General features: G+C 34.5%; 102 protein-coding genes, 4 tRNA genes and 1 other RNA gene (2 of these 107 running past the window's edge). 53 read left to right on the forward strand and 54 right to left on the reverse strand.

The features are described 5' to 3' along the window. From H602_RS0100890 to H602_RS0100905, 4 genes are all read right to left on the reverse strand, one after another. A protein-coding gene (locus tag H602_RS0100890; RefSeq protein WP_026976319.1) for an AMP-binding protein crosses the window boundary here: on the reverse strand, nucleotides 1–1,064 show its 5' portion. 541 nt of this gene lie to the left of the window's left edge; the window shows 1,064 of its 1,605 coding nt (coding positions 1–1,064); its start codon is at nucleotides 1,062–1,064; its stop codon lies beyond the left edge, outside the window. A gap of 11 nt (nucleotides 1,065–1,075) precedes the next feature. Beyond that, the gene (locus H602_RS17945; protein WP_051224084.1) at nucleotides 1,076–3,406 is read right to left on the reverse strand and encodes an oxidoreductase; all 2,331 of its coding nucleotides are present in this window, start codon (nucleotides 3,404–3,406) and stop codon (nucleotides 1,076–1,078) included. Then, nucleotides 3,406–4,014, reverse strand: a complete 609-nt coding sequence (locus H602_RS0100900; RefSeq protein WP_026976320.1) for a flavin reductase family protein — start codon at nucleotides 4,012–4,014, stop codon at nucleotides 3,406–3,408. The genes H602_RS17945 and H602_RS0100900 overlap by 1 nt, the downstream gene beginning before the upstream one ends. Before the next feature lie 202 nt (nucleotides 4,015–4,216). Next, the gene (locus H602_RS0100905; RefSeq protein ID WP_026976321.1) at nucleotides 4,217–5,254 is read right to left on the reverse strand and encodes a formimidoylglutamase; all 1,038 of its coding nucleotides are present in this window, start codon (nucleotides 5,252–5,254) and stop codon (nucleotides 4,217–4,219) included. Nucleotides 5,255–5,401: 147 nt separating this feature from the next. Here H602_RS0100905 and H602_RS0100910 point away from each other — a divergent pair, with 147 nt between their 5' ends. Further along, nucleotides 5,402–6,292 carry a hypothetical protein gene (locus tag H602_RS0100910; protein WP_026976322.1) on the forward strand — a complete coding sequence of 297 codons (891 nt, stop codon included), beginning with the start codon at nucleotides 5,402–5,404 and terminating at the stop codon, nucleotides 6,290–6,292. A 79-nt stretch (nucleotides 6,293–6,371) separates the two neighbouring features. Here H602_RS0100910 and H602_RS0100915 read toward each other — a convergent pair whose 3' ends face one another. From H602_RS0100915 to H602_RS0100925, 3 genes are all read right to left on the reverse strand, one after another. Beyond that, on the reverse strand, nucleotides 6,372–6,818 hold the full coding sequence (locus tag H602_RS0100915; protein WP_026976323.1) for a hypothetical protein: 447 nt from the start codon (nucleotides 6,816–6,818) through the stop codon (nucleotides 6,372–6,374). Between the two features lie 152 nt (nucleotides 6,819–6,970). Continuing rightward, nucleotides 6,971–8,212, reverse strand: coding sequence for an imidazolonepropionase (gene hutI, locus H602_RS0100920; protein ID WP_026976324.1), 1,242 nt, complete (start codon nucleotides 8,210–8,212; stop codon nucleotides 6,971–6,973). Nucleotides 8,213–8,303: 91 nt separating this feature from the next. Beyond that, on the reverse strand, nucleotides 8,304–8,585 hold the full coding sequence (locus tag H602_RS0100925; RefSeq protein ID WP_026976325.1) for a TIGR03643 family protein: 282 nt from the start codon (nucleotides 8,583–8,585) through the stop codon (nucleotides 8,304–8,306). Between the two features lie 149 nt (nucleotides 8,586–8,734). On the opposite strand from H602_RS0100925, the gene corA reads away from it, so the two are divergent. Then, nucleotides 8,735–9,811, forward strand: coding sequence for a magnesium/cobalt transporter CorA (corA, locus tag H602_RS0100930; RefSeq protein ID WP_026976326.1), 1,077 nt, complete (start codon nucleotides 8,735–8,737; stop codon nucleotides 9,809–9,811). Nucleotides 9,812–9,823: 12 nt separating this feature from the next. Next, complete coding sequence (locus H602_RS0100935) at nucleotides 9,824–10,552, forward strand: DUF1003 domain-containing protein (RefSeq protein WP_211224007.1); 729 nt, start codon at nucleotides 9,824–9,826, stop codon at nucleotides 10,550–10,552. Between the two features lie 71 nt (nucleotides 10,553–10,623). Here H602_RS0100935 and H602_RS0100940 read toward each other — a convergent pair whose 3' ends face one another. Beyond that, nucleotides 10,624–11,703 (reverse strand): glutaminyl-peptide cyclotransferase, encoded by a 1,080-nt coding sequence (locus tag H602_RS0100940; protein ID WP_026976328.1) that lies wholly within the window; start codon nucleotides 11,701–11,703, stop codon nucleotides 10,624–10,626. 88 nt (nucleotides 11,704–11,791) lie between these two features. Between H602_RS0100940 and ffs the strand changes: the two genes are divergently transcribed. The 3 genes from ffs (at nucleotide 11,792) to fsa (ending at nucleotide 13,694) form a co-directional block, all read left to right on the forward strand. Continuing rightward, nucleotides 11,792–11,889, forward strand: an RNA gene (ffs, locus tag H602_RS19550) — signal recognition particle sRNA small type. A 257-nt stretch (nucleotides 11,890–12,146) separates the two neighbouring features. Next, nucleotides 12,147–12,950, forward strand: a complete 804-nt coding sequence (locus H602_RS0100950) for an SDR family oxidoreductase (protein WP_026976329.1) — start codon at nucleotides 12,147–12,149, stop codon at nucleotides 12,948–12,950. Nucleotides 12,951–13,037: 87 nt separating this feature from the next. Beyond that, entirely contained in the window at nucleotides 13,038–13,694 is a 657-nt protein-coding gene (fsa, locus tag H602_RS0100955) for a fructose-6-phosphate aldolase (RefSeq protein WP_026976330.1), read from the forward strand. Nucleotides 13,695–13,772: 78 nt separating this feature from the next. On the opposite strand, the gene H602_RS0100960 is transcribed toward fsa, so the two are convergent. The 6 genes from H602_RS0100960 to H602_RS0100985 all read right to left on the reverse strand — a co-directional run bounded on the left by H602_RS0100960 (nucleotide 13,773) and on the right by H602_RS0100985 (nucleotide 20,034). Further along, nucleotides 13,773–15,044 carry an adenylosuccinate synthase gene (locus tag H602_RS0100960; protein WP_026976331.1) on the reverse strand — a complete coding sequence of 424 codons (1,272 nt, stop codon included), beginning with the start codon at nucleotides 15,042–15,044 and terminating at the stop codon, nucleotides 13,773–13,775. Between the two features lie 54 nt (nucleotides 15,045–15,098). Continuing rightward, nucleotides 15,099–15,563 (reverse strand): Fur family transcriptional regulator, encoded by a 465-nt coding sequence (locus H602_RS0100965; RefSeq protein ID WP_026976332.1) that lies wholly within the window; start codon nucleotides 15,561–15,563, stop codon nucleotides 15,099–15,101. Nucleotides 15,564–15,713: 150 nt separating this feature from the next. Next, the gene (locus tag H602_RS17955) at nucleotides 15,714–17,483 is read right to left on the reverse strand and encodes a sensor histidine kinase (protein WP_051224086.1); all 1,770 of its coding nucleotides are present in this window, start codon (nucleotides 17,481–17,483) and stop codon (nucleotides 15,714–15,716) included. A gap of 4 nt (nucleotides 17,484–17,487) precedes the next feature. After that, complete coding sequence (locus H602_RS0100975; protein ID WP_035758630.1) at nucleotides 17,488–17,940, reverse strand: response regulator; 453 nt, start codon at nucleotides 17,938–17,940, stop codon at nucleotides 17,488–17,490. An 8-nt stretch (nucleotides 17,941–17,948) separates the two neighbouring features. Further along, the gene (locus H602_RS0100980; RefSeq protein WP_026976334.1) at nucleotides 17,949–18,509 is read right to left on the reverse strand and encodes a helix-turn-helix domain-containing protein; all 561 of its coding nucleotides are present in this window, start codon (nucleotides 18,507–18,509) and stop codon (nucleotides 17,949–17,951) included. Between the two features lie 262 nt (nucleotides 18,510–18,771). Further along, complete coding sequence (locus H602_RS0100985) at nucleotides 18,772–20,034, reverse strand: NAD(P)/FAD-dependent oxidoreductase (RefSeq protein ID WP_026976335.1); 1,263 nt, start codon at nucleotides 20,032–20,034, stop codon at nucleotides 18,772–18,774. Between the two features lie 194 nt (nucleotides 20,035–20,228). Between H602_RS0100985 and H602_RS0100990 the strand changes: the two genes are divergently transcribed. Further along, nucleotides 20,229–21,437, forward strand: a complete 1,209-nt coding sequence (locus H602_RS0100990; RefSeq protein ID WP_026976336.1) for a multidrug effflux MFS transporter — start codon at nucleotides 20,229–20,231, stop codon at nucleotides 21,435–21,437. On the opposite strand, the gene H602_RS0100995 is transcribed toward H602_RS0100990, so the two are convergent. After that, nucleotides 21,434–22,972 (reverse strand): DEAD/DEAH box helicase, encoded by a 1,539-nt coding sequence (locus tag H602_RS0100995; RefSeq protein ID WP_026976337.1) that lies wholly within the window; start codon nucleotides 22,970–22,972, stop codon nucleotides 21,434–21,436. The two genes, H602_RS0100990 and H602_RS0100995, sit on opposite strands and share 4 nt — an antisense overlap. 88 nt (nucleotides 22,973–23,060) lie before the next feature. Then, entirely contained in the window at nucleotides 23,061–23,576 is a 516-nt protein-coding gene (locus tag H602_RS0101000; RefSeq protein ID WP_026976338.1) for a DUF6155 family protein, read from the reverse strand. A 109-nt stretch (nucleotides 23,577–23,685) separates the two neighbouring features. Between H602_RS0101000 and nhaA the strand changes: the two genes are divergently transcribed. From nhaA to fumC, 6 genes are all read left to right on the forward strand, one after another. Beyond that, the gene (gene nhaA, locus H602_RS0101005) at nucleotides 23,686–25,053 is read left to right on the forward strand and encodes a Na+/H+ antiporter NhaA (RefSeq protein WP_026976339.1); all 1,368 of its coding nucleotides are present in this window, start codon (nucleotides 23,686–23,688) and stop codon (nucleotides 25,051–25,053) included. Continuing rightward, on the forward strand, nucleotides 25,053–25,328 hold the full coding sequence (locus H602_RS0101010; RefSeq protein WP_026976340.1) for a DUF3817 domain-containing protein: 276 nt from the start codon (nucleotides 25,053–25,055) through the stop codon (nucleotides 25,326–25,328). The genes nhaA and H602_RS0101010 overlap by 1 nt, the downstream gene beginning before the upstream one ends. Next, nucleotides 25,329–26,615 (forward strand): mechanosensitive ion channel family protein, encoded by a 1,287-nt coding sequence (locus tag H602_RS17960; RefSeq protein ID WP_051224089.1) that lies wholly within the window; start codon nucleotides 25,329–25,331, stop codon nucleotides 26,613–26,615. 423 nt (nucleotides 26,616–27,038) lie between these two features. Then, on the forward strand, nucleotides 27,039–27,491 hold the full coding sequence (locus tag H602_RS0101025; protein WP_026976342.1) for a hypothetical protein: 453 nt from the start codon (nucleotides 27,039–27,041) through the stop codon (nucleotides 27,489–27,491). 17 nt (nucleotides 27,492–27,508) lie between these two features. Then, entirely contained in the window at nucleotides 27,509–28,075 is a 567-nt protein-coding gene (locus H602_RS0101030) for a cytochrome b/b6 domain-containing protein (RefSeq protein ID WP_035758632.1), read from the forward strand. Between the two features lie 119 nt (nucleotides 28,076–28,194). Beyond that, entirely contained in the window at nucleotides 28,195–29,592 is a 1,398-nt protein-coding gene (fumC, locus tag H602_RS0101035; protein ID WP_026976344.1) for a class II fumarate hydratase, read from the forward strand. Between the two features lie 72 nt (nucleotides 29,593–29,664). On the opposite strand, the gene H602_RS0101040 is transcribed toward fumC, so the two are convergent. Together H602_RS0101040 and H602_RS0101045 are read right to left on the reverse strand one after the other, a co-directional pair. Continuing rightward, on the reverse strand, nucleotides 29,665–30,135 hold the full coding sequence (locus H602_RS0101040) for an RES family NAD+ phosphorylase (RefSeq protein ID WP_026976345.1): 471 nt from the start codon (nucleotides 30,133–30,135) through the stop codon (nucleotides 29,665–29,667). Beyond that, nucleotides 30,135–30,557 (reverse strand): antitoxin Xre/MbcA/ParS toxin-binding domain-containing protein, encoded by a 423-nt coding sequence (locus tag H602_RS0101045; RefSeq protein ID WP_245574897.1) that lies wholly within the window; start codon nucleotides 30,555–30,557, stop codon nucleotides 30,135–30,137. Before H602_RS0101045 ends, H602_RS0101040 begins: the two co-directional genes overlap by 1 nt. A 232-nt stretch (nucleotides 30,558–30,789) precedes the next feature. On the opposite strand from H602_RS0101045, the gene H602_RS0101050 reads away from it, so the two are divergent. From H602_RS0101050 to H602_RS0101100, 11 genes are all read left to right on the forward strand, one after another. Then, the gene (locus H602_RS0101050) at nucleotides 30,790–32,376 is read left to right on the forward strand and encodes a S41 family peptidase (RefSeq protein WP_026976347.1); all 1,587 of its coding nucleotides are present in this window, start codon (nucleotides 30,790–30,792) and stop codon (nucleotides 32,374–32,376) included. Next, nucleotides 32,366–33,985 carry a M1 family metallopeptidase gene (locus tag H602_RS0101055; RefSeq protein ID WP_026976348.1) on the forward strand — a complete coding sequence of 540 codons (1,620 nt, stop codon included), beginning with the start codon at nucleotides 32,366–32,368 and terminating at the stop codon, nucleotides 33,983–33,985. The genes H602_RS0101050 and H602_RS0101055 overlap by 11 nt, the downstream gene beginning before the upstream one ends. Before the next feature lie 81 nt (nucleotides 33,986–34,066). Further along, a complete protein-coding gene (locus tag H602_RS0101060) occupies nucleotides 34,067–34,462 on the forward strand; it encodes a hypothetical protein (protein WP_026976349.1) in 396 nt (131 codons plus the stop codon). Nucleotides 34,463–34,560: 98 nt separating this feature from the next. Further along, nucleotides 34,561–35,646, forward strand: coding sequence for a glycine cleavage system aminomethyltransferase GcvT (gcvT, locus tag H602_RS0101065; protein ID WP_026976350.1), 1,086 nt, complete (start codon nucleotides 34,561–34,563; stop codon nucleotides 35,644–35,646). A gap of 175 nt (nucleotides 35,647–35,821) precedes the next feature. Further along, nucleotides 35,822–36,115: a Bor family protein gene (locus H602_RS0101070; protein ID WP_026976351.1), complete on the forward strand. Its 294-nt coding sequence runs from the start codon at nucleotides 35,822–35,824 to the stop codon at nucleotides 36,113–36,115. Nucleotides 36,116–36,435: 320 nt separating this feature from the next. Beyond that, nucleotides 36,436–37,149, forward strand: coding sequence for a YebC/PmpR family DNA-binding transcriptional regulator (locus H602_RS0101075; RefSeq protein ID WP_026976352.1), 714 nt, complete (start codon nucleotides 36,436–36,438; stop codon nucleotides 37,147–37,149). Between the two features lie 158 nt (nucleotides 37,150–37,307). Further along, nucleotides 37,308–38,861, forward strand: a complete 1,554-nt coding sequence (gene porX / locus H602_RS0101080) for a T9SS response regulator signal transducer PorX (RefSeq protein ID WP_026976353.1) — start codon at nucleotides 37,308–37,310, stop codon at nucleotides 38,859–38,861. Nucleotides 38,862–38,884: 23 nt separating this feature from the next. Further along, the gene (tsaE, locus tag H602_RS0101085; protein ID WP_026976354.1) at nucleotides 38,885–39,304 is read left to right on the forward strand and encodes a tRNA (adenosine(37)-N6)-threonylcarbamoyltransferase complex ATPase subunit type 1 TsaE; all 420 of its coding nucleotides are present in this window, start codon (nucleotides 38,885–38,887) and stop codon (nucleotides 39,302–39,304) included. A 78-nt stretch (nucleotides 39,305–39,382) separates the two neighbouring features. Next, nucleotides 39,383–40,576, forward strand: coding sequence for an alanine dehydrogenase (locus H602_RS0101090; RefSeq protein WP_026976355.1), 1,194 nt, complete (start codon nucleotides 39,383–39,385; stop codon nucleotides 40,574–40,576). A gap of 36 nt (nucleotides 40,577–40,612) precedes the next feature. Further along, on the forward strand, nucleotides 40,613–40,987 hold the full coding sequence (locus H602_RS0101095) for a DUF4258 domain-containing protein (RefSeq protein ID WP_026976356.1): 375 nt from the start codon (nucleotides 40,613–40,615) through the stop codon (nucleotides 40,985–40,987). 60 nt (nucleotides 40,988–41,047) lie between these two features. Further along, nucleotides 41,048–41,122, forward strand: a tRNA-Val gene (locus H602_RS0101100). 367 nt (nucleotides 41,123–41,489) lie between these two features. Here H602_RS0101100 and ychF read toward each other — a convergent pair. Beyond that, the gene (gene ychF / locus H602_RS0101105) at nucleotides 41,490–42,584 is read right to left on the reverse strand and encodes a redox-regulated ATPase YchF (RefSeq protein ID WP_026976357.1); all 1,095 of its coding nucleotides are present in this window, start codon (nucleotides 42,582–42,584) and stop codon (nucleotides 41,490–41,492) included. Nucleotides 42,585–42,764: 180 nt separating this feature from the next. On the opposite strand from ychF, the gene H602_RS0101110 reads away from it, so the two are divergent. Continuing rightward, nucleotides 42,765–43,304 carry a hypothetical protein gene (locus H602_RS0101110; RefSeq protein WP_026976358.1) on the forward strand — a complete coding sequence of 180 codons (540 nt, stop codon included), beginning with the start codon at nucleotides 42,765–42,767 and terminating at the stop codon, nucleotides 43,302–43,304. 83 nt (nucleotides 43,305–43,387) lie between these two features. On the opposite strand, the gene H602_RS0101115 is transcribed toward H602_RS0101110, so the two are convergent. The 5 genes from H602_RS0101115 to H602_RS0101135 all read right to left on the reverse strand — a co-directional run bounded on the left by H602_RS0101115 (nucleotide 43,388) and on the right by H602_RS0101135 (nucleotide 51,568). Further along, nucleotides 43,388–43,753 (reverse strand): methylglyoxal synthase, encoded by a 366-nt coding sequence (locus tag H602_RS0101115; protein WP_026976359.1) that lies wholly within the window; start codon nucleotides 43,751–43,753, stop codon nucleotides 43,388–43,390. A gap of 2 nt (nucleotides 43,754–43,755) precedes the next feature. Next, entirely contained in the window at nucleotides 43,756–44,607 is an 852-nt protein-coding gene (locus tag H602_RS0101120) for a BadF/BadG/BcrA/BcrD ATPase family protein (RefSeq protein ID WP_026976360.1), read from the reverse strand. Nucleotides 44,608–44,841: 234 nt separating this feature from the next. Further along, nucleotides 44,842–45,846 carry a type I glyceraldehyde-3-phosphate dehydrogenase gene (gap, locus tag H602_RS0101125; RefSeq protein WP_026976361.1) on the reverse strand — a complete coding sequence of 335 codons (1,005 nt, stop codon included), beginning with the start codon at nucleotides 45,844–45,846 and terminating at the stop codon, nucleotides 44,842–44,844. Between the two features lie 52 nt (nucleotides 45,847–45,898). Next, a complete protein-coding gene (gene pfkA, locus H602_RS0101130) occupies nucleotides 45,899–46,885 on the reverse strand; it encodes a 6-phosphofructokinase (RefSeq protein ID WP_026976362.1) in 987 nt (328 codons plus the stop codon). A 162-nt stretch (nucleotides 46,886–47,047) separates the two neighbouring features. Next, entirely contained in the window at nucleotides 47,048–51,568 is a 4,521-nt protein-coding gene (locus H602_RS0101135) for a translocation/assembly module TamB domain-containing protein (RefSeq protein WP_157504802.1), read from the reverse strand. A 123-nt stretch (nucleotides 51,569–51,691) separates the two neighbouring features. Here H602_RS0101135 and tsaD point away from each other — a divergent pair, with 123 nt between their 5' ends. From tsaD to H602_RS0101165, 6 genes are read left to right on the forward strand one after another with little or no spacing between them, the layout of a single operon-like run. After that, nucleotides 51,692–52,714 carry a tRNA (adenosine(37)-N6)-threonylcarbamoyltransferase complex transferase subunit TsaD gene (gene tsaD, locus H602_RS0101140; RefSeq protein ID WP_026976364.1) on the forward strand — a complete coding sequence of 341 codons (1,023 nt, stop codon included), beginning with the start codon at nucleotides 51,692–51,694 and terminating at the stop codon, nucleotides 52,712–52,714. A 2-nt stretch (nucleotides 52,715–52,716) separates the two neighbouring features. Beyond that, nucleotides 52,717–53,427 (forward strand): 16S rRNA (uracil(1498)-N(3))-methyltransferase, encoded by a 711-nt coding sequence (locus H602_RS0101145; RefSeq protein WP_026976365.1) that lies wholly within the window; start codon nucleotides 52,717–52,719, stop codon nucleotides 53,425–53,427. A 4-nt stretch (nucleotides 53,428–53,431) separates the two neighbouring features. Further along, a complete protein-coding gene (locus H602_RS0101150; RefSeq protein ID WP_026976366.1) occupies nucleotides 53,432–54,070 on the forward strand; it encodes a DUF4159 domain-containing protein in 639 nt (212 codons plus the stop codon). Between the two features lie 2 nt (nucleotides 54,071–54,072). Further along, a complete protein-coding gene (locus H602_RS0101155; protein WP_026976367.1) occupies nucleotides 54,073–55,164 on the forward strand; it encodes an AI-2E family transporter in 1,092 nt (363 codons plus the stop codon). A gap of 1 nt (nucleotide 55,165) precedes the next feature. Further along, a complete protein-coding gene (locus H602_RS0101160; protein ID WP_026976368.1) occupies nucleotides 55,166–56,350 on the forward strand; it encodes a class I SAM-dependent methyltransferase in 1,185 nt (394 codons plus the stop codon). Further along, nucleotides 56,347–56,919, forward strand: coding sequence for a hypothetical protein (locus H602_RS0101165; RefSeq protein ID WP_026976369.1), 573 nt, complete (start codon nucleotides 56,347–56,349; stop codon nucleotides 56,917–56,919). The genes H602_RS0101160 and H602_RS0101165 overlap by 4 nt, the downstream gene beginning before the upstream one ends. Here the strand turns inward: H602_RS0101165 and H602_RS0101170 are convergent. Then, nucleotides 56,916–57,554, reverse strand: a complete 639-nt coding sequence (locus H602_RS0101170) for a M15 family metallopeptidase (protein ID WP_026976370.1) — start codon at nucleotides 57,552–57,554, stop codon at nucleotides 56,916–56,918. The genes H602_RS0101165 and H602_RS0101170 overlap by 4 nt on opposite strands. 228 nt (nucleotides 57,555–57,782) lie before the next feature. Here H602_RS0101170 and H602_RS0101175 point away from each other — a divergent pair. The 3 genes from H602_RS0101175 to H602_RS0101185 all read left to right on the forward strand — a co-directional run bounded on the left by H602_RS0101175 (nucleotide 57,783) and on the right by H602_RS0101185 (nucleotide 58,110). Beyond that, a tRNA-Ser gene (locus H602_RS0101175) sits at nucleotides 57,783–57,869 on the forward strand. A gap of 53 nt (nucleotides 57,870–57,922) precedes the next feature. Next, nucleotides 57,923–57,997 (forward strand) — tRNA-Pro (locus H602_RS0101180). Between the two features lie 39 nt (nucleotides 57,998–58,036). Next, a tRNA-Arg gene (locus H602_RS0101185) sits at nucleotides 58,037–58,110 on the forward strand. 234 nt (nucleotides 58,111–58,344) lie between these two features. On the opposite strand, the gene H602_RS0101190 is transcribed toward H602_RS0101185, so the two are convergent. Next, nucleotides 58,345–58,746, reverse strand: a complete 402-nt coding sequence (locus H602_RS0101190; protein ID WP_026976371.1) for a hypothetical protein — start codon at nucleotides 58,744–58,746, stop codon at nucleotides 58,345–58,347. Nucleotides 58,747–58,915: 169 nt separating this feature from the next. Further along, a complete protein-coding gene (locus tag H602_RS0101195) occupies nucleotides 58,916–59,857 on the reverse strand; it encodes a hypothetical protein (RefSeq protein WP_026976372.1) in 942 nt (313 codons plus the stop codon). Nucleotides 59,858–60,022: 165 nt separating this feature from the next. Here H602_RS0101195 and H602_RS17965 point away from each other — a divergent pair, with 165 nt between their 5' ends. The 5 genes from H602_RS17965 to H602_RS0101220 all read left to right on the forward strand — a co-directional run bounded on the left by H602_RS17965 (nucleotide 60,023) and on the right by H602_RS0101220 (nucleotide 64,917). Beyond that, nucleotides 60,023–60,607 (forward strand): fasciclin domain-containing protein, encoded by a 585-nt coding sequence (locus tag H602_RS17965; protein ID WP_157504805.1) that lies wholly within the window; start codon nucleotides 60,023–60,025, stop codon nucleotides 60,605–60,607. A gap of 190 nt (nucleotides 60,608–60,797) precedes the next feature. After that, on the forward strand, nucleotides 60,798–61,055 hold the full coding sequence (locus H602_RS0101205) for a hypothetical protein (RefSeq protein ID WP_026976374.1): 258 nt from the start codon (nucleotides 60,798–60,800) through the stop codon (nucleotides 61,053–61,055). Between the two features lie 10 nt (nucleotides 61,056–61,065). Beyond that, a complete protein-coding gene (locus H602_RS0101210) occupies nucleotides 61,066–61,878 on the forward strand; it encodes a DUF3667 domain-containing protein (protein WP_026976375.1) in 813 nt (270 codons plus the stop codon). A gap of 242 nt (nucleotides 61,879–62,120) precedes the next feature. Further along, nucleotides 62,121–64,523 carry an alpha-ketoacid dehydrogenase subunit alpha/beta gene (locus H602_RS0101215; RefSeq protein WP_026976376.1) on the forward strand — a complete coding sequence of 801 codons (2,403 nt, stop codon included), beginning with the start codon at nucleotides 62,121–62,123 and terminating at the stop codon, nucleotides 64,521–64,523. Between the two features lie 115 nt (nucleotides 64,524–64,638). Then, a complete protein-coding gene (locus H602_RS0101220) occupies nucleotides 64,639–64,917 on the forward strand; it encodes a hypothetical protein (protein ID WP_035758636.1) in 279 nt (92 codons plus the stop codon). Between the two features lie 115 nt (nucleotides 64,918–65,032). On the opposite strand, the gene uraH is transcribed toward H602_RS0101220, so the two are convergent. From uraH to H602_RS0101255, 7 genes are all read right to left on the reverse strand, one after another. Further along, entirely contained in the window at nucleotides 65,033–65,440 is a 408-nt protein-coding gene (uraH, locus tag H602_RS0101225; RefSeq protein WP_026976378.1) for a hydroxyisourate hydrolase, read from the reverse strand. Nucleotides 65,441–65,615: 175 nt separating this feature from the next. Further along, nucleotides 65,616–66,023, reverse strand: a complete 408-nt coding sequence (locus tag H602_RS17970) for a heme-binding protein (protein WP_245574898.1) — start codon at nucleotides 66,021–66,023, stop codon at nucleotides 65,616–65,618. A gap of 63 nt (nucleotides 66,024–66,086) precedes the next feature. Then, nucleotides 66,087–66,656 (reverse strand): Crp/Fnr family transcriptional regulator, encoded by a 570-nt coding sequence (locus tag H602_RS0101235; RefSeq protein WP_026976379.1) that lies wholly within the window; start codon nucleotides 66,654–66,656, stop codon nucleotides 66,087–66,089. 10 nt (nucleotides 66,657–66,666) lie between these two features. Further along, nucleotides 66,667–67,566: a mechanosensitive ion channel family protein gene (locus H602_RS0101240; RefSeq protein WP_026976380.1), complete on the reverse strand. Its 900-nt coding sequence runs from the start codon at nucleotides 67,564–67,566 to the stop codon at nucleotides 66,667–66,669. 227 nt (nucleotides 67,567–67,793) lie between these two features. Further along, the gene (locus H602_RS0101245) at nucleotides 67,794–69,050 is read right to left on the reverse strand and encodes a nucleoside permease (protein ID WP_026976381.1); all 1,257 of its coding nucleotides are present in this window, start codon (nucleotides 69,048–69,050) and stop codon (nucleotides 67,794–67,796) included. Nucleotides 69,051–69,283: 233 nt separating this feature from the next. Continuing rightward, nucleotides 69,284–69,967 carry a (d)CMP kinase gene (gene cmk, locus H602_RS0101250; RefSeq protein ID WP_026976382.1) on the reverse strand — a complete coding sequence of 228 codons (684 nt, stop codon included), beginning with the start codon at nucleotides 69,965–69,967 and terminating at the stop codon, nucleotides 69,284–69,286. Nucleotides 69,968–70,070: 103 nt separating this feature from the next. Continuing rightward, nucleotides 70,071–70,553 carry a hypothetical protein gene (locus H602_RS0101255; protein WP_026976383.1) on the reverse strand — a complete coding sequence of 161 codons (483 nt, stop codon included), beginning with the start codon at nucleotides 70,551–70,553 and terminating at the stop codon, nucleotides 70,071–70,073. A 311-nt stretch (nucleotides 70,554–70,864) separates the two neighbouring features. Between H602_RS0101255 and H602_RS0101260 the strand changes: the two genes are divergently transcribed. Then, on the forward strand, nucleotides 70,865–71,299 hold the full coding sequence (locus H602_RS0101260) for a thioredoxin family protein (RefSeq protein ID WP_026976384.1): 435 nt from the start codon (nucleotides 70,865–70,867) through the stop codon (nucleotides 71,297–71,299). 228 nt (nucleotides 71,300–71,527) lie between these two features. Here the strand turns inward: H602_RS0101260 and porQ are convergent, their stop codons facing one another. The 5 genes from porQ to H602_RS0101285 form a co-directional block, all read right to left on the reverse strand. Next, complete coding sequence (gene porQ / locus H602_RS0101265) at nucleotides 71,528–72,547, reverse strand: type IX secretion system protein PorQ (RefSeq protein ID WP_026976385.1); 1,020 nt, start codon at nucleotides 72,545–72,547, stop codon at nucleotides 71,528–71,530. Nucleotides 72,548–72,687: 140 nt separating this feature from the next. Then, nucleotides 72,688–75,141 (reverse strand): endopeptidase La, encoded by a 2,454-nt coding sequence (gene lon, locus H602_RS0101270; RefSeq protein ID WP_026976386.1) that lies wholly within the window; start codon nucleotides 75,139–75,141, stop codon nucleotides 72,688–72,690. Nucleotides 75,142–75,331: 190 nt separating this feature from the next. Next, the gene (locus H602_RS0101275; RefSeq protein WP_026976387.1) at nucleotides 75,332–76,270 is read right to left on the reverse strand and encodes a DUF6252 domain-containing protein; all 939 of its coding nucleotides are present in this window, start codon (nucleotides 76,268–76,270) and stop codon (nucleotides 75,332–75,334) included. A 42-nt stretch (nucleotides 76,271–76,312) separates the two neighbouring features. Continuing rightward, nucleotides 76,313–77,614: an MFS transporter gene (locus H602_RS0101280; protein ID WP_026976388.1), complete on the reverse strand. Its 1,302-nt coding sequence runs from the start codon at nucleotides 77,612–77,614 to the stop codon at nucleotides 76,313–76,315. 65 nt (nucleotides 77,615–77,679) lie between these two features. Beyond that, entirely contained in the window at nucleotides 77,680–78,498 is an 819-nt protein-coding gene (locus H602_RS0101285; RefSeq protein WP_026976389.1) for a M48 family metallopeptidase, read from the reverse strand. Nucleotides 78,499–78,691: 193 nt separating this feature from the next. Between H602_RS0101285 and H602_RS0101290 the strand changes: the two genes are divergently transcribed. Next, on the forward strand, nucleotides 78,692–78,994 hold the full coding sequence (locus H602_RS0101290) for a heavy metal-binding domain-containing protein (RefSeq protein WP_026976390.1): 303 nt from the start codon (nucleotides 78,692–78,694) through the stop codon (nucleotides 78,992–78,994). Between the two features lie 62 nt (nucleotides 78,995–79,056). Here H602_RS0101290 and H602_RS0101295 read toward each other — a convergent pair whose 3' ends face one another. The 6 genes from H602_RS0101295 to H602_RS0101320 form a co-directional block, all read right to left on the reverse strand. Next, nucleotides 79,057–79,245: a YgaP family membrane protein gene (locus H602_RS0101295; RefSeq protein ID WP_026976391.1), complete on the reverse strand. Its 189-nt coding sequence runs from the start codon at nucleotides 79,243–79,245 to the stop codon at nucleotides 79,057–79,059. A 46-nt stretch (nucleotides 79,246–79,291) separates the two neighbouring features. Next, nucleotides 79,292–79,606: a hypothetical protein gene (locus H602_RS0101300; protein ID WP_026976392.1), complete on the reverse strand. Its 315-nt coding sequence runs from the start codon at nucleotides 79,604–79,606 to the stop codon at nucleotides 79,292–79,294. Between the two features lie 51 nt (nucleotides 79,607–79,657). Further along, nucleotides 79,658–82,885, reverse strand: coding sequence for an efflux RND transporter permease subunit (locus tag H602_RS0101305; protein ID WP_026976393.1), 3,228 nt, complete (start codon nucleotides 82,883–82,885; stop codon nucleotides 79,658–79,660). Nucleotides 82,886–82,970: 85 nt separating this feature from the next. Then, complete coding sequence (locus H602_RS0101310) at nucleotides 82,971–84,062, reverse strand: efflux RND transporter periplasmic adaptor subunit (protein ID WP_026976394.1); 1,092 nt, start codon at nucleotides 84,060–84,062, stop codon at nucleotides 82,971–82,973. A 70-nt stretch (nucleotides 84,063–84,132) separates the two neighbouring features. Further along, complete coding sequence (locus tag H602_RS0101315; protein WP_051224097.1) at nucleotides 84,133–85,443, reverse strand: TolC family protein; 1,311 nt, start codon at nucleotides 85,441–85,443, stop codon at nucleotides 84,133–84,135. A gap of 257 nt (nucleotides 85,444–85,700) precedes the next feature. Then, nucleotides 85,701–86,327, reverse strand: coding sequence for a Crp/Fnr family transcriptional regulator (locus tag H602_RS0101320; protein ID WP_026976396.1), 627 nt, complete (start codon nucleotides 86,325–86,327; stop codon nucleotides 85,701–85,703). A gap of 206 nt (nucleotides 86,328–86,533) precedes the next feature. On the opposite strand from H602_RS0101320, the gene H602_RS0101325 reads away from it, so the two are divergent. From H602_RS0101325 to H602_RS0101345, 5 genes are all read left to right on the forward strand, one after another. After that, nucleotides 86,534–87,442 (forward strand): mechanosensitive ion channel family protein, encoded by a 909-nt coding sequence (locus H602_RS0101325; protein WP_026976397.1) that lies wholly within the window; start codon nucleotides 86,534–86,536, stop codon nucleotides 87,440–87,442. A 133-nt stretch (nucleotides 87,443–87,575) separates the two neighbouring features. Next, on the forward strand, nucleotides 87,576–88,118 hold the full coding sequence (locus tag H602_RS0101330) for an RNA polymerase sigma factor (protein WP_026976398.1): 543 nt from the start codon (nucleotides 87,576–87,578) through the stop codon (nucleotides 88,116–88,118). Between the two features lie 30 nt (nucleotides 88,119–88,148). After that, nucleotides 88,149–88,562: a hypothetical protein gene (locus H602_RS19215; RefSeq protein ID WP_026976399.1), complete on the forward strand. Its 414-nt coding sequence runs from the start codon at nucleotides 88,149–88,151 to the stop codon at nucleotides 88,560–88,562. Nucleotide 88,563: 1 nt separating this feature from the next. Further along, nucleotides 88,564–89,001, forward strand: coding sequence for a hypothetical protein (locus H602_RS0101340; protein ID WP_026976400.1), 438 nt, complete (start codon nucleotides 88,564–88,566; stop codon nucleotides 88,999–89,001). 58 nt (nucleotides 89,002–89,059) lie between these two features. Then, nucleotides 89,060–90,253, forward strand: a complete 1,194-nt coding sequence (locus tag H602_RS0101345; RefSeq protein ID WP_026976401.1) for an LETM1-related biofilm-associated protein — start codon at nucleotides 89,060–89,062, stop codon at nucleotides 90,251–90,253. A gap of 43 nt (nucleotides 90,254–90,296) precedes the next feature. Here the strand turns inward: H602_RS0101345 and can are convergent, their stop codons facing one another. The 5 genes from can to gyrA form a co-directional block, all read right to left on the reverse strand. After that, a complete protein-coding gene (gene can, locus H602_RS0101350; RefSeq protein ID WP_026976402.1) occupies nucleotides 90,297–90,932 on the reverse strand; it encodes a carbonate dehydratase in 636 nt (211 codons plus the stop codon). 37 nt (nucleotides 90,933–90,969) lie between these two features. Then, complete coding sequence (locus tag H602_RS0101355) at nucleotides 90,970–92,649, reverse strand: SulP family inorganic anion transporter (RefSeq protein WP_026976403.1); 1,680 nt, start codon at nucleotides 92,647–92,649, stop codon at nucleotides 90,970–90,972. Nucleotides 92,650–92,734: 85 nt separating this feature from the next. Further along, nucleotides 92,735–93,013 (reverse strand): hypothetical protein, encoded by a 279-nt coding sequence (locus tag H602_RS0101360; RefSeq protein WP_026976404.1) that lies wholly within the window; start codon nucleotides 93,011–93,013, stop codon nucleotides 92,735–92,737. Between the two features lie 207 nt (nucleotides 93,014–93,220). After that, on the reverse strand, nucleotides 93,221–94,555 hold the full coding sequence (locus tag H602_RS0101365; protein WP_026976405.1) for a tetratricopeptide repeat protein: 1,335 nt from the start codon (nucleotides 94,553–94,555) through the stop codon (nucleotides 93,221–93,223). A gap of 34 nt (nucleotides 94,556–94,589) precedes the next feature. Next, on the reverse strand, nucleotides 94,590–97,163 hold the full coding sequence (gene gyrA, locus H602_RS0101370) for a DNA gyrase subunit A (protein ID WP_026976406.1): 2,574 nt from the start codon (nucleotides 97,161–97,163) through the stop codon (nucleotides 94,590–94,592). A 262-nt stretch (nucleotides 97,164–97,425) separates the two neighbouring features. Between gyrA and H602_RS0101375 the strand changes: the two genes are divergently transcribed. Then, nucleotides 97,426–99,969, forward strand: coding sequence for an ATP-dependent Clp protease ATP-binding subunit (locus H602_RS0101375; RefSeq protein ID WP_026976407.1), 2,544 nt, complete (start codon nucleotides 97,426–97,428; stop codon nucleotides 99,967–99,969). A 129-nt stretch (nucleotides 99,970–100,098) separates the two neighbouring features. After that, nucleotides 100,099–101,475, forward strand: a complete 1,377-nt coding sequence (gene rimK / locus H602_RS0101380) for a 30S ribosomal protein S6--L-glutamate ligase (protein ID WP_026976408.1) — start codon at nucleotides 100,099–100,101, stop codon at nucleotides 101,473–101,475. Between the two features lie 361 nt (nucleotides 101,476–101,836). Here rimK and H602_RS0101385 read toward each other — a convergent pair whose 3' ends face one another. The 4 genes from H602_RS0101385 to H602_RS0101400 form a co-directional block, all read right to left on the reverse strand. After that, nucleotides 101,837–102,784, reverse strand: coding sequence for a hypothetical protein (locus H602_RS0101385; RefSeq protein WP_026976409.1), 948 nt, complete (start codon nucleotides 102,782–102,784; stop codon nucleotides 101,837–101,839). A gap of 169 nt (nucleotides 102,785–102,953) precedes the next feature. Continuing rightward, nucleotides 102,954–103,799 carry an NAD(P)H-hydrate dehydratase gene (locus H602_RS0101390; RefSeq protein WP_026976410.1) on the reverse strand — a complete coding sequence of 282 codons (846 nt, stop codon included), beginning with the start codon at nucleotides 103,797–103,799 and terminating at the stop codon, nucleotides 102,954–102,956. A 141-nt stretch (nucleotides 103,800–103,940) separates the two neighbouring features. Continuing rightward, entirely contained in the window at nucleotides 103,941–104,561 is a 621-nt protein-coding gene (locus tag H602_RS0101395) for an L-threonylcarbamoyladenylate synthase (protein WP_026976411.1), read from the reverse strand. Between the two features lie 74 nt (nucleotides 104,562–104,635). Continuing rightward, nucleotides 104,636–106,975, reverse strand: a complete 2,340-nt coding sequence (locus H602_RS0101400; protein ID WP_026976412.1) for an ATP-dependent helicase — start codon at nucleotides 106,973–106,975, stop codon at nucleotides 104,636–104,638. Between the two features lie 269 nt (nucleotides 106,976–107,244). Between H602_RS0101400 and H602_RS19220 the strand changes: the two genes are divergently transcribed. From H602_RS19220 to H602_RS0101425, 5 genes are all read left to right on the forward strand, one after another. Then, nucleotides 107,245–107,628 carry a hypothetical protein gene (locus H602_RS19220; protein WP_051224100.1) on the forward strand — a complete coding sequence of 128 codons (384 nt, stop codon included), beginning with the start codon at nucleotides 107,245–107,247 and terminating at the stop codon, nucleotides 107,626–107,628. Nucleotides 107,629–107,706: 78 nt separating this feature from the next. Further along, complete coding sequence (locus H602_RS0101410; protein ID WP_026976413.1) at nucleotides 107,707–112,056, forward strand: CusA/CzcA family heavy metal efflux RND transporter; 4,350 nt, start codon at nucleotides 107,707–107,709, stop codon at nucleotides 112,054–112,056. Nucleotides 112,057–112,059: 3 nt separating this feature from the next. Further along, entirely contained in the window at nucleotides 112,060–113,196 is a 1,137-nt protein-coding gene (locus H602_RS0101415; RefSeq protein ID WP_026976414.1) for an efflux RND transporter periplasmic adaptor subunit, read from the forward strand. Between the two features lie 285 nt (nucleotides 113,197–113,481). Continuing rightward, nucleotides 113,482–114,669, forward strand: coding sequence for a hypothetical protein (locus H602_RS0101420; RefSeq protein WP_026976415.1), 1,188 nt, complete (start codon nucleotides 113,482–113,484; stop codon nucleotides 114,667–114,669). A gap of 321 nt (nucleotides 114,670–114,990) precedes the next feature. Continuing rightward, on the forward strand, nucleotides 114,991–115,343 hold the 5' portion of the coding sequence (locus tag H602_RS0101425) for a hypothetical protein (RefSeq protein ID WP_026976416.1). Its footprint extends 145 nt past the window's final position; 353 of the gene's 498 nt are visible here — the first part of the coding sequence; it begins with the start codon at nucleotides 114,991–114,993; its stop codon lies beyond the right edge, outside the window.

Consider the following 115,343-nt stretch of genomic DNA (forward strand, 5'->3'; position numbering starts at 1 on the left):
ATATTTTGCTCGTTCGAAGAGATAAAGATATGAAGAATTTCTGTAGAACCAATGCCATCAATGATTTTCAGACCCGTTAAATTATACCAATCTTCCCACACTTTTAGCGGGAGTGTTTCTCCTGCTGAAACGCATTTTCGTAACGAACTAATAGTGTAATCGTTGACCTTGGTGCTGATAATACGCCAAGCTGTTGGTGCGGTAAAACAAATGGTAATTTTAAAATCTTGAATGGCTTTAAGGAGCAATTCAGGCGAAGGTTTTTCGATTAAAAAGGTAGAAGCTCCATAATAAAAGGGGAATAATACCAATCCACCCAAACCGAAAGTGAAACCTAAAGGTGGGCTTCCTGTAAAAATATCTGTTGGTGTTACGTCCAAAGAATTTTTTGGAAATGCTTCACAAATCAACAGTATATCTCTGTGGTAATGGGCAGTCATTTTTGGCTTTCCTGTGGTTCCAGAGGTAAAACCTATAAGACAAACGGCTTCTGGACCTGCGTCAAAATTTGTAAATTCTTTAGGTTTCTGCCGCATCAATATTTCTAATTCAGACTCATTGTCCGAACTTGGACTGAATGTGGTAATTGATTTTAAATACGATGATTGGACCGCTTCTAACTCTTCGACTAAGCTGATTTCGCAGAAGGCATGCGATATTTCTGCACAATCTATCATTGTAGTTAATTCTTTTTCGCGCAGCAAAGGCATAGTAGAAACTACAATTCCACCTGCTTTTAAAACGGCAAACCAAATGGCAATAAACATTGGGTGATTGGCGGAGCGTATTAATACTCGGTTTCCAGATTTTAATCCCAAATCATCCACTAGTACATGTGCAATTTGATTTGATTTTTCATACAAATCTTGAAATGTCCACAGCGAATCAAATGTTTGGATTGCAATTGAATTTCCTTTTCCCTCTCTGATATGCTTGTCTAGCAATTGATCTACACAATTGCTCAAATCTGAAAAGTCAAAATCGGGATGATCAAAAATGTAATCGGGTTGTAAATCTTGATGCGGCAAATGACTTTCAGCAAAATTGTCGGTATAGTTTTTCATTGCGACTTGGATTACTTGTGACTTTTAGGTTTCAACGCTTTTTTCATGCCCTCGGTCATTTTACGATTTGTTTTTGCTTCGGAAAATAACGTTTGAACTCCCATTTTATAGGAATTGGGAATATCATTTGTATCTAAACTTTCATAGGCTTGTGCATTTCTAACAAAATAAGGATTGAGTAATAACGGTTTACCTAATGCTACTAAATCGGCTCGACCGTTGAGAATTAGAGTATTTATTTGGTCAATGTCGGTAATTGATCCAGCTGTTATGGTAGGAATGTGTGCTTGGTTTCGTACAAAATCGGAAAAAGGTGTTTGCCACATTCTTCCCGTTAAAGGTTTTTGATTTACAACAGTATTTCCAGTAGAAACATTGATAATATCAGCTCCGGCTTGTTTAAAAGCTGCTGCTATGATTAAAACATCTTCAGGAGCAATGCCATTTTCGGCCCAATCGGTTGCAGATATTCGAACCGAAATTGGCTTTTGTTGCGGAAAGTTTTCTCTAATTACATTGAAAACTCGAATTGGAAATTTCAAACGATTTTCTATGCTTCCGCCAAATTCATCGGTTCGTACATTGGTCAAAGGTGATAAAAATGAAGCTAATAAAAATCCGTGATGGGCTTGCAATTCAATCATATCAAAGTTGGATTTTTCAGCATTTTGAGTCGCGGTTTTAAATTGCTTTACCACTACATCCATGTCAGCTAAATCCATTTCTTTTGGGATAATTCCTTCTGATTCAAATGGTATAGGAGAGGCGGAAATCAATTCCCAAGACTCAGAATTTGCTAATTTTTCGGTTTCCCAAGGCTTTTTATTACTTCCTTTTCGACCGGAATGTCCGAGTTGTACGGCAACTTTACAAGTAGAATTCTGGTGGATAAAATCATTTAATTTTTTCCACTCAAGTACTTGTTCTTCAGTGTAAATACCTGTACAACCTAAAGTTATACGACCTGTTTTACTGATGGAGGTCATTTCGGTTATTATCAAACCTAAACCACCTAAAGCACGCTGGGTATAATGACTAAAATGCCAAGAATTCGGCATTCCACTTTCAGCTTGATATTGTCCCATTGGTGCCATGACAATTCTATTTTCCAACTTTAAATTCTTCAAATAGAAAGGTGTAAAAGCCGCTGGAGTATTTAAAATCTCCGTTTGTATTCTTTGGTTGAATTCATGTAAAACTTTCATAGGAAATGTAGCATCTCGAATGGCCAAATTTTCAAAAGTCACTTTTTTTGAGCGTGTCATCACACCAAAAGCAAACTGATTGAACTCAAAATCCATGTATCGGTCCATGTTTTCAAACCATTCTAAGGAAACATTCGCGGCATACTGAATCATTTCTACGCGATTGCGTCGTACTTTTTCATATTTGGCAAAAGCGGCTATTTTATCAGTTCCAAATTCTACAATTGAATCCGACAAGCCAATGGCACATTCCATAGCTAATTTAGTTCCAGAACCAATGGAATAATGGGCAGTTGCCTTTGCATCTCCCAATAAAACAATGTTGTCTTTAAACCATTTTTCGTTGGTAACTGCAGGAAATTGTCGCCAATGCGAACGATTGGAAATCAATCCGTGTCCGTCTAATTCTTGTGAGAAAATAGAACATATTTTGGAAATTGTATCTTTTTCATTTGTAGTTTCAAATCCAGCATTGGCGTACGTTTCTGGCGAACACTCAAAAATCCACGTACTCATTCCTTCTTCGTATTGGTACGAATGGGCAACGAATGGGCCGAATTCGGTAGTTCTGAAAAAATAAGTAAAAGCATCAAGCGGCTTTGTAGAACCCATCCAAACAAATTTATTTTTCTTCATTTCGGTTTTTGTACCAAAATCGTTTTCAAATTGCGTTCGAATTCCACTATTTATACCATCACAAGCCACAATATAATCTGCTTTTAAATCCAATACATTTTCTATTGGATGTTCAAAATGTAGCTGCACACCTTCTTCTAAACAACGTTGTTGCAGCAATTGCAGTAATTTTTTTCGGGAGCAACCACAAAAACCATTTCCGGTAATTCGGACAATTTCGCCATCGCGAGCGACATCTAAATCATCCCAATACGCAAAGTGATTCCGAATCAAATCATACGATTTTGGATCACGAGTCAAGAATTCACTTAATGTTTCGTCTGAAAACACCACTCCAAAACCAAAACTATCGTCAGCTTTATTTCGTTCATAAACATTAATTTGGCAGTCGGGTAAAGCTTTTTTAGTTAAAATTGCAAAGTATAAGCCGCCTGGTCCACCACCAATTACAGCTATTGATTTTGGGGAAATAGTTTCATTTTGGGTTGAATTCTCAGTCATTAAGTTGGTCTTTTGATGGTGAATAATTCGCCTAACTTAGCATAATTTGATCCTGCTAAGCGCGAAATAGGTTGGTATTTATCTAGATTAATATGGAAATTATCAAGTAAAATATCATCTTGAACATGAAAGTGAACAATCCTACCGATAATTATAGTGGAACCGCCATTTTTATGGTTTTCTAAATTATAATGATGGACCAAAACGCATTCCATTGACACGGGACTTTCAGCGACTAAAGGTGGTTTTACTTTTAATGAAGCGCTCTTTTTTACATTGGCAAATTCAAATTCGCTTTCATGAGGTTGCAATGGATGTGCTGTGGCATTCATTTTTTCGGCTAATTCCTCGGTAACCATATTGACTACAAATTCCTTATTCGTAAGAATATTATTTAAAGTGTCTTTATTTACATTTCCTCCTCTAGAGATGGAGAACATCAAATGCGGTGGATCATCGCCCACTGCATTAAAATATGAAAATGGTGCTAAATTTGGAATTCCATCTTCACTGATGGAAGAAACCCAAGCAATGGGACGTGGAATAATTAAGCCTGTAAGTAATTTGTAAATCTCTTTTTGATGAAGTTCGTCCGGATTAAATTGCATGTGATGTAGATCTTTCTACAAATTAAAGAATTTTTTTAGAATTTAATTTCATGATTAAATTAAAAATGCATTTAAAATTAAGAGTATCACAATTTTACTCGAAATAGTTTTGTGAGTTGTAAAGTCATGGAATTGCAGCTCTTTAAAATTAAAAAAGCATATTATGAGGTAAATAGGATTGCAATAACAGCAGTCTTTTATATTACTCTTCAATAAAATTCGCCTTTATAAAATCAGTAACTAAGTAAGCAATCAACTTTCCGATCAAGTGACTGTTTTGTGCTTCTGCTAGATCAGGAGCACCTTCGCAAAGATGAAGATAAGCTACATTTGGGCTTTTGCCAAAAAAATGTATGAAATGACGGACTTCTTCAACCGAAAATCCACTCATAGTCATCGCGCTACTTGCGACATTTGGTAACGCATCAAGATCAATTTCTAAACCAAAACTTTCGGTAGCCACGTGACTTAAACCGTTAATTAGTTCCAATTCAAATGTTTTCTCTTTTGTGATTTTGATTGAATCGTAGGTGTTGTATTTAACCCGATGGTCTGTTTTTTTAATTAAGTCTAAAACACTTTTAGAGGTGTAGCTTTCATGCAATCCAAAAATGAAGTATTTTTTAAGAAAACCTTCTTCATACGCATAAGAAAATCCATTTCCGCTATGTCTGCCTTCCATGATGCGAAAGTCGGAGTGTGCGTCAAAGTTAATGGCGTTTATAGCTTTTCCTTTGGCTAAAGCCGTACCTTTTATATTTCCATAAGCATTATTATGACCGCCACCAATAATGATTGGAATTTTTCCCGCTTTAACAATACTGCAGATTATATGAGTTACTTCCTTATCCAGTTGAGACACTAATTTACTCAATTGCAATCGGTCTTCTGGTATTTTATAGTCAAATTGTGCAGCGGTATTCATTTCAGACGCCACATCAAGTTGTCCTAAAATCAATATACGGCTTCCTTTACAGAATTTATTATGTTGAATATTAGCAATACTTTTCAATGCACTTTCCCAAGCAGAATGCGTTCCCGGTCGACCAAAATTTGCACGAACTCCAATATCTTCAGGGATTCCAAAAAGAACATATTTGGCCTCGCTTGCCTTGAGGAATTTTAATGCATCTTCATTTTTAGGAATGGTGAGCATCTTTTCGCCAAATTTAATCTCGCCACTTCGGTGGTTTGTGATTTTGGCTAAATCAGACGCGGTAAAGGGAATCAAGTTTTCCATTGGAAGCTTTTTTTGATTTCAAAAATACTAATATTATATAAACTTACGTTAACATATGGAAGATTGCTAAAAAATAATATATTTTTGTTTCTATCTATTAAGGTAGAAAAGCATTAATTTAACTCAAGTATTAATTAAATAATTAAAATGGAAAACCAAAAAAGTAATTCAAGTCTTAAGGCCATAGTGGTAGTTCTAGCATTATTATTAGCAGGTAGTTTGGCCTATATTTTTAAAATGACTACTGATTCTAAATCAATGCAAACCGAATTGACTAAGGAGAAAAGCGAAAAAGCTACGTTTTTGACAGAATTAGAAGATTTAAAAGCAACTTATGATAAAGCTTTAGAGGACAATACTACGTTATCTGATGACTTAGAAGCAGAACGTGAAAAAGTGATCAACTTAATTGCTGATTTGAAAAAATCAAAAGGAGATGCCGTTTCAATGCGAAAATACCGCGATCAGTACAACAGTTTAAATTCAAAAATGAAAACGTTGATGGCTGAAAACGATATGTTAAAGAAGAAAAATGAGACTTTAACTTTGGAACGTGATAGTACTGTTGTTGTTTTAGGGGCTCAAAAACGTTTTAATGATACGTTGGTGGTTCAAAATGAAAATCTTGCAAAGACTGTTGAAAAAGCAGCTAAATTAAATATCATGAATTTGAGAACGCAGGCGATAAAAGTGCGAAATTCTGGTAAGCAAATTGACACTGATAAAGCAAGTCGTGCGGATCAATTGAAAGTTTGTTTCGCTATTGCACCAAATGCGGTAGCCAAGTCAGGTACTAAAACGTATTACGTTCAAATTATTGACAGTAAAAGCAATGTATTAGGCGAAAAGAAAATTGAAAATTTTGGAGATATGACACTAACCTATAGTTTTACAACAGATGTAGCTTACGACAATAAAGCCGTTGATGTTTGCGAGTTCTTAGACGCTAAAGGAAAAGATTTTGAGAAAGGCACCTACTTTGTTAACATTTTTGACAAATCAGAATTGGTTTCTAAAACAAGCTTTTCACTGAGATAAATTGGTTTTTACTTAAATTAAAAAGAGCGTTTGTGATATTCACAAACGCTCTTTTTGTATTTACCAGTTATGAATGGTATTAGATTTTACTTGTAAACTCGTAGAAATCCATCTTATATTTGGGATTAACCAGACGAAGCTTTTCATTTTTTGAATCGTATACAATTTCATATTTTCTTCCATAATACGTTAAAAAGTAGCTTCCTTTCTTAGGTTCTAGAGCAACTTTATTTTTCAAATCTCCATTCGCTGCTAAATAGATGGAGTTATTTTCTTTCCAAATATTTAAATTTAATTTTTCTGTATCAACAGCATTAAATTCTAGAATAGATATGTATTGAGCGTCTAATGTTTTTTGTCCAGTACTGTACGCTTCATATTCTGCATTAACCAAATCTCTTCCTGTATCAAGGGTATCAACAAAACTTCGTTTCTGTTCAATCCACTTTCCAAGCATTGGTTGCTTTTGAGCCATTGAGGTAAATGAAATTAGTACGACTGAGGCACTTAAAATTAATTTTTTCATAGGTTATGTTTTTTATTACGCAATAAATAATATTCCATTGGTATTTGTAAGTTCTACAATAATAACAGAAAATTAGGATATATAGTATTATTAACAATGTAAAATTAGAGTAAAAAACAAATATTCTTAGCATTCATTTTTAACAATGTTCACTATTTAGAAATTAGTGTACCATTAATGAAAACGTCTTCAATTAAATTACTCCCAAATGCATATGGAATTTGGTAAAAAGAGGAAATGGATTTAGTAATAATCAAGTTGGCTTTTTTACCGACCGTAATACTTCCATGAGTTTCAGAAATTCCCATAGCATATGCACCATTAATCGTTGCCGCATTAATGGCTTCTTCCGGCGTCATCTTCATTTTAATGCAAGCCGTGGCAACTACTAAATTCATATTTCCAGAAGGAGTGGTTCCTGGATTAAAGTCGGTAGCTAATGCCAACGGTAGTCCAGCATCGATCATTTTTCGCGCAGGCGTATACGGAATGCTAATAAAGAAGGAACAACTTGGCAAAGCAACAGCCATTGTATTTGAATTTTTTAATGCTTCAATATCAGCATCAGTAACTATTTCCAAGTGATCTACAGAAAGCGCATCGAACGCTACACACGTTTTAATACCGTTAATGGCGGTAAATTGATTGACATGGATTTTCACTCTCAAGCCGTATTTAATCCCAGCTTCCATAATTTGCTGCGTTTCATCAACAGAGAAATAGCCTGTTTCTAGGAAAGCGTCGATATAATCTGCTAAATTCTCTGCTGCAATTTTGGGCAACATTTCATTAATTATTAAGTCAATATAACCTTGGTGGTTTTCTTTGTAAGCAGTAGGGAAGGCGTGAGCTCCCAAAAAAGTAGCTTTTATCGGTAATGTAAAATTTTCCTTCAAACGTCTGATCACTCGAAGCATTTTTAATTCTCCCTCCACAGAAAGTCCATAACCGGATTTGATTTCAACAGCGCCTGTTCCTTGCGAGATAACTTCCTCCAAACGTTTTTTTGATTGTTCATAAATTTCGTTTTCAGAAGTTTCTAAAGTTCTCTTGGCTGAATTTAATATTCCGCCGCCACGATTGGCAATTTCTTCGTAAGATAGTCCGTTGATTCGGTCTACAAATTCTTGTTCGCGACTTCCAGCATATACAATATGAGTATGGCTATCGCACCAAGTTGGTAAAACTACGCGACCTTCGCAATTTATTTTCTGGTCAATTTCAAAGCATGGCAATTCAGACATCAAGCCAAAATCAGCAATGAGGTCGTTTTCAATTAGTAAGTAAGCCTCTTTAAGCAAAGGCAAATCAGCCATGTCTGCTCCAGAAATTTTATCTTGGTGTATATTTCGTACTTGAAGTAGTTCTTTTATATGGGTCAATAAAATTCGCATAATTTTTATTTTTTGTAAAAATAAAAGGGAAAATTTGAAAGACCTATTTTAAAGGCAAAAAATATGCATTGTGAAATGGAATAATATAAAACTATCTTTTTGATATTTTATTATGAGTAATTTGTCGTTGCAAATTACATTTAAAACGATCCATTCCGTCCATCCGAAGTTTAGCATGCTTAGTAGCTCGCCCTTGGACTCTTTTACGCCACATATTAAAACTGGAGCGTTTCATTTCTGAACGCATGATTTCTATAGTTTGCTGTTCTGAAATACCAAATTGAAATGTTATTGCTTCAAAGGGTGTGCGATCTTCCCAAGCCATTTCTATAATTCGGTCCAATTCTATTTCTGAAAAATTACTTTTGTCCATGTTACAAAAATATTTCAAATAGTAAGAGATTCAAATTCAACAGTCGTTAAATTAATTTTAAAAAATATAGTTCAATTTTTACAAAATATACAAAGTTAAATGTCGAAATTTGGACAACAAATCCGTTTCAAGAAAAAAGCAATTTCATTTTGAGAAAAGTAAAATACAAAAAAGGTAGAAAGTCAAAAAGTAGCATTTTTGAATATACCGGAATTCATACCACAGAACCTGTTGCTTTGCAGCTGATGATTTATGATTCAGAAAAGCTACAAGAATTTCAAAATATTTCTATTGCTGATATTCAAAAAAAATTAGCAGAATTACCAAAAACGTCCACCGCTTGGTTGAATGTACATGGACTTCACGACGTAGCAAAGATTTTGAAAATTAAAGAAGTCTTAAGTATTGATAATTATATTATTAGCGACATTTTAAATGTTGCTGCTCGAACTCGAATTGAGGAACTCGATGATTTCTTGTTCTTTAGCGTGAAATCTATTTTGCAAGAAGATTCAGAACAAGTTAAAGTAGAGCAAATTAGTTTTCTGTTAAAGGAAAATATACTTGTTTCCTTTCAAGAAATCAAGAGCGATTATTTTATGTTTATTCGAGAACGTATTCGAAATAGTGAGGGAATTGTTCGCCGGAAAGGATCGGATTATTTATTATTTCTATTACTTGATGCCATAATTGAAAACTTTTTCATCACCATTGAAAATTACGAAACTCGGATTGAGCAATTATTAATTGACGTAAAAACGGACGATGCAACGCACTTATTGGAATTGATTGAAAAGCAACGCGAGAATTTAAATTACCTCAAACGTTCCATTATTCCGCTTCGCGATGCTTTATTTTCTTTGAAAAGCACACAAGACGACGACGATTTTGACGGAATTAGCAAAGGAAATATTACTTTTTTTACAAGATTGCATCAAAAGAGTTTGGAACTTTTGGAACAAGCCGAATACGACATCAATACATTAGAAAGTGCCTCGAACCTGTTTTATTCGACGCAAAACCAACGTATGAACCAAATCATGAAAACGTTAACAGTGTTTTCAGTCATTTTTATGCCATTAACCTTTATTGTAGGCGTTTACGGAATGAATTTTAAATACATGCCAGAGATAGAAATGCGAAATGGCTATTATATTACATGGCTAATTATGATTGTACTCACCATAATTATGGTGTTTTATTTTAAGAGAAAGAAGTGGTTTTAAACTCAATTTAAGATGATAAAAAAATTTACAAGTGACATTTCTGGTACAGATTTTCCATCCAATCAACGTGTCAATGGTAGTACAGTTCGAAAAGAAATTTTGGACTTTATAATCAGGTTGCATCCTGATTTTACTGCTACTAAAAATATGTCCTTGTCGGAATTATCGCTCTTTAGGGAAAATTATATTGCAGAAATGCTCATTAGTCAATCTGGCGAATTGTCTGATTTAGAAGAGAAAGTACTTGCATCGTTAAAAAATGATACCTTGCTTTCGGACCAATTAGACGATGAAATTATTGATTTGTCTTTTGGTCAAAAAATAGCGGATCGTGTAGCTACTTTTGGCGGAAGCTGGACCTTTATATTATCATTTTTAGGTCTGCTGATCTTGTGGATTATGCTAAATGTAATTTTTCTGATGGACAAAGGATTTGATCCTTATCCGTTCATTCTATTGAATTTAATTCTATCGTGTATTGCGGCACTTCAAGCACCGGTGATTATGATGAGCCAAAATAGAACGGAAGAACGAGATCGTGAGCGCGCCAAAAAAGATTACATGATTAATTTAAAATCAGAACTTGAAATCAGAATCTTGCATGAAAAAATAGATCATTTAATTATGCATCAAGAACAATCAATGATCGAAATTCAGCGTATTCAACTCGATATGATGAAGGAGATTTTAGATCGAACTTTAGAATCCAAATCAGATGAAAAAGATGATTTAGGGATTTAAACTATGATGTACATTAAGATATAAAAAAATGCAGGAAATTCCTGCATTTTTTATATTCTTAAAAATAAAAACTATTCAGAAATACTGATTTCAAACATCTTATCCCAATTTTTTCCAGTTACAAAAAATGTTTTGGTTTTTGGATTGTACGCAATTCCATTTAGAACATCCAAATCAGGATGTTGCGTTACTTTTGATTTCAAATCTTTCAAATTTAAAATTCCTTCCACAGCTCCAGTTTGAGGATTAATTTTGGCAATGGCATCACGCATATAAACGTTACCGTAGATTTTTCCATCCACCCATTCCAATTCGTTTACATTCTTAACTTTATTTCCGCCAATATAAATATTGATAAAATCTTCTTCCTTGAAATTTTCCGGATTTACAATCCAAATTTTCTCACTTCCGTCTGACATGTACAGTTTTGAACCGTCATTTGTTAATCCCCAGCCTTCAATACTGTCTTTAAAATAAGGAAATGTGTTTAAGCGCTTGAACGTATCGGCGTCGTATACAAAAGCAGTTTTCTCGCGGTAAGTCAGTTGATAAACTTTGTTATTTAATACAGTAATACCTTCGCCAAACATAGCATTTTCCAGATCAGTTTGCTTGTAAACTTTCCCTGTTTTATAATCGGTTTTTCTTAAATTTGAAACTCCTTTAATTCCTGTTCCATTTCCAGCACCATTTCCAGTTCCTTCATAAAGCGTATCACGGTAAAATTCTAATCCTTGCGTATAGGATTTTATATCATGTGGATACGTATTCACGATTTTATAAGTCAAAGGTTTGGGCTGAATGTCGGTAATCATTTCAACTCGCGAAGTGACTTCTTCCGATTTTCCTTGGTAATATACAAGTGCCTTAAGTGCAACGTAACCCAATTTTTGATTGCTCCATTGGTAGTCCAAAGCTGTTGCATCATTTTTAGAACCCACTTTTTTGTTGTCTAAAAAATATACAATACTGTCCATTTTTTTATTTTCAGTATTGTCAATTTTCAATTTTAAAGCTTCTTTTCCGGTATATTGACCTTTTAAAAGACTTTGATCGAAGCTAAACGAATTACTTTCACTTTTTTTTCCATCGTTACAACTGACTGCTAAACCAGCTAAAATTATGAAGCCGAACAACTTATGTTTTTTCATGATCTAATTTAAATTTTAAACAATATACAAACTTAATGAATATAGTAAATTGCATTTGCAAAATTATAAAAAGATTGTATATTTGCACCGGCAAGTCCTACACGACCAGCTCCTGCAGAATCCCCCAGGGTGGGAACGCAGCAAGGGTACGCGGTTGAGCGGTGCGATGTAGGTAGCTTGCCACTTTTTTTTGATATCAAATGTACGTCTTCCATTAGGAAGATTTTTTTATTTTTGGACGTTTGTAATTAGAAGCTTAATCCAGCGCTACATTCCAAGTCCTCCTACTAGTAAGCGTTTTGCTAAGGCATAAAAGGAGCTTCCGTTGGTCGCTCTTTTATCCCAAGCAAAAACTGCTCACTAATAGTCCGGGCTTTCCTTTTCGATCTGGGCTATGAATCTATTTGAAATCAAACATCTGTTTTTTATATAATCTATTTTCTATGTCAAAAGTTGTTTTAATTACGGGCGGTTCTTCAGGAATCGGAAAAGCAGTAGGCGAATTTTTGCACCACAAAGGGTTTACCGTTTACGGTACTAGCAGAAATCCAGAACGCATCTCAAATTCTATTTTTCCGTTATTAAAACTCGATGTAAGAAATCCGGAGAGCATTCAAACTGCAGTTGCCCAAATTATTGATAAATCAGGTAAATTGGATGTAGTAATTAATAATGCAGGTGTCGGAATTACAGGACCATTGGAAGAAATTCCTACACAAGAAATCAAAAACAACTTTGAAACCAACTTCTTTGGCCCCATAGAAGTAATGAAATCTGTTTTACCGCATATGCGACTTCAAAAGTCAGGTTTAATCATCAACATTACATCCATTGCAGGATATATGGGATTGCCATACCGCAGTGTATATTCGGCATCCAAAGGCGCTTTAGAATTAATTACCGAAGCCTTGCGAATGGAAGTAAAATCATTCGGAATTCATATTACCAATGTAGCTCCCGGCGATTTTGCTACCAATATTGCGGCAGGACGTTTTCATGCACCATTATTGGAAGGTTCTGCATATGAGGCAACTTATGGTAAAACGCTTCAAATGATGGACGAACACGTAACAGGTGGAAGTAAACCAGAGGAAATGGCCAATGCAATATATTCAATTATTCAAACTCCAGCTCCAAGAATTCATTATAAAGTAGGCTCTCTTTTGCAAAAGTTTTCAATAGTTTTGAAACGCATTTTGCCAGACACATTATACGAACGAATATTGATGAAGCATTATAAATTGTAAATTATCGTGCAGCACTTTGCACAGAAAATTACTTTCTAATTCTTACTTTTACAAAAATTAAAGACAATTACTTAAAAAATTATAATTATGAAGTTTTTCATCGACACAGCTAATTTAGCGCAAATAAAGGAAGCACAAGCTTTGGGAGTTTTAGACGGCGTTACTACCAATCCATCGTTGATGGCCAAAGAGGGAATTACTGGAAAGAACAATATTTTAAAGCATTATGTAGACATTTGCAACCTTACAGATGGCGAAGTTAGTGCAGAAGTAAACGCTGTGGATTACGACGGAATGATTCGTGAGGGAGAAGAATTGGCAGAACTTCACGAGCGTATTGTAGTAAAATTGCCCATGACGCAAGAGGGAATCAAAGCGTGTAAATATTTTTCAGACAGAGAAATTAAGACCAACATGACTTTGGTATTTTCAGCTGGACAAGCTTTATTAGCAGCGAAAGCAGGTGCGACATTTGTTTCACCATTTATTGGTAGACTGGATGATGTTTCTACAGATGGGTTGAATTTAATTCAAGAGATCAGAGAGATTTATGACAATTACGGTTATGAAACACAAATTTTAGCAGCTTCAGTACGCCATACGATGCACATTATCAACTGTGCTAAAATTGGTGCTGATGTAATGACGGGACCGCTTTCTGTGATTTTAGGTTTGTTAAAACATCCTTTAACGGACATCGGATTGGCTCAATTCATCGCTGATTTTGAAAAAGGAAATAAATAAGAGTTCAATCTTGAACCAAAAAAAAAATGCGATTTCTAATTTAGAAATCGCATTTTTTTATGATATACTGTTGTGAAATTATTTCATGATCGTTTGTTTTCTATCCGGACCAACTGAAACAATTTTAATTGGAATTTCAAGTTCATCCTCAATAAACTGAATGTACTCTTTTAATTCAACTGGAAGTTCGTCGTAAGTTGTCATTCCCGTTAGATCTGCATTCCATCCTTTAAAGAACTTGTAAATTGGAGTTACATTTTCTTCTTCAATATTGTAAGGTAAATGTGCAATTTCAGTTCCTTTATAATTGTAAGCAGTTGCCACTTTTAACGTATCAAAACCTGAAAGCACATCGCCTTTCATCATCATTAATTGCGTAACACCATTAATTTGAACAGCATATTTTAACGCTACTAAATCCAACCAACCGCATCTTCTCTGGCGTCCAGTAACGGAACCAAATTCATTACCCACTTTTGCCATTGTTGTACCCACTTCGTCAAAAAGTTCAGTAGGGAAGGGGCCACTACCTACACGTGTAATGTAAGCTTTGAAAATTCCGTACACTTCGCCAATTTGATTTGGCGCAATTCCTAATCCGGTGCAAGCTCCAGCCGCTGTAGTGTTTGAGGAAGTAACAAAAGGATATGTACCAAAATCAACATCCAATAAAGAACCTTGAGCACCTTCAGCTAAAATTAATTTGCCCGATTTCTGTGCTTGGTGCAAATATTCTTCGCTATCAATGAAAGTCAATTTCTTTAAATCTGTAATGGCTTCAAAAAATTCCTTTTCAAGTTCATTTAGATTGTATTGAATATTGACGTCAATAAATTTGATCATTGCCTCATGCTTGTCCGCCAAAGCTCTGTATCTTTCTTTAAAATCTTCCAATTCAATATCTCCTACACGAATCCCGTTTCTTCCGGTTTTATCCATATAAGTTGGACCAATACCTTTTAAAGTAGATCCAATTTTTGCTTTACCTTTTGAAGCTTCAGAAGCCGCATCTAGCAATCGGTGCGTTGGTAATATTAAATGTGCTTTGCGCGAAATGATTAATTTTGACTTAATGTCTAAATTAAATTTTGCTAAGCCTTCAATTTCTTTTTGAAATACTACAGGATCAATTACAACCCCATTTCCAATAACGTTGATGGATTTTTCATGAAAAATCCCAGAAGGAATCGTTCTTAAAACGTGTTTTATTCCGTCAAATTCTAAAGTATGTCCTGCATTTGGACCTCCTTGAAATCGAGCAATAATATCGTATTTTGAAGTAAGAACGTCAACAATTTTTCCTTTGCCTTCGTCGCCCCACTGCAATCCTAATAATAAATCTACGGCCATTGTATGTGTGTTAGTTGTTTGTTTTTAAAGTAGAAGTGATGTAGTAAATCACTTTTATGCTTGCGTTTCTTCATTCTTGACTCCATAAAAATAGAGTGAATGATTGATGACTTTAATATTAAATATTTCTTCAATAGTCTGCTTGATAATTTGAATTCGAGGATCACAGAATTCAATTACTTCGCCGGTATCGGTCATAATGATGTGATCGTGCTGTTTATCAAAATAAGATTTTTCATAATGGGCTTGATTCTGACCAAACTGATGCTTGCGTACCAAAGCACAATCCAAGAGTAGTTCAATGGTATTGTATAAGGTAGCACGGCTAACGCGGTAGTTTTTATTTTTCATTTTGATATATAAATTCTCAATATCAAAATGTTCTTCACTGTCATAAATTTCCTGCAAAATTGCATAGCGTTCAGGCGTTTTACGATGTCCTTTGATTTCCAAGTATTTTGTAAAAACATTTTTTACAATTTCCTGATTTTTACTGTTATCTACTGAAATTAGTGTCATATCTGGCAAAGATAAGGAATTAGTTTTAATGTAGAAAGAGCTTCGAGTGGCCTAGAAAAAGTTTTTAGATTAAAAAAGAAGAGGAAGCAGTTCGAATATTTTCTATTTTACATAATATAAATTATGATTCAAATTCACAATTGCTGAATTTCAGCTTAAATTGATGTTTTTTGGCAAATATACTGTAAATACAGATCCTTGATCAGGAACGCCAACGGCTTTAATAAAACCATTGTTATTGTCTACAATTTTCTTGCAAATAGCCAAACCTAATCCGGTACCTTTATACGACTGGTCAGTTTGCAAGCGTTTAAACAACATGAAAATTTTATCTGCGTGCTTTTGTTCGAAACCAATTCCATTATCAGTAACCGTTATTTTATAATACTCTTCCGAACTTATATTTTTGTCGTTTACAAAATCTTGCGAAAATTCCTCTAATTTGACAATAATTTTAGGTACGATGCCAAGTTTTACATATTTAAGCGCATTGGACATTAAATTGACAAATAACTGTTGAATTTGAAATTTTGTGCCCAAAATTGTAGGTAATTGATCAATTAAAATGATTGCTTGTTTCTCTTCTATAATGAGAATTAAATCTTCAGTAATTTCTTCAAACAACACATTTAAATCTACTTGTTCAAAAATGCGATCTCCTTTAACTGTTCGCGTAAAATCAACCAGATCATTCATCAAATTTTGCATTCTGCTTGCAGCTGATTTAATTTTGTCAAAATAAGTAATTGTTGCTTCGTTGGACGATGCCACAAAATCTTTACTTTCAATTCTGGAAATAAACATTTGAATCTTTCTCAAAGGTTCTTGTAAATCATGGCTGACAATGTTGTTAAAAGATTCCAATTCAGAGTTGGTGGAAATTAATCTTTGGTTCTTATCCTCCAATTCCTTCGTCTTTTTCATCAACTCGGTAATATCTTGATTCACTCCAATTTTCACCAATTCGCCTTTTGAATTATTTAAGAATTTACCTACAGAAATCATGTGTCTCACGGTTCCATCCTCCAAAAGGTATCGGTAGATTATCGTGGTAGTTTCATTCTTATTAAAGGAATCCTCATGCAATTGAAGCACTCTACTCCTATCTTCGGGATGAACAAAACTCATGATTTTATCTAATGAAGGTGTAAATGAGTTGGGTTCCGTTCCAAGAAGCCGGTAGAAATTATCTGAAATGATAAATCTATTTTCAACCGTATTTAATTTCCAACTTCCAAATCCAGCAACCATTTCCGCATTTTGCAATGTTTGATTTATAAAACTAACATCATCGTTGATTTTCTGTAATTTCATTAAATCCTCGTTCATTTTTACATACGCTAACACAAAAATAGTCAGTGAAATTAGCGCAATTAAAAATCCTGACGTTTTGGAATTTTCAAGCATTTGTAAGTAAGCATCGTTACTCGTATTAATTTTGGACTCTAAATCCGCACTTAATTCATTGATATTTAATAATAAATTTGCGTTAATGGTGTTGTAATTTGAGACTGTAGAATTTGATTTGCCTGCAAATAATTCTTTTTTAAATGCAATATAATCTGCAATTAATTCTTTAATAAAGTTCTGTTTTTGTGCGTATTTGGGTTCGATTCCTTCAAATGACGCAGCATTTTTAATGAAAGCTGCATTGCTTATTGCATTAAAATCGATAGTGTTACTCGATATACTCTGATTTAAGATTTGGCTTTGAGTTCTGTAACTGTCTTCTTCTACAATTGATTTAAAATGAAGTAGTTCGATATCTGCTTTACTGTATTTTTCAATTTCAATTTTATTATTTTCCAACTCGTTCATTTGAAAATAAAACATGGTCAATAGATAACCTATGGAAAATATCGAAATACCCAATGCAATTTTGAGTAACTTGATGTGATCAATTTTTTTTAAAAATCCCATAAAACTATATATTTAAAAAAAAAGTTTCTTTATTTAATCCTGCCGTATGATATTGCCAATTCAAATTTAAAATATGGTGCATTATTTTTTTCAATTTTTTAAAATCGGAAGGTTTTTGAATATAGATGTTTGCCCCGTTTGAAAATGTATCTTCAATGTCTTGCTCAGTTGCTGATGTAGAATAAATTGCAATTACTAAATTTCTAAACTGTGCATCTTCCCTTATTTCTTTTAAACATTCCAAACCCATCTTACAAGGCATATTTAGATCTAAAAATAGAATATGTGGCAAATGATTTTCAGGATGTTTTAAATAATCCATTAAATCTAATCCTGATTCAAAGACTGTTAGAGCATTGTCAATTTTTAATTCTTTTATTGCTTCAGAAAAGAAAAACCGATCGTCGGCATCGTCGTCGCAAAGTAGAATCTGCATTTGAGATTGACTTCTATCCATCCTTTCTTTTAATTAATTTGTGAAAGTTCTCGTCTCTTGTCAACAATTCTTTTAAAAGAAGATGGTGTTAATCCGGTTACTTTTTTAAATTGCGCAGATAAATAAGCTACACTACTGTAATTCAACTTATAAGAAACTTCTGTTAAAGTAAGGCCGTCTTCAACAATTAATTTCTTAGCACGTTCAATTTTCTGAATAATAATGAAATTTTCAATAGATGTATACGTATATTCTGAAAATACATTGGCAATATAACCGTAACTTAAATTTAGCTGATCGGCTAAATAGTTGGAAATAGTTGATGTAGGAAGTTTGTCTTTTTCATAAATCATATCAATTATTGTATCCTTAATACGTTGAACAAGTTGGCTCTTCTGATTATTGATGATGTCAATACCATAGCGTTTTAAATTTTCTTGTAGCGTATTAAAAACTTCTTCTGTAACGGTATCGCTAATATCTATTTCTCCAAACTCCATGAGTTCGTACTTTATTTGCAAGGATTCAAGCTGTTCCTGAAGAATGACTCTACAAGCTAAATTAATATCGTATTTGATGTATAATTTCATAATTTTTTGTTTTTGATCGTAAATTCAATGTTTGTAACCACAATGGTTTGCAATATAAATGTACTAATTTGCACTAAAATTAAAATAAAAAAGCGAAAATATCTGATTTGAAATTCTCGCTTTTTGTAGTTGTAAAATGAGTAGGCAGTCCAAAATTTATTTTACTTCTCTATTCTTCTTTCAATAGTTCAAAAATCCGTAAATTTTGAAGATTGTAGCTTATAATATTTTAAAAATAGTTTATAAGATAAAGAGATTTGGATTACTTTCTATCGCGTTCTGGACGAATTATCATGCGGTACGACTGATCTTTTGCAAAATAAGCCACCATCCAGTTGTAAAAAGTTTTCAATCTATTTCTGTAAGTAATTAATGAAATTAGGTGAATGAACAACCAAACCAACCACGCAAAAAATCCTTTAAAGTGCCACTTCGGTTTTGGCAAATCTACAACGGCTTTATTTTTACCAATGATTGCCATTGATCCTTTATCATTATATTTAAAAGCTTGAAGCGGCTGTTTTTTTAATAGTGCGACAAAATTGTGCGCTAAATTTTTTCCTTGTTGTATCGCAGTTTGTGCAACTTGTGGATGTCCGTTTGGAAAATTTTCATCAGCAGTCATGATTGAAGTATCTCCAATAGCATAAATATTTGTTGTATTGTTTACGCGATTGTAAGCATCCGTAGCCATTCTTCTTCCACGTCCATAACTTTCAGGAGCAATGCCTTCAAACTGCTTTGCTGAAACTCCCGCAGCCCAAATTAAATTTTTAGTGGCAATGGTTTCTCCGCTGGCAAAATGAACAACATCATCTACATAATCGGTAACACGCGTGTTTAATTTGACCACAACACCCATTTTAGTTAATGCGTCCAAAGTATCTTTTTGCGAAGCTTCGGACATAGGTGAAAGTAATGAACTACCTCCATCAACGAGGTATAAATTACTTGCGGTAGTTCCTAATTCAGGATATTCCTTTAATAAAATTCCGTTTCGCATTTCAGATAACATACCTGAAACCTCCACTCCTGTTGGTCCACCACCAGCTACTACGACGGTTAATAATTTTCTACGTTCCCGAATATCTTTAGTTAAAACTGCTTTTTCCATATTCTGGAGTAGCTTGTTTCTCATTTCAATTGCATCATTCAGCGTTTTCATCGGAATGGCATTCTTCTGTACATTTTCCATTCCGAAAAAGCTAGTTTCAGCTCCTGAGGCAAAAACCAATTGATCGTAATTCAATGTGCCATTGTCAAGAATTACCTTGTTTTCGCTTTGATCAATGCTCAAAACTTCGCCTAGACGAAAAGTCAAATTTTTCTTTCCGGCAAAGAATTTTCGATACGGGTAACTAATACTTGAAGGTTCTAAGTAAGCAGTTGCCACCTGATATATTAAAGGAGGAAAAAAATTATAATTATTTTTATCAATCAGTGTAACTTGAATATTGGTTTCATTGGTAAGTTCTTTTGCCAAATTTATTCCAGCAAAACCTCCGCCTACAATTACTACATGCATATAAATTGATTTTAATTATTGAGAAAATGTACTTCTATCGTTCCATTTGTACCTGCATTAAAATTACATCATTTTAGAATAATAGCCTATTGTGCTCCAATTTTTATAATAAGTTTGTGAGTAATGGAGGTATAACGATAGGTAGTAGTTTTTTTTGTTCATGTACCTTTGCACGCTTAAAAAAATAGACATTCATGGATAAAAAGAAATATTTTTCATTAGTTCTCGTTCTCGGAAGTTTGACAGCGCTTGGTCCATTTTCGATTGATATGTATTTGCCCGGATTTACAGGAATTGCAAAAGACCTGAATACTTCTGTCAATAATGTATCGCTCACGCTATCCAGCTATTTTGTTGGCATTTCTGTGGGACAATTGCTATACGGACCTTTATTAGATCGATTTGGTAGAAAAAAACCACTTTATATCGGACTCTTGGTTTATATTTTAGCATCATTAGCATGTTATTATGTAACGTCTATTGACTACTTTATACTGTTAAGATTTATTCAAGCGGTAGGAAGTTGTGGTGCTTCCGTTGCCGCAATAACAATGGTTCGCGACTTATTTCCTGTAAAAGAAATTCCAAAAGTATTTGCGAAACTGATGTTGGTTTTGGGACTTTCGCCAATGTTAGCTCCAACACTTGGAGGTTATGTTACGGAAGATTTTGGTTGGCACATGGTATTTCTTGTCTTAACCTTTATGGGAATTGGAGTGTTACTAGCTTCAAAATTCTTCTTAAAAAGTACGTATGTTCCTGATAAATCATTATCCTTAAAACCAAATGCTATTATAAATAATTTTATTGCAGTTTTAAAAGAGCCTCAATTTTACACGTATGCTTTGACTGGTGGAATAGCTTTTTCTGGATTATTTACTTACGTAGCAAGTTCTCCCGTCATATTTATGGATATATTCGATGTAGACGCAAAAGTGTACGGTTGGATTTTTGCATTACTTTCCGTTAGTTTTATTGGCACAAGCCAGCTCAATTCCTACTTACTTAGATCCTATTCCAGTGAACAGCTTATCTCGGTTGGATTAAGATTACAATGTAGCGTCAGTATACTTTTTGCTGCAGGAATTTATTTAGAGATTTTAAATTTGTACGGCGTTATAATAATGCTTTTCCTATTTCTAGGATGCTTGGGTTTTTGCAACCCAAATACTACGGCATTATCCCTGGAACCTTTTGAAAAAAACGCAGGAAGTGCCTCTGCAGTTATGGGAGCGATTCAAATGGGACTTGGAGCAATTGCTTCGGTTGCCGTAGGTATTTTTGTTACAAATTCTATATTGCCTGTAACACTTATTTTTATAGGATCTTCCTTATTAGCTTTACTAATTCTGCACTTCGGAAAGAAAAACATTAAAGAAAAATATTCGCAGAAAACGATTTAATCGTCTTCTGCAAATATTTTTTCTCGGTATTTTTTACCAATTAATAATGTAAGTTTTAATTTGTAATCTTCTACAAGCCACTCGCGGTAATTTTTACTACAGTGACTTAAACAATTGGAATAGCGCTTGATACGGCACTCTATATCATCATGAAGCTCTCTTGCTAAACCTTTTGCTTCTGGAAGCGTTTCGGTATTATAAACACACATAATGGAATGCTGTTCAAGAGATTGATCAAGCACTACTTTAGAACGCTCGTTTTGTGCAATAGCTTGTTTGTGAATTTCATCAACATCAAAGTCAATGTCTGGAGTATTGCTGAATTTTGCTTTTAAATCAAATGGCATTTGGTATTTAAAGTGCAATTCAATTTCTGCATCGGCACGCAAATTTTCCAAATAATATTCAGGCGATTTAAAGATATGTTGCCAATTTACGGGTTCACTCCACAAGCCAAAACGTGCGGCATTATTTCCTAAATCAATTACATTAAACGTGTTTTTATGTTCTAATTTTCGAGATCCACGCCCAATCATTTGGTAATAAAGTGTCAATGATTTTGTGGCACGATTTAAAATAATAGTTTCCACGGTAGGTTCATCAAATCCTGTAGTCAAAATTCCAACAGACGTTAAAATCGCATCGGGAGTTTTCTTAAACCAACTTAAAATATCCTTACGATCTTCATTACTGTGTGTATTGTCTAAATGTCGGATGTCATATCCAGCAGCTCTAAAAGTTTCATAAACGTATAAGGACGTGTTGATTCCATTATTAAAAATCAATGTTTTCTTACCCAAAGATTTTTCGGTGTATGAATGTAAAAGCATTTCCTGCATTACCATATTTGAATACAAGTCATCCGACGATTTAACCGTGTAATCACCGTTAATACCAACTTTTAAAGAACTCAGTCCTACATTATAAGTATAGGTTACGGCTTTCGCTAAAAATCCTTTGCCAATTAATGAAGAAATAGTGTCGCCAATAAGCAACTCATTATAATTTTCATTCATTGGTTTTTTAATGTTAGAACTCAACGGTGTAGCTGTAACTCCTAAAATAAATGCATTACCAAAAGACCCAAAAAGTTTTCTAAAAGAATTGTAATGGGCTTCATCAATAATTACTAAACCTACGTTTTCAATGGCAAGAAGCTCATCATTTAAACGGTTTTTTAAGGTTTCCACCATTGCCACAAAACAAGAATAATCTTCCTGATCTTCAAGCAATTTTATTTTACTATTGATGACTTTATTTTTAACTCCAAAACCTTTCAAGATTTTTGAAGTTTGCTTACAAAGTTCAATTCTATGTGTCAAAACAACTACCTTTTTATCATGGTATTCAAGGTAACGTCGTACAATTTCCGAAAAAATTACTGTTTTACCACCACCAGTTGGCAGTTGATATAACAAGTGATAATTTGGAGCTTCATTATCCATTTTATCAAAAATAGCGTCAATGTCTTTTTTCTGATAATCATAAAGTACTTTCTTGTCTTCTTTCTGTAAAGTCGTGTCGATTTCTAGCATTAAATAGAGGTGATTTTTGCAAAAATACGCTTAAATAAGGCAAATCCAACTAGAATTAATTTTTTATTAGAAAAAATAACTTTTTCAACTAGTAATCAAATCGTTCCATAATTGCAGAAAAGCCATACTGATTGGGCCACTTCTGACTAATAGTAATTTCAGTAATGCGCTGCAAACGAACTTGGAACGATTCTAAAATTCCTTTTTCAATCAAAAAAGAAGCACTTTGACTGAAAGAAGTGTAAAAACTTTTATAGAACGTATCGCTGCTAATTTTATACTTGTCTGAATAAACTTGGGCAATTTCTATATTATAAAGCATTATATCTGCTATCACGAAAGCGTCAACACCTAATGAAGTAAAATGTTTAATGATTTTGTGTGCAGTTGATCTTCGCAGTTTGGGGCGTTTGCCTTTAATTGGAAAATATTCGTTACTTATTTTAATCTTAGCTTCACGAAGTAATTTTTCTTCATTCGGATTAAAAACAAAATCATAATAGGTTTTAACATCCGGAAATTTTGAATACAATTCTAAAAGTTGTTCCGCAACTTGGTCTTTGCTTAATTCAGACAAATATTTCTTTAAATCCCGCTTACTCATTGAATAAATTTAAAAATTAGAATTGCACTTTTGGTAAAAATGTGATAGATTTATGATAGAAAAATCAATGATAATACTTATTTTTGTCAATCACAAGAAAAAATAGTTTATGGAAGAAGGAATTAAGTTTACTGCCGCGGATAAATATATTATCAATCCGGTAAACAGTTTTATAAGTAAATCAACTACAGGTGGAATCGTATTATTTTTGGCAGCTTTAATCGCGATTATTTTAGCAAATTCCCCACTTTCAGAATGGTACCATCACTTGTGGGAACATAAAATCGGATTGTATTTTGATGGACAAACTTATTTAAACTATTCTGTACACCATTGGGTTAATGATGGTTTAATGGCTATTTTCTTTTTTGTAGTTGGATTAGAATTAAAAAGAGAATTAATTGGTGGCGAATTATCCAATCCTAAAAACGCAATGTTACCTATTATTGCGGCAGTTGGAGGAATGGTGGTTCCAGCATTATTTTATACAGTATTTAATTTTGGAACTGATTCTGCTCACGGTTGGGGAATTCCAATGGCTACTGATATTGCTTTTGCCTTAGGTGTCTTATACCTTTTAGGTGACAGAATTCCAGTTTCATTAAAAGTATTTCTTACCGCATTAGCAATTGTAGATGACTTAGGTGCTGTGATGGTTATTGCGATATTCTACACTGCTGAAATTGATTATTTCATGTTGTTTACAGGATTAGCATTTGTAGTGTTCCTATTTTTAAGTAAAGCATTTGGAATAAGAAATACAATTTACTTTGCAGTAATTGGAATTTTTGGAGTTTGGCTCCCTTTTTTATTGTCAGGTGTACACGCCACTATTGCATCCGTTTTGGTTGCCTTTACAATACCGGCAGACTCCCGCGTCAATGAAAGTGCCTATATTGAGAAAATTAAACGCTATTTACAGTCTTTTAAAGATGCAGATCAAAATGATAGTGCACCTACACTTACAAGTAATCAATTGCATTACTTGGATGATATTAGGGTGGTTACCAAAGATGCGATGACTCCTTTACAGAGGTTAGAGCATAGAATGCATCCTTTTGTAAGTTTTGTGGTTATGCCAATATTTGCGTTAGCCAATGCTGGAGTAACATTTTCAAATGATATAATTGCTGAAGCAACTAGTAATGTTACTTTAGGAGTTGCTGTAGGTTTGATTTTGGGGAAAGTATTAGGAGTTTATGGAGTTTCAATGGCAGTTATAAAAATGAAAATTGCAAATATGCCACAAGGTTTAACTTCAAAACATTTATTTGGAGTTGGATTTTTAGCTGCAATTGGATTTACAATGTCACTATTTGTAACCAATTTAGCATTTATAGGTTCGGATCCCGTATTAAATGCAGAGCACCAATTACAGGCAAAATTGGGTATCTTTATAGCGTCACTGATTGCTGGAGTTATTGGATATTTTATCTTAAAAAACATTAAACCTAAAACAAATAATATCCAATCATAATGCTAAAAATTTTTAAAATTGTTGCCATATTAGAAGGAATTTCTTACTTGGTATTATTTACTAATATGTTAGCTGTAAAGCCTAATAATTTAGAGTTATACAAACAGTTATTGTATCCAATTGGAATGACCCATGGTGTTTTATTTGTAGGATATTGCGTCTTAGCCGTTCTTTTAAAATACAGCTTAAATTGGACTTACAAGAAACTTGCTATTATTTTAGCCGCTTCACTTTTACCATTTGCCACTTTTTGGGTTGAAAAAAAATATTTATAAATGATTGATTCCAACATTGAAAAAATAATTGATTTTACATACGATATATTAATAAAAGTGGGATTCAATCCCACTTTTGCTTCTTATATCAGTGCCGTAGGCAATTTAATTGTTTTGATGATTACGGCTTACTTTATATTTCTACTTTGCATTTATACGTTCAATCGCTTATTTAATTTTATAGCGAATAAGACTAAAACCACCTTTGACGATTTATTGATTTCGAATAAAACTGCAAAGTACATTTCGCACTTGGTTCCGCTACTTTTGATTTACAAAGCAGTTCCAGTAATTCTTCAAAAATTTACATACTGGGAAGGTTTTTTTGCAAAAATAATTGATATATACATCGTAATACTCGTTCTATTAATCATCAGAACCATTTTTAATGCGCTTCGTGATCATTTAAAATTGATGCCCCGTTACAGTGACAAACCAATTGATAGTTACATTCAAGTAATTATGATTGTCTTGTGGATTTTTGGTGTTACAGCAATCATACTCATGTTATTCAATTTAAAAATCGAAGCATTAATAGCTACTTTTGGAGCAATATCTGCAATTGTATTGCTTATTTTTCGTGATACAATTTTAGGGTTTATAGCCAGTATTCAAGTTTCTGTTAATGATATGGTACGGATTGGTGATTGGATTACTATGGATAAATTTGGAGCCGATGGAGATGTAATTGAAATTAATTTAGCAACAGTTAAAGTTAGAAATTTTGATAATACGACTTCCACTATTCCCACCTATTCACTAATTTCTGACTCGTTTAAAAATTGGCGCGGAATGTTTAATTCTGACGGTAGAAGGATCAAGCGCCATGTTTTAATTAAGACGAGTAGTATCCGATTTTTGCACGATGATGAGTTAGCAGAGTTTAAAGAAATTGAATTGATTGCCAATTATATTGAGCACCGGCAAGCAGACATTATAAAATACAATTCTTCACGGGCGATTGACAAAAAGCTATTATTAAACGGCAGAAATTTGACAAACTTTGGCTTATTTAGAAAATATATTAGTGAATATTTAGTGCATCATCCAGGATTAAACAAAGATATGTTAATGATGTGCCGCCAACTCCAATCTAATGAATATGGAATTCCTTTAGAAATTTACGCATTTTCAAATGATAAGACTTGGGAAAATTATGAATTTATAATGGCCGATATATTTGACCATATAATAGCTTCAGTAAATTATTTTGACCTGGAGATTTATGAACTACCGACTAGTAAAAGTTTTTCAACTACTCCTGAAAAGTCAGATTTTAAGGCATAAAAAAAAGGAAGCCAATTGAACTTCCTTTTTTTACGACTCGGATTAATTACAATCCTTGTTGTCTCTTTTTGTCTCTCTTTTCTTTGTAAAGTTCCCATGAAGCACCGCCAACCCAATAGGTCACAAAGCCCACAAGAAAAAACATTAACCAAAATCCTATTGTTAAGACGGTTAAGAAAAGTATGAAACCTAAATACTGTTGAAATCCAAACATGATTTTTCCGGAATTAGTGAATTTAGGCCAAAAGTAACGCTTATAAACAAAACGACCAATAAAATAACGGATTTATTTTATTGAAAAATCAATTTCATAAAATAAAGTGCAAAATATAAATCCGCCACAAAAGATAATAGTACTTTCGCTAAACTATTATTTAGTATGTACAAAATAATATGAATTCAACATTTAACATCAATTTATATATGAAACAAATTTTTATAATTGCAATCAGTAGTATTCTATTCATAAGTTGTAAAAATTCTTCCGATTCCACAAGTCAGGAAAGAACAACAACATCTGAGGAAGCTCACAATAAAGGAGCTTCTGATGAACTTCAACTAAACGATAATCAAAAGTGGGTTGTAAATGAAGAAATGAAACCCCACATTTTACAAGGAGAAGAATTAATAGTTAGTTATACAGCAACTCATGATACCGATTACGTGAGGTTGGCCGAAAAGCTTACCGAACTAAACAATAATCTAATTAAAAGTTGCACCATGGAAGGGAGTGCTCATGATGAATTGCACAAATGGTTACAACCTCACCTTGAAATGATTGACGCTTTAAAAATAGCCAGTGGACAGGACAAAGCACAAGAATTAATACAGAATATTTCCACGTCATTTCAAACGTATCACATCTTTTTTAATTAAGTATTACTATAAATAACATGGAAAAAAATAAAAAGTTTACCGTTATTCACCGCGTTCTACATTGGACTATTGCCATTGTAATGCCCATTATGTTTATTACAGGATTTTTACGAATGTATTGGATGAATAAAAAAGGAATGGTCTCCATCATTGAAAGCAAAACAACCGCTTCACCACTTTCTAAAGATGTGGTATCTGATATTGCCTCAACAATTCGTGAACCCATGTGGGAATGGCACGAGATTTTTGCCAACGTAATGATTGCTGCATTTATAGGTAGAATTATTTATATGCTTGTAAAGGGAATTCGCTTTCCAAATCCATTCAACAAAAGTCTAGTATTAAAGGAACGTTTACAAGGATTTGTCTATATTTACTTCTATGTTTTTGTTTTTATTTCAGCTTTTACAGGTGTTTGCATACAATACAAATGGCTTGACTTTTATCATGATGAAATAGAAATGATTCATAAATGGGGATTATATTGGTTTCCTATATTTATAATTTTGCATTTAGTTGGGATTGCAATTGCCGAAAATACATCTAAAAAAGGGATAGCTTCAAAAATGATTGGGGGAGATTAATTTCTCCCTTTTTTTATATTCAAATAATTAAGATAGAATTTTTTTAAAACTGCTATTATCGTTAAATTTGAACGGATTTATAAAACAACTTTATTTTCAATACAATTAATAAACACACAATGGAATACAGAATAGAAAAAGATACGATGGGTGACGTGCAAGTTCCTGCAGATAAATATTGGGGAGCTCAAACAGAACGTTCAAGAAATAATTTTAAGATTGGACCATCGGCTTCAATGCCTAAAGAAATCGTACAAGGTTTTGCTTATTTAAAAAAAGCAGCTGCTTATGCAAATTGTGATTTGGGCGTCTTATCAACTGAAAAAAGAGATGCTATTGCAGCCGTTTGCGATGAAATTTTAGAAGGTAAACTGGACGATCAATTTCCATTAGTGATCTGGCAGACGGGTTCTGGTACGCAAAGTAACATGAATGTTAATGAAGTTGTGGCAAATCGTGCACAGGTTTTAGCTGGTTTTAAAATTGGCGAAGGCGAACCAGTTTTGAAAGCCAATGACGATGTTAATAAATCGCAATCTTCTAACGATACTTTTCCAACGGGAATGCACATTGCCGCTTACAAAGCAGTTGTAGAAACTACCATTCCAGGAGTAGAACAATTAAGAGATACGCTGCAAGCAAAAGCACAGGAATTTATGAATGTGGTTAAAATTGGTAGAACCCACTTAATGGATGCTACTCCTTTAACTTTAGGCCAAGAGCTTTCGGGTTATGTAGCTCAACTAAATTACGGATTAAAAGCACTAAAAAATACACTTTCGCACTTATCAGAAGTTGCTTTAGGAGGAACTGCAGTGGGAACAGGTTTAAATACACCTGATGGTTATGATGTAAAGGTGGCAATGTATATTGCACAATTTACGGGTCATCCATTTGTAACTGCACCTAATAAATTCGAAGCATTAGCCTCTCATGATGCCATTGTAGAGTCTCATGGAGCATTAAAGCAATTAGCAGTTTCTTTAAACAAAATTGCAAATGACATCCGAATGTTGGCTTCAGGTCCACGTTCTGGAATTGGAGAAATAATTATTCCCGAAAATGAACCAGGCTCTTCAATTATGCCAGGAAAAGTAAATCCTACGCAGTCTGAAGCGTTGACTATGGTTTGTGCTCAAGTTATGGGTAATGATGTAGCTATTTCAGTTGGTGGAATGCAAGGTCATTATGAATTAAACGTTTTCAAGCCAATGATGGCGGCTAATTTTCTACAATCAGCACGATTAATTGGTGATGCATGTATGTCCTTTAACGAACATTGTGCAAGTGGTATTGAACCCAATTACGTTAGAATTAAGGAATTGGTTGACAATTCATTAATGTTGGTTACTGCTTTAAATACTAAAATAGGTTACTACAAATCAGCAGAAATTGCGCAAACGGCTCATAAAAATGGAACTACTTTGAAAGAGGAAGCTGTGAGATTAGGCTATGTTACTGCAGAAGATTTTGATGCTTGGGTAAAACCTGAAGAAATGGTTGGAAAGATTAACTAGTTTTTTTTGATAAAAGTAAAGCCTGAAAATTAACTTTTCAGGCTTTTTTATGTTTAAAATTGAAGAACATTTTTATTCGTGAATGTACTTTTTCAAGCGTTCATCTATTGGCATTTCGATAAACTCAATTATTTCAACTTTACCAAAATCTTTATACAATGGATTTAAAATGATATTTGATTCTAAACCCACAATTGTTGAGGGAACTCTTAAGGCAAAGAAATTTCTGTTTTTTGCCAATTGAGTAAAAACTTCTGTAGTATTGGCATTATACGGATATTGATTCCATTTTTTAGGCAAATCAATTAATTCTTCTATAATAAAATCATCGGGAAAATAGATTTTTGCTAACAGTATTGCTTTGGGTAAATTAGCTATGTTTTCAGAGTGTACGTAGTATTCCAACAAGGCTAAAGAAATATTTTCGGAACAATAAACAGCTCGAGTTCCAACCTCATTCCACCTACCTCCTACTTTTTCAGCACCGATTCCCGATAGAGTTGCGTCTTTATATTTTACATTTGCAATTCGATATACAATCATTAACTATATACGTTATATTGAATCCTTACGATTTCATTTTCTACAATTTCAAAACCTAAACTACTATCTAAAAGTTCAAAAGGAATTTTGTTGCCTAAAGATTTTGTAGGTGTCATTAACCAGTTTTTAAAATCGTTTTTAGAGTCAAAGACCTCGTAACCTAATCCAAATAAACGTGCTAATTCATAAATTCGCTCGGATGTTTCCTTGTTGTATACAACATTTTTTTGCATACTACTGATGGATGCTGGCAAAATATTTTCAAACTCTTTTTCTGTGGAATCAGTGAAATGCAACAATTGCTTCCAATCTGTTTTTTTTACGCCTTCGCGAATTCTGTCAATTAAATCTAATTTAAACTGAGGTGCGTCTTTAGCATTTGAGATAACCCATGCTGGCGAAAATTCTGAAACATAGTTCATTTTTTCTATTTTATTTATTGGATATGGTTTTGGCGGATTCATTACACATAAATTTAAATTAAAAATTTAACGATTGTCATTTTACTTCTCTACAGCCGTAAATTTACAACTTTATTTTTGGGAAATTAAATTTTTAATTATTTTTAATACATTTTTCACTTAAATTACTCAATTTCATATTCAAAATTAATTTATTACATTCGCAATTGTGTATAATTTATTTCACCTACATATGAAACAGCTCTTCATCTTACTTATGTTTTATACAATTGTAACTAGTTGTACTTCTGTAAGAAAACACAATCAACTGCTAAACCAACCAATTGCTGTAAGTAAATTAAAATACGATATTGATTTTGCTTACTCAAATTTAAAAAGATTGCATCCAGAATTGTATTGGTACGTTAGTAAAGAGCAACTTGATTACAAATTTGATAGCTTAAAAACTACAATCTCAGAACCGTTAACAAGTTTCGAATTTTACACAAAAATTACACCTGTAATTAATGAAGTTCGTCAGGGACATTTAGGTATTTATCCCAATGTAAAACGTTTTTCAAAAGCAGAAACCAAAGCGTTAACAAAGAAAGGAATGGGACCGTTTTCACAATTTGACCTCATGATGTTTGAAAATAAATTGTACGTTGAAAAAAATAAATCTATTGATCCTACAATCACTGTTGGTAGTGAAGTTATAAGTATTGACTCAATTCCAACAGTATTATTATTAAATAGATACCGAAAATTAATTACATCAGACGGCTATAATAACACGTTTTACAAGCATCATTTGCCAAAACGCTTCTCGAATCTTTACGTGGCTGAGTATGGCATAAAAGATAGTTTACTCTATGAATTCAAAATTAAGGACTCAATAAAGAAGATATGGATTGCACGAAAGAAAATTGATGAAAGTCAAAATAAGGCGAAGGATTCTATTGAAAAAATAGTGTCTAAAGCAGAGAAAAAGAAAATTTTACTCGTAAATAAAAGTAAAAGACGTCAACAAACTATCAAAGGTTATGATCCAATGACAAAAACCTTTCAACGTAGCTTAAATTTTATTGAAAAAGACAGTTCAGTGGCTGTTTTAAATATTAAGTCATTTTCTATCGGCGATTATGAACCCTTTTATAAACAAGCTTTCGACCGGATTAAAGCAAATAAATCGCAGTACCTAATTTTAGATTTGAGAGACAATCCAGGTGGTAGATTAAGTGAAATCAATTACATCTACTCGTTCGTTGCCGATTCTGCAATTGCTTTTGCAGATAAAAGTGAAGTAGTTTCAAAAACAAGTTTTCTAAAGAGAAATTACTTTAATGGAAATATTGGGACCAAAGCCTTGCAAACAATAGCGTACCCCTTTTATGTAAGTTATATATTTTTGAAAGTCAAAAAAGAAAATGATAAATTTTATTATAAAACGAGCGAAAATAAAGTCAAGCCACTTGATGAAAATCGTTTTAAAGGAAAGATGTATGTTCTCATTGATGGTGGAAGTTTTTCAGCTTCGTCCCTCCTTTCGTCCAATTTAAAAGGTTCAAAAAGAGCCATCTTTGTAGGCGAAGAAACCGGTGGCGCTTTTAATGGAACAGTTGCAGGTCAAATGCCAATTATTGTACTTCCTCATTCTAAAATAAAAATGCGCGTGGGCCTAATGAAAATTGCACCTCATTATAAAACGGACGAAAAAGGTTATGGCATTCGTCCTGATATCGAAATGATTCCCACTTTGCAAGACAAGATAAATGGTATTGACCCAGAAATGAATTGGATTTTGGAAAATATTAAAATAGAAAATGGCAATGCAAAATAAATGTATACTCATCATATCTTTCTTTTTTTTGTTCAATGCAACACAGGCACAGAAATTTACCCGAAAGGATTCCTTACAAGGTGGATTTTCATTTGAACGAATGTGTTTTGACGTCTTACGATACGATTTAGACATTAAAGTTGATCCAGAAAAAAAATTCATTTCAGGTTCAAACACTATTTCATTCAAGATGCTTCAGGAGAGTAAAATAATCCAGCTTGACTTGTTTGAAAACATGAAGGTGGATAGCATTGTCTTTGAAAAAAATACGCTAGATTTCAGGAGAGAATTTGGCGCTGTTTTTATCGATTTCCCTTCGGCTTTAAAGGTGACAAATCAAATAATTCAACTTCAATTCTATTATTCTGGAAACCCTATAATTGCAAAAAATGCACCTTGGGATGGCGGTTTTGTGTATTCTAAAGATACAAACAATAAACCTTGGATTTGCGTTGCAGTGCAGGGAACGGGTGCCAGTTTGTGGTATCCCGTCAAGGATTCTCAAAGTGATGAACCCGACTTAGGTGCTTCCATAAAAGTTGCCGTCCCTAATGGATTAATGAACGTTTCTAATGGAAGATTTAATGGTAAATTGGATTTGCATAATGGTTATACACGTTGGGATTGGGAAGTAAAAAATCCAATAAACACTTATAGTATTACGCTCAATATTGGCGATTATGTACATATTCATGAAAAGCAGAATCAATTGGATTTAGATTATTACGTTTTGCGTGGCAATGAGGATCGAGCTGCGACTCACTTTGCGGAAGTAAAACCCATGATGGATTGCTTTGAAAGTAAATTTGGCACATATCCTTTTGCCGAAGATGGCTATAAATTGATAGAAAGTAACTATTTAGGTATGGAACATCAAAGTGCTGTAGCTTACGGAAATAAATTTAAAAAAGGATACTTAGGAAGAGATCTTTCTGGAACAGGAATTGGATTGAAATTTGATTTCATCGTCATCCATGAGTCAGCTCATGAGTGGTTTGGAAACAGCATTACTTCCCGAGATATTGCCGATATGTGGATTCATGAAGCATTTACCACTTACGCAGAATCGGTCTATGTTGAGTGCCAATTTGGTAAAGAAAAAGCAATTGAATACATCAATGGACAAAAGAAATTGGTAGAAAATACTAAGCCAATTATCGGAGCATACGGTGTCAATTTTAAGGGTTCTGGAGATATGTATTATAAAGGATCTCAAATGCTGAACACGCTGCGAAATGCAATTGATAACGACGAAAAATGGTGGTCAATAATGAAGAAATTTGCACTCACATACCGTCATAAAATAATTGACAGTAAAGAAGTAATTCAATTTTTTTCAAAAGAATCAGGTTTAAAATTAAATGCCTTCTTTGCACAATATTTAGAAAACACAATCCTACCAACATTGGAAATAAAACAATGCGGTAAAACAATAAAGTACCGATATACAAATATTGTTAACGATTTTAGTTTACCAATCCATATTTTAGTCGACGGAAAAAAAATGTACCTCTCACCTATTGCATCGTGGAAATCATTGGATGTACAATCAAAATCAAAAATAGCATTTCCAGATAATTTGTTTTATATCAACTTTAAAAAGTCGTAAAGGAGTTGAAGAATTAGAGAAATGATAACAATTAGTATAGTTTGATTGTCCCACAGTTTTGTAATTTTAAGCAAAAAAATTATGACAATAAGGGAAACATTTATCAAAGAATTGAGAGGCGACGCTTTTGGAAAAGTAGCTGCAGAAACTTCGTCGGAAGAATTTTTTCAAAATGAAACACTTCGGCCGATTATGAAACTACAAAACGATCTACTTTTAGCTGTTTTTCAAAATTATATCACAAAAAGTAAAGTTAATTTTGCACAATTGTCCATTGAGAATAAATTTATTTTTATTGATAACGCAATTAAAAAAGATATTAAATTCCAAAGTGCTTTAAAAGGGCTGGTAATCGGGTTCTTCACATTGGAGGAGTATAATCGGTATGCAACAAATTCCTCCGCATTGACAAAACGAATTTCAAACCTACTCATTGAACGAATTAAATCACAAGTGCAATTGCTGGACAAGTCGTAAATTTGTATTATAATAAGTTGAATTTAGAGCGACAAAAGTTTTTAAAACCCTAAAAAAAGCGATAATTTAGCACCCAAAATTAAACCATAAACACAATTATGAAAAATATTCCATTACTACACATACACGAAAGTTTAGGTGCTAAAATCCTTCCTTTTGCAGGTTATAACATGCCTATCTTATACGAAGGAGTTAATGCCGAACACGAAACGGTTCGAAATGCGGTGGGAGTTTTTGATGTCTCTCACATGGGAGAATTTATGGTTTCAGGACCAAATGCTTTGGCCTTGATTCAAAAAGTAACTACAAATGACGCTTCAACATTGACCATTGGTCGTGCTCAGTATACGTGTTTGCCTAATGATGAAGGTGGAATCGTGGATGACTTGATCGTTTATAAATTGAAGGATGAAGAGTATTTATTGGTTGTAAATGCTTCAAATATTGATAAGGATTGGGATTGGATTTCATCGCACAATGATGTAAACGCGGACCTGAAAAACCTTTCAGATGATTATGCATTACTTGCAATTCAAGGTCCTAAAGCCATTGAGGCAATGCAATCTTTAACAACTGTTGAATTAGCAGACATTAAAAATTACCATTTTGAAGTTGCAACATTTGCTGGAATTGACAATGTTATTATTTCTGCTACCGGATATACAGGCTCAGGTGGATTTGAAATTTATTGTAAAAGTGACGAAGTAGAACGCATTTGGATGAAAGTTTTTGAAGCAGGTGCTTTCTTCGGTATTAAGCCAATTGGACTTGCTGCAAGGGATACTTTGCGTCTAGAAATGGGATTCTGTTTATATGGAAATGATATAAACGATACTACTTCTCCTATTGAAGCAGGATTGGGATGGATTACTAAATTTACCAAGGATTTTGTTCATTCTGAAAAATTAAAACAACAAAAAGAACTAGGCGTTACAAGAAAATTAGTTGGTTTTGAATTGGTGGATCGTGGCGTTCCCCGTCAAGATTATACTATAGTTGATAAAGATGGAAATACAATTGGTATTGTAACTTCAGGAACAATGGCTCCTTCGTTAAACAAAGGAATTGGAATGGGATATGTAACTACTGCATTTTCAGCGGTAGATAGCGACATTTATATCAGAATCAGAAAAAATGATGTTTTAGCAAAGGTGGTTAAGATGCCTTTTTATAAAAAAGCTTAAGTAAGAAATTAATACAGTTATAACCGATAGATTAAGTTTCTATCGGTTTTTTTGTGCGTAATAAAATGGTGGGATTAGAAACATTCTAGTTTCTTTTACTAATTTTTTTTAAAACAAAAAAAATTTTTTTAACCATTTAAATGTTCATATTTGTTCTGAATTTAAAACAAAAACAATGAAACAAACAGCAAAAATGGCTATCGTAGCTTTATCACTTTCTTTTTTAATGACATCTTGTTATTCATACACGTCAGTTGTAGGAAAAGGAGCTCAAGGAAATACAGAGGTTAAAAAATGGAACAACTATGTAATTTATGGTTTAGTTCCAGTTGGAGTGTCTGACTCAAGAGCAATGGCTGATGGAGCAACGGACTACACCGTTAAAGTAGAACACACTTTCGTAAATGGTTTACTTTCGGCAATTACTTTTGGAATTTATAATCCAACTACAACTACTGTAACCAAGTAATCAAAATTTAAATAAGTTACATTGAAAAAAATAATTTTTTACTTTTCTATAGGTGTAATCTTGTATTACCTTTATATAATTTTTCAAATTTTGGCATTAGAAAGTGTTTCAGAATTTGGTTATGGCTACTTAGTCGGAAAAATAGTAGTTATGGTTATATTTGCAATTATAGCTTATTTTACGAGTCGTTCGATATTTAAAAAACCAATCGGAAGATAAGAATTTTAAAAGACTGTACCAACAGTCTTTTTTTTTTTGGCAAAAAAACCTTGATTTAAGTTTCAGATGTTTATTTTTGCGATATTAAAATTAGTTAGGAAATGGGAAGAGCTTTTGAATTTAGAAAAGGTAGAAAAATGAAACGTTGGTCGGCAATGGCCAAAGCATTTACTAGAATCGGAAAAGACATTGTGATGGCAGTTAAAGAAGGAGGCCCAAATCCTGATGCCAACTCGCGACTTCGTGCGGTAATTCAAAATGCCAAAGCGGCTAATATGCCAAAGGAAAATGTAGAACGTGCCATTAAGAAAGCTACAGATAAAGATACGGCCAATTATAAAGAAGTATTATTTGAAGGATATGCTCCTCACGGAATTGCAATTTTAATTGAAACTGCCACTGATAATAATAACCGTACGGTTGCTAATATTAGAAGTTATTTTAACAAATGCAATGGAACGTTTGGAACGCAAGGTTCTGTTGAATTTATGTTCGACCATACCTGTAATTTCAGGATTCCAGCTGCTGGAATTGATGTAGAAGAGATGGAATTGGAATTCATTGATTTTGGTGCAGAAGAGATTTTTGCCGATGACGAAGAGGGCGTTTTAATTTATGCTCCATTTGGAAGTTTTGGTGCTATCCAAAAAGAATTGGAAAACAGAAACATCGAAATTTTGTCGTCTGGATTTGAACGGATTCCACAAATAACAAAAGAATTAACGGAAGCGGAAACCGCCGATGTTGAAAAATTATTAGAAAAAATTGAAGAGGATGATGACGTACAAAATGTCTATCATACTATGCAAGAGTAATATTATTCTCGTTAACATAACAAAAGAAACTCCCATTTATTGGGAGTTTTCTACTTTAATGTACTTTCACTATAGCACTAAAGTTTACAAAAATATTAAGAAGTAACACAACCATTAAATGTTAAATTGCATTACTTTAGTACTTAAATAAAAAGAAAATGAATCAGATAAAAATACTTTGGGTAGACGATGAAATTGATTTACTCAAACCACATATATTGTTTTTAGAAAAAAAGAATTATAATGTTACCACTTGCAATAACGGAAGAGACGCTGTTGATGTTTTTGAGGAAGGTAACTTCGATATTGTATTTCTGGATGAAAACATGCCTGGAATGAGTGGCTTGGAAACACTTCAAGAAATTAAAGAAAAAAAATCTTCTACTCCCGTAATTATGATTACAAAAAGTGAGGAAGAGTTTATTATGGAAGAAGCAATTGGTTCTAAAATTGCTGATTACTTGATAAAACCAGTAAATCCGAATCAAATTCTACTGAGTTTAAAGAAGAATTTAGATCACTCGCGCCTTATTTCGGAGAAAACATCCCTTGATTATCAAAAGGAATTTCGCAAAATTGCAATGGATTTGTCAATGGTCAATTCTTTTGAAGATTGGTCGGAATTGTATAAAAAATTAATTTATTGGGAAATTGAACTAGAAAATATAGACGATCCAAATATGATTGCTATTTTGGAATCCCAAAAAACAGAAGCAAATTCGCAATTCGGAAAGTTCATTGAACGGAATTATGAGGATTGGTTTAATCCTAAATTAGACAAACCAATTATGTCGCATACATTATTTAGAGAATTGGTAGTTCCGGAATTGACTAAAAAAGATAAACCTATTTTATTTGTGGTAATTGACAATTTACGTTACGATCAATGGAAGGTTTTTGAAAGCGTGGTCAATAATCATTATAAACTAGAGAAAGAAGTTCCGTATTATGCGATGTTACCTACAGCTACCCAGTATGCTAGAAACGCTTTGTTTTCAGGACTGTTGCCAATTGACATGGAAAAAAAATATCCGCAATATTGGAAAAATGACGTAGATGAAGGCGGAAAAAATTTATATGAAGCTGAATTCCTGACAGAACATTTAAAACGTTTGGGGTTAAATATCAAACAAGATTATTTTAAAATTACCAATTTAGCAGCAGGAAAAAAATTAGCAGAAAACTTTAAATCGTTGAAAAATAATGATTTAGTGAGCGTTGTTTATAATTTTGTCGATATGCTTTCGCATGCAAAAACGGAAATGGATGTCGTAAAAGAATTGGCTTCTGATGATAAAGCGTACCGATCTTTGACATTGAGCTGGTTTAAAAATTCTCCATTATTGGAAATTATTCAGCAAGCGCAAAAATTAAATTTCAAGCTTATTATTACTACAGACCACGGAACTATAAATGTAAAGCATCCCTCAAAAGTTATTGGAGACAAGAATACAAGTTTGAATTTGCGTTACAAAACGGGACGTAGTTTGACTTACGAAGACAAAGATGTTTACGCAGTGAAAGATCCAAAATCTATTGGATTGCCAACAATTAATATGAGCAGTTCCTTCATTTTTGCAAAAAACGATTTGTTTTTGGCATATGTAAATAATTACAACCATTATGCAAGTTACTATAGAAATACATACCAGCACGGTGGAATTTCCTTAGAAGAAATGATTGTACCTTTCTTAGTTTTTCAACCCAAGTAATAATTACATACATTTGATTTACAATGGAATTAGCATTCTTACTTAAAGATATTGATAAAGCTGCATTAGCTGTTATTAATTCTAATCCACACAAAGTTATTTTGTTTAACGGAGAAATGGGAGTTGGAAAAACAACGTTTATAAAGTCGCTTTGTGCGGCTTTGGGCGTTGAAGAAGCCACCAGTAGCCCGACCTTCTCGCTCGTAAACGAGTATGAAACCAAAGGCGGAAAAAGCGTTTATCATTTTGATGTATACCGTTTGAAAAGTGAGAGTGAAGCGTATGACATGGGAATGGATGAATATTTATACTCCGGAAATTGGAATTTTATAGAATGGGCTGAAAAAATTCCATCTTTAATTCCCGATGACTATTCTATAATTGACTTGACAAAGGCTCCAGATGGATCTCGAAAATTGATTTTGACAAATCACTCCTCGTAAGAGCTTATTAATCTTAATTTATTATCGAAATACAACCACTTTTTTTTCGTAAATTAGAGGTTTTAAAATTTGAATCGTATGTCATTATCGCCTTTTACTAAGCAACAACTTATTCCACAAGAGGAAAAGCTAGAGATTCAGCGCCATAAAAGTGAGTTATTTATAGGAATTCCAAAGGAAACTTCTTTTCAGGAACGTCGAATTTGTTTGACTCCCGATGCCGTAAATTCTCTTGTATATCATGGACATCGTGTTATGATTGAATCTGGAGCGGGCGAAAGCTCAAGTTATAGCGATAAAGAATACAGTGAGGCAGGAGCTGAAATTACTAAAGATACCAATAAAGTGTACGGCTGTCCTATTTTATTGAAAGTGGAACCTCCTACCCTTTCAGAGATTGAATTGATGAATCCGCAAACTATTTTAATATCAGCAATCCAACTCAAAACCAGAAAAGCAACGTATTTTGAGGCCTTGCACAAAAAGAAAATAACTGCTTTAGCATTTGAATTCATTAAAGATGATGATGGAACTTATCCGGCCGTTAAGTCAATAAGTGAAATTGCAGGAACTGCTTCCATTTTAATCGCCTCCGAATTAATGATCAACAGTCAATGCGGAAAAGGACTGCTTTTTGGTAATATTACGGGAGTTCCACCAACCGAAGTTGTTATTATTGGTGCGGGAACTGTGGGCGAATTTGCTGCAAAAACGGCCATTGGTCTTGGAGCAAGTGTAAAAGTTTTTGACAATTCAATTACAAAATTAAGGCGGTTGCAAAACCAACTTAATCAACGGATATTTACGTCCACCATTCAACCCAAACTACTTTTGAAAGCTTTACGTCGTTGCGATGTTGCTATTGGTGCTATGAAAGGCAAAGAGCGTTGCCCAATTATTGTGAATGAGACTATGGTGGAGCATATGAAAAAAGGTGCCGTAATTGTGGATGTAAGTATTGATACGGGTGGTTGCTTTGAAACGTCTGAAGTTACCAGTCATCAAAATCCAACTTTTGTAAAACACAATGTAATTCATTACTGTGTACCTAATATTCCATCCCGCTATTCTAAAACAGCTTCATTGTCCATCAGCAATATTTTGACTCCCTATCTTTTACAGATAGCGGAAGACGGCGGTATCGAACGTGCTATACGCTGCGATAGTGGATTAAAAAATGGTGTTTATCTATACCATGGAATTTTAACCAATAAAGCAATCGGCGAATGGTTTGGTTTGTCCAATAGTGACATCAATTTAATTGTTTTTTAAAGTTTCTTTACTGTAACTTTGCAAAAAAATAATTTCATGAAATTTTATCAACGTTTTGCTTATTATTCATTGGGAATGATCATTGGTTTGGTCTTCTTAATTATGTTCCTTAATGGAAAAGAAATGAGTTGCAGTTACTTCCCAAATGCACGTGTTTTAAAAGACTTGCGAACCAAACCTTTTCACTATTCGGATGAAGCAACAGCAAAACTGAATCAGAAATGGGTAGACACAAGCGATATTAGAAAAACTTTGACGTATGGAGATGTAATTTTTAATAAAAGTAATATACCTACAGGAAGCGGAAAACTATACGTAATTGAAGGTAGAAATGCTAAAAATGAACCAATTACACTTGAAGTCATTAATTACAGTGATAAGGTATTTTTGAAGGACATTAAAAAAGAGTAAATTATTTTGAAAAAGCTGTTGTAAATGTCAAATGTTGTTGTATATTTGCACTCGCAATAAGGGCGATTAGCTCAGCTGGTTCAGAGCACCTCGTTTACACCGAGGGGGTCGGGGGTTCGAACCCCTCATCGCCCACAGAAAACTTCAACAGAAATGTTGGAGTTTTTTTTTGGTCTAATTTTACAAAATTGTTCGTGATTTTTATAAAAAGTCCTAAGAACGCTTTAGTCGTGATTTATCTTCAAATATGTTACGTTAGCTGAATTGAAGATAATTATTTCGTTCCTCCTATGTAAATTGTAATGAGATTGCATTCGATACTCACATTAGTCAACATTTAGTCAAAATACGTTTGCTAAAGAAGCTTAGCACTCTATTTTAATGGTGCTTTCTGTACAAAATAGATTCAATTACACAGTTTAATTTCACTGAGGTATAAGTTGTTGAAAGCAAAAAAAAGAGTCCAAATTGGACTCCTTATTTTTTATAACTGTTGTAAAAATTATACGTTAAATCTAAAGTGCATTACGTCTCCATCTTTTACAATATACTCTTTACCTTCTACTCGTAGTTTACCAGCTTCTTTTACTTTAGCTTCTGAACCGAAAGATTCAAAGTCACTAAACGCAATAACTTCCGCACGAATAAAACCTTTTTCAAAATCAGTATGGATTACTCCAGCTGCTTTTGGAGCAGTGTCACCAATATTGATGGTCCAAGCACGCACTTCTTTTACACCTGCTGTAAAATAAGTTTGTAATTTTAAAAGTCGGTAAGCTGCACGAACTAAAACAGCAGAACCTGGCTCGGTCAATCCCATATCTTCCAAGAAAACTTGACGTTCCTCGTAACTCTCCAATTCAGTAATATCTGCTTCAGCACCAACAGAGAGAATAATTACTTCTGCATCTTCGTCTTTAACCAATTCTCTAACTTGGTCAACATATTTATTACCTTTTACAGCAGAATCTTCATCAACATTACAAACATATAAAACCGGTTTTGTAGTAATCAACTGAAAGTCTTCCATCAACGCTTCTTCATCGTTGTTTTGGGGCGTAACGGTTCTTGCAGATTTCGCTTGCAATAAAGTTTCTCTAATACGATCTAGCAAACCTTTTTCAGTAATTGCTTCCTTATTACCCGTTTTTGCAGCACGATTTACTTTTTCCAAACGTTTTTCAACGGTTTCTAAATCTTTTAATTGCAATTCAATGTCAATAGTTTCTTTGTCACGGATTGGATTAACGTTCCCATCGACGTGAATGATATTGTCATTATCAAAACAACGCAATACGTGAATAATTGCATTACATTCTCTAATATTTCCTAAAAACTGGTTTCCTAAACCTTCACCTTTACTCGCTCCTTTAACTAGACCTGCAATATCTACAATATCAACAGTTGCCATTTGAACGCGTTCTGGTTTTACCAATTCCTCTAATTTTGCAATTCGCGGATCTGGAACGTTGACTACTCCAATATTGGGTTCGATAGTACAAAACGGAAAGTTAGCACTTTGCGCTTTTGCATTTGATAAACAATTAAATAAAGTTGACTTCCCAACATTCGGTAATCCTACAATTCCTGCTTTCATTAGATTCAGTTTTTAAAAGTGTGCAAATATACATTTTATGTTGCATAAATGAAATAACTATTCCGTCGGATTTCAACAATATTCTGTCCTAGAACATAACATTTTCAAGTAATAGAGTAATAAAAACTTTCTACATGACACGTATCTTTGTTATAAATTATTAATCTAAAATTTAGCATTATGAAAAATATCATGACATTAGCATTTGCATTACTACTTTCAGCTAGTATGCAGGCTCAAAACACTAACGTGACAGACGTTACAAAAAAAACAATTACTACTGTAAAAGATTCTGACGGAACAAAGCAAGTAGTTAAAGAACAGAATATAAGAGCAAAGCAAAATATTGAATTGGAAAATGCCGATTCTAAAGCTTTGAATAAGAATTTAAAAGATTCACCGGTGGAGATGGTTTCCACTACAACTGTAACCAATCCTGATGGAACTACTCGAACTGTTGCAATGGATCGAAGTGCGGCTTACCAATACAATGGTGTGAATTATATGTTAGCTTTAGATCCTTCAGGTTATGTAGTAACAGACGTGAATAATGTACAAATTGGACTTTTGAGAGCTACTACAAACAATAGTTTTATCTTTAAGGGAAAAAATTCTATTTCAATTGGATATTTTGACGTTGAAGGCAATCTAGTTTTAGATACTTACGATGATGCTTCCGATAAGGTAACGACTAGAACATTTATCAAAATGGAGCGATAAAAAACTCCGATGCAATAAAAAAAGCTCCCACTATTCATCTTGAATTTTGGGAGCTTTTTTTTTATAAAATTTAATGAATTACATTATTCGATAGCACTTAATAATAACTGAGCGGTTGCTTCGTTTGTTGCCAATGGAATATTATGAACGTCACATACTCTGATTAGCATGTTAATATCCACTTCATGAGGATGACTGGAATTGGGGTCTTTGAAGAAAAGAACCATTTGAGTTTTACCTTCTGCCACTCGAGCAGCAATTTGAGCGTCACCACCCATTGGACCTGAAAGCATTTTTAAAACTTTAAACCCTGCATTTTCTGCCTTACTTCCTGTTGTTCCGGTAGCTACCATTTGAATTTCATTTCGAGACAGCACAGCTTTATTTTTATTCAAGAACTGAACCATGTCGGCTTTCATTCGATCGTGGGCAATAATTGCAATTTCCATATTTATCGATTTAGTAAATGATATTGAATCAAGCCATCAATTGGCCTACGCAACACGTTTCCAACAGTTAATTTATTTTCTGCTAAAACCATTTGGAGCTCTTCTTTTAAATAAAAAGCTATGGAACCAATGAAGTGGACGGGAACTTCCCGGCAATTGTCAAATTGTGTGATGTAATTATCTACAAAGTCCTGCATTGCAGATCGTATAATTTTTTGACAAAACTCATGGTCTTTATGCTGAATTAAAAATTTTGCAAAAGTAGCCAAGTACGCATTGGGATTGGCTTCTTTATATAGATTATGTTTGATTGCATCAGCATCTAAGTTGTATTCTTTTTCAAAAATTTGTGCTAAGTCTGAAGGCATTTTATTAAAATAATAACCTCGAATTAATTGACGTCCAAACTGGTTTCCACTGCAATCATCCATTGCAATGTATCCTAACGACTGTACTTTTTGATGCAAAATAGTTCCATCAAAATAACTGCAATTAGAACCTGTTCCTAAAATAGATACAATTGCTTTTTCGCCTTTGGGTGTAGTAGCGTAAACTGCTGCATAGGTGTCTTCTTGAACGGAAACATTTGCATTGGCAAAATACGTTTCAAATACTTTTGATAAAAATTTTTTCATTCTATCTGTACCACAACCTGCTCCGTAAAAATATAAATGTGTAACATTATTTTTATTGTGTAAAATATCGAAACGGTCGTCCAGTCGTGCAGTGATTTGATCTTCGTCTAAAACTTCGGGATTGAGTCCTAAAGTTTGGGTGGTAAACAATACTTTTCCGGAATCGTCTATGGCAATCCAGTCGGCTTTTGTGGAACCGCTATCTACAAGTAATTTCATTGTCTTGAAAATTTATATTGAAATATAGTATTTTACTAAATTATGTTTTCTGTGAGAATGAACTTTCTATTGAAAAATAAACGATATCAAAACCGAAAATCCCTAGCCCAGATAGCAGTGGAAATCCTTTATGTCCCGGGGTTCGGGATATAAAGATTGCAACGAATAGCTGGAAATAGCTCCAAAAAACAAAAATCCCATTGAACTACATCAACGGGATTTTTACAATTATTTTTATTTTAAACCTGCTACGTGAACAGATAAATCGATTAATTTACTAGAATAACCGTACTCGTTATCGTACCATGAAACAATCTTGAAAAATGTGGAATTCAAGCCTATTCCGGCTTTTGCATCAATAATTGAAGTACGAGCGTCGCCTACAAAATCCTGTGAAACCACATCGTCTTCTGTGAATCCCAAAATACCTTTCATTGTAGTTTCAGACGTCTTTTTTAGCACTGCCATAATTTCTTCATAGCTTGTTTCTTTTGCTAATTTTACTGTTAAATCTACTACAGAAACATCGGCAACGGGTACTCTCATAGACATACCAGTTAATTTTCCGTTTAATTCTGGAATAACTTTTCCTACCGCTTTTGCTGCACCTGTAGAAGCTGGAATTATATTTAATCCTGCTGCACGACCGGCTCTAAAATCTTTTCGTGATGGTCCGTCCACTGTTAATTGCGTGGCAGTTGTAGCGTGAATTGTAGTCATTAAACCTTCTACAATTCCAAAATTATCATTCAATACTTTGGCCAAAGGAGCCAAACAGTTTGTTGTACAAGAGGCATTGGAAACAATTGTATCGCTTGCTGTAGCTTTTTCGTGATTGACACCCATTACAAACATTGGAGCATCTGCTGATGGAGCCGAGATGACCACCTTTTTAGCACCACCTTCAATATGCGCTTTTGCACTTTCAAGCGTGGTAAAAATTCCGGTACAATCAGCCACTACTTCAGCTTGCACTTCGTCCCATTTTAAATTGGCAGGATTTCTTTCTGCAGTTACACGAATAAGTGTATCGTTTACATATAAATTTCCTTCTTTGACTTCAACAGTTCCGTTGAATCTTCCGTGAACTGAATCGTATTTTAGTAAGTAAGCCAAGTGTTCAACGTCCAATAAGTCGTTAATTGCTACAACCTCTACATTATCTCTATTAAAAGATTCTCTAAATACAATTCTTCCAATTCGACCAAAACCGTTTATTCCTAATTTTATTTTTGACATTTTATTTTTTGATTTTATTAAAGTTAAAACTTTAAATGTGTTATAATTTATATTAAGTTGTCATGATATCCGACACGCGAAGTAGTTCCATATCAATCGGATAATGTCCTTTTATTGCTTGTTCCAAAGGCGTTAAAGTGACTTCATCTTTTAGTATTCCCACCATGAAGTTTGACTTGCCTTCTAGTAGAGCTTCCACTGCTTTTACACCCAAACGACTTGCCAATACACGGTCAAAACAAGAAGGTGATCCACCACGTTGCATGTGTCCCAAAACGGAAACACGAATGTCATATTCAGGTAAATGGGATTCAATATAATCTTTTAATTCAAAGACATTTTTACCCATTTTATCACCTTCTGCTACAACTACAATGCTCGAGGACTTACCTGAAGCCTTACTTTTTTGAAGTGATTCTAAAAGTCGGTCTAATCCTAAATCTTCCTCAGGAATTAAAATTTCCTCTGCTCCTGCTCCAATTCCGGCGTTCAAAGCAATGTGACCCGCATCGCGTCCCATCACTTCCACAAAGAATAGACGGTTATGTGAACTTGCTGTGTCACGAATTTTATCGATGCATTCTACAACCGTATTTAAAGCAGTATCATAACCAAGTGTATGACTTGTTCCAAAAATATCATTGTCTATGGTACCTGGAATTCCCATTACTGGAAAATTAAATTCTTTATTGAAAACTTCGGCTCCAGTAAAACTTCCATCTCCACCGATTACGACTAAAGCGTCGACTCTAGCTTTTAGAAGATTTCCATGCGCTAGTTTCCGACCTTCAGCAGTCATAAAATCTTTTGAACGTGCCGATTTTAGTATAGTTCCTCCTTTGTTAATGATGTTATTAACACTTCGAGGTCCCATTTCTTTAAAATCGCCTTCAATCATACCTTGGTATCCACGGTAAATTCCAACGCATTCGATTCCGTGAAAAGCACAGGTTCGAACTACAGAGCGGATTGCGGCATTCATTCCCGGTGCATCTCCACCAGAAGTTAAAACTCCAATTTTTTTAATCATTTTTGACATGCAGTGACTAATTTTCTTGCTAATTTAACAAAGATAAATTACTTTAAAAGCAAGTGGAATGGTATTTTAGTAAACTGTTATGATTTCAAACGTTTTCGTTGATAAGTTTTTAAAAACGCAGGGATAAAGTACTGTTGCGTGCAATTTTCTAGAAGGAAAGGTTTAATCCTCCTTTGAAGGAATGGCTTCCGAATTTGGCCTTACTTGCTCTTTAGTTTCCTTTTTTTTCTCCTTAGTAGGGAAATTCATATTGTTAGGATTCGGATCAGAATCAGGAACCAAATAATCCACTTTAAATTTATCCACTTTATATTTCTTAAAGAAGCGATTTACCAATTCTTGGAATGTGTTAAAATCAACTTCGTAAGTAATACCTGCACCTTGCGTATAGCCAATTCCTTCTCCAATATAGTTGATGTCATTTTCACGATTAAAAACCCGAAGATTCATACTTCCGTCTTCATTGACACGGTACTGGATTTCTACATTTCCAACAATTGCCGATTCATTAATTCCACCTACAGGAACACCTAATTTTCCATTAACTGTAATGCGTTCGTTAATTTGGGTGGAAACCGTAAATCCTACAGACCCATCAGATTCTTGTCCTGGAGTTCGATCGGCAGAAATGATGTCTATTCCCACTTTTAATTTATCATCTGGATCTTGAAAAATATCATCAAAAATACCGCCTGCCGTTTCAAATAAATTTCGAGTCAAGGCATTTTGATCCACTCCGTCTTGGCTTAAAAAACCGCCAGTACTTAAAAGAGTCAGCGCTTGTGTTTGGCGAATGTCCTTGTCGCTTAATTTGGTTTGAATTTCCGATTTAAGAACCGAACTTACGGTTGGGAAATTAATTTGAAAATCAGGTTCTGGACTACTTAAACTTCCTGTAATACCAATTCCTACTTCCACCGGAACACGACGATTGATACTCGGATTGTCTAGCAAAACGGATGGATTGGCACTGGTTTTATAGATGGCTTCCAAGTCCAATCGGGCTCTCAATGGATCGCCTTCCCATACAATGGTGCTGAATTTTTTTACTTCAAAACGTTTGTCAATCAGTCCGCGGTATTTAAAATTATAGCTACCTTCATATACCTGATAATCACCAATCATGTTGAATTTACCTAACGTATTGATTTCAAGCAAAAGCGTTCCATTTCCTTTAGCTTTCATTCCGTGACCTGTTTCTCGGTCAAGAATTACTTCAATTTCTGCTTCGGGTGTAATGTTCAAATCAAATTTTAGTTCCAATCCTTTGTAATTTCTAACCGCACTGAAAATTCCCTTTTCCAAATTGTTTTTTTCCACTGGCGAAAGAAAATGCATGAAACTTTTATTACCTACAGATTCTGCATTATTGATGGGGATTTTAATGGTTGTACCTTGTTTGGATTCAGCTTCCACTTCAATCAATAAACCGTCTGTAGGTCCTTTAATTTTAGCAATTCCATCGATAAAGGCAGTTCCGTAATAAGCCGCTTCTTCAGAATCTTTTGTGTCCAAAACCAACAAGCGATTGGTATTTATCGATAAATCGAGCTTCCAATCTGTAAAGTTTTTATGACCTATGGTTCCATTTAATCTTCCTTGAGTATTGAATTTTGTATCCTCAATTGTAGCATTTTGTATAATAAATTGATTGGAAGTAACATCTACAATAGAATTTTGTTTGAAGCCCAAATCTACATTGAGATACGGAATCTTTAAACCTGCATCATCTAGAAAAAGTCGTCCATTGATTTCCAGGTCTTTCACATTTCCTCTAAAATTAGCCGTTCCTGACACCAAACCACGTATATTGGAGATTACCTCGCCACCGAGCGGACTTAAAGTAGCTGCATTAAAATTGTTAAGCCTTAAATCCAGATCCATTATGGTCTCTTTATTCTGGATGGCAAATGTTCCTTCTGCCAAAAACGACTCGACATCTTTATTTTGTAAATTTGACAACACTGTAAATTTTCGGAAATCGTCGTCTCCGACTATGTCTAAATTTAAATTCCCTAAATCTATAGAATTCATTTGCAAACTGTCCACTCTAATCTGTGCTGTAGGTTGGTATATTTGCTTGTTTTGTTTAAAATTAATTTTTCCATTTAACTTTCCGTTCACCTTTAAACTGTCTATTGTTGGAATAACCTTGCCTAATTCTACATTTGCAAAATTAAGCTCTAAATCCTTATAGGTTGAATCTTTGAGACTTCCAAATAATTCAATTTTTTGATCTTCATGCGTCATTACAAAGTTTTCAATGTCAAAGTTTTTTAGGCCTTTATCAAAAACAACTCTGTGATCCGTATTTTCCTCTTCATTTAAAAACCACATGTAGTCTTTAAAATGAACCTCTGATTTTTTCATACCTATCACACTTTTGTTTTCTGGATTTATGGTATGGTAAAGATTCAGATTATAGAAATCTTGTGCGTTTTTTCCACCTTTAAATTCTGTTCGCACAAATAATGTGTCATTTGCGGTTACATTAATGAAGCTAAAGTCGCTTACCTTATAGTACTTTGTTTTGATACTGTCCATTTCAATATATGTATTGTATAATGGATTTTTATTGTCAATATCAACTCGGATTTTATCAATTATGTTGTCAAAAGCTTTAATATTGGGTGAGTTGAAAACCATTTTAAATTCGTTTTTATCCGAATCTATCGCACCTCTAATAGTTGTATTTAAACCCAGTTCTATTTCGGGAACAAACACATCAATTATTTTATTGTAAACACTGAAATTAAATTTGACGTATTGTCCTTTGGAAACTTTATTCGGGATGTAATTGGCATATAGACTTCCTGCTGCATTTTCCATAATGTCAACAAGCTCTTTAAACTTGAATTTACCCACCATTTGCCCTTCAATAATGTCGGGGGAATTTACCGCAATAGTCCGTTCATTATTTGCATCAAAAGTGGAGGTTATGGTAAAATCGTCAAAAATATAATTGTCTTTATCATTGTTATAAGCAGTTTGCGATATTTTAATTTCTCCGGCCAAATCATCAAGTGAATTTCCCGAAACATTCATTGCTACATTTCCTTTAAAAACTGCAATTGAATCATTTACAAAATTAAGTTTGGACAAATTTGCATAATCAATGTTAGTCTTAAAATCATATCGCAATACTTTTTTACTCAAATCGACCAAACCGTCAAAATCCATGAATAGATTTGGATCATTGACATTGATAGTTCCTTTAAATATAGGACGCTTAAAATTCCCTTCAATTACAATGTCTGAATAGTTGTACTTATTGTAACTCAATTTTGAAATTCCTCCTTTAAGATAGGTATCCACATATTGTTCGGTAAATCCTTTACCTTTTATTGCAACGTCCATACTGACGATTCCAATGTCTTTGATGCTTAAAAATTGACCAATATTAAACTGATCCAACTCTACATTTCCAGTATAAGTGGCGTTATCTATATTTTCAATTTGAGCCATTTCCAAATCAGATTTGATATTACCCAATTCGGTTCTCATGAAAAAGTCGGTTTTAATTTCCGATGCCGTCACTTCTGCAGAACCCACAACCATAAATTTTCCTAACTTTCTTAAAATTTCAGGCAGCTTTTTACCCAGAACGTTGGGCAGCAATTCCGATAAATTATCGTAATCTGAGCTAACATTATAGAAATCACCTTTCATATAAAAGCGCTGTTCATTATCGCCAAAAAGATTTTTGAAATTTACATTTCCAATAACTTGAGTTCCTTGGTCATCAATCAATTTAAGATTGTCTAGCATCAAATTATTTAATGGACCTGTAATATGACCTTTAATATTGAAATTTTTATCCTTTCCTAATTCATTATAGAAGTAGCGAATGTCATTGCTTGAAAGTGTTGCTTCGTCAAATTTTACATCAAATTTTACCTTATTAATGAAGTCGGCAAAATCTACGCGGTTGTAAATAAGCTTCGCACTACCTTTAAAATCAGATTCTTTAGTTTTAAACTGAAAGTCATCTATCATTATACTTGTGGTAGAATAGCTAAACTGACCGCTTAAACTTTGAATCTTTAAACCGCGATGGTCGCGAAAAGACATTTTATTAATTTTGGTAGTCAAATCGGGACCTAAAATCTTAAAAGTACTTAAGGACGCTTCTACTTTAGTAAAATCAACACTCTTTGGATTCTGCAAATTTTCATTAATGACTCTAAAAGTGGTATTGGTTAAATAAGCATTAGTCGCTTCAAAAACGAATTTCTTTCCACTATGAGGTTTATCCGAATCGAATAATTTAACAAAGTTATCTAAATTAGAATCAGATTCACCTTTGTAAATTTTCAGGTTAAAAACAACACCGTCCAGTCGAATGTCACCAAAAAGCAAATCGCCATTGAGCATTTTACCAACATCTAAAATGTTAGTTTTTATTCTGTTGGCAAAAATCAGAGTATCATGATGATGGTCTTTAATCAATACGGATTTAAGTTTTACACCTCCAAAAACGGATACTGCAACTTGTTCAACATTGATATCAGTTCCAAAATCATCATTCAACATTCCGGTAATATAGTGACCTATACGGGTTTGAACAAAAGGGAGCGAAAGCACAATCGCTGAAGTTATCAAAAGTAATATCAGCCCGAGTAATACTCGGAATGTATATATTTTTAGCTTTTGAATTGCGGTTGTTTTTTGTGCTTTTTCCAATAATTATATTTTGGCGGTGTAATGGGAAAACCTCGAAATAAAAATGTTATTTTTGTTACGTTGTAAAAATACAGTTTTTTTGAATCTTACAGCCTATAATAACTCAAAATTCATGCCTTTTATATGACAATGCCGCCTGTTTTTATACTTGCTATTGAAAGTTCTTGTGACGATACTGCTGCAGCAGTTTTACAGAATAATACTGTTCTATCTAATGTTGTTGCTAATCAATTGATTCATAACGAATTTGGAGGTGTGGTTCCCGAACTTGCGTCTCGAGCACACCAGCAAAATATTGTTCCCGTTATTGACGCCGCCTTAAAAAAAGCGAACATCAGTAAAGAACAACTTTCAGCTATAGCTTTTACGCAAGGTCCCGGATTGATGGGCTCCTTGTTAGTAGGAAGTTCTTTTGCAAAGTCATTATCGTTGGCATTGCAAATTCCATTGATCGCCGTAAATCACATGCATGCTCATATTTTAGCGCATTTTATTGATGAAGTCGGTTTTGATCAACCAGAATTTCCGTTTTTAGCCTTAACCATTTCCGGAGGACATACGCAAATTGTAGTTGTACGCGATTTTTTTGACATGGAAATTATTGGTGAAACCACTGATGATGCTGTCGGAGAAGCCTTTGATAAAAGCGCAAAAATTTTAGGATTGCCTTATCCTGGTGGACCACTAATTGACAAATATGCACAATTGGGAAATCCAAAAGCTTTTCCCTTTACAAAACCCCGAGTTCCAGGATTAAATTTTAGTTTTTCAGGTTTAAAAACGGCTATCTTGTATTTTGTACAAAAGAAAGTCGCAGAAAATCCAGATTTCATTGAAGAAAATCGAGATGATATTTGTGCTTCCATTCAACATACAATAGTTGAAATTTTGATGGATAAATTAAAAATGGCAGTGAAGGAAACGGGCATAAATCGCATTGCAATTGGCGGAGGCGTTTCTGCTAATTCAGGCATCAGAAAAACATTGAAAGAAGCCGAAGAAAAATACGGCTGGAAGACATTTATTCCAAAATTTGAATACACTACCGATAATGCTGCAATGATTGGAATTGTAGGTTATCAAAAATATTTACACCAAAAATTTGAAAATACGGCGGTTGTTTCAAAAGCCAGAATACAATTTTAATTATGCAATTATTTTACAATCCAAGTCTTACAAAAACTACAGAACACTTTACTTTCGATCGAGAAGAAAGCAAACATATTGTTAAAGTATTGCGTAAGCAAGAAGGCGATATTTTACATGTAACTAATGGTTTAGGTTATATTTTTACAGCTGAAATTGTTATTGGCATGGATACAAAGTGTCAAGTAAAAATCACATCTGCAGAAAAGCAAAAGCCGATGAATTATAAAATTCATTTGGTGGTTGCGCCAACAAAAATGAACGATCGTTATGAGTGGTTTTTGGAAAAGGCAACCGAAATTGGCGTAACCAGCATCACTCCTATTATCTGTGATCGATCTGAAAAGAAATTCATAAAGAATGATCGTTTTGAGAAAATCATTCACTCTGCTTCAAAACAATCTTTGCAAAGTTATTTCCCTATATTGAATGACGCAATTCCTTTTAAGGAGTTCATTAAAGCGCCGTCAAATGATGGAACTTTGCTGATTGCACATTGTGAAGAAACAAATAAAAAGTCGTTAAAAGAATTGATTGTTAAAGGTGAAGAAATTACACTTTTAATTGGACCTGAGGGCGATTTTTCTGAAAACGAAATTCAATTAGCCATTGCTAATGGTTACCTACCAGTAACTTTAGGAGAAACACGACTTCGAACTGAAACTGCTGCAATTGTAGGTTGTCACAGCGTAGCTTTTGTAAATCAAGATTAGCAATATGAGGAAATTCATTGTTCTTTTTCTATTATTCCCGACACTATTTTTTGCACAAGAAATTGCTTTATTGAAGTATAATGGAGGTGGCGACTGGTATGCTAATCCAACTTCTTTACCTAATTTAATTAAGTATTCAAACCAAACCATTAATACTAAGATAAAGGCAAAACCCGCAACTGTTTCTCCTGATAGTCCTGATATATTTAATTATCCGATGCTGCACATGACCGGACACGGAAATGTCGTTTTTAGTCCGAGTGAAGTGCTAAATCTTCAAAATTATTTGAAATCGGGAGGCTTTTTACACATTGATGATAATTACGGAATGGATCAGTACATTAGAAAGGAAATAAAAAAACTGTTCCCAAACGACGTCTTGACCGAAATTCCAGCGTCGCATACTCTATTTCAGAAACCAAATCCATTTCCATCTGGATTGCCAAAAATTCATGAGCATGATGGGAAAAGAGCTCAAGCATTTGGTGTTTTTGTAAAAAACCGATTGGTGCTGTTATATACATACGAATCAGATTTGGGTGACGGATGGGAAGATGCAGAAGTCAACAATGATCCGCTTGAAGTGCGCCAAAAAGCGTTAAAAATGGGTGCGAATATTATTAATTATATTTTTACAAACTAAAGATGGTAAATTCAAGAATAATTGGAAACGGAATTGTTCGTGGTGTGCTGATCCTAGCAGGAATTGCGCTTTTGCTTTATATTTTATATTTAATTCAATCCGTTCTTATCTATTTGATTGTTTCGCTAATCTTAACGCTGATTGGAGCTCCAATTATGATTTTTTTACGTCATAGGTTGAAATTCAATATTATTTTTGCAACTGCAACCACACTTCTCTTCTTTGTACTCCTTATTGCAGGATTTATCATGATGTTTATTCCATTGATCTTGGATCAAGGTCAAAATCTATCAATATTAAACATTGCGAGTATTGAAACCACTATAGCAAATTTAACGGGTCAAGTTACTCAATTTTTAGACAGTCATGGAATTGATTCTTCGGCAGCATTAAATACTTCAAATCTAACGTCCAGTCTGAATTTAAATTTTATACCTAATTTTTTAAACAGTATTTTGGCCACGGTTAGTAGTTTTGGAATGGGATTGGCCTCTGTTTTATTCATTACATTCTTTTTCTTAAAAGACCGTATTCTATTTTCACGCATGGTGAATTCACTTTTACCGGAAGAACACGCAGAGCGAATAGTAAGTTCTTTAGAGCAAATCAATCATTTATTGTCGCGTTATTTCATTGGGTTATTGATTCAACTTACCATCGTTTTTGTGTTATACCTAATTGTTTTATTGATTTTTGGAATTGATAATGCATTTGTTATTGCATTTTTATGTGCAGTCTTAAATATCATTCCTTACGTTGGACCTTTAATTGCTTCGGTTTTGGCGGCAATTTTGACCATGATTAATAATTTAGGCGCGGATTTTCAGAGTGAAATTTTACCCACTACAATTTATGTGATGATTGGTTTTTGGATTGTTCAGGTTATTGATAACAACCTATCTCAACCCTATATATTTTCAAGTAGCGTCAATTCGCATCCGTTGGAAATTTTCCTTGTCATTTTAATTGCTGGTTTTCTATTTGGCATCATGGGAATGATTATCGCGGTGCCACTTTATACTATTTTAAAAGTGATTGGAAAGGAATTTCTACCTGAAAATAAATTTGTACGAATGATGACTAAAAACATTTGATGTGTACAAAATTCTACTAAAAGAACAAGTTCAAGATTTTATAAACAGGAATCTTTCTACAGATATCAAACAGTTGGCTTTGAAGAAAAATCCTTTTCCAAACTTGGATTATAAAGTACTACTGAATCAAATTGTCGCCAAAGCAAAATCAAAAGATAAACTACCAACTTGGTTTGCCGCAGAAAGAATTATTTATCCAGAAAAAATATCCGTTGAGCAAACATCTTCGGAAGTTACTGCTCGTTACAAAGCCACAATTGTTTCGGGAATGTCTATGGTGGACTTAACCGGAGGATTTGGTGTAGACGATTATTACTTTGCCAAAGGTGTAAAGGAACTGTACCACTGCGAGATTAATGCTGAACTGTCGGCAATTGTAAGGCATAACTTTGCGGAGTTAAACGTTAGTAATTGTACCTTTATAACGGGTGATAGCATCGACTTTTTGAAAGAGTCTTCGCAAAAGTTCAGCTGGATTTATATTGATCCTTCCAGAAGAAATAGTGTTAAAGGAAAAGTTTTTTTACTTGCAGATTGCCTGCCAAATGTTCCTGACTTACTAGATTTCTATTTTGAAAAATCAGACAACATTTTAATTAAAGTGGCTCCGATTTTAGACATTACATCAGCGCTAAAAGAATTGAAAAGTGTCAAGAAAATACACATTGTTTCGCTTGAAAACGAAGTAAAGGAGTTGCTTATTGAACTTGAAAATAATTACGCTGGAAAGATAAGTATTATAGCAATCGACTTCGGTAAAACTACAACTATTTTTGAGGCTTTTTTAGGGGAAGAAACCCCGCTGTTGCACTTTGGTCTTCCTCTTTCCTATTTGTACGAGCCAAACAGCGCTTTAATGAAATCTGGGAATTTTAATTTGGTTAGTAGTCGTTTTAATTTGGCAAAATTACATACCCATTCGCATTTATATACTTCAGATTCGATAATTGATTTTCCTGGAAGAGTTTTTGAAATTCTGGAGCATTTAGAGTACAATAAAGAAAATTTAAAGAAGTATTTTGAAAAACAACAATGCAACATTACAATTAGAAATTTTCCAGAAACCGTAGAAAATATTCGAAAAAAGTGGAAAATCAGAGACGGTGGAAATCGGTATGCTTTTTTTACCACTGATATCAATAATAGAAAAATTGTTTTACTTTGCAACAAAATCCAACAACCATGAAAAGCATTATTTTAGTTTTAAGTTTATTTTTTGGAATGCAATCTTTTGCACAAAAAGAATGTGTGTTTACAACCAATATCAAGGATAGTATTGGAACGTATAAGGAAACGAAAGACTTTTTAATGCACGAAAAAGTATTTGCAGGAAAAGCAACTTATATGTTTTTCTCACTTATCAATAATAACGGCACACCACTTTTAAAAGTGCAAAAAATCATAAAAAGCGCTGATTTTATAGGTGCGAATTGTTTTGACAATCAATCAAAAATCTACCTGCAATTACAAAACGGGAGAGTTGTAACTTTACTTTATGGAGATCAAGATACATGCGGCAATTTAGTTCGCATAGACGAACAAAAACTAAGTACCAGGATACTTTCGGGCAATTTCTTTTTTATGACCGGAAGCATCGAAGATTTAAAAACGTCGCCTATTTCGCTTATTCGTATCAAATATTCTACAGCTATGGAAGACATTGTTGCCAAAAAAGAATTGATATCGGAACTCACCAACCAAAATTCAAGTCCCGAGAACTTTTTTGTAGAAAATTTGCACTGCGTCATCGATTAATCACAAGGCCAATTAAAATTGGATACTTGCTCATTTAACGCACCTGTAAAATTATAGTGCCACCACTCGGATTCAATTGCTTTGAAGCCGTTTTCTTCCATAACTTTGCGCAGAAACTTTCTGTTATTTATTATTTTCCGATCTAATTTTTTATAGGAATGAGCTGCTTCTTTGCCAAAAAAATCAAATGCAGTTCCAAAATTTACTTCTACACCAGAACTGTCCACTAGTGTTAAATCTACTGCTCCACCTCTATTATGGATGGAACCTCTTGCTGGATTGGCGACATATTTGGGATTGGGTACAATAGCCCACATCCTTTTTTGGATGGATAAAGGTCGGTAACAGTCAAAAATCTTGATCTGATAGCCTAATTTTTGAAAAGACGCGTTTGCAGCAACTAAAGCCTTCACGGTTTTCAGCCTGAGATAGCATTCTGCACAATCGTACACTTTTGCATTTAAGAAATTATCATCTGTAGCATATTTCATATCATATACAAAGGACGCGCTGTAGTCTTTTAAATTAACGAACGTCGAATCTGCGACAATTGCGTCATCTTGTTGACCAAAGACGGTGTGCGCTCCTAAAAAGAGCAGTACAATTGCTGTAAACTTTATAATAGAAACTTTCATAGCCAAAAATTTTAAAAGATAAATGTACTCATTTTGCATTGTATTTTACCTCAAAAAAAAATTAAAGCGAAATTAATTGACATCACTCGAAATAGTATAGTATTGATAACTAGATAATTTAAAAATAAGATCAATTTATTTTAAAAAAAAGGGTTGTTTTACTTGCAAGATTTATAATGTTGCCTTACATTTGCAACCGCTTAAAACAAGTAAAGTTCTTTGAATTTTGGAGAGTTGCCTGAGTGGCCGAAAGGACTTGTTTGCTAAACAAGCGTATGGGAAACTGTACCAAGGGTTCGAATCCCTTACTCTCCGCTAAATCGCTTTTTCTTTGGAAATTGACATTTTGAGATTGAAATTTACACCTTCGGGGTGTAGCGTAGCCCGGTTATCGCGCCTGCTTTGGGAGCAGGAGGTCGCAGGTTCGAATCCTGCCACCCCGACAAATTAAACTTTTTCCATTTAAGTTTTAAAAGACAAATGGAGGCATAGCTCAGCTGGATAGAGCACCTGCCTTCTAAGCAGGCGGTCGAAGGTTCGAATCCTTCTGCCTTCACACCAAAACCACTGATTTTTCAGTGGTTTTTTTGTTTTATAGACTTTTTGAATGAAGTAAGCAAAAAGACTTTCTCTGTTTTAAAAAACGTTCTTGATGGTATCTCAAAAATACAACTAATTGACACATCAAGACAAGATCCCGCCCTACTTCTGTAATTGAAAAGCACAAGAGATGTAGGACGATACTAAATTTGTTTTCTTTGAAAGTCTAATTTAAAGGAAATACAGGTAGTTAAACAATTCCCTTTTCGATCATTTCCAGCATTACAGGAGACGCATTTTTAAATGTTGCCGTTTGCACCACTATACTTCCAACATTCTTTTTATTGACCTTAAAAGTGATGTCGTTTTCTGTGGTAAATAATAGAGCTGTCAGAAACGGACTTTTGATAAAGGAACTTAAAATCATGAAAGCTTCATCTAGGGTATGAAAGCTTTCAATTTCTTCGGTTTTGTAGCGTGAAGTAAACGCTAAATTATATCCACCTGAATCCAAAATATTTAACCGAACATAGATGTTTTTAAGATCCGTGTCGCCCATTGTTTTTGCCAAAGTCAGCTTTGCGAACGTTCCCGCAGTAATACTGGTTTTTACTTTTTCATAAAATTCGATGAAGACCGGTTGATATAACATTTTAAAACTTTTTATTTTCTGCAAAATTACATTAATGCAACTTAAATCTCTCTTTTTAACTAAAGAACATTTGCTTTAATTGTAGAAAATGTTAACTGTATATTTTATGGAGCTTTGCAATTGAAAGTGTATAAACCGAAATGGCTGTACAATTCATGCATGAATGTGGCTACTTTAGTTTGAAAGTTTGTGCAACATCTTTAAAAAGCAGTAGATTATTTGAGATATTCGACTCAGAAGATCCATAAATAATGTAATATCCTTCGTTACTGAACAGAATCGCTTGATAGACGCTTTCACTATGACCTGTTTTACGGTTTTGACCTTGAGCGACAACTTCGTAACCTTTTAAACCATCGATCGTAATTGGAAGAGTGGATCTAATTTTATTTATTTGAATCGGCAATGTTCTAATTTTATTAAGAGCAAACGACTTCTTATCCGCAATTAAAAGCTGTGAGAATGTTTTCGCTACGACGATAGAAGTTTTATCTGCTACTTCTGTCGGTATTTTGCCATCGTGGTTAAAAATCAACATATTGGGCTGAATTTTAGCCAGCTTAAGTCCTGAGTTTTTCGTGTTTATTTGAAAATCTACTACATCTAAAGGCTCGATTATTTTTTCGGAATCATAAATAGAGGACAATATCGTTTCTTTAACTATTTTTTCGATAACTGTTTGATCATGTGGTATTAATCCGTTAATTAAAATCGTTTCTTCGTCTGTTCCTGTGACTAAAATATATTTTGTAAAAAGTATTTCATTCACAACTTGCTCTGATTTAATGAGTGTTGCAGGTAGATTGTTAAGAATGTACGCTTTAATAGTTACTACTTTTACACCCTGTTTGGATAAAGATTCTGACGTTAAACCTTGCATAACCGCAGAAAATGGTTTGGCAACATCAAGAATCATAATACTTGCATTTCCATCAATTTGTTGAAATCCCTTAAAGCTTGATGCGGATATAAAACCGGATGGAGGAATCATTTTAATTTTAGAGCCTCTGATTTCTTTATGAACAGACGTTACACTATTAACAAGTGTCTCTTGACCAAATAATACTGAAGAGCATAAGATTAAAAAAGAATAAATAAGTAATTTTCTCATGGGATTTTGGGCAATACTTTACTATTGGATTGTAAAGTTACATATATCATTTTAAAAATTGTGACAAAATTAAATGGCTTACGAAATTAATTTTGTTTAATTATTTGTTAAAAACATTAAACAAGAATAATATTGTTTATCTTTGAACCATAATAAATTAAAATTATGAAATTACTAAAATCATTTGCAGCAGTAGCACTTTTCGGAATAATTGCAGCTTCTTGCGGTAAAAAAGAAAGCACAGAGTCGACAGATACAACAACCGTAGACACAACAGCAACGACAGAAGTTGCAGTAATGGAGCCAAACATTGTAGAAGTTGCTTCAGGAAATGAGAATTTTACAACTCTAGTTGCGGCAGTAACTGCAGCTGGTTTAGGAGAAACTTTAAGCGGTGAAGGACCATTTACTGTCTTTGCTCCCACAAATGATGCTTTTGCAAAATTGCCAGCAGGTACAGTAGAAACATTATTGAAACCAGAAAATATTGAAAAATTAAAATCAATTTTGACATATCACGTAGTTTCTGGAAAATTTGATGCTGCAACTGTTATTGATGCAATTAAATCTAATAATAACAAATATACTGTGACCACAGTTCAAGGTGCAAAAATTGACTTGAGCTTGAAAGATGATAAAGTTCTATTAACTGACGCAACTGGAGCAATGTCAACTGTTGTAATGCCAGATGTGCAAGCTTCAAATGGAATCATTCACGCAATTGATGCAGTAGTGATGCCAACAAAATAAGGTTTGTTTTTTAATTCGTTAAGAACCGCTATCTTTCGTTAGATAGCGGTTCTTTTTTATTAAAATAATTTCTGCAACTACATTGAATTCAAATTTAGTAGCACAATTGTAAATAATATTAGTAATTAGTAGGTACTAATCGAAATAAATTGCGGTTTTTTTTTAAATTTGACGCAGTTATAAAATATATATGAAAAAAAGTACTTATTCCGAATTAACAGATGATGAACTTTCAAAGAAAATAAAATTAATGAAAGGTGTCCTTATTGCATTTATCATTCTCTATTTTATCATATTTGCAGTTTTACTCGTTCTCTTTTTAAATAATAAATTTGCCAACACCTCGACAGCAGTTTTGATACCCATCTTTTTTCTACCTGTAACTTTATTGCCAATGTCACTGAGTTATAAAATGCTTATGGCAGAAAAAAAATCTCGTAATCTATAGTCAACCAGTTATGGAAGCAACTTGCTTGAATTGTAATACCGAAATAGTACAAAATTTCTGTGCCAATTGTGGACAAAAGAAATACAAACGCATCGACCGAAAATACATTTGGGACGAAGTGCAATATTCTACCGTTCACATGAATAAAGGGTTCTTTTATTCTCTTAAAAACATTTTGATAAATCCCGGGAAAACTGCTCGAACATTTATTGATGGCAATAGGGTTAATCATTATAAACCCATCGCTCTTGCATTTATATTGAGTGGAATCTCTGCATTTATCGCCTATAAATTGATAGGAATGGGTGAAATGACTGCCAAAGTCAATGCAATGCAATCTAATGATGCAACTCAGTTAAAACTGATGAAAAGTTTCAATGATTTTATACAAACCTATATTTCACTTTTTACCTTGGCTTTGTTGCCTTTTTTTGCGCTTTTAAGCAGATGGTCCTTTAAGTCTTTTAAAAATAACTTTTATGAGCACGTGGTAATGAACGCCTATATATTGTCTTATTCCACTTTGATTAGCATACTTGTAATTTACCCATTGCTATATCTTTTTAAAGATAATGAAGCGGTTTCTATGACACTTGTAGTACTTCCCATGCTTAGTTTTTTTATTATACTGCCTTATTTTTATAAAAACTTTTATCACGAATACAGTTTAAAAAAAATTCTCTCTCGAGTTTTGTTGTACTTCGTCCTGTTATTTGCTTCGTTCGCTGTTATTGCAATCATGTTAGCAGTTTTCGGTTTTCTGTTTGCTTATTTTAATCCAGAAGCGGTTAAGCATTTAGTTCCAAAACCACCTGCTGCTTAAATCAGTGAGCGTTATATTTTCATTAAAAAAGAATTCCCTTTCATAATACATGTAAGGGAATTCTTTTTTAACAGCAACAAATTGTAGGGTTCTACTCTACTATTCTCACAATATCACTGAAACATTCTCCACAAAATTCCGATTTGACCCTCAAAAAATACACATTTCGCAATCAATCGAGAATATTATGATAATTCAATCCTTTTCTCTAATTTTGCGAGACATTCTAAAAATGGATTATTATGACAAATATGCAAACCCAAAAAGAAATTTCATTAGATGATTTCAAATCAGAGGTTTTAAACGATTATAAAATTGCAATAACCAGCAGAGAATGTAGTCTTTTGGGACGTCGTGAAGTTCTGACAGGAAAAGCAAAATTTGGAATATTTGGCGATGGAAAGGAAGTGCCTCAACTGGCCATGGCAAAAGCTTTTAAGAATGGAGATTTCCGCTCAGGCTATTACCGTGATCAAACTTTTATGATGGCAATTGGCGCTATGAATATCCAGCAATTTTTTGCCGGATTATATGGTCATACCGATTTGGACCACGATCCAATGTCGGCTGGACGTCAAATGGGTGGACACTTTGCAACCCATTCTTTAAACGAAGATGGTTCTTGGAAAAATCTTACCGAACAAAAAAATTCTAGTGCTGATATTTCACCAACTGCAGGACAAATGCCGCGTCTGTTAGGTTTAGCACAAGCATCAAAAATATACCGAAACGTTGCTGGAATTGATAAAACAAATTTCTCAGTGGACGGAAATGAAATTGCTTGGGGAACTATTGGAAATGCGAGTACTTCAGAAGGTTTGTTTTTTGAAACGATCAATGCCGCAGGTGTTTTACAAGTTCCTATGGTAATGAGCGTTTGGGATGATGAATACGGTATTTCGGTGCACGCCAAATACCAAACAACAAAGGAAAATATATCTGAAATCTTAAAAGGTTTTCAACGCGATGAAACTGGAAAAGGATATGAAATTATACGTGTTAAAGGGTGGGATTATCCAGGCTTAATTGATGCTTATCAAAAAGCAGCAGCAATTGCAAGAGAAGAACACGTTCCGGTTTTGATTCACGTAAATGAATTGACACAACCACAAGGTCATTCTACTTCAGGTTCTCATGAGCGGTACAAAAATGCAGAACGTTTGACTTGGGAAGGTGAATTTGACTGTGTACGTCAGATGAAATTATGGATGATTGCCTTGGACATTGCAAGCGCAGAAGAATTGGATGCAATGGAAGTTGCTGCTAAAAAAGAAGTATTGCAAGGTAAAAAAGCAGCTTGGGAAGCTTTTGTAAATCCTACAAAATCAGAACAAGCCGAAGCTTTAGCCTTATTAAATGAAGTGGCAGATGCTAGTGCAAATAAAGCATTCATCACACCTTTGATCAATGATTTAAAAGGAATTAAAGAACCAATTCGGAAAGATATACTTTCTACAGCTCGAAAAGTACTTCGACTAGTACTTAAGGAAGACAAGCATAAACTATTGTCAGATTGGATTTTATCGTATACAGAAAAAATTCAACCAAAATTTAGTTCTCATTTATTTTCAGACTCAAATCAAGCAGTTGCTTCTGTTAAAGAAGTTGTACCAACGTACGATGAAACGGCAGATGATGTTGACGCACGTTTGGTTATCAGAGATAATTTTGATGCTATCTTTGCAAAATATCCAGAGACTTTAATTTTTGGAGAAGATGCAGGAACGATTGGTGATGTAAATCAAGGTTTAGAAGGAATGCAGGAAAAGTATGGCGATTTACGTGTTACTGATGCTGGTATTCGTGAAGCAACAATTTTAGGTCAAGGAATTGGAATGGCAATGCGAGGTTTACGACCAATTGCTGAAATTCAATATTTGGATTATTTGCTCTATGCGATTCAAATTATGAGCGATGATTTGGCTACATTACAATATAGAACCAAAGGACGTCAGAAAGCACCACTGATTATCAGAACACGTGGACACAGATTGGAAGGAATTTGGCATTCAGGTTCTCCAATGGGAATGATCATCAACGCCATTCGTGGAATTCACGTTTTAGTTCCTAGAAATATGACAAAAGCTGCTGGTTTTTATAATACACTTCTTGAGACTGACGAACCTGCTTTAGTTGTAGAATGTTTGAATGGATACCGATTGAAGGAAAAAATGCCAACGAATTTAGGCGATTTTAAAACACCAATTGGAGTTGTGGAAACTATAAAAGAAGGCTCAGATATTACAGTGGTTTCCTATGGTTCCACTTTACGATTGATTGAGCAAGCTGCAAAAGAATTGCAAGCGGTAAATATTAATGTAGAAATTATTGATGCACAGTCGTTATTGCCCTTCGATATCAAGCATGATATTGTAAAAAGTGTAGCAAAGACGAATCGTTTGTTAGTGATTGACGAGGACGTTCCTGGCGGAGCTTCCGCTTTCATTTTGCAAAAAATTGTGGACGAGCAAAATGCATACCGTCATTTAGACAGCAAACCGGAAACATTAACAGCAAAAGCGCATCGACCGGCTTACGGAACAGACGGCGATTATTTCTCTAAACCTTCAATAGAAGATATTTTTGAGAAAATTTATGCGATCATGCATGAGTCAAATCCCACAACTTATCCAAGTTTATATTAATATCAAATATCCCAATCTAAAACGATTGGGATATTTTTTTGTACTTCGGCATTGTAATTGATTATTTTGGTATTAGATTTATATCGATTATAAATTTATTAAACCAAAAGATAGTATGAAAAAAATTGTATTAACATTTAGTATGTTTGCTATTATGGCATTAGTTTCTTGTAAAAAAGAAGAAACTGTAGTTCCGCCACCCGTGCCTGAAGCTACTCCTGACGTAGTAATTTTACCTCCGCCTCCACCACCTGCACCTGAAAAAGAAGTTGAAAAAGATGGCACTACAATTAGTGTAGGAAGTGATGGTGTAGAAGTATCTACCAAAAACGGAGACAAGAAAACAGTAATCGACGTTAAGGACGGAAAAGGGAAGATTGAAATTAAAAAATAAAATATTAAAAAAAAACCGAAGTCACTTAAAAATGATCTTCGGTTTTTTCTTTTCAAATAAGTATGACGTAAAGTAGTAATTTTTATTGCACTAATTTAAGCTTTACATCAACAATTTAATTACCTCTGTAAGTAGAATATCCAAATGCTGATAATGTTATCGGAACATGGTAATGATTGCTGTCTTTGATTTCAAATACTACTTCGATGAAAGGATAGAAACTATCTATTTTGTCTTTTTTAAAATATTCGCTTGTTGCAAAAGTCAACTTGTAGATGCCCAAATTTCCTTTATCATAACTTAAAAAATCGGGTATTCTTCCGTTTGTATCCGTAATTTTTTCGTCAATTAAATTCCAAGTTTTATTAGCTGAATTGTACTGTTCCAATTTTATCGGTACTCCTGCCGCAGACATTCCTTTGGAAACATCCAAAATATGACTTGACAATTGATACGTTTTAGCTTGTGCGAAAGTAAGTGTAGAAATTAAAATAAATGCGAAAGTATAAATGAATTTTTTCATGAGAAATTATTAATTAATGTTATTATAATGAAGTGGTGATTTTTATTTGTAAAACGTCTTAGTTCTTTCTTGCCGAAATTCCTGCTTCTGGAATGGATACGGATTGCGCAATGTTGTCGTCATTTTCAGCACTTCCACCGCCAGCGATTCCTATGCTTCCGATGATTTCATTCTTCTAGTATATTGGAGCGCCACCACTCAATAATAATAATTCAGGAAGTGAATTTAAATTTTGTGCGTCTGCACTTTTAGCTGCAATTCGCATTAACTCCAACGTTGGCATTTTTGTAGATAATGAAGTGAATGCTTTTCGTCTTGCAGCTTCTGTGTTGTGTGGTCCAACTCCAGCTCCTCGAGTGATCAAAATCGGTGTGCCCGAAGCATCAAGAATGGCTACCGAAACTTTTTTGTTCCATTCAGCAGCTAATCCTGTAGCTTGTTTTTGCAATTCAAACGCTGCTTCTAAAGTTAAGTTGTTTACCGAAACCACAAATTTCGGCTCAGTAGCATTTGCTTTTTTCGCTTGCGCAAAACTTAATGTAATTGTAGAAAAGGCAATTAATAGTACGAATATTTTTTTCATTGTTTAATTTTTGACAAAATTAGATCAACAAAAAGGAAATAGTATTGACATAAGTCAACGTTTTTATAGTTTGGACTTTATTCGCGATAAAGTAGATGGTGAAATGCCCAAATAGGAAGCCACCATTTTATTTGAAATCCTCAAAAGCAACTGGGGCTGATTTTTTATAGTCCATTGCACTTTTTCAAGTGCGTCAAATCCTTGAAAACCATAGATGCGCTTTTGTGCTATAATAAACCCGAGTTCTAAAATTTCTGTATAAATTTTTGCAAAAGTGGGAACAGTTTCTACCAGCTTATAAAAATTAGTACGCGAAATTTTTAGTAATTCACATTTTTCAATCGTTTGCATATATTCTTCCGCTGGCTTCTGATCAATAAAACTGGGAAGTGCCGCAACAAAATTGCCCTCAAAAGCAAAATACCTAGAACTTTCTGCTCCTTCTGAATTGATGGTAAAAATGCGAACAGCTCCTTTATTGATAAAATAATAAGCGTCGGCAATAGCAGTATAATCAACCAAAATCGATTTTGATTTTATCTCTTTCAAAGTAAAACAATTGCAAACGAGTTCAATGATTTTATCGTCATGAATCCCTTTGCTACGTAGAAATGAGGTCAATAAATGATGCATTTAAGGTATTTTATTTTTTAATGTTGACGATAAAGTCGGGAGAGTCTACCAATTGGAAAGTAGCTGATGCAAATTTTATAGCGCCATTTGTAGCTTCAATTCGTTTAAGTGCTGCTGTAAAAAGGGCCGTCTTGGTCATCCGTCGTTTCTTAAAGGGAACGACATAACGAAGCGTGAATTCGACCCAATTGTCGTTTGCCACTAGTGAAACCATAGGTTCGGTTTGCGCATCTTCCAATCGATACGTACGTTGCAGGTTAATCCAATTCTCATGCGATGCAATAGGCAATTCACCAAGAATATCTTTCCCTATTTCATTTAAAATTGCAGTAGTTAAATCATAATCACTGCCGTATTGAATGGGAAGTTTAATTTCATCCCACAAAAAAGGAAAATCCCCAGAATAATTAAAAACGGGTTCCTTGAAAACGTAACTATTGGCAATCATCACGATTCGTCCATTATACAAATCACCATCCACCCATTGACCTGTTTCCATTATTGTCGTTCTCAAGACTCCGATGTCCATGACGTCGCCTTTAATTCCTCCGAGTTGTACGCGATCGCCAGTTCTAAAAAAACTACCAAGCATGATGGCAAGCCAGCCGGCAAAGGAAGCAATCACTTCCTGCAAAGCAAATGCAACTCCAGCACCTGCAACTCCTAAAGCCGTTGAAATTCCGCTTAATTTACTACTAAAAATAAACAGGATTAAAATAAAAGTAAGAAAATAGCCTGCAAAACTACCTATTTTTGAAGCTCGGTAACGATTTTGATTGTCTTGAATTTTTACTAAAAATTTTTTCTGTACAAATTGTACAATCAACCAAATGATCAATGTTCCTATTATTAGGCCCACAATTTTTCCCACGGTTGGATCATTTAATAGCTCTGTAATTTTTTCGTCCATATCTTTTAATTTTTACTTGAAACATTTCTATTTAGTGAATAGATTGTTCTACAAGATCTATTTCAGTCAGAGGTTCTGTCTAGTTTTACGATCCTTTAAATTCTAAAATTTTATTTTAGAAATCATTTGATCTTGTCACTCCTTAAAGATATAAAACATTGCTTTCAAAAACAGAAATAGAAGGATAAAATAAATAAAAAACCCGACGGTAAGTCGGGTTTAGTGTATTAATGCATAATGTTTTCTACTTCTTTTGGATTGTGCTTGTGTTTAAATAGCAGTGCAAAAGCGATAGAAACTACTAACGCATATCCTGCAAAAGAGAGCCACACGTGTTGCCAATCTTTTGTACCATCTGCTGCGGTAAAGTAAGTAGCAATTACATAACCACTTATAAAACTTCCTAAAATGGCTCCAAAACCGTTTGTCATCATCATAAATAAACCTTGAGCGGAAGACCTGATTTTAGAATCTGTAGTAGTTTCAACAAATAGTGAACCTGAGATATTAAAGAAGTCAAATGCAAGTCCGTAAACGATACAGGAGACAATAATCATCCATAATCCTTCTTGTGGGTCGCCATAGGCAAAGAATCCAAAACGCAGCACCCATACCAACATACTAAAAAGCATTACCATCTTAATTCCGAATCTCTTTAAGAAAAATGGAATGGCCAGAATAAATAAGGTTTCTGATATTTGAGATATAGACATAATAATCGTTGAATATCGCACTACAAATGAGTCCGAATACTCAGGAATTTTTCCAAAATCAGAAAGATATACGTCTCCGTACATATTGGTTAACTGCAACGCGCCTCCTAAAAACATTGAAAAAATAAAAAACAATGCCATTTTGTAATCTGCAAATAATTTGAACGCATCAAGCCCTAATGATTCCATTAATGAATCGTCTTTTTTAGTTAATCGTTGTGGCGGACATTTTGGCAAAGTGAAAGAATAAATTCCTAAAGCTATTGCAGCAACGGCAGCGATGTAAAATTGATTTGCAGACGCTTTATTATCTGATAAATTGGTCATCCACATAGCAGCTATAAAACCTACAGTTCCCCAAACGCGGATGGGCGGAAAAACCTTTACCACATCATATGCGCTATTTTTTAATATATTGTAGGCAATTGAATTTGATAATGAAATAGTTGGCATGTAAAATACCATTGCCAGAAACATTACCCAGAAAAAAGTTGTTGAGTCATTGACTTGCGGCAAATAAGCCAATACAATTCCACCTAAAATGTGTAATATTCCGTAAAGCTTTTCTGCATTCATCCAACGATCCGCAATAATTCCCGTTAAAGCGGGCATAAAGATAGAGGCTAAACCTAAAGTGGAAAAAATAGCACCAAATTCGGCGCCTCCCCATTGTTTGGTTTCAAACCAATAATTTGCAATTGTTATCAACCACGCGCCCCAAATAAAGAATTGGAAGAAGCTCATTAAGGTCAATCTGAATTTTATTCCCATTTAAAAGTGTATTAATGTATGCTAAATAAACAGCCCGTAAATCTACTATTAAAAATTTAGAATGCAACAAAGTGAAAAGTAATTTTCAAAAACAAATCTGCATTTTAGTAAAATAGTTGGCCTGATTTAGCTAATAAATTTTATATATTTCGGTTTAAAAAAGTGGGTAAATCAAACAAAGAATGCAGAATATTAACTGATTACACTATTGATCTCCTTTTAATCCTGTTACTTTATAAAGACTTCTGAACTAATTCCAGTACCTGTGCAAACTGTTCCTCCTTATCGATTTCAGAATTATCGATTTCGATGGCATCTTTTGCAACGATTAATGGAGAATCCTCTCTATTGGAGTCAATATGGTCGCGTTCCTGCACATTTTTTAGAACATCTTCGAAAGACACAACTTGCCCTTTTTCAGTCAGTTCTTCAAAACGACGTTGAGCACGGGTTTCTGCACTGGAATTCATGAAAATTTTGACTTCAGCATCTGGAAAAACCACAGTGCCTATATCACGACCGTCCATTACAATTCCGCGCTCCTGCCCCATTTTTTGTTGCTGTTCCACTAATTTGGCACGCACTTCTGAAATTTCAGCAATGCGACTTACATATTGTGAAACATTAAGCGTTCTTATTTCATTTTCCACATTCGTATCGTTCAAGTACATTTCAGCAAAACCCAATGTGTTATTATATTGGAATTGCAAACGAATGTCAGGCAAAGCGTTTATTAAAGTTTGTGTATCAAAGTATTCCTTATTGATATACCCATTTTCCATTGCAAATAAGGCAACCGCACGGTACATCGCGCCAGTATCGACATAAACATAACCGAGGTGTTTGGCTAATTGTTTGGCAATAGTACTTTTTCCGGTAGATGAAAAGCCGTCAATGGCGATGATAATTTTTTTCATTGCAAGTAAATCTCGTTTATGGCACAAAAGTAAGCATACTGAACATAAAAAAAACTGCTTTTCGGCAGCTTTTTAGTTTTTAATAATACAATGCGGAATCAGTTTATTTTGAACTGTTGAACAATTGAACTTCCTTGCTGGATAAATCTTTTTTTAATATAATTGTTGCAGATGGATTTTGAGTGAGGGTTTTATTGATTTGATCGCTCATGCAAGTTGCGTCCATACAACTTGAAATTAATAGCAATTCCTTCACGTTAATGTCTTGGTCTTCGCCAATTAAATGCGTCGTAACCGTATGATCTTCTGCTGATACGTTCAAGGATATGTGGACAATTTTAGATTCTTCTTTACCAACTGAACTTGCATCTGCTTCAAAGAGTTCGTCTGACAAAGCACCAATTATAGAATCGCGTTGCATCTTAGACGAAAAATTTTGAACGTACGGTTTTGTCAAATCGAGTTCCCAACCAGAGAAATCCAATTCCCAACCGTCTATAAATTTAGTTTCCTTTTCTGTTTCATTGCTGCTGCAACTTCCTAAAATGAGAAGTGCAATACTACTTGTAATGATTATTTTTTTCATAAAGTATTGACTTATAGTTTCTCAAATATAAGAATAATATTTTATTTAAAATTTAATTTTTTGTAAGTTTACCTAAAATGGGACTATTTAATAAGATATTGTATTTATAATTGCACTTACTAAATCTCAGCACAAAATCGTGGAAATCTTTCAAAACAACGGTCATAAAACGGAAGATGATGTAAGAAAATGTAATCTTCTGGATCTCTTAATTTGGTCTTTAGATTAAATTTTTATTAACTCCAACTTTATAAAATGACGAGTTAAGGTGGATCGTAACTGCTTTAAATAAAGTTGATATCTTTACCTCTATGAAATATTATTTTACTTTGCTTATAATTATCATTTCGATTTTTTCACTTACTAGTTTTCAGACAAGAACGAACAGTTCTTCTGAAAGCAAGGGAATTGAATTTTTTAAAGGCACTTATGCTGAAGCACTTTTAAAAGCAAAAGAAGAAAATAAATATGTTTTTGTTGATTTCTATGCCACTTGGTGTGGCAATTGCAAACAATTGAAAAAATCGTTTAAGGATAAAGAAGTGGGTATTTATTACAATAAAAATTTCATCAATATTTCCATTAATGGCGAAACGAAGGAAGGTCGCGAATTGATGCATCTATATCAAATTCAGAGTTATCCCACCTTATTAATTGTAGATTTTAAAGGAAAGGTACTGACAAAATCAACTGGAGTTCTAAAACCGTACATTCTCATTAATTTTGGAAGAAGAATTGTCCCTTGAGGTATTGTGATTTATGAATTGTGATTTATAAATTTTGGTATAGGAATTATGATTTAGGGTTTAAGGTTTTTGAAAATAAAAGAGCTGCGTGAGGAAAAGTGCGTGAGGGATAGCAGCGGAGCTCTTAATTGCTTTACAGAAAGCAATTAAAGCGGGAGTGTATAGCCCGACAGCATTTTAAGAAATGGCCCTTTGCCATTTTTAAAATGGTGGCACGCCCAAAATAGTTTATTGCAAATTTATAGTCAAGCCGAACAAACTGGTATTTGCCGCCAGAGTATAGCGCGAATAGGAATAATCAAATTTAATTTTATTGAATCGTAGTCCAATTCCAAGCGAAATTCCGCTGAAATTGCGTTGTTCTTCAATGCTCAATTCTTGTCCGCGTCTAAAGTTATAACCCATTCGGATGTTGAATGCTTTTTCGGGAAATAACTCGGCTCCCACAATTAAGTGACGCAGCGCGTTATTAAAAAAACTGACTTTTTCAGGTGTAGAACCGCCGTCAATATTGCCTTGTGCTCTTGCTGGATTAGAAAAAGATACGTCCCACTGCTGTAAATTCTCGAGCGTCAAATGCCATCTTAAAGGAACATGTTCCAACTCTTGCGAGATTCCAGCAATGATTTCAAGTGGAAGTTTTTCATTGGCTCCAGCATAAGTGGTAAATTGGGTTCCAATGTTTCGGATGGCAAGTGCAATGTTAATATCATTGTATTCATCTACGTAAATTGCTCCTAAATCTATGGCGCCTCCAAAGGAATTGTAACTTTCTAATGTAGAGGAAATCAATTTTGCATTTCCGCCCACATATATATCAGTATACGGTAAATTGTATGCATAACCCACAGAAAGTGCTATTTCACTTCCGGTAAAGCTTGAGGTTTCAAGACCATTTTCATCATATCCAGCAAAACTTCCGTAGTTGACGTAATTTACACCCGCGTGAAAAGTCTGAGTTCTACGGTCAAAAGTATACGCATACGATGCAGTTCCGTAAGTCACTTCGCCAAAAAGACTTCCATAATTTAAGGACAAATGATTGTCCATTTCTGCATTAATTGCAGCTGGATTGAACATTGCCTGATTTACATCTGTGTCATAAATGGTAATGAGTTTCCCTCCCAAAGCTGCTTGTCTAGGTGAAGTAACCAAATCTAGAAATTGATAAACCGACTTCCCTCCCACTTGCCCGAAAGAAAGTGTAGTGCTGATAAAAAGTACGAAGAAAAGCTGTTTTTGAAACATTGAAAAGTTTTCGATTGCCCATTTATAACGGAGATGCGAAGATATTATTTTTGAGCTAACTACATTTATTTAAAGTGCATAAAAAACAAAAAAAGTCCAATCTATGGCTAGATTGAACTTTTTTCTACTTAATTATAAAATTACGCAATCACTTTTGCGTTTTTTACATCTTGATCTGTAATGGCAATTGCCAAAACTTCGCTCATTTCTTTCACGTAATGAAACGTCAAACCTTCCAAATATTCTTGTTTTATTTCATCAATATCACGTTTGTTTTCGTGACAAAGAATGATTTCTTTAATATTGGCTCTTTTTGCAGCCAAGATCTTTTCTTTGATTCCACCTACAGGAAGTACTTTTCCACGAAGCGTAATTTCACCAGTCATGGCCAGACTTTTCTTGATTCTTTTTTGTGTAAAAACAGAAACTAGTGACGTTAACATGGCAATACCAGCACTTGGTCCATCTTTTGGAGTTGCTCCTTCTGGAACGTGTACGTGGATGTTGTATTTGGGCAACATGTCTTGGTCTAATCCTAAAGTTGCAGCATTTGCCTTGATGTATTCCAACGCAATGGTTGCCGATTCTTTCATTACAGTTCCAAGATTTCCCGTCATTGTCAAGGTCCCTTTTCCTTTAGAAATCAAAGATTCAATGAATAAGATGTCACCACCAACACTGGTCCAAGCTAATCCTGTAACTACACCAGCTACATCATTGCTTTCAGACTTATCGCGTTGCATTCTTGGCGCTCCCAACGCTTTCACAACATCTTCTTCGGTAATTTTTATATTGTACTCTTCGTCCATCGCTACTGCTTTTGCAGCACCACGAATTACTTGAGCCACTTTATTTTCTAAACCACGAACACCTGATTCTCTAGTGTAACCTTCCACAATAAACTCCAATTGTTTTTTACCAATGGTCAATTGTTTTGCCGTTAAACCGTGTTCTTTTAATTGTTTTGGAAATAAATGTTTTCTCGCAATTTCCGTTTTTTCTTCAATCGTATAACCCGACATTTTAATGATTTCCATTCGGTCTCGCAAAGCGGGTTGAATAGTACTCATGTTATTTGAAGTGGCAATAAACATCACTTTTGATAAGTCGTAACCCAATTCAAGGAAATTATCGTAAAAATCATTGTTTTGCTCTGGGTCTAAAACTTCTAATAAAGCAGAAGACGGATCGCCATTGTGGCTGCTTGAAAGTTTGTCAATTTCATCCAAAACAAAAACGGGATTTGAAGTTCCTGCCTTTTTCAAACTTTGAATTATTCTTCCTGGCATTGCACCAATATAGGTTTTTCTATGTCCTCTAATTTCTGCTTCGTCACGCAAACCACCAAGAGAAATCCTAACGTATTCACGACCTAATGCTTCTGCGATTGATTTTCCAATCGAAGTTTTCCCGACTCCAGGAGGTCCTGTCAAACACAAAATTGGCGATTTCATATCGTTTCTTAATTTCAAAACGGCCAAATGTTCGATGATTCGTTTTTTAACTTCATCTAAACCAAAATGGTCACGGTCTAAAACTTTTTGTGCAAATTTCAAATCGAATTTATCTTTTGAAAAATGATTCCACGGCAATTCTAGAAACAATTCTAGATAATTTCTTTGAATGCCAAAATCAGGTGCTTGCGGATTCATCCGTTGCATTTTAGACAATTCCTTTTCAAAATGCTTTTGCGTTTTGGCATCCCATTTTTTCTTGGCTGCTTTCTGACGCATTTCCTCCATTTCCTCTTCTTGCGAAACGCCGCCTAATTCTTCTTGAATGGTTTTAATTTGCTGGTGCAAAAAGTATTCACGCTGTTGCTGGTCTAAATCAAAACGAACTTTGGATTGAATATCATTTTTAAGTTCCAACTTTTGCAACTCAATATTCATAAATTTTAATGCTGCTAAAGCTCTATCTTTTAGATTATTGATAGATAACAAATCTTGCTTTTCTTTAACAGAGAGGTTCATGTTAGAAGACACAAAATTGATCAAGAACGAATGACTTTCAATATTCTTAATTGCGAATGTAGCTTCTGTTGGAATGTTTGGACTTTCCTCAATAATGGCTGTAGCCAATTCTTTTACCGAGTCGATAATTGCACTGAATTCCTTATCATTTTTACGAGGTCGTTTTTCTTCAACTTCTTTGATCGTAGCTTTCATGTACGGCATCTCGGTCGTCATCTCGTCGATTTGAAAACGTTTTTTACCTTGTAAAATAACGGTAACGTTTCCGTCCGGCATTTTCAATACACGCAAAATACGGGCAACCGTTCCTATTTTATTGATGTCGTTAAAAGTAGGCTCTTCAACGTCTTCATTTTTCTGTGAAACCACTCCGATGACTTTTCCAGCAGCATTGGCGTCATTTATCAATTTAATTGATTTATCTCTACCGGCTGTAATTGGAATTACTACACCTGGAAATAATACTGTATTTCGCAAAGGCAAAATAGCTATATCTTCAGGCAGGTCTTCGTTGTTCATTTCTTCTTCGTCTTCCGGCGTCAAAAGCGGAATTAATTCGGCTTCGCTATCCAACTCGTGTAGTGACATATTGTCTAATGTAATTATTTTTTGTTGAGACATATTATATTTAAGTCATTTTGTCATTAAAAATTCATCTTCAAATTTAAAATATTAAATGAAGACACGATCGTAATTTATTAAAAATCAATACACTAAAATTAATTAATGGATTACTTTCATCTCATAAAGTCAATCTTTATGCCATAAAAAAATCCGCCGAAGCGGATTAAATATATATTAAATTTAGCTCTTACTGATAGGTTACCTCAAATGCTCCTTCCGTAATTGGAGTAGTTTCATTATCTGGCGATCTGCCGACAAAATTAAAAGTAGCTTTCACCTTTTTAGTTGACGTATTATGAGATATTACGGTAATACTCCCTGATTCAGCAGCAAAAATGCCACTTGGACTAGAACCTGCTAAAAACATTCCAACGTAATCTCCAACATTGGAGAGTGGATATGTTCCAGCTGCAACTGTTGTAGGAAACAATAAAGTTATAGTTCCCATCGTCGTTGTCGTTCCGGTTACTAAAACTTGACCACTTAATGCATTAGCCGTAATGTTACTTGGATTAAACGGTACATCATACACCTTTGCAAAAAACGAATTACTTGTCGGATTTACAACTGCACCCGCAAAACTGATATTTGTAAACGAACCGTTTGTGAATGTTTTCGTCACCAAAACTCCTGCCGCATTAATTCGAGCACCTGTAAATTCAAATGTTCCAGAAATGGTTTTATTTCCCGCATCAATTGAAGTCACCGTCACTTTAGCAGTATCTGTATAACCAGGAAATGCTGCAAAATCACCAGTACTTGGCGCTGAAATAAATCCTTCGGAAGCCGAGTTGGAATAAAACAAACCTAAAACTACTCCATTTGTGGTTGCTTCAGTCCAAGTGTACGTTCCTACTTGGTTTAATGGCGCTGGTAATGTTATTTGTACAAAATCATTATTACCAGAACGAAGGCCGGTTATTGAAATTGCGGCAGCACTCACAGTAGCTTGTACATTTGTAGCCACAAAAGTTTGTCCGTCAATGTCCACTTTCAATTGTCCATTTGCCATCGGATCTGGAACTGTCACCGAAGGATCTAAAGGTTCAATATCGGTAGTACAAGAGCTAAAAAACGTTGCAGTTGTTGCCAAAAAGAGAAATAATAATTGGTTTATTTTTTTCATTAGTTTTTGATTGATTGTTTGAGTTTTCAAATATAAGTTTTTTTATTTAGCTGAAAATGTTTTTTTAGGAACTCGTAAAAGCAATATAACGCCGCTAATAAAAAATAGGGTCAAAAATACAATTGAGTTTCTCATGCTTCCCGTAAGTTGATCGATAAGTCCATAAAGTCCCATTCCTATTACGATTCCGATCTTTTCAGAAACATCATAAAAACTAAAATAGGAAGCGGTATCTTCCGTTTGAGGTAGAAATTTAGAATAGGTAGATCTAGAAAGTGCTTGAATTCCGCCCATTACTAACCCTACACATCCAGCTGTAATGTAGAAATGAATTGGTTCTGTAACAAAATAGGCACAGACGCAGATTACAGCCCAAATAACATTGATGACAATGAGGGTGGGAATGTTTCCAAATTTGGCAGAAGCCCGAGAAGTAATCACTGCTCCTGCAACGGCAACCAATTGAATGACCAAGATACTTATAATCAACCCCATAGTTTTATCGCTTGGCGAAGGCCAGTTTATTTCTTGTTCGCCAAAATAAGTTGCCACTAACATCACGGTTTGCACTGCCATGCTGTAAACAAAAAAGGCGATCAAATAGCGTTTTAAAGCTAAATTTTCAAACAACTGATTTTTAACTTTTATCAATTCTTTGAATCCATTAAAGAAGATTGATCGTGTGACTTTCTGATTGGTGCTTTTGCCTTTTGGCAAAAAATAAAAGGAATATTGACTGAAAAATATCCACCAAATTCCTGTGAAGACAAACGTCAATCGCATGGCATCCATGGCTTCTTGTCCTTCCTTACCGATAACCATTGCTAAACTGGCCACCAATAATATGACACTACCGATGTATCCTAAAGAATATCCTCGAGCACTTAATTTATCTTGCTGTTCCTCAAAAGCAACGTCCGGTAAGTAAGAATTGTAAAACACCAAACTTCCCCAAAATCCGATTAATCCTAGAAAATAGCAAGTCAATCCGAAGTAAATATTTTCAATTGAAAACCAGTATAATCCGATGCATGACAAAGCTCCGAGATAACAAAAGAATTGGAGAAATCGCTTTTTATTTCCAACATAATCAGCAATTCCAGAAAGTAATGGCGAAATTATAGCTACTACTAAAAAAGCAATTGCAGTTATAAAGCTTATCAAAGCCGTGTTTTTAAAGTCGACTCCAAACACGTTGATGTTGGGGAATTCATCTGAAAAAAGGCTGGCATAGAAAATTGGAAATATTGACGATGAAATTACTAATGGATAAACCGAGTTGGCCCAATCGTAAAATGCCCAAGCATTTTGCAGTTTCTTACTGCCTTTTTCTAATTGATTCATAAAGTAAAAAATGTATTACATAAAAAAAGCTGCCAATGAATTGGCAGCTTCGAAAGTACTCTATTTTATTTAAATGTAACTCCAAATTTTGCGGCTTCTGCTTTTGCTTTTGGAATCAATCGTTGTAAGTTGCTCATCCTAGTTTGGTCGGAAGGGTGTGTGCTCATAAATTCGGGTGGCGCTCCACCTCCTGAATTGGCGGACATTCTGCCCCAGAAAGCTACAGATTCTTCTGGATTATATCCTGCAATGGCCATTAAAGTTAATCCAATTTCATCCGCTTCTGTTTCGTGACTTCGGCTAAAAGGTAAAGCAACTCCAATTTGCGTTCCAATTCCATATGCTTGCATTGCTAACGCTTGTGTTTCGGCACTTTTTCCGCTAACGGCTATTTGAGCTCCAGCAGCTCCTAGTTCTTGAAGCATACCACTACTCATTCGTTGTTGTCCGTGATTGGCTAAAGCGTGTGCCACTTCATGACCCATTACAGTGGCTAGACCAGCTTCAGTTTTAGTAATTGGAAGAATTCCGCTGTAAACAACGATTTTTCCGCCAGGCATACACCAAGCATTTACTTCTTTGCTTTCTACTAATTTATATTCCCAACGATAATCTTTTAAATAACCTTCATATCCATTTGCATTTAAATAGCGTTCTGCTGCATTTTTAATTTTAATACCAACGGATTCCACTAATTTTGCATTTGAAGTACCATTAACCACCTTGTTTTCAGTTAAAAAAGTACTGTATTGCGCAAAAGCAGAAGGTAATATTTGCGAATCTGGAACCAATGCCAATGTTTTCTTTCCTGAAAAAGGATTGGTGGCACAAGAGGCAACAATTCCTAAAACAAGCGCTGTAAAAATGTATGTGTATTTTTTCATAATCGATTTAATTTATCCGTGGTAAAATTACATTTTTTTCTGAAAGTTAAAATATGGAATTTCAGAAATAATTTATACTTAAACACTTATTTTGCTTTAAAAGTCTAACTTTCTTGCCACTTCTACTGTTTGGCAGTGTATTGTAACAATTAAATACAATCAGAGACTAACAAAAAAACTATAAACTTAAATTATGATTTTAACCACCACGAATTCCGTTGAAGATTACCAAATTATTGCCTATAGAGGTATTGTTTCTGGAACTGCTGTAAACATGCAAAAAACGACGTTGACATTTAACATGCAAAAGTTTTATGAAGGAATGAGCGATAGCGTTTCAGAGGTGAAGGCAAAAGCTTTCAAGGAAATAAAACTAGAGGCTGAAAAATTAAATGCCAATGCTATCGTTGGAATATCTGTTGATATTGAACTTACAACAAGTAACTATATTATGGTTAGTATAACTGGAACTGCTGTAAATATTGTAAAAAGGTAATCTATTATTTAGTGCGAAAAATGCCGTTTCACGAATGAGACGGCATATTGTATACACTAAATTTAGTCTTTTACTTTGAATACTTTTCGAAGAATATCTCCTAATAAACACCAATTGGTGAATGAGGATTGAAGTAAATTTGCTCCTACAAATATGGTAAACCAATAAAAGTTTGGATTTACGTACATTCCTAATAGCACGCTTATTATTATAAATATTCCTGCTATTCTTGTTATTAATTTATTTACCATTTTTTTGTTTTTTATTAAACCTACAAGGTTTTGAAAACCTTGCAGGTTAGGTGATTAAATTTGATTTTTCTATTGCTAAGACTGCCACGTGAATATTTGAAATTGTATCTTGTGTAGCATTAAACGCATTAATGGAGTCAAAAAACTTATCTACGTTTTCTTTTTTTACAAAGGCGTAAAAAAGTATTGATTCCGATTTATTCATTTCGCTTGAAAACCAATTAGATTCTATAGCATCCATAGTGCTGTCTCTATATCCAATAACATTTTTATAAGAAAAGGTATTGACTTTTGCATTTTTTAATTGACGTTTAATTTCTTTTTCAAACTCTTTTATTGCTGTAATTATTAGTAATTTCATAATGTATTCTATAAAAACCTGCAAGGCTTTGGTAACCTTGCAGGTTAATTATTATTTAATTCCCTCTTTTTTTTCTTCGACAACATCTTGATGTTCCCATTTTTTACGTTCTACTATGTAGTAAATTAATGGCACAACAATTAAGGTTAAGACAGTTGAAACAATTGCTCCAAATACTAATGAAATGGCTAATCCTTGGAAAATTGGATCAAAAAGAATAATTACGGCTCCAATTACAACTGCACCTGTTGTTAGTAAAATTGGCGTTGTTCTAACAGCTCCAGCTTCTATAATTGCTTGTTTTAAAGGTTCTCCTTCATTTAATCGAATCTCTATAAAATCAATCAGTAAGACGGAATTCCGCACCATTACTCCTGCTAAAGCAATCATTCCAATAAAAGATGTTGCTGTAAAATAAGCACCTAACAACCAGTGCCCAAATACAATTCCAACTAATGAAAGTGGAATAGCCATCATCATGACCAATGGCGTTTTAAAGTTTTGGAACCATCCTACAATCAACATGTAAATGATTACGATTACTACTCCAAAAGCAATTCCTAAATCACGGAAAACTTCTAAAGTAATTTGCCATTCCCCATCCCATTTTACAGTGAAATCGCTTTCATCAGTAGGCTGTTCCATGTACAATTCGCTTACTTTATAACCTGCAGGCAACTTTATTTTTTGAAGCTCTTCATTCATTCCTAAAATTGCATATACAGGACTTTCTAAATCTCCAGCCATATCAGCGGTTACATAAACTACACGTTTTTGGTCTTTTCTATAAATTGTTTTTTGTAACGTTCCTTCCACCACTTTCACCAAATCAGAAACTGGAACAACATTCCCTCTACTTCCTTTAATTTTTAAGTTTTGAATATCTTGTAAGGACGTTTTGTCTTTGTCATCTAAGGAAAGAACGATGTTTACATTATCATTTGAATTTTCATCATATAAATTTGAAACCGGCATTTCGCGAAGTAAATAGGTTAAATTACCCACTACTTGTTGAGGAGCAATTCCGTTAAGCATTGCTTTTTCTTTATCCACTTCTAATGTATATTCAACTTGATTGTCTTCAGTCATCCAATCCACATCTACAATATCCGCTGTTTTTTCAAGAATTCCTTTTACTTGATTGGCAACTTCAATTTGTTGTTTGTAATCTGGTCCATAAATTTCGGCAACTAAAGTGGATAAAACTGGTGGTCCAGGCGGAACTTCAATAATTTTGACATTAGCTCCATATTTTTTAGCAATTTTTTGCACTTCTGGACGTACAATTTTAGCAATATCATGACTTTGTAAGTCACGATCTGCTTTGTGTAATAAATTGACTTGAATATCAGCCATATTACTTCCACCACGTAAATCATAATGACGAACTAATCCGTTGAACGTAATTGGTGCTGAAGTTCCAATATAATTTTGATAATCAACCACTTCTGGAATTGTAGTCAAATATTGAGCAATTTCTTGTGTAACAGCTGCCGTTCTTTCTAAAGTTGTTCCTTCAGGCATGTCTACTACGACTTGAAACTCATTTTTATTATCAAAAGGCAGCATTTTTACTAAAACTGATTTCGTGAAAAACATCGTCACAGAACCAATTAATAATAAAACTGTAACTCCTAACATTACTCTACGTTTGATAGAACTATCTAAAAATGGTCGTTCTATTTTATTGTACATTCTGTAAATCCAAGAAGTCTCTAAACCTTGCTCTTCTTTTTCTTTTTGTTCGTCTTTTTCGTGTAATAAATGATAACCCAAATAAGGTGTTACAGTTAAGGCAACAAATAATGAAAGTAACATCGCAATTGAAGCACCAATTGGCATTGGACTCATATAAGGCCCCATCATTCCGGATACAAAAGCCATTGGTAGAATCGCTGCAATTACAGTAAACGTTGCTAAAATCGTTGGATTTCCTACTTCATTAATCGCAAAAATAGCTGCTTGTTTGAAAGGCAATCGCTTCATTTTGAAATGTCGGTGCATATTTTCGGCTATGATTATACTATCATCAACTACAATTCCTACAACGAAAACTAATGCGAAAAGTGTAATTCTATTCAACGTGTATCCTAACATATAATAGGCAAACAACGTTAATGCAAAAGTTAAGGGCACAGAAAAGAATACTACTAATCCACCACGCCAACCCATGGCAAGCATTACTAAAAGTGTTACAGCAATAATTGCAATTCCAAGGTGCATTAACAATTCACCTACTTTATGCGAAGCTGTTTCTCCATAATTACGAGAAACTTCTACGTGCACATCATTTGTGATTAAATTTTTCTTTAAACCTTCAACTTTTTCAAGAATCTTGTCTGAAATTTTCATCGCATCTGCACCTTTTACCTTTCCTACAGAAATGGTAACGGCTGGATATTCTGATTTATTTTTGGTATATTTTTCATTCGCTTTTCCATATCCAAAAGACACATAACTACTTGGAGTTGCTGGTCCGTCTTGAATTTTAGCTACTTGTTTTAAGTAAACTGGCATATTTGCATTTACACCAATTACTAAATTTTCAACATCTTCGGAACTTTTTAAAAATTCACCTGTTGTAACTAAAAACTCTTCGTCTTTTGACACAAAACTTCCAGATTGAGAGCTTCCATTATTGGCTTGAATCATTTGCATAACTCCAAGAGCATCCACTCCGTTTTCAGCCATTTTATCTTTGTCTAAAACAACTTTAAGCTGACGCGTTCTTCCACCAATTTCTTTAGTAATAGCAACATCTTTTACTTTTTCAATTTCAGAAGTTACTTCTTCTGCAATTTGACGGATTTCAAAATCATTTAATGTTTCACTCCAAAGCGTTAATCCCAACATAGGGACATCGTCAATGGAACGTGTTTTTACCATTGGTTTATAAACGCCTTTCGGGAAAATATTTTCGTTTTTCATCAACTCATCGTATAATTTCACATACGAACGTTCTGAATCTTCTCCAACATAAAATTGAACAATTATCATAGCTTGACCATTCATAGCCATACTATGTAAATGCTCAACACCTTTGATATTTGACAACACTTTTTCAAGTGGTTTTATCACCCTACTTTCTACTTCTGCTGGACTTGCTCCTGGATAACCAATCATTACATCAGCCATTGGAACGTTAATTTGTGGTTCTTCTTCACGCGGAATTAAGAACGAACTATATACTCCAATGATCATCAAACCTACCATTAATAAGATAGTCAATTTAGAATTGATGAAAAAATGGGCTATTTTACCTGCTATACCTTCTTGCATTTTTCTTTTGTTTAAAGTTATTTTTAGTTTTTTTAGTTTCAGATTTCAAACTTTATGAAAACTGCGACTGAATACTAAAAACTAATTACTGAATACTAACTTTTACTCCGTTGTATAATTTTCCTTCTGCTGAAACTATATATTTTTCATCTGCTGATAATCCTGATAGAACTTCTACTTGATTTCCGAATGATTTTCCTGTTCTTATCCAACGAAGAATGGCTACATTATTACTTACAGTATAAATTCCAGTTAATTGACCTTGATTTACTAATGCAGATTCTGGAACTAAAACTATATCTGCTTTTTTTGTTTGAGTTTCTGTTTTAGCTTTTGGTTTTTCAATAGGAAATTGAACATTTACGAACATTCCCGAAAGGATAGTTGCATCTGTTTTATCTAAATTGATTTTTACTAAATATTGTCCACCAGTATTTGTTGCCGAACCACTTACTTCGCTAACTTTTCCTTTTAATTGTTGATTGGATGATTTTACTAAAACATCAACTGGCATTCCGTTTTTAATGGAAGTTATATCACCTTCCGAAACCATTGCCATTACTTGCATTACCCCGTTTCCTTCTACACTTACTAAAGGCATTCCTGGGTTTGCCATATCACCATCTTTTACGAAAGTATTTGTAACTTCTCCAGAAAATGGTGCTGTAATATTTGAGTAAGAAAATTTTGCCATTACTTCGTTACGCATTTGCTTTGCTCCTTCTAAACCAGCTTTTGCCATTTCGTAACGAGAGGTCATATCGTCTAATTCTTTTTGAGAAGCACTTTGCTGTGAAAACAAGGTTTTAAAACGCTCATAATCTTTTTTTGCATTGTTGAATCCTGCAGTTGCTTGTAAAATTGAAGCATCAACTTGTGCTTTTTTAGCTTGTAAATCTGTGTTATTGATACTTACCAATAATTGACCTTGACTTACTTTTTGTCCCATTTTCACATTCACTTTGGTTACGTAACCCATCATTCTTGTACTTACATTGGCACTTTTTTGGGATTCGATTTTTCCACTTGCCGTTACAAATGGACTGTTATCGTTTTCTGTTGTTCCACTAACTTTTACTGCGATTGGAGTTTCAGTTGCGATTTCGTTTTTCTTTTCGTCACCACAAGAGATTAGGAAAAGAGCTGAAAGGATTAATGTTGTTATTTTTGTTTTCATCTTGATAATTTTATTTTTTTGGAACACAGATTTGATAAATCTTAATACTTGATACTCTAGTCTTAATACTTTACTTACTTAAAAAAGTCACGTACTCTTTAGTGAAATTATATTCAAAAACAGCTTGTTTGTACTCTAATTCTTTTTGAATTTTTTGCATTTCCGATATCAAAACATCAGCTGTTTTTTCTAAACCTTGTTCAAATCTGTTTTGACGAATTCGGTATGCTTCGGTGGATTGGTTTACGTTAAGTTGAGCTAAATTCACTTTCTCTTTTGCATCTAATAGTTGACGGTTAAACTTATTTAACTCCAATTCACTTTTTGCTTTGTATTGGAATTCTTCGGTTTGTGCTTTTTCAAAAACGATTTTTGCTTGTTGTAATTTTCCAATGGATTTATAACCATCAAAAATATTCCATGACAATTGAGCTCCGATAACGTAACCTTTTGCACTGGTTCCAAAGATATTTTTATCGTACAATTCATAAGATCCAAAGGCATTCAACCGTGGAAGAAAACTCATTTTTGAAGCGGAAACCATTTTCCCATACGCTTCTGTTGATAAAGCCATAGCCTGAAAATCTTTTCTATTAGAAAGTGAAGTTGCTTCTGTTGCGGCATTTTCATCCAATTCAAATGCATCAAGTGGCTTATAAATCACATTTTTTTCTTCATTGTTTACCAAATAACCAATGTAATCGGAACTATTTCTAACGGCAGATTTTGCCATTTGCAGTTGGTTTTTGATTTCGTTTATTCTAATTTCAACAGAAAGAACATCTGTTTTTTGAACCAAACCTTGTTTGCTAAAATTATCGACCATTCTTCCGTTTTCTTTGGCAGTTTGTAATGCTTTTTCCAAAACTTGAACACTTTGATAAGCCAATTGCAACTCCATATAACTTTTTTTAGCATCCAAAAGCATTGCCTCTTCCGTGCGTTCTGATTGAAGTTTGTAGGATTGGGCTTTAATTCGGGCGGCTTGTCGTTGTGCAAAACCATCGAAATTTAAAATTGGTTGTAAAACTTCAATTTTGGTCGCAAAGTTTTGAATTACATCCGGGTTGTTCAATAAACTTGGATTGAAATCATTTTGAGTCAAGATTTCCTGATTCAATTTGGAACCAAAAGCCATTAAGGGATTTGTAGTGGAAATTCCAGTATGAGAAACCGTAATATTGGGCAAGAAAACTGCCGAAGATTGTCGGTATTCTGCTTGAGAAGCTTTGAAATCGTGTTGGGAAATTTTTATTTGTAAATTTCCTTCAGTTACTTTTTTAAGTACCGTTTCTTTAGAGATTCCTATCGTGTCTTGTGCTTTCACTTGTGTAAAAACAAAAAAGGTCAAAAGAAATAAAGTCAGATATTTTGCATTCATAAACTTATACGTTTAATTAATAATGTAAAAATCCGACTAAAGATTGGTGTGTACAGTTACATTAGTTACACAAGGAACTATGAATTATGATTTATGAATTTGGGATATAATTTGAGACAAGTCATAATCTATAGACGATAAATTAAAATATGGATAAATCAGGTCAACAGACATCCTGATTTACAACTTAATTTCTAGAAAGTTATAATTGTGGTGTTAAGTAGTAAAAATAGAAATCGGTATTAAATGAAGAACTATTATTTCAATAATTGAATTTTATTTCGACCCAAAATAAGTTCTCCGTTTTCTTCCAATTGTTTTAAAAGTCGAGAAACTACTACTCGAGCGGTTCCTAACTCATTGGCTAATTGTTCATGAGTAATGGACAGCGTTTTGGATTTCGTCAATTCTGATTTAGTTTTAAGTAAATTCAACAAACGTTCGTCCACTTTTTTAAATGCGATGGCATTGATTATTTCTAATAATTCTTCAAATCGTTTGTGGTACAGTCTGAAAATATAATCTAACCATTGGGGATAATCTTTGATAAAAAGAGATACTTTTTCCATCGGAAGGAACAAAATTTCGGCATCTTCCTCCACTTCCGCTTTCACCTTACTGGTTTCATTGTGCATTCCGCCCAAAAAAGACATGATGCAACTTTCACCGGCTTTGATGTAGTATAATAAAATTTCGCGACCGTCGTCTTCCAACCTAATTACTTTCATCACTCCTTTGGTGACAATTGGAATCGAACGAATATGTGAATTTTCATTCAATATAATACTTCCTGCTTTATAGTTTTTTTGAATACCAAATTCATATAACTTGGCGATCAATTCTGGCGATGTCTTAAATTCGGAAATTTCTTGCAGTGGATTCATTTAGCAAATATAAGATTAGTTTTCATTTACAAGACACTATTAACGGATGCGAAAACATTTATTTTTCAAAATTATTCTCTCTATCGTAATTTTAAACTATTGTTAAATTATTTAAAAATAGTTGATAAAAATTCCGTTAACTGTTGAAAATGCACTAAATTGTAACAATAACAATTTTTCATACTTTAATTAAAACTATAATTTTCATGGACATCGCAAATATTACTGACCTACTTACAACAAAACTAATGGATTGGGCCGAAGCATTAGTCAAACTTTTACCAAATATTATCGTCAGTGCTGTTGTTCTGGTTATTGGTTTTTATGTAGCAAAATTTGTTCGGAGAATTGCAAAAAAGTTAATTTCAAAAGTTTCTCCCAATCATACACTTAACAATTTATTCAGTTCTATTGTTTATGCGGTAATGATTGGAATCGTTTTATTTACGGTGTTGAGTATTTTGAATTTAGATAAAGCAGTTACATCCATTCTTGCTGGAGCAGGTATTTTAGGTTTAGGACTTGCGTTTGCATTTCAAGATATTGCAGCCAATTTTATTTCAGGAATTTTTATTTCGTTCAGAAAACCAATTCGAATTGGCGATATTGTGCAAATTAAAGATTACATGGGAAAAGTTAAGGGCATTAATCTGCGAGATACCGAAATTGAAACTTTTCAAGGTAAGATTGTAATTATACCCAATAAAGACGTTTTTCAAAATCCGATTGAAAATTATACATTGATTAATAAGCGACGTTTTGATTTAACTGTTGGTGTTTCTTATGGAGATGATTTAGATAAAGTACAACAAATAACTTTGAATGCTGTAAAAGACATTGAAATGCTTTCAAAAACGGATGAAGTAAGCGTATTTTTTACTGAATTTGGCGACAGCTCCATTAATCTTTCCATCCGAATGTGGATAAATACTACTGAACAATCCACGTACAACTTAGTAGGAAGCGAAGCCATTAAACGAATTAAGAAAGCGTACGACGCTAATGACATTATGATTCCATTCCCTATTCGAACTTTAGATTTTGGAATAAAAGGAGGCGTATCACTCGCTGAAATGCCACTTCAAATGGGGCCGGAACGTAGTTCTGAAAATTAGTAAATCGAATTTCTTGGACTTCTATACCCTCATGACGGTGAATGAAATCTTAATTTAATAGCAAAAGTTTTTAATTTGAACTTTTCAATTAAACCTTTTAACTTAAAAATAGTCCAATATCTAAATTCAGACTTTGCAGGACGAGAAGGAATTTATCGACCAATTATTGCATCCAAAAACGCAAAATCAAGCTTTTGAAAAACTTATTAAAGATTTTCAGAAACCCTTGTATGGGCATGTGCGTTCTATTGTGTTGAATCATGAAGATGCAAATGATGTATTGCAAAATGTTTTTATCAAAGTATTCAGAAATTTGAAGAATTTTAAAAGGGAAAGTAAATTATTTTCTTGGATTTATAGAATTGCCACAAATGAGTCTATTACTTTTATCAACCAAAAAGCAAAGAAGAACAACATTTCCAACCAAGAATATGCCCAAAAAGAAATCGATAAGCTCCAATCGGATACTTATTTTGACGCAGACGAAGCACAATTAAAATTGCAAAAAGCGATTGCTCTCCTGCCTGAAAAACAACAATTGGTTTTTAAAATGCGGTATTTTCAGGAATTAAAGTACAATGAAATCTCTGAAATTTTAGGTACTACCGCCGGAGCATCAAAAGCATCTTATTTTCATGCAGCTCGAAAGATAGAACTTTTTATGAATAACGATTAAACTATTTGAACATTTAAAGGTCAAAGTATTATGAATAAATTTAGTTTAGATAAACATCCAAAAATAGAGAGCGGTTTTAAAGCTCCAGAAAATTATTTTGATAATTTTCCTGACCTTATTATGGAAAAAATAGCAGAAGAAAAGCCTAAGAAAGGCAAATTATTTTCGCTAACCACTTTTATGTATGCAGCTGCGGCTGTTATCGTAATTGCATTGAGCATTCCATTTTTAACCTCAAATTCAATTACAACAATTGAGCAAATTGATACTGCTTCCTTAGAAAATTATATTTCCTATCAGTCGTACGGCTCGCAATACGAAGTGATGAATTTAATAGATTCCGAAGATTTAGATGACATGCAAGTTGATTTAGATTTTGAAGATCAATCCATTGAAAATATTTTAACATCCAACCCTAGTTTTGAAAACTATATAGCTGAATAATATGAAAGCAAAGCAACTTATTACCGTCCTTTTCTTATTATTTTCGATTACCTTCTACAGTCAGGATTCGAAAAACGAAAAAATTAAAACGCTCAAAATTGCCTACATCACAAAAGATTTGAACTTAACAAGTGCTGAGGCGGAGAAATTTTGGCCTATTTACAATGCATTTGATGAAAAGCAATACAATTTGCGTATGGTAAAAATGCGTAAATTTAGACAAGAACTTCATGACAAACCTGTAAAAACGCTATCAGATGCAGAGGCTACCGCTTTGTTAAATCAAATTGATACTATTGAAGACGAAAGTTATCAAAACAGAAAGAAATTAATGGTGGAATTAAAGAAAATTATCAGTCCAACAAAGATTTTACAGTTGAAGCAGTCAGAAGATAATTTTAATAAATCGTTATTAAAACAATATCGAAAAAGAAATTAAGAGCAGAAACTAATTTGTTGCGTTTAATTTTTTTACTTTTGATGTAAAAATTAAAAAGATGATTAATGCATCGGCTAGTGGTTGGATTGAGAAGTTTTTTTTGGAACAAGGTGTTTCAAAAGTGCCTGCTACGGATTATCCCGAAACCTTCTACAAGCGCATTCGTTCCACTGGTTTTATTTACGGACACATTATATCGTTTGATACCCGTGAAGCTATTGATACTAAAGGATGGATAAGCGAAGAAATTTCTAAAGTAGCATTACTCAATACGCTATACACCACTTTTGAAATGGTGACGCAAGACGTAGATGCAAAGAAATTCATCACTGTCGCACTTCAGTTTTACAATAAAATTCATCCCGAAACTTTTAATCTACTTAAAAAAATTCTTCCGGGCGACACTGAAAGTCAAAGTCTGGAGAAATTGATCAATGAGCGCGTTAAAACGAATGAAAATATCATCAGTAAGAATTTTTCGCACATTGTAACCAATGCATTATTGTTTGAAGATGTGTTGGCTTTCACTCATTATTTGGTACACGGTGAAGTTCCAGAGAACTATCTAAAAAAATTAGAAGAAGCAATTGTAAGTCTCGTTTCATTAGCTTTAAAGACTAAAGCAAATCCTTCAAAATACGATGAATTATTGATCAAACTTTTTGAGGCTTCGGTACGGTTTACCAAATTTTCAAAAGTGAATGTTCAAAATTTAGAAACATTAGATTTAAAGTATTTCTCGTCCAATTTAGAACGCTATTATTTAATTGATATGGCTGGTTTGGCTTTGTGGAGTGATGAAATTATAGAACAAGGCGAAGCATCGTTTTTATACGAATTGGCAAAGCTGATGAAGGTAAATGCTCAATTTGTAACCGAGAGTATTAAGAGCACGGATCAATTTATACAGTTAAACAAAAAGGAAATTCCTTACTTTAATTATTCCAATCCCGTCAAACATTTTTATGATCAAGCTACGCAAACCGTTGTAGTGTTGATTACAAGAAATAAAAACAGATTAGTCAAAGAACTTTCTCAAAGTGGCGAGTTGATGGTGCTGCTGGCGCATTCTACACACCGTGATTTGGAGGAAAAGGAAAAAAAGAAAGTTAAAAAACAGCTGCTCGATATTTGTAAAACAATTCCATCGCTCACGATTTTCTTATTGCCTGGAGGAAGTTTATTACTGCCTATATTAATAAAATTCATTCCTAAGCTTCTGCCTACCGCTTTTAATGAGAATTTGGAATAAAAAAAACCACTTGAAAGTGGTTTTTAATTTTTATGGATGTAATTTAAAATTCTAATTGATAAACGGCATCTAAATCTCTATTATTAGAAAGATTTACTTGTAAATCCTTTACGATTCCAGAATTTAGTCCGTAAACCCAACCGTGTAAACTCAACTCGCTGCCACTTTTCCAAGCACCTTGTACAATAGAAGTTTTCGCTAAATCAAATACTTGCTCTTTCACATTTAATTCTACAAAAGCATCAAATCGTGCAGTAGGATCAACTATAGAGTCCAAATACGTGTGGTGCAAACGATATACGTTTTTAATGTGTCTGATCCAATTGTCAATAATTCCGATAGAGTCATTTCCTAACGCAGCTTTTACACCACCACAACCGTAGTGACCACAAACGATGACGTGTTTCACCTTTAAAACATTGACAGCGTAATCCAATACACTCAACATATTCATGTCCGAATGTACAACCATATTGGCAATATTACGATGCACAAAAACTTCTCCAGGTTGCGCACCAATTACTTCATTTGCTGGAACTCTACTGTCCGAACAACCAATCCACAATAATGGTGGGGACTGCCCTTTTGATAATTTTTCAAAATATTCTGGATCTTCGTTGATTTTACTCGCTACCCAATTTTTATTTCCCTCAATAATTTTTTTATAGAAATCGCTCATTATATTTATTCTTTAAATTGATGTTATTTGAATCTTACTAATTTTCTGCTACTTTATCTTTTTCTAAAATAGCAATGCATTGATTGTATTGTTCTCGCGCTTCTTTTCTAATCTGAACTTCCTCAAAACTTTCAAAAAAGACGTGATTATTATCATTTTCAATGTCGTCCAATTCATAGGCTTTTTTAAATCCTTTCAATTTGACTTTTATATTTTCTTCCACCGCTCTAATGGTGGCAAATTCATAGATTAAATCCAATACATCATGCGCGATGTAAACGGTATCTTGCGCATTGATTACTACTCGAGCATTTTCTGGAATGGCATTAAGTGTGCTCTTAATTGCTGCTTTATTTAAGAAAGAAACTTCTTGTGCAAGGTCAATTCGGATTACATTACCTTCTGCATAATTTTCTTTTCTAAATCGATAAGCGCGTTGCATATTTCCTCTTATGATGAAAATTATACTAATTACAATACCTAATGCAACACCTTTTAGTAAATCCATAAAAACCACACCCACTAAAGTTGCTATAAACGGTATAAATTGGTATTTACCTTTTTGCCAGAAATGCATAATTTTAGAAGGCTTTGCCAACTTATATCCAACAACAAATAATACGGCTGCTAAAGTCGCAAAAGGTATTTTGTTCAGTAAAAATGGTATTGCTAAAACACTTACCAATAGAAACACACCGTGAACTATTGCCGCCATTTTAGATTTTGCACCAGCACTATTGTTAGTTGAAGTTCGTACCACGACGGATGTCAATGGCAAACCTCCAAGAAACGAACTGATAATATTTCCTATACCTTGTGCTTTTAGTTCCACATTGGTATTTGTCAATCGCTTTTGTTCATCCATTCGATCTGCTGCTTCGATACAGAGTAAAGTTTCAATCGAAGCGACTACAGCAATAGTTGCCCCTACAATCCACACTTTATAATTTAAGAATGCACTAAAGTCGGGCAGTAAAATAATTTCTTTGAATTCTGCTAACGATTCCGGCACGGGTAAAGCAACTAAATGTTCTGCATCAATCGCCAAACTACTTCCAGAACTAGTAAAGACTTCGTTCAATACAATTGCTACAATTACTGCAACTAAAGCTCCAGGAACTAATTTCAATTTTTGTAAGAAAGGAACTTTGTCCCACAACAATAAAATAGTCAGTGATATGGCGGTTATTATTACCGCACCTAAATGAATATGATCCAAAACACCAAAGAGGGAAGAAAAAGTAGTTCCTCCATCTTGTTGAATAAAAGACTCACTCCCTTCGAAATCTGCATTATAACCTACAGCATAAGGAATTTGTTTTAAAATAATGATCACTCCAATTCCGGCCAACATCCCCTCAATTACATTTGTAGGAAAGTAATTTGAAATACTTCCTGCTTTTACAAAACCCAAGATCAATTGAATCAAACCTGCAATTAAGCCAGCTGTAAGAAAAATATTGAATGCCCCTAAATCGGTTATTGCAGTTAATACAATTGCAGTTAATCCTGCAGCGGGACCAGAAACACTTAAATGTGAATTACTAAAAAGTCCTACCACAATACCACCTACAACACCAGCGATAATTCCTGATAATGGTGGCGCACCAGAGGCTAATGCAATTCCTAAACACAGTGGCAACGCCACTAAAAAAACCACCAAACCAGCTGGAATATCCGATTTGAGGTTGGCAAAAAGATTGATTTTCTTTGTCATTTCCGTAAAATAATTATAATGATAGTTACTCCTTGACACTAAAGTCAAAGATTTAGATGTCAGCGAACTGACCTATTAAATATAATTATACGTTGGGTGGAGGAGAAAAAATAGAAGGAGTAATATTGTCATGCTTCAAGAAATTCTCAGAAATAATTAACGTTGCATCAGCACTTGTAAAATTGAAAAGGTGATCCAGGTTCAACACTTCTTTAAAGGTCTTCAACTCTTTGTGAGCAAGCTCTTCTTCTGCTACACTGTAAAAATAAGACGTATCTACAGTTTCGCTAATTACACACACGATTGTTGGCGTAGCTAAAAAAGCCACGAATACAAGCAACAAAATGTGTGTTAGAATTCTCATTGCTACAAAAATAAGACATCAATGTTGTTTTCACATTAAAAAATGTAAAACATTAAAAAAAAATTAACATTGTACAGTGACTTTGATGCTGATGTACTGTTTAATAAATATTCTTTTATCGATATATTTAAAGGTAATCGGATTACGAAATTTAGACCATAAAAAAAGCCAGTCTATGTTAGACTGGCTTATCAGAAAAAAATTTATTTATTTGTCAAGCTGAGCGGAAAGTGCTTTTGCTTTCTCCTTCATTTCAAGAGCTTTATATACGCTTAAAAGTACTTCCTTTGCATCTAAGTTCTTTTTATCTAAACTCACTGTTTTTTCTAAAAGTGACATAGATTCTTTTAAAATGCCATTTCGCTGTTCTTTTAAAACATCAAACTTTTTGTTATCTGCAGCGGTTACACCTAACTTGTTCATTTGATCTAATATCAATTGAGCAGCATCTAATTTAACAGCAGATAAATTATAATAAGCATTGGCAAAATCTGGCTTTAACTCAATTGCTCTCATATAATAAACTTCTGCATTTTTGCTGTCCTTGTTTTGACCACTTACTACTCCTAAGTTGTATACTAAATCTGCATTGTTTGGATCTTTTTCTAAAACTTGCTTGATCAGTTTTGCATAAGTATCCATTTCATTAGTTTTCAAATACAAATCAGCTTCTGCTAAAATTAAAGAAACATCGTCTGGATTGGCTTTTCTAGCTTCAATAATAGCTGTTTTTGCCTCGTCTGTCTTACCTTCGCTTACATAGATAAGTGCGATATTCTTGTAAATCTCACCTCTTTTTGAAGGCTCTTGTTCATCTTTAGGGTTAGTATGCGTACCGACCTTGATGGCTTTATCACGATCTGATTTTGAACCAAAAAACTCATCCGTGTCATTCAATTTAGAGGTCGCTGTGTAGTTCATCTTTTCGCCAGAATAGTTCAAATCTTTTAAGGTCTGGTAATAAATCAGTGCCGATTTAAAATCTGAAGCATTTACTGCATAATTTGCCGCATAGTATAATTTCTCCACATCAGTTGGATCCATTTTATACATACTGTACAAAACACTTGAAGCATCTGAAAATCTTTTTTCATTTCCTAAACTAATTGCATAAGACAATAAGGTTGGCTTGAAATTAAGTTGCATTTCCTGAATGTCTTTTGTAAAAACAGATTTTCCTGATTTTTTCTCGTATGCCAAAACCGCATTCGCTTTATCGGTAAGATCTGCAATTTTATCAGCAGTAAAATATTTGAACGCATTTGCAGGATTAATGCTATTTTCCGGCTTTGCCATAGCCTCATTCATTTCAACGAATGGAATTCCAGCTTTATAAAAATTTAGATATACCGTGTCTTCTTCATTCGAAGCAGCAACTAAAGGCGTTGCGGATACAACGGCTGCTTTATACTGCATTACATCTTTTGCACTCGGTTTGTCTTTTTCGTAGATTTTTTTCAACGTCTTAAACTCATCTTTCTGTGCTACAGCACCCATTGAAATTAATAACGCTGCCGCTACAATACTATATTTTCTTTTCATCTTTTAAAATTTTAATTAGTGTTCCAAATAATTATTATTCTTCGGTATCAGGAGTTGGTTCTGAATCTTCATTTTCATCTGAAGTTCCTTCCACTGCTTCTGCTCCATCTTCCGATTCTTCTTCTAGTTTAATTTCCTCTTCATCATCCTTCATTACTTTCGTAACAGCTGCAATAGAATCGCTTCCTTTGATGTTGATTAATTTCACACCTTGTGTAGCGCGTCCCATTACTCGTAAATCCTCAACAGCCATACGAATGGTCAATCCTGATTTATTGATAATCATCAAATCATCATTATCATTCACTGCATTGATAGAGATCAATGCTCCGGTTTTCTCAGTAATGTTAAGTGTTTTTACACCTTTACCACCTCTGTTAGTAATTCGGTACACATCTACACCGTCTTCTTCTACTAATTTAGTACGTTTACCGTAGCCTTTTTCAGTAACAACAAGAAGTTGTGTTTCGTTTACATTATCTTTATTTACAGAAACCATACCAATTACTTCATCTTTTTCATCTTGAAGTGTAATTCCGCGAACTCCAGAAGCCGTTCTTCCCATTGGACGCGTTTTACCTTCTTCAAAACGAACTAGTTTTCCGGATTTAACTGCAACTAGAATTTGGCTTTCACCATCGGTTAATTTTGCTTCTAATAATTCATCGTCTTCGCGAATTGTAATGGCTGCAACACCATTTACCCTTGGACGAGAATATTGTTCTAACGAAGTCTTTTTAACCTGACCTTGCTTGGTTACCATAATCACATAATGACTGTTGATGTAATCCAAGTCTTTTAAATCTTGTGTACAAATAAACGCTTTCACTTTATCGTCACTTTCAATGTTGATCAAATTCTGAATCGCACGACCTTTACTGGTTTTACTTCCTTCAGGAATTTCATACACACGCATCCAGAAACATTTTCCTTTTTGCGTAAAGAACATCATGTACTGGTGATTGGTTGCTACAAACATGTGTTCCAAGAAATCTTGATCTCTTGTTCCTGCACTTTTTTGTCCAACGCCTCCTCTATTTTGCGTTTTGTACTCATTTAAATTAGTACGCTTGATGTAACCTGCATGCGAAATGGTAATGATTACATTTTCATCAGCAATTAAATCTTCGATACTTACATCTCCACCCGCATATTCGATAACAGAACGACGTTCATCACCATATTTGTCACGGATTTCAATTAACTCTTCTTTAATTAAGTCGGTTCTTAAATTAACGTCAGCCAATAATCCTTTTAAATAGTCTATGGTTTTCATTAATTCTTCGTATTCCAATCGCAACTTGTCTTGTTCCAGACCTGTCAATTGACGCAAACGCATCTCAACAATCGCTCTTGCTTGAATATCAGAAAGTTTGAATCGCTCAATTAGTTTTTCTCTTGCTTCTTCTGTGTTTTTAGATCCACGAATTAAAGCAATCACTTCGTCAATATTGTCCGAAGCAATGATCAATCCTTCTAAGATATGGGCTCTTTCCTCAGCTTTGCGCAATTCAAATTGTGTTCTACGAACTACAACGTCATGACGGTGCTCAATGAAATAGTGAATCATATCTTTTACGTTCAACATTTGTGGACGTCCTTTTACAAGGGCGATATTATTTACACTAAATGAAGATTGTAATGCAGTATACTTATATAAGGTATTTAAAACCACATTTGGCGTAGCATCACGTTTCAAAATATAAACGATTCGCATACCATTTCTATCCGATTCGTCACGGATATTGGCAATACCTTCAATTTTCTTTTCGTTAACTAAATCAGCAGTACGTTTGATCATATCTGCTTTATTCACTTGATACGGAATTTCAGTAACAATGATGCATTCGCGTCCGTCCACTTCTTCAAAACCTACTTTAGCACGCATCACGATACGACCTCTACCTGTTTTGAAAGCTTCACGAACACCATCATAACCATAGATTACTCCTCCTGTTGGAAAATCGGGCGCTTTGATGTGGTTCATCAACTCATCAATTTCAATATCGTTATTATCCAGATATGCCAAAGTTCCATCAATCACTTCCGTTAAGTTGTGAGGAGGCATATTGGTTGCCATACCTACCGCAATTCCCGTTGCACCATTAATTAATAAGGTAGGAACTCGCGTGGGCATAACCGTAGGCTCGTACAAAGTATCATCAAAATTCAGTTGAAAATCAACAGTCTCTTTCTCGATATCTGCCATAATTTCTTCCGAAATCTTGCGCATTCTAGCCTCCGTATATCGCATTGCTGCTGGACTATCACCATCTACAGATCCAAAGTTACCTTGACCGTCTACCAATAAATAGCGCATGCTCCATTCCTGAGCCATACGAACCATGGCATCGTAAACAGAAGTATCTCCGTGTGGGTGGTACTTTCCTAAAACTTCTCCTACAATTCTTGCCGATTTTTTATGAGCTGATCTTGAAGTGACTCCCAAATCATACATCCCATATAAAACTCTTCGGTGTACAGGTTTCAAACCATCTCTAACATCTGGAAGTGCTCTGGAAACGATAACCGACATCGAGTAATCGATGTAAGCTGATTTCATTTCATCTTCTATGTTTATTGGAATTAACTTTTCTCCGTCAGCCATTTTCTATATTTATAATTAAAAATTGTTTATTCTAAAAATCCCGCTAATATAACCTTTTTTGAAGATTTTTCGTATATATATTTAGTAGAAATTTACCCTTTTTATTAACAGTTATGCCACCGGTATAAGTTGATAAGTTAGCATTGATTTAACTTTTATATTTAAAATATTTTTTGTCTATTAGCTGACAGGGTTTTCTATGGGAATGATTTTTGCAAAACATAGAGCATAAGCACTAATTTAATAGAACCAACTAATAATTATGGATGACAATTTTTCACCAAGAGTAAAAGATGTAATCACGTACAGTAAAGAAGAGGCACTCCGTTTGGGTCACGACTTCATTGGAACCGAGCATCTGATGTTAGGAATTTTAAGAGACGGGAACGGCAAAGCCATTAATATAATGAACAATTTATCGGTAGATTTAGAACATCTTCGAAAGAGGGTTGAAATATTAAGTCCCCCAAATCCTAGTGCTCAAAGCAATAACGACAAGCGGAATTTACAATTGACCATTCAAGCCGAACGTGCGTTAAAGACTACGTTTCTAGAGGCTAAAGTGTTCAAAAGTACGTCCATCAGCACTGCACACTTATTGTTGTGCATTTTAAGAAACGAGAACGATCCAACAACCAAGTTACTCAATAAGCTGAAAGTAGATTATGATGTAGCTAAAGAACAATATCTAAATATGACGCCAACAAATGACGATTTTATAGAAAACTTGCCTAAAAACGAATCGTATAACGAGGATGCAGGACAAGATGACAGTTTTAAAGAAGCTTCGTTTAATAATCCAGCCAATAAGTCAAACAAGAAGTCAAAAACTCCGGTGCTTGATAATTTTGGTAGAGATTTAACAGAAATGGCCGAAGAGGGAAAATTAGACCCCATTGTAGGTCGTGAAAAAGAAATTGAGCGCGTTTCACAAATTTTAAGTCGACGTAAAAAGAACAATCCGCTATTGATTGGTGAGCCTGGAGTGGGTAAATCAGCAATTGCAGAAGGTTTAGCATTACGCATTATCCAAAAGAAAGTATCTCGGGTCTTGTTTGGTAAACGAGTGGTTACACTTGATTTAGCCAGTCTAGTTGCGGGAACAAAGTACCGTGGACAATTTGAGGAGCGAATGAAAGCCGTGATGAACGAACTAGAAAAGAACGACGACATCATTTTATTCATTGACGAAATCCACACCATTGTGGGAGCTGGTGGCGCAACAGGTTCGCTTGACGCTGCTAATATGTTTAAACCCGCTTTAGCAAGAGGAGAAATACAATGTATTGGAGCAACTACGCTGGACGAATACCGTCAATACATCGAGAAAGATGGAGCTTTAGAGCGTCGTTTTCAAAAGGTAATTGTGGAGCCAACTACGGTGACTGAAACGATTACTATTTTGCACAACATTAAAAATAAATACGAAGACCACCACAATGTTACCTTTACAGACGAAGCGATTGAAGCCTGCGTAAAATTAACGGACCGGTACATGTCAGACCGTTTTCTTCCAGACAAAGCAATTGATGCTTTAGACGAAGCGGGTTCAAGAGTTCATATTACCAACATTGAAGTGCCAAAGCAAATACTAGAATTGGAACGTCAATTGGAAGAAGTAAAAGAACTGAAGACAAGTGTTGTAAAACGTCAAAAATATGAAGAAGCAGCACGTCTTCGCGATGATGAAAAACGCATTGAGAAAGACTTAGCAATCGCTCAGGAACAATGGGAAGAAGACTCGAAAAATAACCGAATGGAAGTTTCCGAAGACAATGTGGCTGATGTAGTTTCAATGATGTCGGGCATTCCTGTTAACCGCATTGCACAGACTGAAAGTAATAAATTAGCTAAATTACCTGAACTTATTCAAGGTAAGGTTATTGGACAGAATGAAGCTGTAATGAAAATTGCACGCTCTATTCAAAGAAATCGTGCAGGATTGAAAGATCCAAATCGACCAATTGGTTCGTTTATATTCTTGGGTCAAACAGGTGTGGGTAAAACACAATTGGCTAAAGTTATTGCAAAAGAATTGTTTGATTCTGAAGAAGCATTGATCCGTATTGACATGAGTGAATACATGGAGAAATTTGCCATCTCTCGTTTAGTTGGAGCACCTCCGGGATACGTGGGTTATGAAGAAGGTGGACAATTAACAGAGAAAGTACGACGTAAGCCCTACTCGGTGGTCCTTTTAGATGAGATTGAAAAAGCACACCCTGATGTTTTTAACATGATGCTTCAAGTTTTGGATGATGGATATTTAACCGACAGTTTGGGCCGAAAAGTAGATTTTAAAAATACAATTATCATCATGACTTCTAATATTGGCGCACGCCAATTGAAAGATTTCGGACAAGGTGTTGGTTTTGGAACGGCTGCAAAAACAGCGCAAAGTGACGAACATTCTAAAAGTGTAATTGAAAACGCGTTGAAAAAAGCTTTTGCACCTGAATTTTTAAACAGAATTGACGACGTAATCGTGTTTAATCCTTTAGAAAAAGAACACATCGACTTAATCATCGAATTGGAATTAGAGAAGCTTTACGCTCGAATTAAAGACTTGGGGTACCAATTGAATCTTTCTGCAGAAGCCAAAGCATACATTGCTGAAAAAGGTTTTGACAAGCAATTTGGAGCGCGTCCGTTAAAAAGAGCGATTCAGAAATATGTGGAAGACACTTTAGCAGAGGAAATTATCACTACTAAAATCAGTGTAGGCGATGAAATTTTCATGGATTATACCGAAGGTCAAACAGAATTGAGCGTTCGTGTAAATAAAATGAAGGAATCTACAAAATAAGTTCAGTAACAATATGTTACAAGCCCGCCTGTTAATTCAGTGCGGGTTTTTTATTTTTTTGCCTTTAACTCCTTAGATTTAAAAACAAATTTCTACATTTGATACATTCAAATTTCAAAAATTAAATCCATGTTACAAGAAAAAGTTATTGTAGGAAGTGAAGAATGGTGCTCATTTCCAGCCCTAGGAATTCCTACAATTAAAGCAAGAGTAGATTCAGGTGCTAAAACATCTGCTTTGCATGCCCTCAATATTGCTCCTTTTGTTAAAGATGGCGAAAATTGGGTCAAATTTGATATCAATCCTATTCAAAATAACTCAAAAACAATCATTCACTGCGAATCAAGATTGATTGACAAACGTGTAGTGAAGAGTTCTAGTGGATTTAGAGAACAACGCTACGTAGTTGGTGCCGAATTGGAAATTGGTGGCCAACATTGGTCGGTTGAAATTACGTTAACCAACCGTGATTCCATGGGTTTCCGCATGCTTTTAGGCCGTGAAGCCATGAGCGGACGCGTATTAGTGGATCCATCTCAGAAATATTTATTAGGCCAACCGTCTTCTGATGCGTTGAAAGAAATTTATAAATCGGCTGATCAAGCTAAAACAGGTTTACGAATCGGCGTTTTAGCCAGCAATCCAGAATTGTATTCCAACAAGCGAATCATGGAAGCGGGTGAAATGAGAGGTCATGAAATGCATTTTTTGAACATCAAAGAATGTTACATGAAACTTGACGCCACAAACCCAGAGATTCATTACCGTGGTGGTAAAATATTAGATAAGTTTGACGCTGTTATTCCAAGAATCCGACCAAGTATTACCTTTTACGGTTGTGCATTGACACGGCAATTTGAAGCCTTAAAAGTGTTCACCTTAAATTCAGCTTCGGCAATTACCCAATCAAGAGACAAATTATATTCTTTACAATTATTATTAAATCATGGGGTTAATATCCCTACCACAGGTTTTGCAAACTCGCCTTTGGACACAAATGATTTGATAAAAATGGTTGGTGGTTCGCCATTGATCGTAAAATTATTAGAAGGAACGCAAGGAAAAGGAGTTGTGTTAGCAGAAACTAAAAAAGCGGCGGAAAGTGTAATCAATGCGTTTAAAAGTTTGAATGCTAACATTCTAGTGCAAGAGTTCATCAAAGAAGCAAACGGAAAAGACATTCGTTGTTTTGTAATTGATGGAAAAGTAGTGGCAGCCATTCAAAGAGAAGCTTTACCTGGAGAATTTAGAGCTAACATCCATTTAGGCGGAACGGCATCCATCATTAAAGTAACTGCAGAAGAACGTAGAATTGCCATTAAGGCAGCAAAAGCAATGGACTTAAAAGTGGCAGGAGTTGATATTATTCGTTCCTCAAAAGGACCGCTTCTATTGGAAGTAAATTCTTCCCCTGGATTAGAAGGAATTGAAGGCGCTACCAATAAAGATATTGCAGGAGAAATGATTAAAGCGATTGAAAAGAATTTTAGACACAGACAAGCATAATATAGCTTTAATACTGTTGTCAACCTCTAAATGCAGACGCTGTAAATTGAAAAGGGAGTTCTTTTATAATAAAAGAACTCCCCTTTTGTATGCCCTAATTTATATTCCTAACGTTAGCGTTGACAGCACTTCGAGGTTAAAGCAATGCAATTGTAGTGCAGCTACATCCGATTGCTTCAATAAATTATACGTCTAAGATACTTAAAATTTTAATTGCAGTAGTATATTTTTTTCATTTAATCTTTATTTACCTAGTTCAATAAATATACTTATTACACCAGACACCACACTGTGCTCCAAATCTTTAACAAAAAGAAGGGTTTATGTTCTTTAATGGAGAAGCTAAATGCAAACAATTCGATTACAATTTTCTTTTAAATGTACGTATAACACGCTTGATATCTTTTACAGCATCTTCACTTCCGGCTGTATACGTTCCTACAAATAAATAATAACCAACCTTTTCATCAAATAAAATTACTTGATACATTTCTTCTGCAGTTTTATCATTATTTTTTGCAAAAAGCTCATATCCTTTTAAACCATCTATTTCAACTGCATTAATTAATTTGCTTGGAATTAACGAATAATCATCTGGATACTTTTTAATTCTTGAGATGCAAAATAGCTTTTCATTTTTAATTTCAGCGTTTGAGAAAGAGGTACCCGTTAGTAAACTTGCTTTGTCAAGACTTTCAGTAGGTCTTTTCAAATCTCGGTTAAAAAGCATGCCATTTCCCATTACAATATTGAACTTTAGAGCACCAACATGTTCGTCTACATCATAATTTAAAGCTCCTCTTGGATCTGTTAATAAATTAGAATCCAAAAAGGTTGTCAAAATACTATGCTTCATTTTTTCTCCCAAAACTATAGAATCTTTTAAGAAAACGCCATTTATAATGGTCGTTGCTTTTTCATTCCCATATATTAGAATATGTTTCGAAAATTCCATTCCATTAGCCGATTGATCTAATTCTAACAACAAACCCTTAAATTCAGCTATACTTATATCCGTTCTAGCTTTTAATTCCATTCCCTTCGTTTGTAGCATATCAGCATTAAAACCACGTTCAATTTCTGAATATGGAGCAGGAACTTCCACTACCATAAGCATTGATGTGGGATCTTCTGGATTTTGAAACCCTTTAAAATTATCGGACGGTACAAATGAGCTTGGTGGCACTATTGAGATATTGGTACCGCTGATTTGCTGGTGTTGATTGGTCTTAACTTTAGAAAAAGCTTGTGCAAAACCAATAAGCGAATTGAGAAAAATTAGTAATGTAAGTACAATATTTTTAGTCATAACTTTTTAATTTGATAAATAGATGTGGACTTGACCAACCTGAAAAATATTTTATGTGCGTAACTGTTTTAAATCCATTTGTAATAGTGAGCGAAATAAAGCAAACAAATTTAAGTCGTACGATACTTTACAACGCGTTTTTGTACAAACTTAAAATGCCTAATATGAGTTATTTCTCTATCTCCAAAAATGCTTTCCCTAAATACTCAATAATAGTAGAAGCAGTAAATGCTTGTGTTCCAGTCTTCGGTCGGGCCAAATCTGCGGTTAAACCGTGAAGATAAACACCTAAAATAGCCGCTTCTTCGGCAGTATACTTTTGCGCCAACAAACTTGTAATGATTCCCGTCAAAACGTCGCCACTTCCGGCTGTTGCCAAAGCGGGATTTCCTGTCGAATTTTCATAACATCTTCCATTTGAAAAAATGTGCGTTGGCGCTCCTTTCATTACTACAATGCAATTCAACGCTTTAGAAAGTGCTGCTGTTTTTTCAAATTTTTCTTCTTCAGAATTCCATTTTCCGATGAGTCGTTCTAATTCTTTTAAATGGGGTGTAAGAATGGTTTGCGACTTTAAACTCAACAACCATTTCGGATTGTAAGCTAAAATATTTAAAGCGTCGGCATCAAGTACTAACGGAATTTCATTTGTATTTAAAAACTTATAAAATGCCCTACGTGTCTTTGGCTCCTGCCCCATTCCTATGCCCACTCCAATTGCTTTTGGCACAATAGTAAAGTCGATATTTGAAATGTAATTTTCGCTTTTATCGGTCAAAACCATTACTTCTGGAAGGGCCGTTTGCAAAATGGAATACCCAATTTTAGGAATAAAAGCCGTCACTAAACCGCAGCCGGAATGCAATGCTGATTTTGAGGACAGAAGTGGCGCACCCATTTTTCCATAGCTTCCGCCAATGATCAGCACGTGCCCTTGAATTCCTTTGTGGGTGTCGCATTGTACAGTTCGGTACATTTTTGAAATCGTTGATCTAGTGACTTTAGTAATTTTCATAAATTGTTAATTTCCTCACTGATTTATATTTCTTTATCTCGCAAAGGCGCCAAGACGTAAAGCGAATTACAAAAGCTTTGCGACTTCGCGCCATTGCGCAATGTTTTTTATAATTTCTAAAAAATCTACCGAGATAATTACTTAAAAAATATCAATATCCCCTTTTCCTTCTCTTATAATTACCGGTTCGTCACCTGACAAGTCAATTATCGTAGACGGTTGATTGTCTCCGTAACCACCATCAATAACCATATCAACCAAATTCTGCCATTTCTCAAAAATCAATTCAGGATCGGTAGTGTATTCTATCACATCATCTTCATCATAAATCGAAGTTGAAACAATTGGATTTCCAAGCATTTTTACAATTTCCAACGCGATCGCATTATCTGGAACTCGAATACCAACAGTAGTTTTCTTCTTAAATTCCTTTGGAAGATTATTATTTCCTGGCAAAATAAAAGTGTAAGCGCCAGGAAGTGCTCTTTTCAAAAGTTTAAACGTACTGGTGTCAATTTGCCGTACATAATCCGAAATATTACTCAAATCAGAGCAAACAAATGAGAAATTTGCTTTTTCCAACTTGATTCCTTTGATTTTTGCAATACGTTCTAATGCTTTTGTGTTCGTAATGTCACAACCCAAACCATAAACGGTATCTGTTGGATAAATGACTAAACCTCCCTCTTTTAAAACCTTAACTACCTTTGCAATAGCAGCTTCATTGGGTTTATCTTCGTAAATTTTTATAAATTGTGCCATATTTTTTTAGTTTAAAGTGTAAAGTTTCCGGATTTAAAGCTTCGTATCAACGCCCTTAAAACAGAAACAATAAGTTACTCCAAAATTTCCAACTTCGCAAAACGTAACAATAGTTTTTTAATTCCGCCCACTTCAAAGTTTATTTCGGCTTTTTTATCACCGCCTACGCCTTCTAAATTGACCACTTCACCCCTACCAAAACGTTCGTGCATTACTTTAGTTCCTTGCGTTAACGGACCGTCAAATAAATTGGGTCCAGCCGAAGCCGTCCGTGTTGGACTGGCCAATGGTTTCAATTTCCTAACGCCTGATGTAGCCGCTCCATCCGTAGGGTTCAAATATTTTGGTGGTGCCGAAGCAGTTGGTTTAAACTGTCGCAATTTGGACTTATCCACATCACCAAAAATGTCTGAATCAATCATCGGTTTGTACTTATAATTGGTTTCCGGTGGCGAAATGTATTCCAAGTATTGTTCGTCAATTTCATTAATAAATCGGGAAGGTTCGCTATCTGTTAATTTTCCCCAGCGGTACCGCGATTGCGCATACGTTAAATACGCTTGATGTTCTGCACGCGTTAAAGCTACGTAAAACAAACGGCGTTCTTCTTCAAGTTCGCTTCGTGTACTCATAGACATCGCGCTTGGAAATAAATCTTCTTCCATTCCTACGACAAAAACGTACGGGAATTCCAATCCTTTTGCCAAGTGAATGGTCATTAATGCCACACGATCATCATCGCCGGTATCTTTGTCCAAATCAGTTGCTAGAGCCACGTCCTGCATAAATTCAGAAAGTGCTCCTCTTGCTCCATCAATTTCTCGTTGGCCTTCGATAAAATCTTTAATACCGTTAAGTAATTCTTCTATATTTTCAATTTTAGCAATTCCCTCTGGCGTTGCATCTTTCTTTAATTCTTGTACCAAACCGGTTTTCTTGGCCACATGCTCTGCAAGATAAAAAGCATCTTGATTTTCATTGATCACTTGGAAACTTTGAATCATCGTTACAAAGTCGCGCAACTTTGTTTTCGTTCCCGCATTCAATTTCAAGTCGATTTTATCAATGTTCTGCATGATTTCAAAAATCGAACGCTTGTAATGATTGGCTGCAATGGTCAGTTTTTCAACAGTAGTGTCGCCAATTCCTCGCGTTGGATAATTGATTACCCGGATTAGTGCTTCTTCGTCTTTAGGATTGATGACCAAACGCAAATAACACAGCACGTCTTTAATTTCTTTTCTTTGGTAAAATGATAATCCACCGTAAATGCGGTACGGAATGTCCCGTTTTCGCAACGCATCTTCCATCGCTCGGGATTGTGCATTGGTGCGGTACAATATGGCAAATTGACCGTTAGTCAACTGATTGTTCATTTTTTGTTCCCAAATGGTGGAAGCTACAAAACGTCCTTCTTCACCATCGGTAACGCTTCGTTGTACTTTAATTTTGGCACCCAAATCATTTGCCGTCCAAACAATTTTGTCCAGCTTGGTCTTGTTTTTATCAATTATGGAATTGGCCGCTTCTACTATGTTTTTGGTCGAACGGTAATTTTGTTCCAGTCGATACGTTTGCACATTATCATAATCTTTTTGGAAGTTTAAAATGTTATTGATGTTTGCCCCTCGAAACGCATAAATACTTTGTGCATCATCACCTACCACGCAAATGTTTTGAAAACGATCTGATAAAGCACGGACAATTAAGTATTGCGAATGATTGGTATCTTGGTACTCATCCACCAAAATGTATCGAAATCGATCTTGGTATTTTGCTAAAACTTCGGGAAAACGGTTGATCAATTCATTCGTTTTCAATAACAAATCATCAAAATCCATTGCACCCGATTTAAAGCAACGCTCCACATACTGTTGGTAGATTTCGCCCAGACGCGGTTTTTTAGACATCGCATCGGCTTCTTGTAATTCGGGGTTATTGAAATACGCTTTAACGGTAATCAAACTGTTTTTATAGGAAGAGATTCGACCTAACACTTGTTTGGGTTTGTACACATCGCGGTCCAATTGCATTTCTTTGATAATCGAAGAAATCAACCGCACACTGTCTTGCGTATCATAAATGGTAAAGTTAGATGGATAGCCCAACTTATCCGCCTCCGAACGTAAAATACGCGCAAAAACCGAGTGAAATGTTCCCATCCACAAATTTTTAGCTTCGGCATTTCCCACAATTGCGGCAATACGATTTTTCATCTCCTTTGCTGCTTTATTGGTAAAAGTGAGCGCTAAAATATTAAATGAATCCACCCCCAAACTCATTAAATAAGCAATCCGGATGGTTAAAACCCGTGTTTTTCCTGACCCCGCACCTGCGATAATAATCATAGGTCCGTCCTTCTGAAGTACCGGTGCTTGCTGGGCGTCGTTGAGTTGGCTAATGTATTGTTGCATGGTATAGGTGTACTGAATGAATCAGATTGAGTATTAAATTTAATATACAAAAATACGTTTATAGACGGACATTGCCAATTATGATTTCTGTTAATTTTACGTTTTTTAAAAGTAGGTTGTACCGTTTTTTACAGCGTCAAGGTTACAACAAAATATCGATAGCAGCTTAATCCTTTTTCTTGTAGAATAAATCTAAACAAACCATTATGTGATATTTGTCACACTATGGAAATTCAAACATCACTATATTTGTTCTTATTAAAAATGAGATGCGTCAAATTATAGCCATAGCCTTACTGTCTCTTTACCTCTTAACTTCAACTGATTTTAGCGAATTGTTGAAGCTTCCGCAATTGGCACAACATTTTAAAGAACATCAAGAAGAACAACAACTGACTTTTTCAGAATTTGTGTACGAACATTATACAAAAGGGGACGTTTTCGATGCCGATCGTGATCAGGATTTGAAGCTTCCTTATAAAAGTCTTGATTTTACGCATGCAGTAAGTTTTACTGTTTTACCTTCTATTACCACAATTGAATTTATTACAACAACCGATTTTGCAGAATTGAAACCGCCAAATCGTTTTTATAACGCTTGTTTTTCGTCAGATAACTTCAGCACCATTTGGCAACCGCCTCAGATAGTCTAGTACTTACTTTTATCGCTTCACATTCCTTGTGAACACAGACGTTTAGTAATTTACATTAACGACTAACTTCCTATATCCATGTTAAATAAAATCATTGAGTTTTCGATCAAGAATAAACTCATCATTGGCTTATTTACCTTTGCTTTAATCGGCTTTGGTATGTATGAAGCCACAAAATTACCCATTGATGCCGTTCCAGATATTACGGATAATCAGGTACAAGTCATTACCATCGCTCCGTCTTTTGGAGCAACTGATATCGAACGATTGGTAACATTTCCTGTAGAACAAGCCAACAGTAATATTTCAGGAATGAAATCCATCCGAAGTTTTTCTCGCTTTGGACTTTCTCTAGTTACGATTGTTTTTGACGATGAAACCGATATTTATTGGGCTCGACAACAAGTAGCTGAACGCTTGCAACAATTGCAAGGCACAATTCCCTCCGAAATTGGTGTACCTGAACTCGGACCTGTTTCCACAGGATTGGGTGAAATTTATCAATATGTAGTCCGGACCAAACCAGGTTATGAAGACAAATTCAATGTTACTGAATTAAGAACCATCCAAGATTGGATCGTCAGACGCCAACTTCTAGGCGTTAAAGGCGTTGCTGAAGTCAGTAGTTTTGGTGGTAAATTAAAGCAATATGAAATTGCTATTGACGCTAATAAACTCCACTCTTACCAACTTTCGATGCAGGATATTTTTACGGCATTGGAGAAAAACAATCAGAATACCGGTGGCGCTTACATTGAAAAAGAAGCTACGGCACTTTTCATTCGAAGCGAAGGCTTGATTGGAAGCATTGAAGATATTGAGAACATTGCTGTACCTACAGCTGGCGGTCAGATTTTATATTTGAGAGATTTAGCCGAAGTCAAAATGGGAAGTGCCACGCGTTATGGAGCGATGACTTACAATGACGAAGGTGAAGTTGCCGGAGCGGTGGTGATGATGCTAAAAGGGGCCAACAGTAACGAAGTGATCAATAACGTCAAAGACCGTGTGGCTCAAATTCAAAAAACCTTACCTGAAGGTGTCATTGTTGAACCTTTTTTAGACCGTTCAAAAATGGTTAATAACGCAATTGGCACGGTTGAGAAAAACTTAATGGAAGGGGCTTTAATTGTTGTTTTTGTGTTGGTTTTCTTTTTAGGGAATTTTCGAGCGGGACTTTTAGTGGCTTCCGTTATTCCATTAGCGATGCTTTTTGCCATTATTCTGATGAATGTTTTTGGCGTAAGCGGAAATTTAATGAGTTTAGGTGCGTTGGATTTTGGGTTAATCGTTGATGGTGCTGTTATTATTGTGGAAGCCGTCATGCACCAATTGACCCGAGGTAAAAAATGGAAAGCTCAAGCGGAATTATCTCAAGCTACAATGGATGAAGAAGTAAAATCTTCGGCAAGCAAGATGATGAACTCTGCCGTATTTGGTCAAATTATTATCTTGATTGTTTATCTACCCATTTTTACGTTAGAAGGCATTGAAGGAAAAATGTTTAAACCAATGGCGCAAACGGTTGCCTTTGCTTTATTAGGAGCGTTTATTTTGTCGCTGACGTATATTCCGATGATGAGTGCTTTGTTTCTAAGCAAAAAAACAAATCATAAACCCAATTTCTCCGACAAAATGATGGCGGCTATTGAAAGTCGGTACCAACATCTTTTAGAAAAAGCATTGAATGTTCCTAAAATAATTGTGGGAAGCATTATTGCAATGTTTGTTTTAGCAGTTTTTACGCTAACCACGCTCGGAGGCGAATTCATTCCGGCATTGGAAGAAGGTGATTTTGCAGTTGATACCCGAGTTTTGACAGGAAGCAATTTGAATACCACGATAGAAAGCACTACAAAAGCCGCTCACATTTTGAAAAGTCGTTTTCCAGAAGTGGAGAAAGTAGTAACCAAAATAGGAAGTGGTGAAGTGCCAACCGACCCGATGCCCATGGAAGCCAGCGATATGATGGTGATTTTGAAAGACAAAAGCGAGTGGACTTCTGCCAAAACTTTTGATGAATTGGCTGCCAAAATGGGTAAAGCGTTGGAAGAAGTGCCCGGAATTACCGCTGGTTTTCAATATCCGGTACAAATGCGTTTTAATGAGTTGATGACGGGTGCTCGACAAGATGTGGTGTGTAAAATTTTTGGCGAAAATCTGGATACACTGGCTCTTTATGCTGCAAAAATGGGTAAAATTGTTTCAACCGTAGAAGGAACAGAAAACCTCTATATCGAACCTGTTGCTGGAATGCCACAAGTAATTATTGACTATAATCGTCCTGCAATTGCGCAATATGGATTGAATATTTCGGACATTAATAGAGTGATTAATACCGCTTTTGCTGGACAAAGTGCTGGACAAATTTTCGAAGGCGAAAAGCGTTTTGAGCTGATTGTTCGCCTAGACGAAAGTAAACGAACTTCCATTACGGATGTCGAAAACCTATTGATTCCAACTAATACAGGCATTCAAATCCCGCTTTCGCAATTGGCAAAAGTTAGTTTAGAATCGGGCCCAAATCAAATTCAACGGGAAGATGCCAAACGTCGAATTGTGGTTGGTTTTAACGTTAACGGTCGTGATGTGGAAAGTATTGTGCAAGAGTTGAAAGGCAAAGTAGATGCAAAAATCAAATTGCCAACAGGATATTACACCACGTATGGCGGTGCTTTTGAAAATTTAAACAAAGCAAAAGCCCGATTGATGATTGCAGTACCTATTTCATTACTCTTGATTTTTGTATTACTCTTCTTCGCTTTTAAATCGGTTAAACAAGGATTATTGATTTACACTGCAATTCCACTTTCGGCGATTGGTGGGATTTTCTTCTTAGCACTCCGCGGCATGCCGTTCAGCATTAGTGCCGGAATTGGATTTATCGCATTATTTGGTGTCGCCGTTTTGAATGGAATTGTGTTGATTTCTGAATTCAACCGACTCCGTGAAGAAGGCATGACCGACTTTCGACGCATCGTTTTGATGGGAACTAAAGTCCGATTGCGTCCCGTTTTGATGACTGCTTTTGTAGCTTCACTTGGTTTTCTACCCATGGCATTAAGCAATGGAGCAGGTGCTGAAGTGCAACGACCCTTGGCAACTGTAGTTATCGGTGGACTGATGATTGCCACTTTATTGACTTTATTTGTATTACCTATTTTATACATCGTTTTTGAAAAAGGATTTACCATAACTAAAAAAACACCCACTACTACCCTACTTGTTTTGCTGCTTATTGGAAGTAGTTTCAATATGGTGGCACAAGAGAAGATTACTTTGCAAGAAGCACTTAAAATAGCTATTGATTCCAATCAAATGGGCAAAATAGAACGTTTGAAAACGCAGTATCAAAAAGAGCTGATTGCTTCTAACGCTAATTTGCCTAAAACGGTAGTTGCTACTGAATTTGGTCAATACAACAGTGCCTATAACGATACCCGATTTGGCATTTCACAATCATTTGAGTTGCCAACCGTATACAGTCGGCAGAAAAAAGTGTTGACTAGCGAATATAAATCAGCCGAAGCCTTGGCCAACTTGCACCAATTGACACTAAAAAAAGAAGTGATGCATACCTTTTATGGCTTATTGACCCTTAAAGAAAAAGAACGTTTGTTGCAAAAAAGCGACAGTTTGCTTTCTGAATTTTTAAAGAAAGCCACACTTCGACAACAAAAAGGCGAAAGTAATTTATTAGAAAAAGCAACTGCCACATTGCAGTTAGGTCAATTGCAACAACAACTGATTCAATTGCGGCAAGAAAAAGCAGTGTTGCAAAGTAGTTTTCAATTGTTATTGAACACGGAAACGTATTTGGAACCTACAGCTACCGAAATTAAGTTGGAATACGCTGCCATTGAAAGTCACGCAATTGAAAAGAACCATCCGCAACTTGCCACTATTGAAGCACAACAAAATACCGTTGCTGCACAAACCCGTTTGGAAAAAGCGAAGAAGTTACCGATGCTTTCTGTGGGTTATTTCAACACATCCATCACGGGAACAGGTCCTGATAATGTACTGTACAACTCTAGTGCTCGATTTCATTCGGCTCAAGTGGGCATTGACATTCCGCTGTTTGGTGGAACTCAAAATGCACGAATAAAAGCGTCGAAAGTACAAGAAGAATATCTAAAAGTAGCTTTTTCAAACCAAGAAAAAGTGTTGCAAAACCAGTTGCAAATTGCCGAACAAAACGTAACGCAAACCAAAGCGCAAGTCACTTATTTTGAAACTGAAGGATTGCCCAATGCGTTGTTAATTGAAAAGACAGCCAACAAGCAATTTTACGGAGGCGACATCAATTATTTGGATTGGGTAATGCTGACCAACCAAGTGATTTCTGCCAAAAACAATTACATTGATAGTGTGTACAATTATAACGAAAGCGTGATTGAACTGCTCTATCTTACTCAAAAACTATAAACTATGAAAACAAAGATAATCGCATACGGACTGCTTCTCTCATTGGGATTGGCTTGTTCCTCAAAAACAAAAGAAACCGAAGTCGAGACTACAACTGCAATAGAAAAAGTAGTGACTTTATCTCCTGAACAATTAAAAAACGTGGATTTACAAACCACAAAACCAGAAAGCAGAACCTTATCGGCAACGCTAAAAGTGAATGGAAAAATAGATGTTCCGCCACAGAATTTAGTATCAATTAGCATGCAAATGGGTGGGTATTTAAAAAACACATCGTTACTTCCGGGCATGTATGTCAAAAAGAACAGCGTCATTGCTACCATGGAAGACCAACAGTACATTCAGTTACAACAAGAATATTTGAGCACTTTGGCAAAGTTAAATTATGCCGAAAAAGAATACCAACGTCAAAAAGACTTGAATCAAAGTCAAGCCAGTAGCGACAAAGTGTTTCAAATGGCAGAAGCTGAATTTAAGAATTTGAAGATTACAAAAAGTGCTTTGGCTGAAAAACTGCGGTTGATTTACATCAATCCAAACACCCTTTCTGAAAATAACATTTCAAAAAGCATCACGATCCATTCGCCCATTGATGGTTTTGTGTCCAAGGTCAATGTCAATATCGGTAAATATGTGAGTCCAACCGATGTGCTTTTTGAATTAATTAACCCGACGGATATTCATTTGAATTTGAAAGTTTTTGAAAAAGACATCAATAAGTTGTTCATTGGTCAACGGGTTTATGCTTATTCCAATAGCAACCCAGACGAGAAGCACGAAGCTGAAATCATTTTAATCAGCCAAGACATTTCGGATAATGAACACAGTGCCGAAGTACATTGTCATTTTGAGCAGTATGACAAAAAACTATTGCCAGGAATGTACATGAATGCCGAAATTGAATTGAAAAACGCTGCACAACTTTCCATCCAGAAAGAAGCCATTGTTTCTTTTGAGAATAAAGAATATGTGTTTGTCAAAATAGGCAACAGTCAATATGAAATGACTGAAGTGGTTTTAGGCATTGCTGAAAATGGTTTTACCGCTATTACCAATGCAGAAGTTATTAAAGACAAAGAAATCGTGATTAAAGGTGCTTATACGCTTTTGATGCAATTAAAAAACAAAGAAGAAGAGTAAATTCTGAATACTATATACCCAAAAATGCGAAAGAAGTACCTTTCGCATTTTTTTTTGGTATAAAATTTAAACCTTTTGCAATGAACCCCTATCTTTATATGCCAAGCAACAGCCGGTGCTGTACTAGAACCTATTATTCCTGGTTTTCGCTTACTCTCTAAAAATCCTCTTGGACTTTTTATTCAATTTTATTTCCTAACTTTAGTGCACAGGAATTGCAACGAAATGATACACGAGCATTTTGAAAAATATAATAAAGCGCTACATCACTTAATCTGTTAAATTATGAAGTTAAAGTTACTACTCATTTTTACGTTATTCCAAAACATTACCTATTCCCAACCAAAGGATACACTTTACGGCAATGTAAAATCAATTAGAGAACAGCTCCTCTTCTTAGATGAAAACGTACAAAACAGAAAGCTATTTGGCAGCGATGGTGATTTCGGTCATAGTGGATTTATAAGTGAAGATTTTACAAAAAGTAGGTTTAAGACTTGGTGGTACGAAACGTATTGGGTTCATTATATTAATTACTATAAAGAATTTGACATTGACCATAAACTGTTAAAAGACGTTTGGTATTATAAAGATCAAAGTATATTGAGCTCCTGTGAAAACAAATATGATAGCACTGGAAATAATATCAGTCAAAGACTTAACGGATATAAATCGTCTAATACAGTTCATAAATTTGATAACAACAACAACTTAATCTATTCAAGAAATAGTGATTCTGATAAAAATTATTCAACAATAAAAAAAGAGTTTAACGAAAAAAATCAAATTACTAGAGAAGAACATTTTAATTCAGAATATCCAAAAGAAAAAAGAAGTACAGCATATGTTTATGACGGTTCTGGGAACTTGATCGAAGAAAAAAATTTTAACCGACAAGGTGCTGATTATGGAAATAAATTTGAGTACGACTTAAAAAATAGGAAAACAAAAATAATTCTTCATTCACCCTTTATTTGGGTAAAGACTAAGACGGGAAATAGTCAAAAAAGAACTAAAAATGGAGTAGACCAAATTAGAGTTGCATTCAAATATGATGAGTACGATAGAATTATAGAAACCAAAAAATACAACTCAAATTTCAATGATGGAAATAAAGCAGAATTATATACAACAGAAGTTACGGTTTATGAAAACGACTTGGTAAAGAACATATATTTGTATGACAATAAAGATAGCTTAACGCATTATAAAAAATATGAATATGATGGCTTAAAAAGAAAGACAAAAGAATGTAATGTTTCTCCAAATTATCCCGAGCATACTATTGCATTGGAATATTTATATGCTGAAACTGAATTTCCAATACAACTTTTATACACCAATAAAGGCATTGTAACACAAGTTGACTTTGAATATGTAGTTGATCACAAAAATAATTGGATTGAACAAACCAAATCCATTAATGGAAAACCACTCTATGTTTGGAAAAGAGAATTAAAATACTTTGAATAAAATCGTTTATGAATAGCTTAGATTTAGTTGCTTTGGTGCAAAAACACCCGAGACTTTAACTATAGTGACAAAGTTATATAGCATTTTTCGCGATTTTTAACGAGAGAACCAATTGCCTGCTATCAGTACGGATAAAGTTCGTGTACAGTTTTACAGAAAAAGGAAGAGGGTTTATAGCTCTCTTTTTTTATGCAGTAAAATGTGTGTCCTTTTTTAAAAGTCGGAAATATTGTTCGGGAAATGGGTTATATTTACCTCAAAAATAAATTTGGTTAGGAACTTGAAAGAGATTTTAGACCAACTCATGGTAGCAACAATTACATGAACAAAACCGAATACATTGAATTTACCTTTAATGATAAAGCTAAATTTGAAAACTGTAATGAGTTTTTAAATGAAATATTTAAATGCAATAATAACGAGAAAAAAAAATCTGAAGAGTTTTGGTTGAAAATAATACCTGAATATGTGATTGAATACTTCAAAGATTCTGAGAAAAATAAAAGTTGGAATTTAAAAAACATTATTCAATTCATCAACGAGAATTTAGACGTTAATTTTATCGGTTTATACAGCAATCAAGTCGGAATTGGAAAACTTGATTTTGAAGCTAGAGGATATCCATATGGTGGACCGTCTTCACTAATAACTTTATTGAGGGCATTTGACTGTGT

The sequence above is a fragment of the Flavobacterium tegetincola DSM 22377 genome (assembly GCF_000425485.1).
GTDB lineage: Bacteria > Bacteroidota > Bacteroidia > Flavobacteriales > Flavobacteriaceae > Flavobacterium > Flavobacterium tegetincola.

Bases quoted from the DNA above. Each gene is read 5' to 3' on its own strand.
- fumC (WP_026976344.1), top strand. From the start codon at position 28,195: ATGGAATACAGAATAGAAAAAGATACGATGGGTGACGTGCAAGTTCCT.
- H602_RS0101340 (WP_026976400.1), top strand. From the start codon at position 88,564: ATGAAAGCAAAGCAACTTATTACCGTCCTTTTCTTATTATTTTCGATT.
- H602_RS0101155 (WP_026976367.1), top strand. From the start codon at position 54,073: ATGGTAAATTCAAGAATAATTGGAAACGGAATTGTTCGTGGTGTGCTG.
- H602_RS0101390 (WP_026976410.1), bottom strand. From the start codon at position 103,799: ATGAAAATTACTAAAGTCACTAGATCAACGATTTCAAAAATGTACCGA.
- H602_RS0100900 (WP_026976320.1), bottom strand. From the start codon at position 4,014: ATGCAATTTAATCCGGACGAACTTCATCAAAAAGAGATTTACAAATTA.
- H602_RS0101000 (WP_026976338.1), bottom strand. From the start codon at position 23,576: ATGAGTAAGCGGGATTTAAAGAAATATTTGTCTGAATTAAGCAAAGAC.
- H602_RS0100985 (WP_026976335.1), bottom strand. From the start codon at position 20,034: ATGCATGTAGTAATTGTAGGCGGAGGTTTTGCTGGAATAAATTTGGCA.
- H602_RS0101025 (WP_026976342.1), top strand. From the start codon at position 27,039: ATGAAACAAATTTTTATAATTGCAATCAGTAGTATTCTATTCATAAGT.
- H602_RS0101045 (WP_245574897.1), bottom strand. From the start codon at position 30,557: ATGAACTATGTTTCAGAATTTTCGCCAGCATGGGTTATCTCAAATGCT.
- rimK (WP_026976408.1), top strand. From the start codon at position 100,099: ATGTTACAAGAAAAAGTTATTGTAGGAAGTGAAGAATGGTGCTCATTT.
- H602_RS0101275 (WP_026976387.1), bottom strand. From the start codon at position 76,270: ATGAAAAAAATAAACCAATTATTATTTCTCTTTTTGGCAACAACTGCA.
- H602_RS0101410 (WP_026976413.1), top strand. From the start codon at position 107,707: ATGTTAAATAAAATCATTGAGTTTTCGATCAAGAATAAACTCATCATT.
- H602_RS0101075 (WP_026976352.1), top strand. From the start codon at position 36,436: ATGGGAAGAGCTTTTGAATTTAGAAAAGGTAGAAAAATGAAACGTTGG.
- H602_RS0100950 (WP_026976329.1), top strand. From the start codon at position 12,147: ATGTCAAAAGTTGTTTTAATTACGGGCGGTTCTTCAGGAATCGGAAAA.
- H602_RS0100995 (WP_026976337.1), bottom strand. From the start codon at position 22,972: ATGCTAGAAATCGACACGACTTTACAGAAAGAAGACAAGAAAGTACTT.
- H602_RS0101220 (WP_035758636.1), top strand. From the start codon at position 64,639: ATGAAAAAAATTGTATTAACATTTAGTATGTTTGCTATTATGGCATTA.
- H602_RS0101240 (WP_026976380.1), bottom strand. From the start codon at position 67,566: ATGGACGAAAAAATTACAGAGCTATTAAATGATCCAACCGTGGGAAAA.
- gap (WP_026976361.1), bottom strand. From the start codon at position 45,846: ATGTCAAAAATAAAATTAGGAATAAACGGTTTTGGTCGAATTGGAAGA.
- H602_RS0101030 (WP_035758632.1), top strand. From the start codon at position 27,509: ATGGAAAAAAATAAAAAGTTTACCGTTATTCACCGCGTTCTACATTGG.
- H602_RS17945 (WP_051224084.1), bottom strand. From the start codon at position 3,406: ATGACTGAGAATTCAACCCAAAATGAAACTATTTCCCCAAAATCAATA.
- H602_RS0100915 (WP_026976323.1), bottom strand. From the start codon at position 6,818: ATGAAAAAATTAATTTTAAGTGCCTCAGTCGTACTAATTTCATTTACC.
- H602_RS17960 (WP_051224089.1), top strand. From the start codon at position 25,329: ATGATTGATTCCAACATTGAAAAAATAATTGATTTTACATACGATATA.
- H602_RS0101115 (WP_026976359.1), bottom strand. From the start codon at position 43,753: ATGGAAATTGCAATTATTGCCCACGATCGAATGAAAGCCGACATGGTT.
- H602_RS0101050 (WP_026976347.1), top strand. From the start codon at position 30,790: ATGAAACAGCTCTTCATCTTACTTATGTTTTATACAATTGTAACTAGT.
- H602_RS0101010 (WP_026976340.1), top strand. From the start codon at position 25,053: ATGCTAAAAATTTTTAAAATTGTTGCCATATTAGAAGGAATTTCTTAC.
- H602_RS0101165 (WP_026976369.1), top strand. From the start codon at position 56,347: ATGAAAAGCATTATTTTAGTTTTAAGTTTATTTTTTGGAATGCAATCT.
- H602_RS0101210 (WP_026976375.1), top strand. From the start codon at position 61,066: ATGGAAGCAACTTGCTTGAATTGTAATACCGAAATAGTACAAAATTTC.
- H602_RS0101295 (WP_026976391.1), bottom strand. From the start codon at position 79,245: ATGGTAAATAAATTAATAACAAGAATAGCAGGAATATTTATAATAATA.
- nhaA (WP_026976339.1), top strand. From the start codon at position 23,686: ATGGAAGAAGGAATTAAGTTTACTGCCGCGGATAAATATATTATCAAT.
- H602_RS0101060 (WP_026976349.1), top strand. From the start codon at position 34,067: ATGACAATAAGGGAAACATTTATCAAAGAATTGAGAGGCGACGCTTTT.
- H602_RS0101285 (WP_026976389.1), bottom strand. From the start codon at position 78,498: ATGAAAAAATACACATACATTTTTACAGCGCTTGTTTTAGGAATTGTT.
- H602_RS0101345 (WP_026976401.1), top strand. From the start codon at position 89,060: ATGATTAATGCATCGGCTAGTGGTTGGATTGAGAAGTTTTTTTTGGAA.
- fsa (WP_026976330.1), top strand. From the start codon at position 13,038: ATGAAGTTTTTCATCGACACAGCTAATTTAGCGCAAATAAAGGAAGCA.
- tsaD (WP_026976364.1), top strand. From the start codon at position 51,692: ATGACAATGCCGCCTGTTTTTATACTTGCTATTGAAAGTTCTTGTGAC.
- H602_RS0100980 (WP_026976334.1), bottom strand. From the start codon at position 18,509: ATGAAATTATACATCAAATACGATATTAATTTAGCTTGTAGAGTCATT.
- H602_RS0101195 (WP_026976372.1), bottom strand. From the start codon at position 59,857: ATGAGAAAATTACTTATTTATTCTTTTTTAATCTTATGCTCTTCAGTA.
- H602_RS0100960 (WP_026976331.1), bottom strand. From the start codon at position 15,044: ATGGCCGTAGATTTATTATTAGGATTGCAGTGGGGCGACGAAGGCAAA.
- H602_RS0101120 (WP_026976360.1), bottom strand. From the start codon at position 44,607: ATGAAATTACTTGTAGATAGCGGTTCCACAAAAGCCGACTGGATTGCC.
- H602_RS0101365 (WP_026976405.1), bottom strand. From the start codon at position 94,555: ATGAAAAGAAAATATAGTATTGTAGCGGCAGCGTTATTAATTTCAATG.
- H602_RS0101150 (WP_026976366.1), top strand. From the start codon at position 53,432: ATGAGGAAATTCATTGTTCTTTTTCTATTATTCCCGACACTATTTTTT.
- H602_RS0100910 (WP_026976322.1), top strand. From the start codon at position 5,402: ATGGAAAACCAAAAAAGTAATTCAAGTCTTAAGGCCATAGTGGTAGTT.
- H602_RS17955 (WP_051224086.1), bottom strand. From the start codon at position 17,483: ATGGGATTTTTAAAAAAAATTGATCACATCAAGTTACTCAAAATTGCA.
- H602_RS0100965 (WP_026976332.1), bottom strand. From the start codon at position 15,563: ATGACACTAATTTCAGTAGATAACAGTAAAAATCAGGAAATTGTAAAA.
- H602_RS0101320 (WP_026976396.1), bottom strand. From the start codon at position 86,327: ATGAATCCACTGCAAGAAATTTCCGAATTTAAGACATCGCCAGAATTG.
- H602_RS0101205 (WP_026976374.1), top strand. From the start codon at position 60,798: ATGAAAAAAAGTACTTATTCCGAATTAACAGATGATGAACTTTCAAAG.
- H602_RS0101215 (WP_026976376.1), top strand. From the start codon at position 62,121: ATGACAAATATGCAAACCCAAAAAGAAATTTCATTAGATGATTTCAAA.
- H602_RS0101310 (WP_026976394.1), bottom strand. From the start codon at position 84,062: ATGAAAACAAAAATAACAACATTAATCCTTTCAGCTCTTTTCCTAATC.
- gyrA (WP_026976406.1), bottom strand. From the start codon at position 97,163: ATGGCTGACGGAGAAAAGTTAATTCCAATAAACATAGAAGATGAAATG.
- H602_RS0101385 (WP_026976409.1), bottom strand. From the start codon at position 102,784: ATGACTAAAAATATTGTACTTACATTACTAATTTTTCTCAATTCGCTT.
- H602_RS0101190 (WP_026976371.1), bottom strand. From the start codon at position 58,746: ATGTTATATCAACCGGTCTTCATCGAATTTTATGAAAAAGTAAAAACC.
- H602_RS0101415 (WP_026976414.1), top strand. From the start codon at position 112,060: ATGAAAACAAAGATAATCGCATACGGACTGCTTCTCTCATTGGGATTG.
- H602_RS0101305 (WP_026976393.1), bottom strand. From the start codon at position 82,885: ATGCAAGAAGGTATAGCAGGTAAAATAGCCCATTTTTTCATCAATTCT.
- H602_RS0100925 (WP_026976325.1), bottom strand. From the start codon at position 8,585: ATGGACAAAAGTAATTTTTCAGAAATAGAATTGGACCGAATTATAGAA.
- H602_RS0101145 (WP_026976365.1), top strand. From the start codon at position 52,717: ATGCAATTATTTTACAATCCAAGTCTTACAAAAACTACAGAACACTTT.
- uraH (WP_026976378.1), bottom strand. From the start codon at position 65,440: ATGAAAAAATTCATTTATACTTTCGCATTTATTTTAATTTCTACACTT.
- tsaE (WP_026976354.1), top strand. From the start codon at position 38,885: ATGGAATTAGCATTCTTACTTAAAGATATTGATAAAGCTGCATTAGCT.
- H602_RS0101245 (WP_026976381.1), bottom strand. From the start codon at position 69,050: ATGGGAATAAAATTCAGATTGACCTTAATGAGCTTCTTCCAATTCTTT.
- H602_RS0100935 (WP_211224007.1), top strand. From the start codon at position 9,824: ATGATAAAAAAATTTACAAGTGACATTTCTGGTACAGATTTTCCATCC.
- H602_RS0101255 (WP_026976383.1), bottom strand. From the start codon at position 70,553: ATGAAAAAAATAATCATTACAAGTAGTATTGCACTTCTCATTTTAGGA.
- H602_RS0101260 (WP_026976384.1), top strand. From the start codon at position 70,865: ATGAAATATTATTTTACTTTGCTTATAATTATCATTTCGATTTTTTCA.
- H602_RS0101110 (WP_026976358.1), top strand. From the start codon at position 42,765: ATGAAAAATATCATGACATTAGCATTTGCATTACTACTTTCAGCTAGT.
- hutI (WP_026976324.1), bottom strand. From the start codon at position 8,212: ATGCGAATTTTATTGACCCATATAAAAGAACTACTTCAAGTACGAAAT.
- can (WP_026976402.1), bottom strand. From the start codon at position 90,932: ATGAGCGATTTCTATAAAAAAATTATTGAGGGAAATAAAAATTGGGTA.
- H602_RS19220 (WP_051224100.1), top strand. From the start codon at position 107,245: ATGCGTCAAATTATAGCCATAGCCTTACTGTCTCTTTACCTCTTAACT.
- H602_RS0101360 (WP_026976404.1), bottom strand. From the start codon at position 93,013: ATGAGAATTCTAACACACATTTTGTTGCTTGTATTCGTGGCTTTTTTA.
- H602_RS0101040 (WP_026976345.1), bottom strand. From the start codon at position 30,135: ATGATTGTATATCGAATTGCAAATGTAAAATATAAAGACGCAACTCTA.
- H602_RS19215 (WP_026976399.1), top strand. From the start codon at position 88,149: ATGAATAAATTTAGTTTAGATAAACATCCAAAAATAGAGAGCGGTTTT.
- H602_RS0101090 (WP_026976355.1), top strand. From the start codon at position 39,383: ATGTCATTATCGCCTTTTACTAAGCAACAACTTATTCCACAAGAGGAA.
- porQ (WP_026976385.1), bottom strand. From the start codon at position 72,547: ATGTTTCAAAAACAGCTTTTCTTCGTACTTTTTATCAGCACTACACTT.
- H602_RS0101300 (WP_026976392.1), bottom strand. From the start codon at position 79,606: ATGAAATTACTAATAATTACAGCAATAAAAGAGTTTGAAAAAGAAATT.
- H602_RS0101420 (WP_026976415.1), top strand. From the start codon at position 113,482: ATGAAGTTAAAGTTACTACTCATTTTTACGTTATTCCAAAACATTACC.
- H602_RS0101170 (WP_026976370.1), bottom strand. From the start codon at position 57,554: ATGAAAGTTTCTATTATAAAGTTTACAGCAATTGTACTGCTCTTTTTA.
- H602_RS0101280 (WP_026976388.1), bottom strand. From the start codon at position 77,614: ATGAATCAATTAGAAAAAGGCAGTAAGAAACTGCAAAATGCTTGGGCA.
- H602_RS0101055 (WP_026976348.1), top strand. From the start codon at position 32,366: ATGCAAAATAAATGTATACTCATCATATCTTTCTTTTTTTTGTTCAAT.
- H602_RS0101325 (WP_026976397.1), top strand. From the start codon at position 86,534: ATGGACATCGCAAATATTACTGACCTACTTACAACAAAACTAATGGAT.
- gcvT (WP_026976350.1), top strand. From the start codon at position 34,561: ATGAAAAATATTCCATTACTACACATACACGAAAGTTTAGGTGCTAAA.
- lon (WP_026976386.1), bottom strand. From the start codon at position 75,141: ATGTCTCAACAAAAAATAATTACATTAGACAATATGTCACTACACGAG.
- H602_RS0100975 (WP_035758630.1), bottom strand. From the start codon at position 17,940: ATGGATAGAAGTCAATCTCAAATGCAGATTCTACTTTGCGACGACGAT.
- H602_RS0101095 (WP_026976356.1), top strand. From the start codon at position 40,613: ATGAAATTTTATCAACGTTTTGCTTATTATTCATTGGGAATGATCATT.
- H602_RS17965 (WP_157504805.1), top strand. From the start codon at position 60,023: ATGAAATTACTAAAATCATTTGCAGCAGTAGCACTTTTCGGAATAATT.
- H602_RS0101355 (WP_026976403.1), bottom strand. From the start codon at position 92,649: ATGACAAAGAAAATCAATCTTTTTGCCAACCTCAAATCGGATATTCCA.
- H602_RS17970 (WP_245574898.1), bottom strand. From the start codon at position 66,023: ATGAAAAAAATATTCGTACTATTAATTGCCTTTTCTACAATTACATTA.
- pfkA (WP_026976362.1), bottom strand. From the start codon at position 46,885: ATGTCAAAAATGATTAAAAAAATTGGAGTTTTAACTTCTGGTGGAGAT.
- H602_RS0101235 (WP_026976379.1), bottom strand. From the start codon at position 66,656: ATGCATCATTTATTGACCTCATTTCTACGTAGCAAAGGGATTCATGAC.
- H602_RS0100990 (WP_026976336.1), top strand. From the start codon at position 20,229: ATGGATAAAAAGAAATATTTTTCATTAGTTCTCGTTCTCGGAAGTTTG.
- H602_RS0101395 (WP_026976411.1), bottom strand. From the start codon at position 104,561: ATGGCACAATTTATAAAAATTTACGAAGATAAACCCAATGAAGCTGCT.
- H602_RS0101315 (WP_051224097.1), bottom strand. From the start codon at position 85,443: ATGAATGCAAAATATCTGACTTTATTTCTTTTGACCTTTTTTGTTTTT.
- cmk (WP_026976382.1), bottom strand. From the start codon at position 69,967: ATGAAAAAAATTATCATCGCCATTGACGGCTTTTCATCTACCGGAAAA.
- porX (WP_026976353.1), top strand. From the start codon at position 37,308: ATGAATCAGATAAAAATACTTTGGGTAGACGATGAAATTGATTTACTC.
- H602_RS0101290 (WP_026976390.1), top strand. From the start codon at position 78,692: ATGATTTTAACCACCACGAATTCCGTTGAAGATTACCAAATTATTGCC.
- H602_RS0101070 (WP_026976351.1), top strand. From the start codon at position 35,822: ATGAAACAAACAGCAAAAATGGCTATCGTAGCTTTATCACTTTCTTTT.
- H602_RS0100905 (WP_026976321.1), bottom strand. From the start codon at position 5,254: ATGGAAAACTTGATTCCCTTTACCGCGTCTGATTTAGCCAAAATCACA.
- H602_RS0100940 (WP_026976328.1), bottom strand. From the start codon at position 11,703: ATGAAAAAACATAAGTTGTTCGGCTTCATAATTTTAGCTGGTTTAGCA.
- ychF (WP_026976357.1), bottom strand. From the start codon at position 42,584: ATGAAAGCAGGAATTGTAGGATTACCGAATGTTGGGAAGTCAACTTTA.
- H602_RS0101400 (WP_026976412.1), bottom strand. From the start codon at position 106,975: ATGCAACAATACATTAGCCAACTCAACGACGCCCAGCAAGCACCGGTA.
- H602_RS0101375 (WP_026976407.1), top strand. From the start codon at position 97,426: ATGGATGACAATTTTTCACCAAGAGTAAAAGATGTAATCACGTACAGT.